Below are 115,343 nucleotides of genomic sequence, written 5' to 3' on the forward strand. Positions count from 1 at the left end.
TTTCTTCCTTTCTCTCGGGAGGGCCCTCGGCCCTCGCCTCCGGAAAGGAATTCTCGAACTCATCCGGACATGTCCGGATGAGTTCGAGAACGAAACCTAAGTGTTCGGATGAACTTACAAATCAACCACCCCTTTCGATATGCGCCTTAGGTGTGGAATGCTCGTGTGTGCCCTTGCGCCTTTAGTTTCTGACGTATACTTTACTGCCGTGCAGAAAGCAGTTGGGTCCATCTGGGCTTGCCGCATCAAAATTCCATGCTAAGTGGTGTTTTATGCTTGCATGCACCGTGATGCTTTGCTATCATCTGCTTTCGTCTGAATTCAAACATTTGAAGCGTTTCGGCTGAAGGTCGGCCGAGATCGATAAGGAGAAGTGACAACCATGGCAGTGCCTAAGCAAAAAACCGGTCGTGCTCGTACCCACTCCCGCCGCAGCGCCAATGACGTTTGCGCTATGCCCTCTCGCTCTGTGTGCCCGCAGTGCGGCGAGGTCAAGTTGCCCCACCGCGTGTGCGGCAACTGCGGCTACTACAAGGGTCGCGAGGTTGTCGAGACCGAGTAATCTCGCTCGATAGTACATGCACGGTCAATATGCCGACTCAGTTTTGGGTCGGCATTCGTGTTTCTAGGACTTTTTCAATGCGAAGCGCAGCCTTTTATTGTAAGTCGTTTTCGAAACAGGGCTGTCGTATTTTCGCGTTTGTTACCACAATGACGAAAGGGGTTCATCGATGCCCTTAACCGAAAACGTTACCATCGCAGTCGATGCCATGGGTGGCGATAATGCGCCTTCCGTTGTGCTCGATGGTGTTGTCGCCGCTCTCGCCGAAGACGAGAACCTGCAGGTCGTGCTCGTTGGTCCCGCCGATGTCGTGGAGCCGTTCGCAAGCACGCACAACCGCTGCACCGCCGCAGTCGCGACCGAGGTCATTGGCATGGCCGAACATCCTGCCGAAGCGGTGCGCAAAAAGAAAGATTCCTCCATCGTGATCGGCTGCAAGCTGGTGAAAGAAGGGAAGGCGCAAGGCTTCTTTTCCGCTGGTTCTACAGGCGCATGCTTGGCGGGTGCCACGCTCGGCATTGGTCGCATCAAAGGCGTTTCTCGCCCCTGCTTGTGCAGCGTAATCCCGTCTCCTGTGGCGCCGGTCGTTATGGCGGATATCGGAGCGAATGCTGATTGCAAGCCCGAATATCTTGCTCAATTCGCCCAGATGGCCTCCATTTATGCCGAGAAAATCGTTGGCATTAAAAGCCCGAAGTGCGCATTGCTCAACATTGGCGAAGAAGACACGAAGGGCTCCCAATTCGCGCAGGCCGCATTTGCGCAGCTTAAGGAAAAGGTGCCGAACTTCGTGGGCAACTGCGAGGGCCGCGATATTATCGCCGCGAATTACGACGTCGTCATCACTGACGGCTTCACGGGCAATGTCGTGCTCAAGACCATCGAAGGCACTTCGAAAACCCTGTTCAAGTCGGTGAAGAAGGTCTTCCTTTCGAACCTCGCCACGAAGCTTGGCGCGCTTGCCATCAAGGGCAAGCTTTCCAAGCTCGCTAATAGCATCAACCCTGACAAATTCGGCGGTGCGCCGCTGCTCGGCGTCAAGGGAGCCTGCATTGTGGGCCATGGCTCAAGCAATGCCGATGCTATTAAGAACGGCATCCATGCATCCAGCAAGGTCGTGCGCGAAGATGTGTGCGGGCTTATTTCCCAGGCGGTGTCCCGATGACATTTACCGAAAACCATACCGAAGAGCAGAAACGGAAGGTTGAGCTCGCCCAGAAGATTTTGGGCTACGAGTTCAAAAACCCCGAAATTCTGCTTGCGGCAATCACGCATCCTTCCGCAACCGAGGGCAAGCCGGTCAAGTTCTCGTATGAGCGCCTTGAATTCCTTGGCGATTCCATTTTGGGCGCCGTGGTGGCGAGCGAGGCGTTCCACACCTATCACGAAATCGATGAAGGCGGCCTTACGCGCATCAAGGTGGCGCTCGTTTCTGGCGCGAGCCTTTCTGACGTCGCTGAAAAGCTTGGCTTCGCCGATATCATCGTATTCGGCTCTTCCGAACGTGGCACGGGCCGTCGCGGCTTGCACTCGGCGCTTGAAAACGTGTACGAAGCCGTTGTCGCGGCTCTGTACCTCGATGCCGGCATCGAAGGCGCGCAGCTCTTCATCGAACGCACGCTTATTCCGCGCATGAGCATCGATATGGCGAAGGAGCCCGAAAACCCGAAGAGCGCCTTGCAGGAAAAGCTGCAGGAAGAGGGCATCACGCCGACCTACAAGCTTATCGAGACTCAGGGCCCGCCGCACGATCGCACCTTCGTGTCGCAGGTATTCGCGGGCATGAAGGCGCTTGCTTCGGGCATGGGCCGCACGAAGAAGGAAGCCGAGAGCCAGGCGGCGAAAACCGCGCTTGACGAAATGAACTCCAAACAAGCCGCGAAGGCGGAAGCCAAGGCGGCGCGCGAGCAGGAAAAGCGTGCGAAGCGCGAGAAGCGCGAGCAGGAAAAGCGTGCGAAGCGCGAGAAGCGCGAGCAGGAAAAGCGTGCGAAGGCAGCTGCGAAGCATAGCCAGGAGTAGGCATACATGCATCTGAAATCCCTGATCCTGAAAGGGTTTAAGTCGTTCGCCGACCGTTCCGTGATTTCGCTCGAACCGGGCATCACGGCAATCGTCGGTCCGAACGGTTCGGGAAAATCGAATATCTCTGACTCCGTGCTGTGGGTGCTTGGCGAGCGGAATGCAAAGAATTTGCGTGGCCAGGCCATGGAAGACGTTATTTTTGCGGGCTCTTCGGCCCGCAAAAGCGTTGGCGTCGCCGAAGTCGAACTCGTGCTCGACAACTCCGACGGCACGTTGCCCGTCGATTTCAACGAGGTATCGCTTACTCGCCGCATGTATCGTTCCGGCGAAAGCGAATATCTCATCAATGGCGCGCCCGCCCGCCGCATGGACTTCATGGACATCCTGCACGACACCGGTCTTGGCACGGGCGCGCATTCCATCATCAGCCAAGGCAAGCTCGATGCTATTCTCGCAAGCAAGCCCGAAGACCGCCGCACGCTTATTGAAGAAGCTGCGGGCGTTCTGAAACATAAGCAGCGCAAAGAGCGCTCCGAGCGCAAACTTGCGAATATGGACGCGAGCCTCGCGCGCGTGAAAGACGTTACAGCCGAGGTTGAGCGCCAGCTGAAGCCGCTTGCTCGCAAGGCGCAGCGAGCCAAACAATACCAAGGCTTGGCCGACGAGCTCGCTCGACTTGACCTGGTGCTTGCAGTCGATGACTTGCGCACGTTGCAGGGCAAGTGGAACGCAACGCTGAAAAGCGAGAACGAAGCCGCCGCAGGCATCGATGTGCAGAAAATCAAAGCTCAGAAAGCTGAGGAAGAACTCGAAGCGCTGCAACTGGCGCTTCAGGAAAAAGGCCTGTATGTGGGCGACCTCACCGCGCAGCGCGGGCGCTTCCATATGGTGGTCGAACGTTTTGAGTCAGCCGATATGCTGCTTTCCGAAAAGGCTCGTTCGATTCGGTCCCGTCGCGAGCAGGCCGAAAACACCGCGATGGGCAGTGCTCGCCGCATCTCGAATTACGAAGAGGAAGTGGCTGCGCTGCAAGAGCAGCTCGAGGAACGCACAGCTCGCCGCGATGCGCTGGCCACGCAGGTTGAAGAGCTGAAGGCGCAATTCGATGAAGCGAAGGCCGAACGCCAGTCGCGCGACGTTGAGCTGGCTGAAGTGCAGCGCTCCCTGCGTCAGCGCGAGCGCGAAATCGATGAGAAAACGGCGAAGCGCGCGCGTTTGCAAGACGCCCTTTCTGGGCGCGTGTCAACCAAGCAGCTGCTCGAATCGAAACGCGACGAGATCGATGCCGAGCTCGAGAGCGCAACGGTTGAGCTCGATGAGAAATGCAAGGGTCTCGATGAGGAGACCGCCGCGCTGGCCGAGCTGCTCGAGAAGAGCCGTGCGGCTACCGAAGATGTGACAGCCGCTGAGCGTGCTGTGGCCATGGCAACTTCCGCGCTCGACGACAAGCGCAAAGCTGCCCAGCGCCTCGAAGGCAAAATCGCCGCTCTTGAGGAAATCAACCGCGGCATGCTCTCGAAAAACGATGCGTCGGCATGGGTTGCCGAGCATGGCGAGGCATTTGACGCGGCTATCGCGCCACTCGCCGCAGAGGTTCGCGCCCCTCAAGACCTTGAGGCTCTTGTCGAGCAGCTTCTTGGCGAAGACATCGCGAGCATGTATGTGCGCGAGGCTGCTTCTGCGCAAAGCATTGTGGACGCTCTTTCCCAAACAGGTGCAACCGGCACCGCATCGGTGCTTGTCGCCGGTAGCGCGCCCGAGCCCATTTCGTGCGACAAGCCGCGTCTGCTCGATTCGCTTGAATACCCCGAGCACGTGCGGGGGCTTCTGGAGTCGCTTTTGGGTGACGTGTTCTTGGTCGACTCGCTCGAAGAGGGCCTTGGGGCCCGAGCGGAAAGCGCTCGCGCTCGTTTCGCGACCAAAGATGGGATCGTCGTGTGGCCGGGCGCGAAAATCACGGTACGCATGGGTACCGCCGGCGAAGAGGGCATGCTTGCCCGCGAGAGAGAACTCGACGATTTGCGGGCGCAGCTTGAGGCTTCCAATGAGGAGCAGGCTACGGCGCAAATAGAGCTCGAGCGCTTTCAGGGCGATTTGGAACGCAAGCGCGCCATGAGCTTGGACCTTTCTCGAACTCATGCACAGCGTGCGGGTGCTCAAGCAAGTGCTCAGGCCGAGCGCGAGCGCCTCGCGAAACGCGTGGGAACCCTTCAGGCGTCGCAGAAAAGCGTTGCGGAAGACTTGGCCCGCGTGAATGTCGAGCTCGCTAAAACCGAGCCTGAAGTCGTGGAACTTGGCCAAGCCATCGAAGCCTTGCGCGTTTCGCGCACCGATGCTGAAGAACGCATGAGCGACATTTCGGGCGCTCGCGCCATTGCATACGAACGCGAACAGGCTCTTTCGAGCAAGCTTTCCGAAAGCAAGCTCGAATTCGCCACGGCAAAGGAACGCTCGCTTTCGCTCACGCGCGAGCATCGCGAACGCGTGCGCGATTTGGAGCGTGCCCAACACGCGAAAGAGCGAGCAGAGCGCGACCTCGTGGTGCTCGATGTCGCGAGCAAGCGCATCGAGCCGTTGCACGACGTGCTGCAAAACCTGAAAGAATCGGCCACCGCATGGGTGAACGATCTTGCGGGGAAGGCGGCGCTCGAGCAGAGCAATTCCGCCTCGCTCAATGCTTCCATCAACGAGGCGCGCGCGGCTTCGCGTGCCGCCCATGACGAACTTGAGGCGACGCAGGCGAAACTCAATGAAATCCGCATTGAGAAGGGCAAGCTCGAAGTGCAGGTAGAAGCCGCGATTTCGACCATCGTCGACGAATGCGGCACGCCGCTTGAAACTGCGCTCGAGATTCCTGCGCCGCAAGATCGTGCCGCCGCTGAGGGCGAGGCGTTCAAAATGCGCCGTCGCCTGAATTCCATGGGCACCATCGATTCTTCGGCCGCCGAGGAATACGAGGCCATGAAGGAGCGCTACGACTTCATGGCCGCTCAGGTGGAAGACATGGAAGCCGCGCGTCGCTCGCTCAAGCGCATCGTCGCCGCAATCGACGAGCGCATGCAGCAGCAGTTCGATGTAACGTTTGAGCAGGTGAACGAGAATTTCAAGACTATTTTCGCCCAGTTGTTCCCGGGTGGCTCCGCTTCGCTTTCGCTTGTCGGTGGGGAAGAGGGCCAAAGCTCGCTTGGCGTCGAGGTCGAGGCTCAGCCGCGCGGCAAGAAAATCTCGAAGATGACGCTCATGTCGGGCGGCGAGAAGTCGCTCACGGCTATCGCGTTGCTGTTCGCGGTGTATCGCATTCGGCACGCCCCGTTTTACATTCTCGACGAGGTGGAAGCGGCGCTCGACGACAGCAACCTCAGGCGCCTTATCGCGTATCTGGCCACGCTGCGCAATGAGACGCAGCTCATTATGATCACGCATCAGCGCCGCACCATGGAGATGTCCGACGTGCTTTATGGCGTGTCGATGCAAGCCGATGGCGTGACGAAGGTCTTCTCGCAGCGTCTGAAGGATGCGCTTCCGAACGCTGATTAAATAAAGCCCGTCAGCTTGCGCGTTGGCGGGCTTTTTGCTGTGGTAGGCTAACAAGGTTGACTTTTCCATTCGCATGAAAGGGCATTTTCATGGGATTCTTTGATCGAATCAGCGAGGGCCTTTCGCGCTCGCGCCAAAAATTCACCGAGCAAATGAACGTCCTGCTCGATCGTGGTCCTAATTTGGACGACGATTTTTGGGACGATTTGGAAGAAACGCTCATTCTGGCCGACATGGGCGGTTCGGCCGCGTCGCAGGTCGTCGAAAACTTGCGCGACGAGGCCACGCGCAAGGCGCTGCCCGATGCCTATGCCGTGCTCGATCGCCTGAATGACGAGCTTGCAAGCACGTTTGCCACCACCGAGGCCGATCCGTTTGGCGGCGATGCCGCATGTGTTCTGTTCGTCGGCATCAACGGCGCTGGCAAAACCACCACAGTCGGCAAACTCGCCAAGGAAGGTGCCGATGCTGGTCGCAAGGTTATTCTGGGTTCCGCCGACACGTTCCGCGCTGCTGCTATCGAGCAGCTTGAAGAATGGTCTCGTCGCGCGAACGTTCCCATCGTGGAGCGCAAGCGCGGAAGCGACCCGGCAAGCGTGTGCTACGACACCATCGAACGCGCCGAGGCCGATGGCTGCGATTTGGTGCTCATCGACACGGCAGGACGCCTGCATACGTCTGACGACCTTATGCGCGAGCTGCAAAAGGTCGTGAATGTGGTGCGCAAGCGCTCGAAAGCGCCCGTGTACACCGTACTCGTGATTGACGCGACTACCGGCCAGAATGGCCTGTCTCAGGCGCGCGTGTTCGATAAAGCGCTCGATTTGGACGGCGTGATCGTGACCAAGCTCGATGGTACCGCGAAGGGCGGCATTGCATTGGCCGTGAGCCACGAGCTCGGCCTGCCCATTTATAAAATCGGCGTGGGCGAGGGCCTGGGCGATTTGAAAGATTTCGACGCGCACGATTTCGCGCGAGCGCTCGTGGGCGAATTCGACGAACGCGAAGCGCGATAGCAAGGAGCTTGTATGTTTGAGAACCTCTCCGATCGCCTGCAAGGCATTTTCAGCGGCCTGAAATCGAAGGGCCGCCTTACTGAAGACGACATCAATGCGGCCATGCGGGAAATTCGCATGGCGTTGCTCGAGGCCGACGTGAACTTCAAGGTCGTTAAGAGCTTCATCGCGAATGCGAAGGAGCGCTGCCTGACTGCCGAGGTGCTCGATTCGCTTACGCCGGCGCAAAACGTCGTGAAAATCGTGCTCGACGAGCTCACGGTGCTGCTCGGCCAAACCGATTCGGGACTCGTACTCTCGAGCCGCATTCCCAACGTGATTATGCTCGTCGGCTTGCAGGGCTCGGGTAAAACTACCGCCGCCGCCAAGCTTGCGTATCTGCTGAAGGGCAAAGGCCACAGCCCCTTGCTCGTGGCTTGCGACGTGTATCGTCCCGCTGCGGCCGATCAGCTGCAAACGCTCGGCGACGAGATGGGCGTGAAAGTCTATCGCGGCGACGGCCAAGACCCGGTGAAAATCGCGAGCGAGGGCGTTCGCTTCGCCATCGATAACTTGCGCGACGTGGTCATCGTCGACACGGCGGGTCGTTTGCATGTCGACGAAGAGATGATGGAAGAGGCCGCCAACATCAAGGCCGCCGTGAAGCCCGACCAGATTCTCATGGTCGTCGACGCCATGACCGGCCAAGATGCCGTGAACGTGGCCCAGGCCTTCGCCGAGAAGGTCGATTTTGACGGCGTGATCATGTCGAAGATGGACGGCGACGCCCGTGGCGGCGGCGCGCTGTCGCTCAAGCAGGTCACCGGCAAGCCGATTAAATTCATCAGCGCGGGCGAGAAGCCCGACTCGCTCGAGCCGTTCCATCCCGACCGCATGGCAAAGCGCATTTTGGGCATGGGCGACGTGGTTTCGCTCATCGAGCATGCGTCGAAAATTCAGGCCGAAGAGATTGAGGCCGAGACCGCCGAGCGCGTTCAAAGGGCCAACATTAACCTGAACGACTTCCTCGAAATCAAGAAGCAGGTTTCCAAGATGGGCGGCATCTCGAAGCTCATCAGTGCGCTGCCTGGTGGTGATAAGGCCATGGCGCAGGGCCAGGTCGATACCGGCGCGCTCGACCGCATGGAGACCATCATCTTCTCTATGACGAAGGCTGAGCGCGAAAAGCCCGAACTGCTCAATGGCAGCCGCCGCCAGCGCATCGCGGCCGGCTCTGGCACTTCGGTTCAGGAAGTGAACCAGGTCATGAAGCAGTTCAACGAAACGCGCAAGATGATGAAGAAGATGATGCCTGCGGCCGCGAATGCGGGTCGTCCCACGAAGAAGGGCAAGAAAGGCAAGAAGGGCAAGAAGTCCCGTTTCGGCATGCCTGGTTTGCCGGGCATGGGTGGCATGAAGATGTCCGATATGAAGCAGCTGCAGGAAATGATGCAGAATATGGATATGAAGTAGTTGCGTCGTTCTGGCGAACGACGCAACCGCTCGACGCTGCAAACGGCCCCGGCGGCGCATTTCGGGTTCAGCCTTCGGCTCGCGTACCGAAGTACGCGTCGCCTTGGCTTCACTCGAACTGCACTCGCCAGGGCCGTTTTCGCTGACTTTGGGGCGAGCTTGTCATTCCCATGTCCGCGAGCGGTGCTTTTGGGCCGCTCGCCGTGCTTTTGGGCCGCTTTTTGTTGTCCTTTCATCGCTCTCACCTATAATTCGAGGCAGTAATGCACCTAAGAAAGGGGTTTGCACATGGCAATCAAGGTTGGCATCAACGGCTTTGGCCGTATCGGTCGTCTCGTCTATCGCGCGATGGCGAACGATCCCGAGCTCGACGTCGTTGCGGTTAACGACCTGGGCGACATTCCCACGATGGCCCATTTGCTGAAATACGATTCCGTCCACGGCCGCGCATTTGACACGGGCGAGGTTACCGAAGACGGCTTTGTGGCCGACGGCCATGCCACCAAGGTGCTCTGCGAGCGCGATCCCGAGAACCTGCCCTGGGGCGAGCTCGGCGTCGACGTCGTTATTGAATCCACCGGCATCTTCAAGACGGGTGAACTTGCTTCCAAGCATATCAACGCTGGTGCCAAGAAGGTCGTCATCACGTGCCCGGCTAAGGGCGAAGACATCACCATCGTCATGGGCGTGAACGACGGCGATTACGACAAGGAAGCTCACAACATCATTTCGAACGCTTCGTGCACCACGAACTGTTTGGCTCCTGTTGCCAAGGTGCTGCTCGAGAACTTCGGCATTGAGCGCGGCTACATGAATACCATTCACAGCTACACCAACGACCAGAAGATTCTCGACCTTCCGCATAAGGACCTTCGTCGTGCCCGCGCTGCCCAGCTGTCCATGATTCCGACCACCACGGGCGCCGCTCGTGCCGTCGCTCTGGTTCTCCCTGAGCTCAAGGGCAAGCTCGACGGCTTCGCGACCCGCGTTCCCACCCCTGACGGATCCATGGTCGACCTCACCGTGCAGCTTTCCCGCAAGGTGACCAAGGAAGAAATCAACGCCGCCATGAAGGCTGCCGCCGAAGGCCCGCTCAAGGGCATTCTCGCCTACACCGAAGACCCCATCGTTTCGGTCGACATCGTGGGCGACGACCATTCTTCCATCTTCGATTCGGGCCTCACTATGGTCATGGGCGACGATTCCGACCTGGTCAAGATTGTTTCCTGGTACGACAACGAGTGGGGTTACTCCAACCGCGTGAAAGACCTGGCCAAGATTCTTCTTTAGGCTATTGGGAAAAGGCCGGACTTGTTTCCGGCCTTTTTTGTTTGTATGACCTGCCCGGTTTCGCTCGGGCGGAGGCTTCCGCGGAAGACGCGTTCGGCTACCGCTCGCCTCACTCCTTCGCTTCGTTTTAATATGAAGAACTCGTTTGAAGCTCAGAGGTCTTCCGCAGAAGCCTCCGCCCGAGCGAAACCTCCGTTTATTAACCTGTTGAATGCTCGGAGCATTTAACAGGTTCCGTTTATTGAAACTGACTGATGAGGAGTTTCCTTATGGCCGACATCAAGACTATCGAGGGCGTTGACGTCGCTGGCAAGCGCGTGCTCGTGCGCGTCGATTTCAACGTGCCCATCAAAGACGGCGTCGTGACCGACGACACGCGCATTCGCGCGGCGCTGCCGACTATCGAATACCTCGTAAAGGGCGGCGCGAAAGTCGTGCTCATGAGCCACTTGGGCCGTCCGGCGGGCGAGGGCTTTGAGGAAAAGTTCACGCTTGCGCCTGCCGCTGCTCGTTTGGGAGAGCTTGTCGATGCCCCTGTCGCTTTCGCCGCCGATACCGTGGGCGATGACGCAAAGGCGAAGATTGCAGCGCTTTCCGACGGCGAAATTGTTGTGCTTGAAAACCTCCGCTTCGACAAGCGCGAGAAGAAAAACGATCCCGAGTTCTGCAAGATGCTTGCCGAGCTGGGCGATGTGTATGTGAATGACGCGTTCGGCACCGCCCACCGCGCTCATGCTTCCACGGCCGGCGTTGCTGCATTGCTTCCTGCATACGCGGGCTTCCTGCTGGCTGGTGAAGTGAAGACGCTTGGCGGCATGCTCGACGACCCCAAGCGTCCGTTCGTTGCAATCCTTGGTGGCTCGAAGGTATCCGATAAGGTCGGCGTTATCGACGCTCTTATCGACAAAGCCGACACCATCATCATCGGTGGCGGCATGTGCTTTACCTTCCTGCTTGCTCAGGGTTATGAGGTTGGCACGTCTCTCAAAGAAGAAGATTGGGTCGAGCGCGCTGGCGAGATGCTCAAGAAGGCTGAAGAGCGCGGTGTGAAGATGCTGCTTCCGACCGATGTGGTTGTTGCCGATAAATTTGCCGAAGACGCGAATACGGCGACCTGCGCGGCAGATTCGATGCCATCCGATATGATGGGCCTCGACATTGGCCCCGAAACCGAAGCCGCCTATGCCGCCGCTATCGCTGAAGGCAAAACGGTGTTTTGGAACGGCCCTATGGGCGTGTTCGAGATGAAGGCGTTCGAGCATGGCACGAAGGCTGTGGCCGAAGCGGTTGCCGCCAACAAAGAAGCCGCGACCATCATCGGTGGTGGCGATTCCGTGGCTGCTGTGAATAAGTTCGACCTCGCCAGCGAGATGACGTTTATCTCCACGGGCGGTGGCGCATCCATGGAGCTCGTTGAAGGCAAGCCCCTTCCCGGTGTCGAAGCGTTACGATAACCCTACCGAGGGTCTCGGTGTGCACCTGGTGGCGGCGCGATACCTGAGCTCGCGCGAACAGCCCACTGGGCTGTTCAGCTCGTGAGGACGGCCGTCACCAGCCGCACGCCGAGACCCAACGCATGTCATTTTTTGTCGCAATGTGTTGCATTGCATCGCTCCTTTTGGGCATGCCTTGCTTTTCGACCGTCCGCACGAGCCGGAAGCCACATAATGTGGCTTCCGCGCGAGCTCAGGTATCGTGTCGGAAAGCAAGGCATGCCCAAAAGCGTCTGCGATTCAACGAAAGGAACCCTATGTCTCGCAAGCCTTTAATTGCCGGCAACTGGAAAATGAATAAGACGCCTGCCGAGAGCGTGGTGCTTTCCCAGGGCATTTCCAACCGCTATTCTCGCAAGTGGAACAAGGTTGACGTGGTGCTGTGCCCGCCGACAATTGATTTGCGCTCGGTGTTCACGGTGCTCGATTTCGACAAGTCGAACATTGATGTTGGTGCTCAAAACTGCCATTGGGAGCCTTCGGGCGCTTTCACGGGCGAGACGAGCATTCCCATGCTCAAGGATGTGGGAGCCGCTTGGTGCATCGTGGGCCATTCGGAGCGTCGCGACTATTTCGGTGAAACCGATTCTATGGTGAACAAGAAGGTTCGCGCGCTCGCCGAATCGAGCTTCAACGCCATTGTGTGCGTCGGTGAGAGCCTTGCCGTGCGCGATGCCGGCGACGCCGTTCGTTTTGTGTGCGACCAGGTACGCGCCGCGCTTGCTGGCCTTGACGCTCACGAAGCTGAGTATTGCACCATCGCTTACGAACCCATATGGGCTATTGGCACGGGCCGCACGGCGACTCCCGAGCAGGCTGAAGAAATTGCTGCGGCAATTCGCGCTACCGTTGTCGATTTGGTAGGCGAGCAGGCCGCAGCGAATATGCGCGTGCTCTACGGTGGCTCCATGAAGCCCGAAAACGCCGACGGTTTCATGGCGTGCCCGAATATTGATGGCGGCCTTATTGGCGGCGCGTCGCTAAAAGTTGAGGATTTCTGCGAGCTCGTCGAAATCGCCTCTGGCTACGCCGAATAATTTGATACCACTCTTTGAAAAACGAGTAGAAATCCCGGCGCCTTTGCGGTTGCCGGGATTTTTTCAAGGGGAATAAGGCAGTCGCGGCCCTTTGGCCGCAATGTGATACGCGCTTTTGCGCGGGAAAGAGGAACTATGCAAACGCTGCATACGCCAGCCCTGCTTGTGATTATGGACGGCTTCGGTTTGGCGGAGCCTGGTCCGGGCAATGCGATTTCCCTCGCGAACACTCCGTATTTGGATGCGCTTTTGAGCGAAGCCCCCATGTGCAAGCTTGAAGCATCGGGTGAGGCTGTGGGCCTTCCTGCAGGCCAAATGGGAAATTCCGAAGTAGGCCATTTAAATATTGGTGCTGGTCGCGTGGTGCACCAGGAGCTCTCTCGAATCAATATGGCATGCCGCGAGGGCTCCATTCGCGAAAATGCCGTGATTAATGCGGCGCTCGATGCGGCGAAGGCTCCTGGCGCTGCACTGCATCTCATGGGCTTGCTTTCCGATGGTGGCGTGCATTCCTCCAACGAGCACCTGTATGCGCTCATTGAGCACGCGGCCGCTTATGGCGTGAGCGATATTCGCATCCATTGCTTCATGGATGGTCGCGATGTGCCGCCTGCGAGTGGCAAGGGCTATATCGAGGAGCTTGAACAGTTCATCGCTGAAAAAGGTCTTGCGAGCGTGGCAAAAATCGCTTCGATTTCAGGGCGCTATTACGCGATGGACCGCGACAAGCGCTGGGAGCGCGTGCGAAAGGCCTTCGATGCCATCGTGTGCGCCGAACCGTGCAGCGATATTTCCGCCGATGCATTCATGCAAGCTTCCTACGATAGCGACGTGACCGACGAGTTCGTGGTGCCGGGCGCCCTCGATGCGCGTGGCGTGCTCGATGGCGATGCGGTTGTGTTCTTCAATTTCCGTCCCGATCGTGCCCGTGAAATCACGCGTGCGATTGTCGATGTCGATTTTGACGGGTTTGTGCGTGCACGCGCACCCAAGGTGAGCTTCGTGTGCATGACGGAATACGACCCTTCGATCAACGCCCCCATCGCATTCCCGAAAACATTCCCTGAAAACGTGCTCGCCGATGTGCTTTCTGCCGCTGGTTTGCGCCAGTACCATATCGCCGAAACCGAGAAGTATGCGCATGTCACGTTCTTCTTGAATGGTGGCATTGAGGCTGAAAAGGAGGGGGAACAGCGTACGATTATCGCGAGCCCGAAGGTTGCGACCTACGATTTGCAGCCCGAGATGAGCGAACCCGCTGTTGCCGACACGCTTGCCGCGGCGATTGAAAACGATGAGGCCGACGTATATATCGTGAATTTTGCTAATCCCGACATGGTTGGACATACGGGCGTTATTCCCGCTGCGGTTACCGCTATCGAGGCGGTCGATGCGGGTGTTGCGAAGGTTGTTGAAGCGGTGAAGGCCAAGGGCGGTTTCGCGCTCGTTACCGCCGATCACGGCAACGCAGACAAAATGATCGCCGACGATGGCACGCCGCATACGGCCCATACGACGGCACTCGTTCCGTTCGCTCTGGCCGATGGCACAGGTGCTGGCCTCAAGCTTAATGGAGAGCAAGGCGCACTGTGCGATATTGCGCCGACGCTTTTAGCTGCTCTGGGTATGGAATCGCCGAAGGAATTCACGGGTCGTAGTTTGCTGGCGTAACGCCCTGAGCGCTGCCGCCCTGGCATGCGACTCTGCGCAAGGACACAGCTCGCTACCGCTCACTTCGTTCGCTATACGCTCGCTTGGCTGCGCTTAGCTAAATAAAAAGAACAAGTTTCAGAGCAGACGCCCAGGCGCAGAGTCACATGCCGGGGCGTCTGCGCTGCTCGATCTTTTATGGCTCTTGTCGAATTCCAGCTGTCGAATTCCGCGCGTGGATTCGCAATTCCTCTTTCACTCTATCGTGCGATAGTGCTATAGTGGTGTAACCCGCTTGCAACACCTTTGATGCCGAGGCTGCCCGCTTCGGCATCTTTGTATTATGGAAGGATTCCGCGCATGATCGCAATTGTCAAACCTGGAACGCCAAAAGAAGGTGTGGCGCAACTCTGTGAAATCATCGAGAGCAAAGGCGTCTCGACGTCGGTTATCGAAGGCGCAAATCAGACCATCATCGGTTTGGTTGGCGATACGACTCGCATCGACCCGTATTTGCTTGAATCGAACAGCATGGTCGAAGCGGTTCGCCGCGTGTCCGAGCCTTTCAAGAAGGCGAATCGCAAGTTCCATCCCGACGATACGGTCGTCGAGGTTGGCGGTGTGAAAATCGGCGGCAAGGGCAATTTCGCCGTTATGGCTGGCCCTTGCTCGGTCGAAAGCGAAGAGCAGTGCATGATCATTGCCGAGCAGGTCAAAAAGCACGGTGCCGCTATTTTCCGCGGTGGCGCGTTCAAGCCCCGCACGAGCCCCTATTCCTTTCAGGGCCTGGGCAAAGAGGGCCTCGACATTCTCTCGAAGGTAAAGCGCGAGTTCGACATGCCTATCATTACCGAAATCATGGACGCTCGCGACCTTGATCTTTTTGATGATGTCGACATTCTTCAGGTGGGCGCGCGAAACATGCAGAATTTCTCGCTGCTCAAGGAACTCGGCCGTTACGGCAAGCCCGTATTGCTCAAGCGTGGCATGTCGGCTACGATCGACGAGCTGCTTATGAGTGCCGAATATATCATGAGCGAAGGAAACGACCAGGTCATGCTCTGCGAGCGGGGCATTCGCACGTTCGAAACGCGTACGCGCAACACCTTTGACGTGAGCGCCATTCCCGTGCTTCGCGAGCTTACCCATTTGCCCATTATTGCCGACCCGAGCCATGCGACGGGTTATACCCGCTTCGTGACGCCCGTGGCATGCGCCGCGACCGCCGCTCAGGCCGATGGCCTCGAGGTTGAGGTGCACCACGACCCCGCCCATGCTGCCTCCGATGGTGCTCAGGCGCTTTTGCCCGAGCAGTTTGAAGATATGATGCGTCGCGTTGGCATCATTCGCTCTGCTGTTACCGCGGAATGGTAGGCCGCGATGTTTGAAACTGATCGAACCCCCAAACGAGTTGGCGTTGTCGGCCTGGGCCTTATTGGCGGCTCGTTCGCTAAAGCATATGCCGATGCTGGTATTGAAGTTTTTGCTGCCGATATCGACGAACGCGCCATGAACGCCGCTATGGCGGAAGAGACGGTCGCAGGTCCGTTGGATGAAGCGACAATTCCAACGTGTGAGCTGCTGATTCTTGCGGTGTATCCTCAGGCGATTATCGAATGGGTGCGCTCGCATGAGCAATTCATCTCGCCTTCAACGCTCGTTATCGACTGCGGAAGCGTGAAGCGCAGCGTGTGCCCGGTGTGCTTCTCTATCGCGGAGCGTCGTGGCTTTACGTTCATTGGCGGCCACCCCATGGCGGGTCTGCAATACTCGGGCTATCGTCATGCACGTGCCGATTTGTATGCCGGCCAGCCTATGGTGCTCGTGCCGCCCGAGATTTATGACCCCGATATTATTCTGTGGGCTGAGGAAGCCTTGTCGCCTGCGGCGTTCGGGTCGTTCTCGATTACCACCGCGGCAAAGCATGATCAAATTATCGCGTACACCTCGCAGCTCGCCCATGTGGTGAGCTCCGCGTTCATCAAAAGCCCCACCGCACAAAAGCATCGCGGTTTTTCCGCTGGCAGCTATAAGGATCTCACTCGCGTCGCCGAGCTCAATGCCGATATGTGGACCGAGCTGTTCATGGATAACGCCGACAATCTCACCGAGGAAATCGGCGTTGTCATAACGGAGCTTGGGCGCTATCGCGACGCGCTATCGCGCGGAGATGAAGCCGAACTGCACGCCTTGCTCGAGCAGGGGTCGATTGCTAAACGCAAGGCCGATGGCCGGTATTCTGACGCGCGCGAAGGCGGCGTGCGATGAGTGCGATCAAAGTCGATGCCGCGTCGCATAGCTACGATGTTTTCGTCGATGAATTCACGCTCGATCAACTTGGCGAGGTGTGCCGAGACGTGAGTGGGGGAGACGCCTGCTGCATTGTGAGTGACAGCAATGTCGCCCCGCTCTACCTCCCTCGCGCGAAAGCGAGCCTCGAGGCGGCGGGCTATACTGTATCGAGCTTCGTGTTCGAGGCGGGCGAGCAGTCGAAAACGATTCAGACCTATGCTCAGGCCCAGCAGACTTTTGCGCATGCGGGCCTTACGCGCTCGTCGCTCGTCGTCGCTTTAGGCGGCGGCGTTGTGGGCGATTTGGCGGGATTCGCGGCTGCCACCTACATGCGCGGTATTCGGTGCGTTCAGGTGCCCACCTCGCTTCTGGCTTGCGTCGATTCGTCGGTCGGTGGCAAAACGGCGGTTGACTTGCCCGAAGGCAAAAATCTCGTGGGCGCGTTCTTCCAGCCCGATGCCGTGCTTATCGATACGTCGCTTCTTGCAACGCTTCCCGAACATTTCCTCATTGACGGCTGCGGCGAGGTTTTGAAATACGGCGTGGTTTTCGATAAGGAATTGTTTGCGCAGCTTGAAGCGTGTGCTGCGAGCGATATGCGCCTGCCCGAGGTGATTGGGCGCTGCGTTGAGTTGAAACGCGACGTGGTGGTTGCCGATGAAAAGGAAGCGGGCGCTCGCCAGCTGCTCAACTTTGGGCACACATTGGGCCATGCGGTCGAGAAGCTGTCGAACTTCACGGTGACACACGGGTTCGCCGTCGCGTGCGGCATGGTGCTCGTGGCGAAGGCGAGCGTTGCGCGCGGGTGGCTTTCCGCCGCCGATGCCATGCGAATCGAATCGACCGTGCGCGCGTGGGGGCTTCTTGCTGAAACTGAAGAGCCCGCGAGCGCAATATACGAGGCGGCTCTTGCCGATAAGAAACGCCATGGCTCCACGATGAACGTTGTCGTGGCGAGCGAAATCGGAACGTCGCGCATCGAGACCTTGACGCTCGACGATTTCCGCGCATTCGTTCATGATGCATGTGTATAGCGATTCAAACCTGTTAAATGCTCGCAGCGTTTAACAGGTTGAAGAGGGATATGCGAGAGCAAGGTCGACGGCGTTCGCTGCGTTTGGCCTAGAGCCTCTCTCGCTAAACCTGCTAAACGCTACGAGCATTTAACAGGTCGCAGGTCCTAACAAGCCTGATCGGTACAGGGCGAAATGGAACAACGTGCCAGACGGCACCAACGATGGAAAGGCGGGGCGCATGGCTTCGCGCATTGGAAAAAATATCAGCGTGTCAATTTTCGGGCAAAGCCACTCCGCCGGCATCGGCTGCGTGGTTGAGGGCATACCTGCTGGAAAGAAGATTGATCTCGATGAGCTGCAGGCGTTTCTTTCGCGTCGAGCGCCAGGTGGCATGCCGTGGTCGACCCCCCGCAAAGAAGCCGATCTTCCTGAATTTTTGGGCGGCTTGGTCAATGGCGTCACGTGCGGCGCGCCGCTTGCGGCCCTTATTCGCAATACGAATACAAAAAGCTCCGATTACGACGAGCTGCGCCGCGTGCCGCGACCGGGCCATGCCGACTACGTGGCGAATATGAAATTCCACGGCGCGCAAGACGTTTCGGGCGGCGGCCATTTTTCTGGTCGCCTTACCGCTCCTTTGTGCATCGCTGGCGGCATTGCGATTCAGTTGCTGCGCGATGAAGGGGTCGAAGTCGGTGCCCACATCGCGCGCATTGCGGGCATTGCCGATGATGCGTTCGCGCTTCATGGTCTCTCGTCCACCGACGTTCACGTGGCGCATGCGAAGACGTTCCCTGTTCTCAACGACGCACAAGGCGAGCGCATGATTGCCGCCATCGCCGAAGCGCGTGAGGCGGGCGATAGCGTTGGCGGCGTTGTCGAATGCGCTGCCACAGGGATGCCCGTCGGCGTGGGCGAGCCAATGTTCGACGGGGTCGAGAATGCCGTCGCCCGCATGCTGTTCGGCATTCCTGCTGTGAAGGGCGTTGAATTTGGCCGCGGCTTTGATGTGGCTGATATGCGTGGCAGCGAGAACAACGATGGCATGCGCATTGTAGATGGACGCGTCGTGTTCGAGTCGAACAATGCCGGCGGCGCGAATGGTGGCATTACGACGGGCGAACCTGTGGTTGTGCGCTGCGCGTTTAAGCCCACGCCGTCAATTTCGCGTGCTCAGCACAGCATTGATATGCAGGCGGGCACGAACGAGGGCCTTTCTGTACATGGCCGCCACGATCCGTGTGTCGTTGTGCGCGCGGTGCCGGTCGTTGAGGCCGCGGTCGCGCTTGCTTTGTATGATTTGCTTTTGGAATCGAGGATGGACTAATGACCTCGCAGGAAACGAACACGACGCCCGTCATTGATCTTTCGATTTCGCGTGCGCGTATCGACGAGATTGACGCGCAGATTATTGAGCTGTTCGAACGCCGCATGCATATCGCCGCCGATGTGGCGGCTTACAAGCGCGCGACGGGCAAGCCTGTGCTCGATAAAGCGCGCGAGGCGGCGAAAATCGACAAGGCAACCGAGCTTGCGAGCGATGAGTTCAAGAAATTCATTCCGCCCCTGTTCAGCATGATGATGGAAATGAGCCGCGCCTATCAGCACTCACTGCTTGATGATGGCTCGGAAGGCGTGGTGCCTGCCGCTATCGACGAGGTCGCCGAACTTCCCGCTGCCGCGCATGTGGCGGTGCAGGGCGTCGAGGGCGCCTATCAACACATTGCATGCCGCGAGCTTTTTGTTGACCCCGATATCGTTTTCGTGCCCACGTTCGACGCCGTGGCCGACGCTGTGGAAGAGGGGCGCGTCGAATATGGCATTCTGCCGCTCGAGAATTCAACGGCGGGTACGGTCGATCGCGTATATGACCTGCTTTACAAGCGCGGTTTGTACATAGCGCGCGCCATTACGCTGCGCATCAACCACGATTTGCTCGCGAAGCCTGGCGTTGAGGAGTCAGATATCGTCGAGGTATTTTCCCACGAGCAGGCATTGCGCCAGTGCACCGACTTCATCGCGCAAATGCCCAATGAGGTAACCTCGACCGCCTGCCGCAACACGGCGATGGCGGCGAGTTCTGTGGCGAACAGCGAGCGACGCGATGTCGCGGCGATTTCTTCGACTGCCTGCGCCGAGCTTTACGGGCTCAATGTTCTTCAGCATGCCATCCAAGACGAAGCCGATAATTTCACGCGCTTCATTTGCGTGGCGAAAAAGCCGCAGCTCGTGGGCGTGCCGGAGCGAAGCTCGCTTCTGCTTATCACGCCGCACGAGGCGGGCGCTCTTTTCCGCGTGCTTTCCCGCATCGCGGCGCTTGGAGTGAATATGCTGAAACTCGAAAGCCGTCCCATTCCCGGCAGCGAATTCGAGTTTATGTTCTATGTCGATATCGAATGCACGCCGAACGATGCCGCGTTCGACGAAGTAATTGCCCAAATCGAGCCGCTTTGCGATTCTCTCGCCTATCTTGGCAGCTATGCAGAGGTGTCGGCGTAAATGGTTGGCGATATTCTTTCTATGGCGCTGGGTCGATACGTGTTTTGACGCCCGCGCGGATTCTTTCGGCTCCCGCGCGGGCACGTGGCGCAACATAACGCCGCCGACCAATGGTGAAATTCGCGCCTTGTTGCGGCGCGTTCTGTAAAGGAGTACAAATGGCTGTCTCTCAAACGAAACCCGTATACGGATTGCTTGGTCGAAAGCTCGGCCACAGCTACTCGCCGCGCATTCATGCGATGCTGGGCGACTATGAATACCGTTTGCACGAAGTTGAGCCCGACGACGTTGCCGCTTTCATTCGCGAAGGCGATTTTGCAGGGCTGAACGTGACGATGCCGTACAAAGAGACCGTGATGGACTTGTGCGACAAGCTTACCGATGCTGCTAAGAAAATCGGAAACGTGAACACCATCGTCCGTCGCGAAGATGGCACGTTGCTTGGCGACAACACCGACTATTATGGGTTCTCTCATTTGCTTAATGTCGGCCACATGAGCGTGACCGACCGCAAAGTCGTTGTGCTTGGCACGGGCGGTGCAGCGAAAACGGTGCATGCCGTGCTTACCGACCGCGGCGCGTCGGAGATTGTCATGATCTCGCGCACGGGCGAGAACAACTACGAAAACATCGCACAGCACTACGATGCGCGTTTCATCGTGAACACAACGCCCGTGGGCATGTTTCCCAACTGCCCCGATTCCCCCATTGACCTCGAACCGTTCGCGCGTACGGGCGAGCTGCGTGAGGGTCGTGCCGATGGCTTGTTTGGCGTTGTCGATGTGGTGTATAACCCGGCTCGAACGGGCCTCATGCTTCAGGCCGAAAAGCTCGGCGTTCCTCATATAAGCGGCCTGCCCATGCTCGTCGCTCAGGCGAAGGCAGCAAGCGAGCTATGGCAGCACAAGCAAATCAGTAACGAAATCGTGAACGAGATTGTCGAGAAAATCACGTTCGAAGAGGGCAATATCGTGATCATCGGAATGCCTTCGGGCGGCAAGAGCACTATTGGCTCGCTGCTTGCCAAGCAGCTCGGCCGCGAATTCGTTGATATCGACGACCATATTCCCGAAGCGGCCGGTAAATCTATTGCTGACATTTTTGCGGAAGATGGCGAGGAGGCGTTTCGCGCCATCGAGACGCAGGTTACAGGTGAAGTATGCAAGCGCAGCGGTTTGGTTATCGCGTGCGGTGGCGGGGTCGTTACCGAGGCGCGCAATTACGACTTGCTGCATCAGAACGGCATCGTCTTGCTGCTGAAGCGCCCGCTAGAACTGCTCGTGTCCGACGGACGGCCCATGTCCATCACAAAGGGCATTCCTGGTCTTGCGCGAGACCGTGGCCCGAAATATGACGCCTGGGGCGATATCGTGGTTTCCAACGACGCCGACCCGATGATCGTCGTGGGGCACGCGCTCGAAAAGCTGCAGAAGTAATTCATTTCGGCGGAGAAAATCGACATTATTAGAGATGGAGCTCCTGTGGCATGGAGCCACGGAGGGAACTTCCGCGCGAGCCGAAAGCAACCTCACGTGGCTTTCGTGCGAGCCGGCACTTATTTTCCGCTATGGTTCCGTACCGTGCAGGAGCGGTGAGCAGAGGCAAACTCATGAAATTTCTTGTTATGAATGGGCCGAACATCAATATGCTTGGCGTTCGCGAGCCCGATATCTACGGAAAGCAAGATTACAAGGCGCTCTGCCAGCTCGTGCGCGATACTGCGGCCGAGCTGGGCGACGAGGTCGAGCTTTTCCAGAGCAACCACGAGGGTGCGCTGGTTGACCGCATTCAGGAGGCGTTCGGAAAGACCGATGCCATCGTCATCAACCCCGCGGCATATACGCATACTTCGGTGGCTTTGCTCGACGCATTGAAAGCCGTCGGCATTCCGTATGTTGAGGTTCATATTTCTGACGTGACTAAGCGAGAGGATTTCCGCCAGGTTTCCTTCGTGCGTCAGGCTGCGCTTAAGACCATAATGGGGCAGGGTATTGAAGGTTATCGGCAGGCGATGCTGTTTTTGCACGACCATCTTGCGAAATAACGTATTGCTGGCTAAAATATTCAGGTTGCAATTTTCTGACCCCTATAAAGGAGAACGTCAACGTGAATCCGTTGCTTATTTTGGTCCTTATCGTCTGGGCTGTTTCTGGTGTTGGCCTTATCGTGTTCGTGCTGCTGCATTCCGGCAAGGGCACCGGCGTTTCCGACATGATCGCCAGCTCCCTGTATTCCACTCAGACCGGTACGAACATCATCGAAAAGAATCTTGACCGCATCACGATTATTTTTGCGATTGTTTTCATGTTGTCGCTGCTCGCGCTCATGCTTCTGTACCCTCAGGGCACGATTTCTCGCTAGGTTTCGAAATTTCTCCAAATTGGGTCTTGCTCAATTCGGAGAGTTCCGTATAATACCAATTCGCTGCTTGCAATGTGCAAGGAACCACGTCGGAGTGGTGGAACGGCAGACACGCTAGCTTGAGGTGCTAGTGCCCACATACCGGGCGTGCGGGTTCAAATCCCGCCTCCGACACCATCGAAACTTGAAAGCCACCCAATCGGGTGGCTTTTTTGTATGTGGAAGCTCCGCAGGCATTTGGGTTGGGGCCTTAGCCGGAAGAGGCGGTTTGGCCGAGTGGCTCCAATCGTGTTTGTAGGAGGCTTATAGGAGAGTCGGAGACGAGCCCTTATGAGCCTTCGCGAAGGTTGATTTGAATCCATGGATTGTTTTACGAGCACGGGCTTGAAGGCCAAAGACGTGCGCGTTTATGGCATTGCTCGCGCGGGAAAAATTTCTAAAAATAGTTCTTGCATTCAATAGACGTTTCTGTAAAATACTTTCTTGTCGCTTGCGAGGGGAAACCCAAACAAGGAACCACGTCGGAGTGGTGGAACGGCAGACACGCTAGCTTGAGGTGCTAGTGCCCACATACCGGGCGTGCGGGTTCAAATCCCGCCTCCGACACCATCGAAACTTGATAGCCACCCAAGCGGGTGGCTTTTTTATATCTGGCTGTTTTTTGTCCCAGACAAAGCCAGGTTGATGTGTAGGGTCGGACTTGGGCTTATGCCTAAGCTTGTGGGGAAGATTAGACTTGGGCACTTGGGCTGTAGGACCGTAGGACTATGGTAGCCAATGGGACCATGGGGCTGTTGGATCGTAGGGTCATGACCCGTGATCTATGGGCCATGGACCATGGGCCTGCGAGACAAACGGCCCCCTTTTGACTTGTTGCAGCATTCCGGAAAGCCCGTTGTGGCATGGAAGGCCTGTTATGGCAGAAAACGGCGCAATGGGGCCTCTCTGCGGCTCGTCGAGCCTTCTTTGAGCCCTGAATTGAGGCTCGGATCGCACTTCGAGTCACGATTTCAGGCTCAATGCGTCATTTCAACTCGAGCGTCGAGGCCCCATTGTCGTATTTTCTGACAAAACAAGCTCGATTCTGTGCACTCGGGCCCCATTGCGGCGATTTCTGCCATCTTCTATGGGCCATAATCAAAGGCTAGGGAAGAGAGGAAATATCGTAGCTGGATATATTCGGAATACCATTAGCCTCTGACCTGCGTTAATTCGGTTATAGTAGGCATAGAGGCAAAAAATTCGAAAAAAGTTCTTGCATTCGCCTGGGGAAGTCTGTAATATATCAACTCGCGCGGTTGAGCGGAACGGAAACGATTCGAACAACCAAACGAAGTGGGCGGTTAGCTCAGGGGGAGAGCACTACCTTGACACGGTAGGGGTCACAAGTTCAAATCTTGTATCGCCCACCACTTCGCGGACATGGCTCAGTTGGTAGAGCACCACCTTGCCAAGGTGGGGGTCGCGGGTTCGAGCCCCGTTGTCCGCTCCAGCTCATTCGAAGCCCGTTTTCGGGCGGGCTTCTTTTGATAATGGCGAGATGGCCAAGTGGTAAGGCAGGGGCCTGCAAAGCCCTCACCACCGGTTCGAATCCGGTTCTCGCCTCCATATTTGCGGACATGGCTCAGTTGGTAGAGCACCACCTTGCCAAGGTGGGGGTCGCGGGTTCGAGCCCCGTTGTCCGCTCCAGAAATCTTACAGCCGAGGCAAATGCCCCGGCTGTTTGCGTTTTCGAGCACGAATCGGGGCTCGAACCGATGAGGTGGAATTCCGTCAAGAAAACCGCCCAGTGGGCGGTTTTTAGGAATTCGCCCGAAGGCTTTAGCCTGAGGGGTAGGGGCGCGCGAAGCGCGTCCATGAGCCCCGTTGTCCGCTCCAGTCTTTATTGCGCCGTTCTGACGAACGGCGCTTTTTCGTTTGGGGCGACCTGACGCTGCGCGGAAGCCTGTCGCCCCATCTTGCCCCTTGTGCATGGCTCGGCGCGTACCGAAGTACGCTTGGCCATGCGGCGGGGCAATCTGGGGCACCCGGCTTCCGCTCGCTGACTTTGGGGCGAATGGGGCTTAAGAGGCCCAATCTTTTTTCCCGTCTTTTGAGCATAGAGCGAGCGGGGTTCGAGCCAGTCTCCTCGCATCCATTCACCTTTGCCGCGAGTCTTTCTACGCGTCGTATTGCGGGTTGCTCTGCTTTCTTTTCTGTGTCGTGATAATATGCTCATTTGCCGCATAGACGGTGCGGCGAAGCTTCTCGAGCAGAAAGGTTGAGAGTGGATACGTTTTTCAAGATTTCCGAGCGCAATTCTTCGGTCGGAAATGAGGTCATCGGCGGCCTCACGACATTCCTTGCGATGTCATACATCATCGCCGTTAACCCGCAGATGCTTGTTGCGGCGGGCATGCCGTTTGAAGCGGCGCTTACCGCAACGTGCATCGGCGCAGCCATCATGACGATTGCTATGGGCCTTATCGCCAACCGTCCTGTTGCTTTGGCGTCTGGCATGGGCATTAACGCCATCGTCGCCTATACCCTGTGCCTGGGCGGCGTGAACGTCGACTGGCGCGTTGCCATGGCCATTGTTATGCTAGAAGGCGTGGTCATCTTCATCTTGGTTGCGTGCGGACTTCGTAAGGCGGTTATGGACGCTATTCCTGCTAGCCTGCGTCACGCTATTGGCATCGGCATTGGTCTTTTCATCGCATTTATCGGTCTGAAGGGTGGCGGCGTTATCGTCTCGAGCGAATCGACCCTTCTTACGCTTGGCGATTTGTCTTCGCCTGTTGCTATCGTTTCTCTTGTCGCTATTGCGATCGCGGTTATTCTGCAGGTGCTCAACGTGAAAGGCGGATTGCTCATCTCCATCATTGCGGCGACGATTGTCGGCATTCCGCTGGGCGTAACGCCGCTGCCGACGTCGTGGAACTTCGGTTTGGACTTCTCGGCCTTAGCGGCCCCGTTCCAAACCATTCCGGGCACCGACACCATGGCAATCGTCCAGGTGTTCCTGCAGCCTGCCTTGCTGCTCTTCGTGTTCTCGTTGCTTATGAGTGACTTCTTCGACACGATGGGCACGGTTGTTGCCGTTGGCCAGCGTGGCGAGTTCGCCGATAAAGATGGCAACGTTGAAGATATTCAGCCCATCCTCATGGTCGACTCCGCTGCCGCTGCGGTAGGTGGTTTCTGCGGCGCGAGCTCTATCACCACGTTCGTCGAATCGGCTTCGGGCGCTGCAGCTGGTGCTCGTACGGGTCTGTCCAACATCGTCGTGGGCCTGCTGTTCGTTGTGTTCGCGTTCTTTGCGCCCGTGATTGGCATGGTGTCATCTTCGGCTACCTGCGGTGCGCTTGTCGTTGTGGGCTACCTCATGCTTTCCGATGTGGCGCATATCGATTGGGAGAACATTGAGCATGCGTTCCCGGCGTTTGCATGCATCATGGGCATTCCCATGACGTATTCCATCACGAATGGCATTGGTTTCGGCTTTATCTCCTACGTGGTCATTATGCTCGTGACTGGCAGGGTGAAGGAAGTCAAGCCGCTCATGTGGGTTGCCTCGCTCGCGTTCTTGCTCATGTTCATTTTGGCGTAAATTCGATTTGTCCATGATGAAAACGGCTCCCTCTACGGGGGCCGTTTTTTGCTGGGATGAATACCGCGTTTAACCTGTTCATGTCCTGAGCGTTTAGCGGGTTTAACACCGCAAATGCAATTGCGGTCGTGTTTTCTGATTCGTTGAGCCTTAATACGTTATTGATTTGTGCTGCGGGGGTGCAATACTACAAAGCTGCTAAATGCCCTGAGCATTTACCAGCTTTGTAGTAGTCCAGAACGCTTTGCCTTCATTGGGTGAGATTGTTCAATGCGGCGATCATTAGCGGGTTGGATTTTGAGACGGCGTGCGAATGCTCATTCCTTAGAACGAACCTGTTAAATGCTACGAGCATTTAACAGGTTTTTCGTCAGCGAAAGCTCGTGGTGGGTTTCCGCTTGCTGCAACTTTGTGTACGGAGTGCGCGGCGCTTTGGCCTGTCATGATGCCAAAGGGGCGGCCCACCATCCTTTGAGAGGCTAACGGGCCGTAATTGTGTTGTGCTGTGCATTGTTTAGAGCAGAATGCGGTGCGTAAAGGTTTTGCCGTCGAAAATGCCGAAGCTGTGGGACCCATCTTTGGGAATGGCAACGCTGCCCGGGTTGAAGAGCCATACGCCGGAGTGATGCGCGTCGCGCTCGTTTACTTTGATATGCGTGTGTCCGAACAGGAATGCGCTTCCCTTCGGCAATTTCGGCATATTGTTGACGCTGTTGTGCAGCCCGCTTCCGAAAACATGGCCGTGCGTGCAGAACAAGCGCATGCCGTCGGCTAATACGAGCGCGTAATCGCCCATACAGGGGAATTCGAGCATCATTTGGTCGACTTCCGCATCGCAATTGCCGCGTGCGGCCACAATGGAACCTGCGCGCTCATTGAGCATGGCGGCAACGCTTTTGGGGTCGTAGCCCTCGGGCTCTTCGTTTCGTGGTCCGTGATACAAAATGTCGCCGAGCAAAATAATCTCGTCGGCTCGCTCCTCATCGGCCGCTTTCAAAAACTTTTCGCACCATTTCGCCGAGCCGTGAATGTCTGAAGCGATTGCGAACCTCATGAATGTTCCCTTTCGTTGTCGAGAGGCGAGTTACGCTTTCATTATGCGTATTGAGCCGCCTCTTCGGGCTCGTAATTCCGAAGAGGCGGCTGGCGCGCGTGTTTTTCGGTGACGTTCGGGCGTACTGCCGAAGGGTGGCGTTTCCGCTCTATTCCCTTGTGTCGCGTTTCGCGAAAAAGCCAAGCGGCCTTTCCGCGTTTGCGATTGGCTTTTATTCCTTCGCGCCTCGTTTCGCGAAGGGGTTGAGCGACTTCTTTTCCTCCGCGATATTCCATTCGCTCACGAACGGGTCGTTGTCAAGGCCATTCATAATGCCATCGAGCTCAGCGTCGATCTTGGGCAGGTGCTTCACCTTGTATTTCACCGGCTTGCCGGCCATGTAGACCTGTTCAACGTTGCGCAGCGCGCAGAGGTCCTCGAGCGGGTTTGCGTCGAGCACGATTAAATCGGCGCTCTTGCCCGTTTCGATGGAGCCGGTTTCGTTGGCCACGCCAAGCAGTTGCGCGTTCTTGAGCGTTGCGGTATGCAGCGCGAATTCGGGCGTCACGCCGGTATGGCGCTGGAAATACACCACTTCGCGCCACATGTCGTAGTGAGTGACGAACGGGCAGGCGGAATCGGTGCCCAGGCCTACGGGAATGCCGTTGGCAAGCGCCTGGCGCGTCGCGGTGGCGACGCCTTCGTAGACGACGCGGCCGTTGACTTTCTGCACATGGGTAGAGTGCGTTTTCTCGGGCGAAAGCACCGCGAAGGGGAGTGCCGGTGAGAGCGTGCAGGTAAGCGACGAGGCGTTGCCGAGTCCATTTTTCTTGAACAGTTTCAAAAGCTCGTCGGTAAGAGGTGCGCCATGCTCGATGGTATCGACGCCCGCTTTCAAGCCGACCTCGACGCCTTCGGTGCTTTCGATATGGGCCGAGGTGCGAAGCCCGAGTTTATGCGCTTCGTCGCACACCGCTTGCGCGATATTGAGAGGCATGCGCAAGACTCCCGGCTCGCCTTCAACCTCGGCATCAAAAACGCCGCCCGTGATGAAGAGCTTGATTTGATCGGCGCCATTGCTGAAGTGCTCATGAACGAGCGCGCGACCCTCTTCGGGAGTTGTCGCCTTCTTCGCAAACAAGCGCGCATGGCCCTCGGGAACAGTGATGCCGCAGCCCGATGCGATAAGGCGTGGGCCTTGGAACTTGCCCGATTTAATTTGATTGCGCACTTGGATATCGGCATACCCAGGGTCGCCAACGCTGCGCACAGTGGTTACGCCGCTTGCAAGCTGGTTTTTCAGCGAGGCTTTCAGCATGTGACGCAAAATCGCCATGCCAACGGGGTTGCCCGTGACTTTTTGAACCTCTCCTTCGGCGTTGCTTGAACTGCGGGGCGTGCCGTCGCCAACCAGATGCACGTGCATGTTGATGAGTCCAGGCATGAGGTACTTGCCTTGCAGATCGATGATCTGTTCGCCGCCGCGCATTTTTACTTTTGCGGTGGGGCCGACTTCGACGATTTTGCCTTCGTCATCGACGAGAACCGTTGTGTCGGGCGCGGGCTTCATTTTTTCCGTGCCGTCGAGCACCGTGGCGTGGATGAATGCATAAGACATAAGCTATCCTCCTTGAATCGCGTTACTCGGATTGTATCCCCTGCGGCATATTGTTGCGGTGCTGAACTATTGTTTTTGCCTTTTCGTTACGCTTCTCCAAATAAATACCTATAAACCTATTGCATAAATAGGTAAATAGAATAATAATGCAGAACCATCCTAATCAAAGGGGCTTCGGCTCCATGTTTCAAAGGGGGACGCTATGTCGTTCGAAACTGTCGCGTCGACGGTGGTGGTGCTTGCGATTCTCGTCGGCCTCATTGCCTTCCTCGCATTTTTGAAGAAGAAGGGCAAGAGCTTCACGTTCCGCGTGTTCACGGCGCTTGGTTTGGGCGTGGTGTTCGGTGCGGGCATTCAGATTGTGTTCGGGCTTGGTACCGATGCGACCAAGACTGCGCTCGATTGGATGAGCATCGTGGGCCAGGGCTACATTAACTTGCTGAAGATGCTCGTTATGCCTTTAGTGTTCGTGGCCATTGTCGGCGCTTTTACGCGTGCTGAAGTGACCGATAACCTTGGCAAGATTGGCGCGGTCGCGCTCGTCGTGCTGCTCGCGACGGTCGCCATTGCGGCAATCGTTGGCTGGGCGGTTATCGCGTTTTCCGGCCTGGCGGGCGCAAGTTTTGCCGATGGCACGGTGGACCCGACCAAGCTTGCAACGCTTCAGGACAAGCAGGAAACCGTTGCCGCGCTCACCATTCCGCAGGAGCTGCTCAGCTTCATCCCGACGAACGTATTCGCCGATTTCACCGGAAGCCGCTCTACGTCCACCATCGCGGTCGTCATTTTCTCGGCAATCGTGGGCGTTGCGTATTTGAAGTTGCGCGATAAAGATTCCGAGCAGGCGGAGTTCTTCAAGAAGTTCATCGACGCTCTTTACGGCATCGTCATGCGCATCGTGAATATGGTTCTTTCGCTCACTCCTTACGGCGTGCTCGCCCTTATCGCGAACTTCATGGCGAAGAGCGATTTCGCGGCCGTACTTGACCTGGGTAAGTTCGTGATCGTTTCCTATGTTGCCCTAATCACGGTGTTCATCGTGCACCTTATTATCGTGGGGGCAAATCGCGTGAGCCCGATTACGTACGTGAAGAAGGCATTCCCCGTTTTGAGCTTCGCATTCGTTTCTCGTACGAGCGCCGGTGCGTTGCCCATGAATATCGAAACGCAGCGCCATGCGCTCGGCGTTGATTCCGCTACGGCGAATTTCGCGGCAAGCTTCGGCATGTCTATCGGCCAGAATGGCTGCGCGGGCATTTATCCCGCCATGCTTGCCACGATCATCGCCCCGACGGTTGGCATCAACGTGTTCTCGCCGGAATTCGTGGTTATGCTCGTCGCGGTCATCGTTGTGAGCTCATTCGGCATCGCCGGCGTTGGCGGCGGCGCGACGTTCGCATCGCTCATCGTGCTGGGCACGCTTGGCCTGCCTATCGAGATTGTGGGCATTCTCGCTTCCGTCGAGCCGCTCATCGACATGGGCCGCACGGCGCTCAATGTGAGCGATTCCATGGTCGCGGGCATCACTTCGTCGCATGTCAATGGCGGATTCAATCGCGAGGTATTCAATGATCCCGAAGCTCAAGTGAGTGCAGCGGGAGATATCGAGGCGTAAATTCATTCTTTATTTCGTTAGGTGAACGTTTGTTGACGCCGCTTCGCCCCGTCCGGAGTTTTCTGGGCGGGGCTTTATAATTCCATGTGTTTATGCTTTTCGCTCCATGGGGGCGTTGAAAGGGGATTTACACTTCGTCATGTCGAACGTATTTGTGAATAACGCGCTCACCAGGATTATTGGCCAATGGTGGAACCGCTTGCTCGGTGCCGCGAAAGAGGGCTCCTTTTCCGATCAGGACGAGATGTATGCATCGCATCGCACATCGCGCGACTACATTTGCAATATGTTCGGCATTGCCACATGGGGCATGGTTTTCCCTGTGCTCACCGTCGTTATCACCCAGCTCACGAATGCCGAGCTTGCAGGCATGTTTTCGCTCGCGTTCATCACCGCCACGCTGCTCATGATGATCGGCAATTACGGCGTGCGCACCTATCAGGTTTCCGATATCGATGAGCGCCATTCGTTTGCCGATTATGAGGTGAACCGTTTCATTACCTGCGCGCTTATGATGGTCGTTGGCGTGGGGTACTGCATGGTGCGCGGTTATGGCGGAGACATGCTCACCATTTCAATCGGCGTGTATTTCTATCGCATGATCGATGCTCTCGCCGATGTATACGAAGGTCGTTTGCAACAGCAAGACAAGTTCTATCTTGCGGGCATCTCGCAGGCCGTGCGCTCCGTGCTTGTCGTGCTATTTTTCTCGCTCGCTTTGCTCATTACGCGTAATGTGGGTGTTGCGAGCATCGTCATGGCAGTGGTTGCGGCGCTGACGTTCGTTTTCCTCACTTTCCCTTTGGGGCTTATCGAAACGCCGAAATCGCCCCGCTGCACCTTTGAGAGCGTTGTGGTGATTTTCAAGCAGTGCTTCCCGCTGTTCTTGGCGGTGTTCCTGTTCAACCTCATCGAGAGCATGCCGAAGTTCGTTATGGAAGGCGTGCTCCCTTACGATAGCCAGCTGTACTTCAACGCACTGTATTTCCCAGCGCAAGGCATTATGCTTGCGATTCAGCTTGTGTATAAGCCGCTGCTCGTGCGTCTTACGAAGGAATGGGCTGACCCGAGCCGACGCAAACGCTTCGATTTGGCATTCTTGGCCATGATGGGCGTTGTGCTCGCATTTACGGGCGTGACGGCCGTTCTTATGGGCTGGATCGGCATACCTCTTATGAGCTGGATTTACGGTTTGGATTTTGAGCCCTATCGAGGATTGGCCTATGTCATGGTCGCTGCTGGCGGCGTGACTGCGGCGGTCGATTTCTTGTATCAGGTCATAACCGTGTTGCGCCGTCAGGGCGACGTTACGAAGCTTTATTTCATCACGTTCGGCTTCTCGGTTTTCGTGCCCATTTTGCTCATCAATTTCACGGGCTTGCCGGGTGCCGTAATTGGCTACCTCATCGTTATGGCGATCCTGTTCTCGCTGCTCGCCATGGAATACATAACGATTCGCGTGCAATTCAGCCATGGTGCGGTGTGGCAAGAAGACGACGAGGCTTCGGGTCGTACGCCGACGTTGCCTGTGAACCCTGCTATGTCGGGGCGCATTGATATCTCCCAGGCGGACGCACTGCGAATTCGCCAGAAAACGAAGAAGGCCATGCACAGCGCTCGCGAGCAGGTTAAAACGGGCAAAACTAACGTGGTTCGCTCGCATGGGTCGCATGCGGAATCGACCGATGGGCCAGCTCGAACGACTCGTGTGCACGGCAATAACGGGCAAGCTTCGCAGCGCGTGCGCGTTTCGGGAGCTACCGTCGCTTCGACGAGAGTTTCTTCCGATGCCGAGGCGCGCGAGCGCGAGCGAAAGGCGCGCATTCGTGCCCAGCTTATGGAACAGGCCGCGAAAGAGAAGCAACGCGCTTCCGAAGTGAGAGAATATGAAGACGACACGCAGGCGCTCGCCGGCAGGCACGCATCGCGCCATCGAGTTGTGCATACGCGGCCCTCGAAGAACGCATCGAGCCGCGGTCGCGATACGCGCGGCAAGCATCAGCGTTAAATGCGTAAGCCTCGCAGGAAGGAACATATGATGGCTTATATTCCCGTAGCGCAAAACACTCCCTGGCAGCAAACCGATGAATTCGATATGTTGAAAACGGCTGTGCTCGTCATCGATGTTTTGGGTGGCGAAGGGGGAGCGACTCCAGGTCTTGAGGACATGGCGTCGAACAGCGTGAAAATCGTGAAGGCTGCTCGCGCAAAAGGGTTGCCGGTCGTGTTCTCGTGCGATGCCCATATTCCTGGCCTTGATAAGGAATTGGAGCTTTGGGGTGAGCATGGCATTGTTGGCAGCGACGCGGCGCAGCCTTTGGCTGATTTTGACGTGCAGGAAAGCGATTTCGTAATTTCGAAGCGCCGCTACGATGGCTTCTACCAGACTGATCTTGATTTGACGCTGCGTGAGCTGGGCGTCGACACGCTTATCGCCGTTGGCTGCGACACGAATATCTGCGTGCTGCAGACGCTTGCCGGCGCGTATTTTCGCGGGTATAAGACCATCGTCCCCTCCGACGCCACCGCGACGTTCCTCGTGGGAACCCAGGAAGGCGGCCTTGAGTACTTTACGCGTTGTTACGACTCGCGTGTGACAACAACCGAGTCTGTTCTGGAAAAGCTCCAGTAAAAAGCAACTCGTCAATCGGATTTCAGATTCGGATAATAGTCCGCAGGCGTGCCCGCTAATGGGAATGCCTGCGGACTTCTTTTTTCGAGCCGAATGGCCGCTTCCATTAAAAATAGGCGTTGGCTCGCGCCAACGCCCAAGCTCAAACATGCAGGCACTTTCCAGGCTTTTATTCTTCCAATCCCGCTTCGTAGAGGGCGAGGATTTCAGCACGATTATGCGTGTCGCATTTGCGGTAGATATTGCGCACGTGCGTTTTCACGGTCGCTTCCGAAATGAAGAGATTCTCTTGAATGTATTTCAGCCCATGGCCCGTGAGCCACATTTCGCACACTTCCGATTCTCGGGGCGACAGCCCGTAGTGCTCGCAGAATTCGCGAATGGCGTCGCGCGAATCTTCAACGGGGGTTTCCTCAACGTGCACGCTGCTTTCGTCTGCCTCGATGTCGAAGTCGAGCACGAACTGTCCATCCGAGAACATAAGCCCTACAGTCAGAACGATGAACATGAGCACAGCGGCGACAAAAATGGTCGACTGGCCTGCGCAAAGCGGTGCCACGATATGTCCCGAAACGTTGCCGGCGCATTCCGCGAACCAGCCAATGATGAACACGACCATAGGTTTCGCCGGGCTTTTCTTCGCGATAAGCAGGAGCATGATCCACATAAGCACGTCTGCCGTGATGAAGCCCGAGAATACCATCGACAGTGGCACGTTTTCGGAATTGGAGAACAAAAAGACGAGCGCCGCGAAACTCGCGAGCATCACCTTGTAGAGAATCGTCATATCGACCTTGCTGCGCAGCGTGAGCGCGCTCACGGCGAAGAAGACGAAGATGATAACGGGAATAATGAGGAATTTGATTCCGAAATCGAACGGTGGCTCGCTTGCCGGCATCAGGGCTCCGATGGACCCCAGTGCGAAAAAGGTGACGAAAAGCCCTGCGAGCGTGCGCCATTTTACGGATGCTTTGATATTGTCGATGAGCGAATGGGCTGTTTGTGCCGCGGTTTCTTGTTCGCCTGTTGTGGCGTGCGGCTTTTCAACGAGGGAATGGGGCATAAGCGCGAACGACGCGATCGGAAGCGCTGCGAGCAGCAATGCAGAGATGTCGATCGGAACCGCTGCGATTACGAGGCATAAAATCGCTGCGAAAAGAAACGAACATCCCGCAAGAAGCACCACATCGCGTGTGCTTAAGCAAGCGTAATTCTCGAACCACGAAGCGACGATGCCGATAAAGCAAAAGCCCGAAAGCAACAGGCCGAGCAGGGCAACGGGCGACGATGGGAACATGGGATACGCGTAGAGAAGCGTTCCGATTGAGGCGCCCAGGGCAAAGAGGAACGAAAGCACCTTGCGGCCCGCGATTGTTTGCAGTTTGGGCGAAACGAGCAGCAGTATAAGGCCGCAAAGGGCCCCCGAAAGCATTGAGCCGCTTACGACGATCGTTGAATCATGCGCGCCAAAAAGCGGCACGAACAGCAGCATGAACGACCATGCGTTCGTGAGGCCGTATCCAATGAATCGAATGTGGCGAATTGGGTTCGCCATCATCTCGTTGTGTTCCATGTTCCCTCCAATACCCAACGAGACATTATGCCATATCGTTGGTTTTCCTCATAAAAGGAAAGCTGCCACCCCGTGTCATGCGAGAGACGGGGTGGCAGCATGGTTTGGCTTTGAGCATCGTGAGAGACTGGTTTTGCGTAAAGCGCCCTAAATAACGTAATTGTCGCCCGATTGGTACGGCGCAATCAAATCGGCCACGGTGATTCCGTCAAGGTATTCATTCACGACCTCATCGAGCCCTCTCCATAACGAAATCGTGCGGCAATCAAACATACGGGGGCATGATTCGGCGTTCGCCTCGAGGCAGGCGACGGGTGCGAGCGAACCTTCGGTCAAACGAAGCACTTCGCCTATGGTGTATTGGTCGGGTTCGCGGGTGAGACGGTACCCGCCGCCTTTGCCGCGCAGACCAACGAGCATATTGCTCTTCACGAGCGACTTGATAATGCTTTCCAGATATTTCTCGGAAATGTTTTGACGTGACGCAATTTCTTTCAGTGGAATGTATCCGTCGGTCTGGTGCTCCGCGAGGTCAATCATAACGCGCAGGGCGTAGCGGCCCTTGGTTGAAACCATCATGGCAAGCCCTCCTTACGGGCGTAGAGTGAATGTGGCGTTTCATGTATTACTCCTATTATATACAGGGTTGATAGGATTATATGAAAAATGTCGAGATGCTTTTAGCCGATAGAAAAAATTCGGGTGGGTGCTTGACACGTGTTCTCCAAATCATAAAATACCGTTATACCTACAGGAAAGGTGGGAATATGGAAATGAGGCATTGGAAGAGGGATGGCGTGGCGTCGTGCGCCGGCGAACGATGTCGATGTTTGCGTGCCAGCGAACGGTAAGTTCGCGCTCGTTTTGTTTTCACCCCATTTTATAAAAGGAGATTCCCATGGCTGTATACACTTCCATTGACCAGCTTATTGGCAACACGCCGCTTCTGGAGCTCAGCAATATCGAGAAGAACCTCGACCTGAAAGCGAAGGTGCTCGTAAAGCTCGAGTATTTCAACCCCGCGGGTTCTGTGAAAGATCGTATCGCGAAGGCGATGCTTGACGATGCCGAAGCTGCGGGCAAGCTGAACAAAGATTCTGTGATCATTGAGCCTACGAGCGGCAATACGGGCGTCGGCTTGGCTTCGGTTGCTGCGGCTCGCGGCTATCGACTCATCATCACGATGCCCGAGACCATGTCTGTCGAGCGTCGTTTGCTCATGAAAGCTTACGGTGCCGAACTGGTGCTTACCGATGGTGCCAAGGGCATGAAGGGCGCTATTGCGAAAGCGGAAGAACTTACCGCCGAGATTCCGAACAGCTTCATCGCGGGCCAGTTCACCAATCCTGCAAACCCTCAGGCCCATATCAAAACCACGGGTCCCGAGATTTGGAATGATACCGAGGGCAAGGTTGATGTCTTTGTTGCGGGCGTTGGAACGGGCGGCACGGTGACCGGCGTTGGCAAATATCTGAAATCCCAGAACCCCGATGTGAAGGTTGTCGCCGTTGAGCCTGCGAGCTCTCCCGTGCTTTCGAAGGGCACTGCTGGCGCCCACAAGATTCAGGGCATTGGCGCAGGCTTTGTGCCCGACACGCTTGACACGAGCGTCTACGATGAGGTTATTGCCGTTGAAAACGACGATGCGTTCGAGACGGGCCGTCTGGTTGGCCATTCCGAAGGCGTTCTCGTGGGCATTTCGTCTGGCGCCGCCGTCTGGGCTGCGATTGAGCTTGCCAAGCGCCCCGAAAACGAGGGCAAAACCATCGTTGCTCTTCTTGCAGACACGGGTGAGCGTTACCTTTCTACTCCGCTGTTTACTGAATAGCTGCCGTTGAAATGAAATGAAAGCCGCGATTGCCTATCGCGGCTTTTTGTTTGTCGAAATGAATTATGCTTGCTGCTGAAATTCGACACCGTGGCGCGATGCTTTGCTTTGCGCATTCGATTAAGGATCACCATGCAAGAGCCTGCTTGCAATGCTTATTTGAATAATGCTGCAACCACACCCGTTATCGATGAGGCGATTGAAGCGATGAATGACGTGTTGCGCCATGCATGGGGCAATCCATCTTCGTCTCATAGGGTGGGCTATGCCGCGAAAGAGGCGCTCGAACAATCGCGTGCCACGATTGCCGAATGCCTTGGCGTCGACGCCGACGAGATCTTCTTTACCTCCGGTGCGACCGAGGCCAATAACCTCGCCGTGCGCGGGGCTTGCATGGCGCGTAAGGGCGAATCGCGCCGCATTGTGACGTCTTCCCTCGAACATGCTTCTGTTACAAGGTCGGTTCGTGGCATGCGGCGCGAGGGCTGGGATGTTGAGCATATTGAAGACGTCGCGGGCAATTTTGACATGGAGCAGCTGCATCGCGCTTTGCTCAAGCCCACGACGCTTATTTCTGTGATGCGCGTTCAAAACGAGCTCGGCTGGCTGCTTCCCGTTCCCGAAATCGTCGCTGCTCGCGACGAACTCGCCCCGAGCGCTCTTGTTCATTGCGATGCGACGCAATCATTTGGAAAGCTGCAAACGCTTCCCCGCGATTGGGGGGTCGATCTGCTCACCATTGCCGGCCATAAAATCGGCGGGCCGCGCGGTATTGGCGCGCTCTATGTGAAGCGCGGCACGCAGATGTTCACCAATGCATTTGGCGGGGGCCAGGAGCGGGGCCTGCGGTCGGGCACCGAGCCGGTGTTTTTGGCTGCGGGATTTGCCGTTGCTGCAAAAAAGGCTTGTGAGAATCGCGAGGCGAATCTCGCTCACGCCTATGGATTGAAAGCGCGTTTTGTCGAAGGACTGCACGATGCCGCCCCTGATGCCATCGTAAACTCCCGCGACGATGGCTCGCCGTATATCGTGAACGTGTCGCTGCCGAGCCTCTTCAGCCAAGATTTGCTTGACTTCTTGGGCGAGCGGGGCATTTTCATATCTAAAGCTTCCGCATGTACCGAAAACCATACGACCGTTCCTAAAGGCACATGGCGTCCGAAGCACCCCTTGAGCCTTCAGGCGGCCGGAATTCCCTTGAAGCTCGGTAAATCGACGATTCGCGTAAGCTTTGGCTTCGATACCACGGTTGAAGAGGTTGACCTGCTTTTGCAGGGGATCAAAGATTTTTCGAATATGGGCTAGCTGATGCCTCGTGTACCATAGGTCAAGGGAAGATGAGAGGGAAATCATGAAACTTAATCCTGAATATGTCAAAGTCGCATCGAAGATGATTGATGAAAGCCCCTATCTCAAGCTGCTTGGCACCACGACTGAGCTGCTTGATGCCGGCCATTATCGTTGTCGCATGGAGCTTGACCGAAAGCATACGAACATGTTCGGTGGCATTAATGGGGGAGTGAATGCTGGGCTGCTCGATTCTGTGACGTATTGGTGCCTGTTGTGCTGCATGCCTGAAGACGTGGGCTACACCACCATTGACCTTACGGTGAACGACATGCACTCCGCCCACAGCGGAATCATTTATGCCGAGGGTGAAGTTATCAAGCACGGCCGAACTATAAGTCTTACCGAGGGGCGTATCACCGACGAAAAGGGAACCCTTATCGCATATGGCACGTCGAAATTGTTTGCTTCGCCCACAATCCAGCCCATGTCGCTCGCTGCGGAATATCTCGGAATTGGAGCCATGCCGCCGAAGTTTATCGATTAATTCGTCATTTCACTTTGTTAAGCGCACGGGCGCGCTGGCACTTCGATTCGTTTGGAAGCCTTGAATAACACTTGGCAATTTTTCCCATGTGCGTCGACGAGCGTACCTTTGCTTTTTTCGATTGAATTCTTCATGCATAGAGCATTGATTTTATGCGGTGCCGGTGTGGTGGCGCTTTGTGCGTCATGCGTCGAAACGATAACGGGCATAGAAACATTCTTGCAACAGAATTAAAGTGGCTCTATTACAGGTCTCGTTTGTTGGGGGAATGCATGGTGTTGAACGCTTTCGTCGAATCGGTTGAAACGCAGGCGGCCATAGCGCCCTGGGCGATTGCTTTCGAGGCCGATTCCTGCTGCATGACGTATGGCGAACTCTCGTCGGCGTCGAACGCCATTGCCGCAAAGCTTCGCGAAATGACGTCTGATCGCTTCCCGGTCGTGGTTTTCGGCCATAAGGATTTTCGCATGGTTGCGAGCTTCCTTGGTTGCTTGAAAAGTGGCCATGCCTTTGTACCCGTCGACGTGGAGCTTCCCGCATCGCGTATTGGCGATATCTTATCCCAGCTTGATTCTCCCTTCGTCGTGTGCGCTGCGCCTTTGTCTGGGGCGTTGGCTCCTTATGTCGCCACCGATCGCGTGCTCGATATATCCGGCTTTTCTGACCCCGCCGCGCTTATCGACGCGTTTTCTGGCTGCGGCGTGCCTGCGAGCGATACATGGGTGAGCGGTGAGGAAACGCAATATATCATCTTCACGTCGGGCTCTACAGGCAAGCCGAAAGGTATCGAGATTTCGGCGAACAATGTGTGCAATTTCATGCAATGGGTGCGCACGTTTCCTGCAGTTCGCGAGGGCGGCCAGGTGTTTCTCGATCAGCCGCCGTATTCGTTCGACCTTTCCGAATATGAGTTGGTCGGAGCGCTCTCGACGGGCGGCCGCCTGCATGCCGTTTCCCATGAGCTCACGGCTGACACGCGCTCGTTGTTCGCCGATTTGGCGAAATCTGACGTGTCGGTATGGGTTTCGACCCCCTCGTTCGCTGATTTGTGCCTGGTCGACCCTTCGTTTTCCGAAAGCATGCTTCCAAGCGTGAAGCTCTTTCTTTTCTGCGGCGAGGCGTTGCGCCATGCGACGGCCGCCGCGCTCCGTGAGCGTTTTCCGCATGCCATTGTGGCGAACACGTATGGCCCAACGGAATCGACCGTGGCCGTGACGTATTGCGAGATCGGGGAAGCAGAACTTGCGAGCGACGCGCCTCTGCCGGCGGGTGCGCCGCGACCTGGTACCGAGATTCGCATTTGCGACCCGGAGACGGGAGAGCCGTGTGCGACAGGCGATTCGGGCGAAATCGTTATCGTGGGCGACACGGTGGCAAAGGGCTATTATCGCAACCCCGAGAAAACTCAAAAGGCGTTTTCTCAATCGTCGCTCTGTGATGGAACGCAGGTGCGCGCGTATCGCACGGGCGATGCGGGGCATGTGGATGAACAGGGAGTTTTGCATTGCGAAGGTCGCTTCGACTCCCTCATCAAGCTCCACGGCTTCCGTATTGAGCTCGAAGATGTCGAAGAAAACATTCGCGCGCTCAGGGGCGTGAAGCAAGCGTGCGTCGTGCCGGTGGTTCATAAGGAAAGCATCGCGTATTTAAAGGCGTTCATCGTTCTGCAAAAGCACCCCGACGGAACGCCGGCGTATGAGGAGTTCGAGTCCGATGCGGCGGATTGCGCTGCTTGTTGCGACAACGGGGAGGGAAAGGTCGAAGTTCCCTCAAAACTCGATCTGGAGCGCTCGCTTAAGGCGTCGCTTGCTGCGCGCATTCCCGAATATATGGTTCCTCGTCGCTTCGCCCTTATTGACGAAATGCCCTTGACTCCTAACGGGAAAATCGACCGCAAAGCGCTTGCGGCATCTTCGCGCTGCAAGCGCGCGTAAGCTGGTCGTTATGTCGTTTTACGCTGATCCCAGTTTTTTCGTCTTGCTTTTCGTTGCTGTCGTGGGCGCGGCGGTGCTTGGCTTGCTCGAAAAACCCCTGAAGTGGTATGGCCTCGTTGCGTCATTGTTCTTTGTGGCCCTGCTTTTCATGAACGATGCTGCGCAATTTGCCTGCTTCGTGCTGTTTTTGGCGTCATCTGTCGCGGGATGTGCCCTAATCATGCGCACACCGAAATCGAAATGGAGCTTTCGCATAGCGCTTGCGTTTACGCTGTACCCGCTTGTCGTATGCAAGGTGAGCGGTGCGTTTGATGCGAGCCTGCTTGGCTTTGCGGGCATTTCATATTTGACGTTCAAAGCAACTCAGGTTGTTATTGAAGTGCACGATGGCATCATTGAACGCATGAGCCCAAGCGATTGGCTGTGCTTCATCGTGTTCTTCCCCGTTTTTACCTCGGGACCGATTGACCGCAGCCGTCGTTTTGTCGAGGACCTTCATGCGACGCGTTCGCGCGACGAATATGCTGGGCTTCTCGCTCGAGGCATAGTGCTCATTGCGGCTGGTATGGTCTACAAAATGGTTATTGCCGCCTATATCTTCCGCCTCTATGACCCTCATGGGTGGGGAAATGCGGGGCTTGGCGATGAGCTGTGGCAGCAGGTCATCATCGCCTATCAATATGGCCTGTATTTGTTCTTCGATTTCGCGGGCTACAGTCTTATGGCGATGGGCGCGAGCTATTGCTTCGGTATTCGCACGCCGCGTAACTTCCGCGCCCCGTTTTTGGCGGTCGATATTAAAGATTTCTGGAATCGTTGGCACATCACGCTTTCCTTTTGGCTGCGTGACTTCGTGTTCATGCGTTTCTCGCGTTTCGCGTTGAAGCATAAGCTGTTTAAAAAACGTTTGCGCGTTGCCCAATGCGGTTTCATGGTGAACATGCTTCTTATGGGCGCATGGCATGGTCTATCTGCCAATTATTTGCTATATGGCCTGTTCCACGGCGTGTTGCTCGCGGCGACGGAAGCGTTTCAGAAAACGAAATTCTATAAAGCGCATAAGAAGGAACTGTGGTTTCGGGGCGTATCGTGGTTCGTGACGATGCAAGCGGTATTTTTCGGCTTTGCATTGTTTTCGGGACAAATCACGCGTCTCGCATGTGGTGCGTGATGCGTGACGTTGAGTGCGAAGCGAATTGAAGAGTGAAAACGCCGCGAGGCGTTGTTAGAAAGGAGACGGCAATGGCAACGATGACTCACGAGGAAGTCGAAGAGAAGATGCTCGACATGCTCGAGGAGGTATGCGGTGACGAAGAGGTTCGCGATCATCGCGATGAAGACCTTTTCGAGCTCGGCTCCCTCGATTCTATGGCGGCGGTTGAGCTGCTCGTCGATATCGAGGATGAATTCGACGTTTCGATTGCTCCTACCGAAGTTGAGCGTGAAGAGATGAATACGGTGAACCTGATTATCGAACAGGTTGAGAAACGCCTGTAAGGCTCACGAATACGATGAAGGAAAGGAGGTGCGTTTTGGCCGAAAAGGCACCTGAAGAGAAGGTTTCGGGCATGCTTCTTCTTAAGGGCGTTGTGGCCGGTCTTGTCGCAATCGCCCTTGTGATGGGCGGCGTTTGCTGCGCGCTTCCACGCCAGGGCGATGTGGCCGACCAAACGCGCCTCTACGATTATGTCTATTCGGGTACGAAATCGGAAAGCGTCGACTTCACGACGACGAACATGAGCGACGACGGCATTCTGACGTTTGGCACGTCGGAGCTCTATATTTCATCGCCGCTGGTGAATCAATGCCCTCAGAAAGTGTTTGGCGAAAGCGTGAGCGGCGTCGATATGACGTACGTGGGCGAGGCGTTCGACCAAAGCCTCTGGCAGGCGATTGCCGCCGGGGCATATGCGCCGGCATCGAAGAATCGCAAAGTGGTGCTCATGCTTTCGCCGCAGTGGTTCTTCAAAGGCAACGGTCAGCAGTCGAAGCTCTCATCGAAGTTTTCATATCAGCTGTACAAGGGTTTTTTGGAAAACGACTCCATCAGCGATGAGACGAAGGCGTATGTCCGCCAGCGTCTTGAGACGCTCGGTGTTGACGGAACGCAAATTGCTGCCGCCAACGACGACACTTTTGTTGATGCGATTAATGACGCTGCGTATCAATTCTCAAATGACCTGCGCATTCGCAGTAAAATCGACGCATTGGTAAAAGGGTCGCCTAAGAATTCTCTGGTACGATCGGCTGGCGAGCCGACGGGGGAGCCCGACTGGGATGCGCTACTTTCCGATGCGCAGGCGCAAGGCGAGCAGTCGTGCACCAATAACGATTACGGCATCCATGACGCTTATTGGGATAAAAACTCTCAGTACAAAAGCGAGCAAAATCAAGATTTCGTGCATGCCGATGACGAATGGGCTGATTTCCAATGCTTCTTGAAGGTATGCAGGGAGGCGGGTCTTGAGCCGCTTGTTGTGATTCTGCCCATGCATGGCGGCTGGTATGACGAGATGGGTGTGACTTCTGACATCCGTGCCCAATTTTATGACCAGGCGCGCTCTTTGTGCGACGAGGCGGGCGTTGCCTATGCTGACTTTTCAAGCTGCGAATATGAAAAATATTTCCTGTGTGATACGGTGCATCCGGGCTGGATTGGCTGGGTGCGCATCGAGCATGCTGTGTATGATTTCGTGAATGGCCAAGATAATGCATTCCTAGGTGGTGCAGAATGACATTTCGCCAGTTTATGAAAGAGCGTCCAAGCCTGCATACGATTTCTTGTGAAGTCATTGCGTTCGCCTGCGGCCACCCGATTGCTCTGACTGTTGGCGCCGGACTGTTCTTGTTGATTGCGGGCTGCCTTGTATTTTGGTACGAAGTATTTTCGGGTTTCGCAGAGCCTGTTCAATTCATTTATGCTGCGTTTTAGCAGAGGATGTGGCGTAGTGCACCCGTTTCGTTCCATATACCTCATATGGGCAAGATTCGTCACGGTGGTTTTCATCGGCGTTCTCTGCTTTATCGCGGTATCGACTACGCACATGGCGTATGCCGGCGAGCTTGCGAAACAGGACGCTGTTTCTGCGACTCCCTCAATCGACAATCCATCGACCGATTTGGATTCCGACGAGCTTTCGGCGGCGCTCGATTCGTATCTTTCGCGTAACGTTGGTTGCACTCACGAGCCTGGAGTGGCCGTTGCCGTTGTCACGAGCCAAGGGATTGCATATATGCGCACGTTTGGAACGTGCGAAAGTGCCGGTGACGCTTTCTATATTGGCTCGTTGAGCAAGTCGATGTGCGCGGTTGCGATTATGCAGCTTGTTGAGCAGGGAAAAATCGATCTTGATGCCCCTGCGAGCGATTATGCTCCCGAATATCTCATATCTCCCGAGGTCAGCGTTCGAATGTTGCTCAATCAGACAAGCGGGTTCGGGTATTACGAATCGCTCAACGAAGCAACGGTGGGGGATAGCTTCGGCGAGTTTTCGTACGCAAATGCCAATTATGATTTGCTAGGGCGCATCGTTGAACATGTATCAGGGGTGTCATATTCTGAATATATGGCGAAGTATGTTTTCGCTCCGCTCAATATGGTCGACTCTTCCGCCCAAGGTTTGCGTACGAATGATGTACTTGGAGGATACGACAGTAACACCTTTGGTGGAATCAATGATGACGACCCCGATGTTGCTTCAACATACTCTGATTCAAGAAACGTGCTTGGCCACAGAAATTATTTCGGACGTTATGTGCAGGATGATTTTCAGCACGCCGAAAACGATGATGCATGGGGAGGGCCCTCGTCGGGGTATGTTTCCGCAAGCATTCGCGACATGGCGAATTACCTGCAAATGTATTTGGCCGGCGGCAAGAATGTGCTCGATTACGACAGCATCATGCAGATGTTCATGAGCCGTGTGCCTGATTCGGGCGGCGATTCGTATTACGGAATGGGATGGACCTCGTATGACAACGACGGAGAGCTCGTATTTTGTCACGATGGAGACGTTGAGACCAATGTAGCGAGCATGGCGATTTTGCCGGACCGTGACATTGGCGTGGTCGTGCTTGGTGATGGTTACGACTCGGTTGCGGGCAACTCGCTGTTCTTTAATTTGGCGAATGGCGTTCTTGATGTCGCCATGGGCAATAATGCCGTCGATCTTGATGAAGCAGAATACGACGAGGCGCATGCTGAGGCAAATGCGGAATGGGTGCATTTCTGGTTGATATGTGCACTTCCGTTGCTGTTTGTTCCTGTGTGGTGCTGGGCTGCGCGATTGCTTGTGCGGAAGATGGGAAAGACAGTCGTGCTTGCTGCGGCAATCGCCGATATTGCCTTGTTTGCCTGCGTGTTCATCTGGGCTATCGACTTCCCTCGAAACATGGGAACGCCGTGGCGTGATGTGTCGACATTCGACCCGTCTATCGCTCTGGGGCTGTATATCGGATTCGGCTTGTTTGTGGCTGCCGCTGTGGCTCGTGTTGTTTCAGCGACAATAATTGCATACAGAAGGCGAAAACAGCAGAACCATGCGCCTGAATGAGAATGCCCTCAACGTGCCCGCAAATGCCATGGGATTTCGCTTTTTTGCATCAGAAGCCGCTTTTACCCTGCGCGCATACAGGGGCGTATTATCGTTTTGACCTGCTGTTTTCTCATTATTCATTCATGGGATAATATGGTACATTTTCATGTTAGTTTACATAACATGTATTATCAGAATTACAGATAACAAAAATCGCAAACAAAAGCCTTCCTTCAGGCTGTGTCGAAGGAAGGCTTTGAAAGAGACTTGCATGATTGTCACTTGATAGCTCACTCTTAGCTTGCTAGGAAAAGTTGTCGCGTGACCAAAACTCGTCTGGTTTGAAGTTGCTGGAAGTGCTTTGCCTTATGCCTTTGAACGATTTCCTAGAACGTGGATGCGGACTTGGCTACCATGCTGCTCGCTTGGTCGACCAGAACGGGCGTCAGGAAAACGGCGGTCAAAATGTTCGCGATGAATGCGACTAGCGATACAACGACAGCGATCTTCGCAAGTTTCAAGACATTTTCGACGTAGGCATCGCCGGGCATCGCTGCAATCAATTTTTTAGCCGATGTGAGTGCGATGAATCCGATAACGAAGCCGACGATATCGAGCAAAGCACCGCCAATCACAATGCTGATGCCAGCGCATACAATGCCGCCAATTGCAAAGTTGCGGCAGGTTGACTTGCTCAAATTCATGCGTGCTCCTTTCGTTCGATTTTGAAAATCGAACATTTGTACATAGCAACAGGGGAGTTGCTGATTTCATGATACCATGGAGCCTATAAAGAAAGCCGCGCCTTGCGCGACGTTGATGTACTGTGAGAAAGCTCAATGGCGGAATTTGATTCGACATACGTGCAACCATGGACGGGATCTGCGATCTTGCTCGTTGATCTTGACGCGTTTTTCGCTTCCGTGGAACAGCTTGATCATCCTGCGTGGCGCGGCAAACCAGTAATCGTTGGCGGTGATGCCGATAAACACGGCGTTGTTTCAACGGCGAGTTATGAGGCTCGTGCTTATGGGGTTCATTCCGCAATGGCCGCCTCTGCTGCGCGCGAGCTCTGTCCCCAGGCGATATGGACGCATGGCCATTTTGACCGCTATAAGGAAATGTCGGCTCGAGTCATGGCTATTCTGCATGATGAAAGCCCCCATGTGCAGCAAGTAAGCATCGATGAGGCTTTTGTCGATGTCTCCCCTACCGAAGTCAATTCTGAGCATCCTGTCGCCATCGCCGCCAGAATCCAAAAGCGAGTGGCTCATCTTGGCGTTACGTGCTCAATTGGGGTCGGAACGAGCAAAACGGTTGCAAAAATTGCTTCTGACCAGGATAAACCACGTGGTCTTACCGTAATTTACCCAGGTTCCGAGCTTGATTTCCTTTTCCCTTTGCCCATTCGCGTCATGTCGGGTGTTGGCAAGCGTGCCGAAGAGGAACTTTTGCGGCATGGCATTCGTACGCTTGGCGATATGGCCGAAGCTTCGGAAGATGTGCTGCGTTCAATATACGGCAAGAACGGTGAAATGATGCGCATGCGATGCCTGGGTGTTGATGCAACTGCCGTGAAGCAAGATGAAACCGTGAAGTCTGTTTCGAACGAGATGACGTTTTCTCAAGGCCTCGTTACCTTCGACGCGATTGAAAACGCGGCGAATATGCTCGCGGCCAAAGTTGCGCGTCGGCTTCGTAAAAATGGACTCAAGGGGTCTACGCTTGCCCTTAAGCTTCGTTTTGCCGACCGCACATCGAAAAGCTGCCAAACGCAACTTCGCGCTCAAGACGATAACGAGCATGTGTTCATGCCTGAAATCCGGCGCATGATTTCTCAAATATGGAAGCCGGGGATGCGCGTGCGTTTGGTCGGCGTCGCTGTGTCTCATTTCGAAAAAGACGAGGTGGTTCAAGAATCGCTCTTCGATACGGCTCCTTTCGATGCGAGTTCTCAAGATGAGCAAGGTGCTGCTAAGAAGCCGTCGATTGACGCGGAGGTTGGTAGGAGCCTTTCGAAAGCGACCGATAAAGTTAAAGACCGCTTTGGTGAAGGCTCGGTCTTTTTCGGCCGTGACCTGCGATTTAAAGACAAGACAACAGGAACTGCAGCGAAAAGCCCCGCCGATTACTCTCGATAGCATGCATTCTGCTTTGCGCTGTGCGGCGCTGCCTCAAGGGACTTGCTTTCGGTGTCGGCCAAACCAGGGATTGAGCGTCAAACACCATTACGGTTCGTTTCTTCCTCACCGCCATGCATTCGGTCGAAAAAAACGGCCCCAATGGGGCCGTATACTGCACTGATAGACTTGCGGCTAGTTGAATTTGAAAATCTTTTGCGCGATATGATAAGCCGCCAGGCCGAACTGTCGACCAGCTTCGGTGGGGATATTCGTTCCCCAGTTCAGCGCGGTGTTTTTGACTCGCTTGTAAAGCTCGGGGTTCTTTTGCTTGAGGTATTCCCAAATGGCAGCGCGATTCTCCTCGTTTTCGTCGGTCTTTTCCATGCGCAGGAAAATCGAACAGATGCACATCATCATGGAAAGGTAGTTGAGCATGTAGCGTTCGAGTTTCTTGGATTCGATTTCGGCATCGTTCATCGCGTCGATCATGATACGCGTCACGCGAAGCTGCTGGTCGCGGCGGGCATACATGATCTTTTCGTTTACGCTCTGATCTTCGCGGCCGATGAAGTAGCGATACATGTCTACATCGAGGTAGTACATGGTGCGCACACTCGGAAGAGGCTTAAACACGAAAATGTTGTCAACGTAGAACGTGTGCTCGGGAAGCTTCAAGCCTAAATCTTGCAGGAGCTCGGTGCGATAAATCACCGAATGCATGAGAAGGTACTGCGACTGATGGAAATGCTTCGTATCATCCCAGCCGAATTCCTCGCCTACGGGGAAAACGTTCTTGTATCCCATAACGGTGCGCGTGCCTTCATGCACTTTTTCATAGACGTAATTGCCAATTACCATATCGGTCGGCTCTGCGAGCTCCATTTGGCGGCGTAGGTATGCCATAACTTCATGCATGGCGTCTTTGTCAAGCCAGTCGTCGGAGTCGACGACCTTGAAATAGCGGCCCTCAGCATTGGCGAGGCCGGTATTAACGGCCGAACCGTGACCGCCGTTGGGTTTATGGATCGCTCGAATGGTGCCAGGATATTTTTCCTGCCAAGCATCGGCGATTTCTGCCGTATTGTCTTTCGTAGAACCGTCATCAACGATAAGAATCTCAATATCGTTTTTACCCTCGTCGCATGCGAGCAGCGATTCAATGCACTTGTCCATATATGCGGCGGAGTTGTAACAAGGAACGGCGAAAGAAATGGTTTTCATTTTCGAGCCCTTTCGAGGCCATGCATAGAAACGCATGCGACCTGAGAATAATTCATATCGACCGTGCGAAATGCGAATCACATGCGCCTTTTGCACCGGCGATACCTCAAACGCGCCTTATTATAGGGATTTGCCGTGCCGTCTCTTCCCTGCCGCCGTTCAGCCTATGAAATCACCAGATTGAGTGTTGATGAATCTCGGATACTGGGCTCTGCGTTATTATTGGGGGCATGCTGATTCAAGAGAAAGGACGCTGCATGGCAACGTTTCTGAGCACTATGATCGACCGCGCTAAGGCCGACAAGAAGACCATCGTTTTGCCCGAGGGCAATGACGAGCGCATCCTAGAAGCTGCCGAGAAGGCGCTGGAGCAGGGTCTTGCAAACATCGTGATTGTCGGCAAACCTGAAGAGGTCGCTGAAAAGGGCTTCAATCTCGATGGCGCGACCATTATCGACAACACCAAAGGCGACCTTCGCAAAGAAATGGCCGAGGCGTTCTACGAGTTGCGCAAGAGCAAGGGCGTTACCCCCGAAGAAGCGGAAGCTCAAATGGATGATGTCATGTATTTTGGCACCATGCTGCTGAAGACTGGCCATGCAGATGGCTTGGTTGGTGGCGCTTGCCATGCAACCAAAGACGTGTTGCATCCCGCGCTGCGCATCATTAAAACTGCGCCTGGCAGCAAGCTCGTGAGTTCCTTCTTTGTTATGGAAGTTCCGAACTGCGAGTTTGGCGATGCCGGCACGTTTATGTTCAGCGACTGCGCGGTATGCATTCAGCCGAATGCGGAAGACCTTTCTGAAATTGCCGTTGCGACGGCAAAAAGCTACCAGAAGCTTCTTGGGGCCGAGGCTCGTGTTGCTATGCTTTCGCATTCGAGCTACGGTTCGGTGAAAGACGACGATACGCAAAAGGTCGTCGAGGCGCTTGCCCTTGCTAAGCAGAAGGCTCCTGAGTTCGCTATTGACGGCGAGCTTCAGGCCGACGCCGCGCTCGTTCCGAGCGTTGCCGCAAGCAAGGCTCCCGACTCCCCTGTTGCCGGCAAGGCGAACGTTTTGGTCTTCCCCGACCTCGATGCTGCGAACATTGGCTACAAGCTTGTGCAGCGCCTGGCAAAGGCCGAGGCGTACGGTCCCATTACTCAGGGCCTGGGTGCTCCGATGAACGACTTGTCTCGCGGTTGCTCTGCCGAGGACGTGTTGGGCGTTATTGCCATTACCGCCGTTCAGGCACAGGAGGCTTAATCGCTCTTCGAGTTTTGCCTCTCTATGGAATACATTTCGGGCCGCCTTATGCGGCCCGTTTTTTGCATTTTGAACGAGAAAGGCCCCATGCCCTGCCTCCAATTGAACGTTTATTCTTGGACGCAGGGCATGGGGCCTTTGCTTGGGTCGAGCTCTTTATTTCTTGAGATCCGACACGATGCTCAACGTATCTTGGGCAATCATGAATTCCTCGTTGGTTGGAATCACGATGATTTTAACCGGGGAATCGTCACGGGAAATGAAGCGCTCTTTGCCGTGGTAATCGCGGCGGTTCTTCTCCTGGTCAAGGATAATGCCCAGCGGCTGCAGACCCGCGAACACGATGCGTCGCATGCGGTCGCAGTTTTCGCCGACGCCCGCGGTAAGCACGATAGCATCGCAGCCGGCCATTTCAACGAGATATTGACCGAGGTATTTACGAATGGAGTGCGCGTACATCTCGTAGGCGAGCACCGCACGCTCATTGCCTTCTTCGGCGCCCTTGCGCACGTCACGCATATCGTTGCTGATGCCAGAAACGCCCAACAGGCCCGATTTCTTATTCATGAGCTCATTGATTTGAGGTGGCGTAAGGTCTTCGGCTTCTTCCAAAAACGGAATGATGGCCGGGTCGATTGCGCCGCAACGCGTGCCCATCATAAGGCCGTCTAGCGGAGTGAATCCCATAGACGTGTCAACGGCGATGCCGTGGTCGACGGCGGAAATCGAGCAACCGTTGCCCAGGTGGCATGTGATGATCTTCAAATCTTCGATTGGCTGCTCCATGAGGGCTGCGCAGCGTTGCGCGATATAGCGATGCGACGTTCCATGCGCGCCGTATTTGCGAATCTGATGCTTCTCGCACAGTTCGTATGGCAGCGGATACATGTACGCCGAAGGCGGGAGCGACTGGAAGAACGACGTGTCGAAAACGGCCACCTGCGGCATGTCGGGAGCCATGCTCTGGCACACGTTGATGCATTTGAGCGCGGGCGGGTTATGGAGCGGCGCTAATGTGCAGAGGCTTTCGATTTTCTTGATGACATCGGGCGTGATGAGCACCGAGGAGTCGAAATAATTGCCACCATGCACGATGCGATGCCCGATGGCGTCGATTTCGTTAATGGAGTGAATGGTCGAACGCTCGCTGTGGCACAGCGCATCGAACACGACGGCCAGGGCCTCTTCGTGGTCGGCCATGTACTGAGCAAAGATGCGTTCGTCTTTGTCGGCGCCATGCTTGATATAGGAATCTTTGCTTCCGACGCGCTCACACAGGCCCTTGGCGAGCATCTTGTTATTTTCAGTGTCGATGAGCTGGTATTTCAATGAAGAAGAGCCAGCATTGATGACGAGAATTTTCACGAAGTTCCCCCGTGTCGAACGATTTTAGAGAGCAGGCGATCCAGAGTTCATCGGGGCGCCGCCCAAAACGTGCACATGGATGTGATGAACCGTTTGCTGGGCGTCGTCGCCGGTGTTGACGATGACGCGATAGCCGGTTTTATTGATGCCCTTGATTTCCGCGATCTTTTTCACGGTATTGAAAAGATGGCCCATAAGGTCGTCTGGCAAACCGTCGCCAATGTTGGCGAAGTGCTGCTTAGGGATGATGAGCGTATGCACGGGCATTTGGGGTTCAAGGTCGTCGAACGCAATAACCTTGTCGTCCTCGTATACTACGCTGGCAGGAATTTCGCCAGCGGCAATTTTGCAGAATACGCAGTCGGTCATATGCCATGCTGCCTTTCTCGCGCAATGCGCGCTTTGAGAGAGTTTTATGCACTTTAGTGTAATGCAAATGCCAAGAATACTACGAAAGAGTGCTGTCAGTGGTCGCATCGTCGGCGGGAGCGTCGAGCTGGCCCATAAGCACATCGACTTTTTGTTGGGCGTTCGCGAGTCGGGCCTGCAGATCGGCAAGCAGCGCAACGCCTCGTTCGTAGGCTCTTAGGCTCTCCTCGAGTTCAAGAGAGTTGCTCTCAAGCGTGGTGACCGTGGCATCGAGCTCCGCCATGGCTTCGCGAAAAGTCAGGTCGCTCACCTTTTTCGGCTCGGTTGCGGTGGTGGTGTCGGTCATGAGTCGCTCCTTTCAGAAGCGCGAATGGAATCTACGGTCGCGCAGATGCTTCCGTCGGCAACGGTTACTTCAAAGGTATCGCCGGGTGAAAGCGCCGAGGCGTGTTTCACGATGCGGCCTTCCCCGTCGCGTGCTATTGCATAGCCGCGGGAAAGCGTTGCAAGTGGCGATAAATCGTGGAGGCGCCCTGCCTTTAATGCTACTTCGTGTTGCGCAGGGGTGAGGAGTTTCGAGGAAACTTCACGAAGCCTGTCGCATTGCGCAGAAAGGCGCAGTGTATTGCGATCGAGCGAAGCGGTGGAGCTGCGAAGCCTCGAAGAGTAGTTTTCGAGCTTTGCGGAAGCGCGATCGAAGATAGCTGGCTTTACGGAAAGCCGCGAGGCATATGCCGCAAGGCGGGTTTTGTCTCGCTCGATATTGGCCGGAAGAGCTCGAGAGAGCCTGTCGTGCGCTATGTCGAGCGTGATAAGGTCGCTTGCGAACATCGACCGAGGGTCTTTGAATATGGGTCGCGTGGCGTATCGGTCGAGCGAAAGCGTTGCATGCTGGATTCGCTGCTGCTGACGCTGCGCGATATACTCCCCCATCGATCGCAGCTGGGCTGCGAGCTGCGATGTTTGCACGGTGACCGCTTCGGCGGCTCCGGTGGGCGTAGAAGCGCGCAAGTCTCCAACTAAGTCGGCGATCGTGGTGTCGGGTTCGTGCCCGATGCCCGTTACGACGGGAATGGGGCATTTCACAATGGCGCGGGCGAGCTGCTCGTCGTTGAAGGGCATGAGATCTTCGTAGCTGCCGCCACCGCGTACGAGCAATATGACTTCGACGCGGGCTCGAAAGCACGCGCGCATGCCTTCGACGATGTATTCAGGAGCACGCGCGCCTTCGACCGGAACGCCTGCAACATAGATATGCGCAAGGGGAAACCTGCGGCGCGTTGTGCGCAAAACGTCATGGATGGCATCGCCGCGTGGCGAGGTCACTACGCCGATTTTCATGGGATACGCGGGCACGGGAACTTTTCGTTCGGGTGCCATGAGACCTTCTGCTTCAAGCTTGCGCTGGAGTATGGCGACCTGCTGGCGCAGCATGCCCTCGCCCGCCACGGAGATGGCGAACACCTGGAAGTGCATGCGTCCTTTTTTCGGGTAGAGCGAAAATCGACCGACGAGTTCTACCATCATGCCCACTTCGAGCGTGATGCCGCATTTCTCGAATCGATCGTGCCACATCTGGCAGGGCAGCGTGCCGGTCTCGTCTTTCAACGTGAAGTATGCGTTGGCATACCCCGGTTTCACATTGACTTCCGAGACTTCGCCGAGCACGCGCAGCTTCAGCTTCTCAAGCGAGCCCTTGGCAACATCAAGCGCCTCGGAGATGCTCAAGGGCTTCTTCTCGTCATCGCCCTGTTGTTGTTCGACTTGCGAAGCGAGCATGGGCGATTAGTCTTCCGAACGCGTCGAAAGCACCATGTAGATGAGCTGCAGAAGCGAGGTGAGCGCGGCAGCAACATACGTAAGCGCGCAGGCACGAAGCACGTTGGAGGCGCCCGCGAGTTCGGCACCGTTCATGCCAGAGGCTTTCAGATACGTGAGGCCACGGCGCGATGCGTCAAACTCGACAGGCAGAGTGACGAGCTGGAACAGCAGCGTTGCTGCGAACATGATGATGGCAAGCTTGATGAATGCGCCGCCGGCGGCACCTGCGAACAGGCCAATCATAAAGATGATAATCCATGCGTTTGAGCACAGGTTCACGACGGGAACAAGCGCACTGCGGAACTTCATCATGCCGTATCCTTCGGCATGCTGGGTCGCATGGCCCATTTCATGTACGGCGGTTGCAACCGCAGTGATGGAGGTGGTGTGGTAAGCATCGGGGTCAAGCGTGACCGAGTTGCTGCGCGGGTCGAAGAAGTCTTGGCTGGGACCGCCGGAAAGCACGCCAACGTTGGAGATGCCCTTATCTATGCTCATTTTGCGTGCCATCTGAGCGCCCGTGATGTTGAACGAGCAGGGAATCTTTTGGTATTTGTGCAGCATTGTGGTGACGTACCACTGGGCGCCGCCGCCAATGGCGAGCGTGAGCACCATAACGGCGATATACAGGCCCATATCGTTTCCGACCATAATCATATGCATCAATCCTTTGCGGTATGCGCCTCACGGGCGCTGCGTATGCCGAGACTCGGCATTGAGTTATTGGACAGTTTAGCGAACGGAAGTTTGCCCTAAGCTTGTTGTGAAGCGTTCGTTACTTTCAACACGCCGCCTTCAATTGTGAGGGCCATCTCCCCATTCATGAGCGCGAGCAAATCGTTGCCGACGAGCGTGCGCCTCCATCCCTTGAGCACGTCGGTTTGGTCATAGTGGCCGCGTGCGATTTTGGTGAGATCGTCATGGGATGCCAGCACGCCGAATGCGACGCCGTTTTCCTTTGCGCGAAGCTTTACGAGCGACGAAAGCAGGTCAACTTGCGCGTCGACGTTTGCTTCGCTCTTCGGTGGTTTCAGCAGTTCGGGCCATGATTCCTTGGGCGCGTCGAGGCCGGCGATGCATGCGCGCAATACAGAGCGGGCGTCGTCCATCTTTAGGGCACCTCGGATACCTCGAACCATGAAAAGGTCGTCGAGCGTGCGCGGTTCTCGTTTGCATGCTTCGACAATTTGTTCATCGGAGCAGATCCATTTACGCGGGATATCGCGTTTCATCGCGGTGGTTTCGCGCCAAGCTGCGATTTCGCGCGCGGCGGAAAGCTGTCTGCGGGAGAGCTGGTTCACACGTCTAAGGCGGCGCCAGCGTTCGTTGGGGTCTTCAATGTATTTCTCGGGATTGGAAAGTTCGGCGAAATCGTTGTCGAGCCAATGGAGGCGGCCGAGCCTTTCGAGTTCGGCGGTCATGGAGCGATACATCTTGGGCAGGTACACGACGTCGTCGAGCGCATATTCGATTTGTGAATCGGCGAGTGGACGGCGGCTCCAATCGGTGAACGAATCGGCTTTCTTCAGTTTTACGCCACACTCGCTCATAACGAGCGCTCCGTAGCCAACCTGCAGCGTGCCGCCGAGCAGCGACGCAGCGATTTGCGTGTCGAAAATTGGCTCGGGAAGCACGCCGAGCTCGTGGTGGATGATTTCGAGGTCTTGTGATGCGGCATGGAACAGCTTCACGATTTTTTTGTTCGTGAAAAGCTCTTTGAGGGGCTCAAGGTTGTCAAAGGCGAAAGGGTCAATGGCGACGCTTTCCTTCTCGGTACCCATTTGAATGAGGCAGAGCTTGGGCCAGTATGTTTTCTCGCGGAGGAATTCGGTGTCGACCGCGAGCACTTCGCTGACGCGGGCGCGGTCGATGAATTGTTCCAACTGCTTGCGAGTAGTGATGTACAACGGTTTTCCTTTAGTTGCGTATGTTCCGATTTGTATGTAGTACCATCTTAACGGTAGAGAGGGGGAATGCGCGATGAAAGCACTTATCATCAATAATCTCGCATCTGGATACCAAGATGGGTCCATTTACGATTTTGTGCGTTCATTTACGGAGGATGGCGACGAGGTGTGTATGCGGTCAACCGATGGCACCACGTCAATCGACGGCTTGCTTGACGATGCGAGCGATTTCGATGTGGTCGTTGCTTCGGGCGGCGATGGAACGGTGACTTCGGTCGCGTATGCGCTTGCGAATACTGGTGTGCCGCTTTTGCCCTACCCTGCTGGTACGGCGAATTTGCTTTCCCTCAACTTGGCTCAGCCGAACGAGCCGCACGCGTTGGCGAAGCTCGCTCGACGTTGCGAGACGCTTGACTTCGATGTCGCCGAAATCGAAGCCGAAGGCGAAAAGCACGGCTTCATGATCATGGCGGGTGCGGGCTACGATGCGACGATTATGGAAAGCGCGGCTCCAAACAAGAAATTCTTCGGTACCGTCGCGTATTTCTTGGCCGCGGGTAGCAATATTGTTCCTCAGCGATCGAAAATCGCGGTAACCATCGATGGCGAACGCCACGAAACCGAAGGCTTGGGCGTGCTCGTCATTAATTTCTCGAAGATTCAGTTCGATATCTCGTTCACGCATACGAATCAGCCGCGTGACGGCATGCTTGACGTGATTGTTATGAAGGCCAAAAACGCTTTCGAGCTTTTGCCCGCCGTCTTCGCTGCGATGCTCGATCGAGACGGGGATTTCCCGGAGCGTGGCGACTCTCTTGAGATTTACCAGGGCAAAGAGGTTCGCGTTGAGGCGGACCCTGCGTTCGAGATTCAATACGACGGCGAAGTTCCGAAAAGCAAGACGCCTTTTGTCGCGCGCATTTTGCCGAAGGCGGTTCGCGTTGTAATCTCCGACGAGGGCAAAGCCTTGTTTGAATAACCTGCGTGCTTGAACCTGTTACATGCTCGTAGCATTTAACAGATTGAGTGACAGGTTAATTCATGCGGATGCCGACATACTGAGCGGTGCTCGGAAGGCCGGAAATGCTGTACACGCCGTCAAGGTCGCATACGGAAATGCGCCAGCTATGCGTGCCGCTCTCGGTTTCAATGGTGCCTTCGCGGTAGGTGTTGCCGATTTCGTCAACACCTTCGGCAGTAATGGTTACATTGCCGTTGTCGGCCCAGCCTTCACTTTGCCATGCGTGCTGTACCGCATCTTGCGCATTTTCGGCGGCAAGGTCGCAATAGCGCACTTTCATCTCGGTGCCATTAGTGTGCGAAACCGTAAACCGCCATGAACCTACCAAGTATTTCGACGCAGTTACCGCATCCATGCTTGAAACACCCTTAGCGTAAACGAGCGCGGCATCGGCGAGCGTCACATCGCTCGGGATCTTCATGACATCAACGCCCTCTTCGCCTTCGCCAAGCATGTTGTACGTCTGGTATCCGGCGTCGGCGAAAGTTTGCACAATAGTGGCATCGTCGAGGGAAATGTAGTTTTCCATGATGGGCAAATCGTACGACACTCCGCGGTTGATATTCGTTTCGACAGTGGCGGCGTCGCGCTGTGCGCCATGAAGTATGCCGTCGATTGCGCCGAAAGCATAACGACCGCCGATGATGGCCGCGATAAGGGCGAAAACGAGCGAGACGATAAGCACGGGCTTTGGTGGGTCGAACGGCCGTGCGAGAGACGAGCTATCGATGGTGCGAACGGGCCCCTCGTCGATTTGATTTTGTTTAGAGAACGGTAGTTTCGTGAAATTCATAGCAATCCTGTTCTTGGTTGCAAAAAACTCCGTCATTATATCACTCACGCGAAGGCGGCGAACCAGCCGTCTCGTTTGTCTAAGGGGGAGTAGTTGGCACCCGCGATCCTTCGCGAGGTGCGGCACGTCAACAGACCCGGTATTTCACCTGGCGTGTCTTAAATAACAAGACTCTTGGCGCTACTGCAAGCACGTTATGGCTTGGGCGCTTAGGGGTCGTGTTCCTTTTTGCGTTCCAGCCGAAAGGAGCACCATGGATTTATCGATTTTCACCACACCGGAAGCATGGATTTCGCTGGTCACGCTCATTTTCTTGGAGATCGTTCTCGGCGTTGACAACATTGTTTTCATCTCAATTACCTCAAGCAGGCTTCCTGCTGAAAAACAGCACATCGGTCGCAAGCTCGGTCTTCTGGGCGCCCTGATTTCGCGCTGCATCTTCTTGTGTTTCGCAAGCTATCTCGTGCATATGACCAAGCCGCTGTTCTCACTCGACCTCGGTTTCTGGGCTCATGGCTTCTGCGTGCGCGATTTCGTGTTGCTGCTCGGCGGCGCCTATCTTATCTACAAGGGCATCGACGAGCTTCGTGATGTGCTGGCGCTTACCGAAGAGAAGGCCGAGCATTCTGAAGAGCATAAATCGCTTCGCCAGATTGGTCTTGTACAAGCGATTGCAACCATCATGGTGATGGACGTCGTTTTCTCCATCGACTCTGTTATTACCGCGGTAGGCCTTGCCGACCATCTCATTATCATGATCATGGCCGTTATGATCGCCATTGTGGTGATGATGGTGTTCATCGATCCTATTTCCGACTTCATTAACAAGCATACGGAAATGAAGATTCTGGCGCTTGTCTTCATCTCGGTCATCGGTGTTTTGCTCTTGCTCGATAGCCTTGGTATTAACTCCGGCATCGAAGTGCTCGATATGCACATGGAGAAGCTCATGGTGTATTTCGCCATGGTGTTTGCCGTTGTGCTCGAGCTTATTCAGATGCGTCATTCCACCAATCTTGAGACGTGGAATCACGAGCGCTGGCAGAACATGACCGGCGATGCCGTTAAGGCGGAATTGCTTTCCAGCGAGGGTCGCAAATCAGGCGACAGCGAGGGCGAAAAGGTCGAAAAATAGGCCAATACTCAACGTGCATGACAAATGATGACGTTGTGAACTGGGGTTTCCTAAGGCTGCATGATAGCCGCCTTACAGGGTGCGGGAGTATTCTGCAAAGCGTCAACAGGCAATGCAGACATGCAACCGCACCTATAAGGAGATATGCGTTATGAAAATTCTTGGTCTTGGCGTTCCCGAACTGCTCATCATTCTTGCTGTGGCCCTTTTGATCTTCGGTCCGAAGCACCTTCCGAAACTCGGTCGTTCTCTCGGCCGCACGATTCACAACTTCCGTGAGGGTCTTGGCAACGACAAGGATGTTGTGAAGGAAGCTGAGGAAGAAGAGCCTCCGAAGCGCAAGAAGAAGGCGGCCGCGAAGAAGCTCGAGGCTCCTGCGGATGAGGCTCCTGCGAAAGAAGCTAAGGCTGAAGAGCCTGCCACTGATGTCGCGGAGACGGTCGCTTCCGAACCCGCAAACGCCCAGTAGTTAATAACCCCTCCCTTTCCAATACGAAGCAGCTGTCACAACCTTCCCTCCCTTCGCTTGACGGCTTGCATGAAGAAAGCGGCTCCCCTGATGCGGGAGCCGCTTTCGTTTTCATTTGAAATATTGCGGGAATGGACTCAACGTCGTATCTATATGTCGAAACGATATAAGTCGTATTGGTCCATGATCGCGATGAGCTTGTTGGCGTAGCTGCTGTCGGTTGCCCAGCCCGCGTCTTGGAGCCCCTGAGCCATGAGCGTCGACGAGCGTTCTGCTATGGCTTGCTGTATAAGAGCGTTATCGGCGTACGTCGAAGCTTGCAGGAACACGGCGGAACGAAACTTGATACAAGCCTTGTCGCTTTCGAATTCGATGAACGCATCGTTGATTTGAACGTATTGCCCGTCGTATTCCTCGTTGGTGTCCCAATTCGTGGGCCCCACTACCCCATTGCATTTTGCAAAGGAGTTTGCCCATTTCATGCCGAAGAGATTGTGGTCTTCTTTGGCGAGCCGTGACAAATCTCCCTGATAGGAGCTTTCGGCGATGATTTGGGCGATCGTGCAGCCGGCGGGGTGGCCGTAATGCGCCTGCATTGACCGTGCCTCTGAAACCATGTCTTCCGTGATATAGCTTGGCAGGCCGTCGAGATCGGCTTGAATTCGAGTTTCGGTGGTTACGGCGGTTCCGATGGCGCCAACGGCCAACACGAGGGCGGCCACGAAGGCGAGCATGACGCGCTTGGAGAAATGGCCGACGAGCGTTCCTACGGCGCTTATTGCGTCATGTACCGAAGTGAGCACGGTGCGCTTTTGCTTGGTTGTTCGTTTTTTGACCGCTTGCTTTCTTGCCGAGGCTTTGCCTTGTGCGCTTCGATTTGCCGAAATCGTTTTCGATTTTGTACGGGCCGTGCTGCTGGCTGCCGCCTTTTTCCTGTTTGCGGCAGACGCTGGCTTTGATTTCGCTTGGTTTTGCGTACTCGATGGCTTTTTCTTCGATGGAGGTGCGGCTTGGGCTGCCGATGTTCGAGCGTTGCGTGCTTTTGGCGTTGCGCTTCGCGCGTTTCGCTGAGCCCGCGATGAAGAGGACGCCTTCGTCGCGGGCTTCTTTTTCGCCCTGTTTGTTGCTGTTCGCTGCGTCATCGGCGGTTTGTGCCTCTCGTTTTGCTTCCCCGAGCGCGCGTCCCGTTTGACGCAGGTCTTCCGTCAGGGGCAATTGCGGGCCGGTCGGGCGTGAAAGGCACGGGGCGGCCGTCGCCCGCAACGGGTGCCGAGGGGTTTTTCGGCGGCGTGGGAATATTGAGCTTTACCTTTGGCTTGCGAGTGACGCGCGCGCCTCCGACATAGGTGTTCGTTGCTTTCGGCTTTCCCTTTGTAGGAGCGCTCGGCGCCTCCTTGCCTGATGTTCCTCGTTTTGGACGTGTGCCTACGGTGTTTGTTCCGCGTTCGTTCGATGCGCTCGCTTTGCCGGAACGCGTCGCCGCAGGGGTTGCCGGCTTTTTCCTGGTGGCGTTGTCGGAGGCGTCAAGCGGCAGTCCCGCCGAATCGATTGGTTTGAGGCTGAAAAGGAATTCCCATATGGCTTCCATGAGATTTTCCGGTTGCTCGATTTCGAAATGCTTCATGGGAACCTGGAGCTTTTTTGTTTGGGCGATATAGCGGGCGCCTTCGCGTCGAAGCGGCGTCATCGTGCTGTCAGGCACAGAGATGGGCTCGACAGCGAGTTTGCCGCCGACAACCGTGATGACTTTCACGCCGACTTCGTTGGCCCATGCACGAATTTTTGAGCGTAGGAACATGTTTTCGCACGCTTCAGGCATATCGGGGTGCGCTTCGCGCGTGGCTTCGCGCAAGTCGTCGACAGCGCCAAGTGTATCGGCGCAGGCCAAGCGCCTGTAGAGCAAAACGCGCTCGTCGGTATTGGGGATATATTCTTCCGCGACGTAGGCATGCACGGGAATGTTCACCGTGATGTCGGAAAGGGCTGGAGGCAAGGAATCTGCCGCGCCTTCGCCCGCGCGCGCCGCATCGACGGCGCTTGAAATCATTTGTGCGAACAAATCGAAGCCAACGGCCGACATATTTCCACTTTGCTCTGCGCCAAGAAGGTCGCCCGCCCCTCGAATCTCAAGGTCCCTCATGGCAACGCGCATGCCGCTGCCGAGGTCGGTATGCTCGTTAATCGCTTCGAGGCGTTGCTGCGCTTCTTCGGTGAGGCTTACATGCTCGGGGAACATGAAGTAGGCGTACGCCTGCTTGCTCGAACGTCCCACACGGCCTTTAAGCTGGTACATCTGCGCGAGGCCGAGGCGCTGCGAGTCTTCGATGATGAGTGTGTTGGTGTGGGGATTGTCGATGCCGCTTTCGATAATCGTGGTGGCGACGAGCACATCGATCTCGCCCGCGCTGAAATCTTCCATCACGCGTTCAAGCTCTTCTTTGCCCATTTGGCCGTGCGCCACGCCGATGCGCGCTTCGCCAGCGGCTTCTTGCACGCGACGGACGGCTTCTTCGATGGTGCGCACGCGATTGCTTACGTAATACACCTGTCCCCCACGATGCAGCTCACGGCGAATGGCGTCGCTTACGACATCGACGTCCCATTCGCCCACGTGCACTTCGACGGGGCGTCTGTTGCCCGGCGGCGTAAGGATGAGGCTCATGTCGCGCACGCCCGAAAGACTCATTTGCATGGTGCGCGGAATGGGCGTTGCCGAAAGCGTGAGCACGTCGATTTGTTCGCGCAGGTTCTTGAGCTGTTCTTTGTGCTGTACGCCGAATCGCTGCTCTTCGTCGATGATGACAAGGCCCAGGTCGTGTGGGTTCACGTCGCGTGAAAGCAGTCGGTGCGTGCCGACGAGCACCTGCACGGTCCCCTTCTCGAACCCTTCAAGCGCTGCCTTCATTTCTGCTGGCGAACGGAAGCGCGAAAGCACCTCAACGGTCACGCCGAATTCGTCGAAACGGTCTTTGAACGTTTGGTAGTGTTGCTGCGCCAGAATGGTCGTTGGGCACAGTACCATGACTTGCTTGTTGTCTTGCGTTGCCTTGAAGGCCGCTCGCAGTGCGACTTCGGTTTTGCCAAACCCAACGTCGCCGCACACAAGGCGATCCATGGGCTTGGGTGACTGCATATCGGCCTTCACTTCGGCGATGGCGGAAAGCTGATCTGCGGTTTCCGTATAGGGGAACGACTCTTCCATCTCGCGTTGCCACGGCGTGTCGGGCGAATAGCGGAAGCCCTGCGCGCTTGCTCGGCGCGTGTATACGTCGACGAGGTCGAATGCGAGTTTCTTTGCAGCTTTTTTTGCTTTGTTTAGTTGGCGCGACCAGTCGCTCGTATTCAGGCGCGTGAGACGCGGGCTTGCGCCTTCGGGCCCTACGTAGCGCGTCACGCGGTCGAGCTGTTCGACCGGCACATAGAGGGCATCGCCTTCCGCGTACTGCAAAAGCAGATAGTCGCGCACGACACCCGATACCTCTTGGCGCACGATTTCTTTGAACAGCGCCACGCCGTGCACCGCATGAACGACGTAGTCGCCCGGTTTGAACGGGAACGTGACTTCGGTGATGTCGACATGGCGGCGATTGCGCACGCTCGAGCCACGACCTTGCGTGTCGTGGATTGAAATCATGCCGATTTTTGCCGCAGGAATGACCATGCCCAAGGGGATATCCACGTCGACGATGTTCACGACGCCTTTTTTCAGGGCACGAACATTGCGATGCCACCAGGGGTGGTCGCTAAGCGATTTCGCGCGTTTTGCCTGCACAGGCGTGAGCGCGTGCTCAGGCTCGGCGTCGTCGCTTTCGTCGGGAGCCGAGTCGAGGATTTCATGCATGGGCAGTGAATTGTCGACGCAGAAGAGCTTCATGTCCTCGCGTGCGCGGAAATTCGGCACCGAAAAAACCACCGTGTAATGCTGCTCTACGAGCGTTCGCAGGCGCGCGAGGAGTTTTTCCGAATCGCCTGCCACCTCGGTGCGCTTTACGGGGAGCTCGGCATCGAGCACGCCACCCACGCGCATGATGGACGCGAGCGTGAAGCGCTGGTTGCTTCCGAAATCGAGCTTGGGAGCTGGCAGATAGAGCCTGTCAACGGGAATATGGCTGCCTGCGGCGCGCGATGAGGCGTCGTCGAAAGCGCGCAGGGCGTCGTCGATAATGCTGCGCGGCTCATCGAGCACGGTAAGCACGGTGCTCGATGCGTAGTCGGCAAGAATTTCGAGGTTGCCATACATGAGCGGCAAGGCTGCGTCGACGCCGTCGTGGTCGTTGCCAGAGTCAATCCATTCGAAAATCTCGCGCCATACAGGGTCGGTTTCTGCTTTTTTAGCCGCAGCTTTCGAGGCCTTGTAGAGCGCAGCTCCGCTCAAGCAGTATTCGCGCACGGGGAAAACGCGCGCTTCGTCAAGCGATGTGATCGTTTGGCCGGTGGAGGGCACGATTCGGCGAATCTCGTCGATTTCGTCGCCGAAAAAGTCAAGACGTACGGGAAAACCCGTATCGCCTGGAAAAACGTCGATGACGCCGCCGCGCACGCAAAACGTGCCGGGGCCTTCGATGGCGTCGCCGGTATTTTCGAAGCCACGAGAGACGAGCGCTCGCTCAACTTCCTCGAACGTGAGCACTTCGCCCGTGGCGGCATCGACGGGTTCTGTATCGCGATTGAAAATGACGGGGGCGAAAACACGTTCTTCATGGGGCGGCAATGCGCGAATGAGCGCAGCTCCGCTTGCGACGACGATTTTTTCCTCGCCGCGTTGAAGGGCCCAGCCAGCTGCCGTTCGGCGCGCGACCTCACGCGCGTCGGGACGCTTCGGCGCAAAGGGGTAATCGCTCCGCGCGGGAAAATGCAGCACGGTTTCGTCGCCTACGTACGACGCGAGCGAGCGCGCGAAGTTTGAAGCGGCGTCTTCGCCGGGCACGACGACCAACATGGGTTGCGGCGTGTCGGCGAAACGAGCCGCAACGGCGAATGCGCGCGCTGATGAAGCGATGCCGAGCGCCGCGTCGCAGCCTGCGTCGAGTTTGCTGTAAACCGCCGAAAGCGCTTCGCTTTCGCGGAGGGCTCTCGTAAGCGCGTCAATGAGCATGCTGCCGCCTTATCGTTAATGAGTATAGTTTGTGTTCTATACGTCTTGCCAAACACCAAAAGCCGCATTGCGCGGCCGAATGGGTTGAGTATAACAAAGCAGAATGGAAGCTCGATGTGGCGCGCATTTGTTTGGTGTGGTGCCGAATTTGCTCGATGTGGCACAAATGTGCGGTTGTGAACCCCCTTGTGAAGGGGCGTAGTTTACGTCAACTGTAAAATACCAGGTCAACGCTTAATCTCTTTCAGTACTGTCTTAAGCACCACTTGATTCTGGAAAAAATATCGTTCACAACCGCAAATCTGTGCCAAAAAAGGACGAATCTGTGCCAAAAATAGAAGCTCCTGCAACATATACACCCTGTTATTCGTGTTAGAGGCGTCGACGAATAACCACGGCGATCGCATGACAGGTAAGGAATCGAATGAGTATCGACAATGAAGAGAGAAAGAAACGGTGCGCTGAAGCGATGCGCGTGCATGGCGATGCAGTGTATCGCTTGGCTTTCGCGCGCTGTCGAAATACGGCCGACGCCGAGGATATCTTTCAGACAACGTTCCTTAGGTTCTATGCTTCACCCATTCCGTTTGGCAATCCCGAACACGAAAAAGCGTGGCTGCTGCGCGTATGCATCAATGCGTGCAAAGATCTTCAAAAGAGCGCATGGCGCACGAAAGTATCTGCAATGCCCGATGAATTCGATGTTCCTGACACGAGCGCGCGAAAAGAGACAACGCCGCAAGAAGAAGCGCTCGATGAAGCTATGCAAGGGTTGTCGCCTGAGCAGCGCACAGTTGTTCATTTGCATTATTTCGAGGGCTTTTCGACTGGGGAGATAGCGCAAATGCTCGGCATGCGTTCGGCGACGGTGCGCAGCCATCTGCATAGAGCACGTATCGCCATGAGGAATGCCCTCGAGGATGCGGGTTTTCCGCAGACAAACGGACGAATAGGAGCTCCGGTTAAAGCGCAGAAAGTTTCATCACCCGAAAGACGTTTTTCGAATACGGCTTCTGACTCTTTTCGCGAATCCGCTCATTTCAACACCGACTCCATTCTAGAAGGAGGAAGCAATGAACGATGATAACGACCTGCGTGCTCTTTATCTCGCATCGCAGAAAGATGTGCATGCCCCCGAACAATTGAAGGAACGCACACTTGAGCTGCTTGACGGCAACGATGCAACCTTGGCCTCTGCCGCGCTTGAGCCTGCTGCGTCCGTTCGGAAACAACGTTTCATGGGGCTTGGGCGTAAGCCGTTCTACGGCATTGCCGCGTGCCTGGCGCTTGCGGCTTTGGGTTTTGGAGCAGCGCAGGCAATGATGCATACGAATGAGGGCGCCGCCGATGTGGGTGCGCTCGAGACGGCCAACCTTGATTTCGCGGTTAAAGCCTATGCTGCCGGTACGCAATCGCCGCTTGCTGCGGGCGATAACGGGATGATCGTGTTTGGACATACGAGCGATCTGTCGCAAAACTCGCCAGAATGGGACGACAACGGCACCTATACGGGATGCCTGTTTAAGGTGGAAGCCGAGGGCGTAAAAACCGTACAGGCGCATATTTCGAAAGGCATGTTGTATCGCTACGATACACAGAATGTGAGCTATGCGAGCAATTCTGAGTTATTGTACGAAGCGTCCACATGGAAGCCGCTGAAGCGAGGGCTTGGCGAGCATTTGGGCGCGTATGACGAAGTGGCGGTTGGTATTGCGAATGATGGGCTGAGCAAAGACGACCCGAACAAAACCTATCAGGTTCAAACGTCCAAGCGCTTGGGGCAAACCGCCGAGCTCAACTACGACGAAGGCGATGAAAATACCTATTTTGGCTTATGGACCGATGAGGTGGGCGACTCTGATGCGTCCGATGATTCGATGCGCGACCAATTCGGAACAATTGCGAATGCGTTTGAAGGCGCCGAACTTACGGTGACGGTCACTTTCGAAGACGGGCGCACATCGACTCAAACCATCGATTTGCATGCTGGCAATTTCCTTGCCGATTGGGGCGATGGCAACAAGGAAGACTTGGGGGCTCTGGCGATACAGCCCACGCTTCTCGAAGATGGCGCAGAAGTGCCCGATAGCGCTCTTGTGTTGCGAACCGTGTACGGTGAGGTGGCGTCATCGACCGGTGAGGCCTTCCCCTATGCGAATGAGCCCATCAATGAATATGCAAACACCACCGACGAACCTATGAAGTTGCCCAATGATGGCACGGGAGACTTCCTGGAAAATGGCGTGCAAGTCGAAATCGGCAAAGACGGCGAAGTTCTGAGTACCTACGCGAGTGCTGCAACAGACGAATCTTCCGAAACGATGTTGGACTCAAAGAGCGAACAGACTCCGAGTTTGACGGTGAACGGAATTTCAACGGAGCTTGTTGATTGCCTACCGGAAGGCACGCCGTTCGAAAAAACCGAGATTGCACGCATGGCTCCCCTGGATTATTGGAACAGGATTATTGAGCAGCGCTGCGGATTCACTATCGACTCGGATTGGAAAGCAAGCGATGGGGCAAGCATCATCCATGTGAATTATTCCTTGACCAACGGCTCCGACGAGCGCAAGCTCTTTAGGGTGCCCTCTATGCAGTCGCTTGGCCGAATTGATGGCAGTGCGACCTTCTATAGCGCAGGAAACTCCGCAGCGCCCTTGATGTTCGTTGGCGCAAAGAACGACGGTTCTACGTGCGGCTGGTACGATAACGACGTGGCGACGCTTGAGCCTGGCGAATCGATGAAGGTCGATTGCTATTACGAAGTGAACAATTCGCTTTTAAGCCGAAACGACCTTGCAATCGCGTTTGGCGCAAATGACATTCCGAATATCGCCGTAAGAATTTCTCTTGCCTAAACGAACGTGGGGCAGGTGATCGTCTCCTGCCCCACTCTAAGATATAAGTGCCAGCGATATAGACTTAAAGCGCACGGAGCATATGGCTACTTGTTCTTAACCATATCCAAGAACAGCTGGTGAATGGAATTGTCGGCATCGAGCTCTGGATGGAATGAAAGCGCAAGCTGGTTGTCCTGGCGAACTGCGACGATATCGCCGTCCACGCGAGCAAGCACCTCGACGCCCTCGCCCACTTCTTCAACCAGGGGGCCGCGAATAAACGTCATGGGAACCGCGCCGAGCCCCTTGAATTCCTCGATAGCGCGGAAACTGCCCAACTGGCGACCGTATGCGTTGCGACGAACCTTGATGTTCATGGTGGCGAAATAGGGCGGCGCAGCTGGATCGGGCGTGTTGCTGGTCACGTGTAGGGTGGAGCCAGCGACCGATTCTGCGAACGTAGAAAGGGATTTGGCGCCCGTGCCCTTGCCCTGGGATACTTCGTTCGCAAGCAGAATCATGCCAGCGCAGGTCGCAAGCACCGGAATGCCGCTGGCGATTCGCGCCTTCAGGTCGTCGAACATGCCAAGTTCGCGAAGCAGCTTGCCTTGCACGGTCGATTCTCCGCCGGGAAGCACGATGCCATCGAATTGCTGGTTCAAGTCGCTCGCTTGGCGGAGCTCGACGCATTGTGCGCCAAGCTGCTCAAGCTTATGTTCGTGTTCAATGAAGGCGCCCTGAACGGCCAGAACGCCAATAAGAGGTTTAGCCATATTTGATTCCAATCTTCGTCTGCCGGTTGGCGTTTATTCGTCAGGCGATACCTGAGCTCGCACGAACAGCACGTATGTGCTGTTCGGCTCGTGCGGACGCTGCCGACTAAACGCCAACCGGCAGACGGCGCGCGTTACCTTCATTATGCGAAGCGGGGGTCTCATCCTTTAGTCGGGCCTTTCCGCACGAGCCGAAAGCCACTTAATGTGGCTTTCGTGCGAGCTCAGGCATGTGGCCCGAATGAAGGATGAGACCCCCGTGGGTAGCTTGATTATTTGCCGCGCTCGGCCATGAGCAGGGCGATTTCGCTTTCGTTGATGCCCACCATGGCTTCACCCAAATCTTCGGAAAGCTCGGCGATGAGTTTTGCATCGGTGTAGTTCGCGACGGCCTTCACGATGGCGGCAGCGCGCTTTGCGGGGTTGCCGCTCTTGAAAATGCCGGAGCCCACGAACACGCCCTCGGCGCCGAGCTGCATCATGAGTGCCGCGTCGGCCGGGGTCGCCACACCGCCTGCAGCGAAGTTGACAACGGGGAGTTTGCCGTTGTCGTGCACTTCCTTGAGCAGGGCATGCGGAACACCGAGCTGCTTGGCCGCCTCGAAGAGCTCATCTTCGGCCATGCCTGCCACGCGGCGAATCTCGCTCTGCATAGCGCGCATGTGAGTCACGGCCTGAACGACGTCGCCCGTGCCCGGTTCGCCCTTAGTGCGAATCATGGATGCGCCCTCGGCGATACGGCGAAGGGCTTCACCCAAATCGCGCGCGCCGCAGACGAACGGCACGGCGAACTTCGTCTTGTCGATGTGGTACACATCGTCGGCGGGCGAAAGCACCTCAGACTCGTCGATGTAGTCGATGTCAATCGCTTCAAGAATTTGAGCTTCGACGAAATGTCCAATGCGGCATTTCGCCATAACCGGGATGCTTACGGCTTCCTGGATGCCCTTGATCATTTTCGGGTCGCTCATGCGCGACACGCCGCCAGCTGCGCGAATGTCTGCAGGAATGCGCTCCAGGGCCATAACGGCACACGCGCCGGCTTCCTCGGCGATGTGCGCTTGCTCGGGTGTGGTGACGTCCATGATGACGCCGCCCTTGAGCATTTGGGCGAGGTTACGGTTGAGCTGTGAGCGATTTTCGGTAGCTTCAGTCATGATGGCCTTCCTTTCGGGCTTTGTTTGGAATGCCTGAAATCCTATCGAGTTACTGGTATTATTCGTAGCACCACTTTGCATTGTTTTACTAGGGTCAGATTAATACCAGATTGCTTTAGTTAGCTAAAGTGATAAGGCCAGTTTGAAAGCAGGCGCCATGCTTACCTATGACATGGATCAACGCGGGGAAGAATCTTTGTACGCGTATCTGTACGATTGCATGCGCGCCGACATTGAAAATGGCTCCATCGCGGCAGGCGAAAAACTCCCCTCAAAGCGTAAGCTTGCCGATCATTTGGGAGTGAGCATCGTCACGGTCGAAGGCGCCTATCGCCAGCTCATTGCGGAAGGCTATGTCGAATCGCGTGCACGCCGCGGTTATTTCGCTGCATATATCTCAAGCTCGAATACTCGCGCCCTAACGAAGGAGGGCGGCGTCGCACCCGCGGGCACCTTCATGCCTGATGCATTTGAACATAAAGGCGAAAATGAGCCGGTCTTTTCGCCCTCATACGCATTCGATTTGTCGAAAGGCCAGCTTCCCGAAAGCCTTTTCCCGTTAGCTTCGTGGTCGAAGGCGCTACGCGACACGCTTACGCAGGAGCCCGCATCTGCGCTCGTTGGCGAGAGCGACCCTTTGGGGTGCATGGCGCTTCGCGAGGAGATATCGCGATACCTCCGACAGACGCGTGGGCTCGTAGCTCCGCCCGAGAATATCGTGGTGGGTTCGGGCGCGCAAACTCTGTACAACCTTATCGTGCAGCTCATTGGCCGAAACAGAACCGTCGGCGTTGAAGACCCCGGCTATCCAAGACTTCGCAGGGTGTATGGCGCAAATAATGTGCGCCTTTCCCCTATTCCGCTTGATGCATCGGGTGTGTCGATGGCTTCGGTTCGCGCGGCGGGCGTCGATAGGCTGCATATCACGCCTTCTCACCAGTTCCCCACGGGTATCGTGACAAGCGTGAGTCGACGTCACGAATTGCTCGGTTGGGCGACCGAGGTGCCTGGCCGCTACATTATTGAAGATGATTACGACTGCGAGTTTCGCCTGGCTGGGCGCCCGATTCCTACGCTTCAGGGAATCGATGCTTCTGAGCGCGTCATATATACCAACACGTTTTCAAAAAGCCTCGGCTCGGCTTTTCGCATCGCTTACATGGTGCTACCCGACCATTTGGCTCGCCGTTATCGAGACGAGCTGGCGTTTTATTCATGTACAGTTCCGGCGATTGATCAGCTTGCTCTCGCCCGCTTCATGCAGCGCGGCGAATTCGAGCGGCATGTGAATCGTTTGCGTACCCATGCCCGCGATGTGCGCGATGCCTTCCTCGCCACGCTTAAGGACGCATTGCCGCAGGGAAGCTTTACTGTCGCGGGGCACGATGCTGGCCTGCATTTCGTTCTTGGCTTTCCCGAAATCGATGATGCTCGATTCGCCGAAAGCCTCGCTGAAAATTTGGTGCGCATGCCCTCGCTTCGAGAATTCAGCATGAAGAAAAACGACGCAACGAACGATTGTCGTTACGTCGTTCAATACCTTCAATTGTCGGAGGACCAAGCGCGCAATGCGGCGCTCGCAATTGCTCGGGCGTATGCGTCGATTCACTGACGCGGGCTCGAAACGAGCGGCACTCGCGCGCATTTGCAGATGGGGATTTCTCCCCATCCGCCTTTCATGCATGGCTACGAGCGCTTTGGCATAACGATAGCGCGGGCGCTGAAATACGTTACGAGGAAATACACACCGTACACCGCAAGGAAGATTGCGGCCGTCATAAGCGCGGTTGCGCTCAAATTGAAGTTGCCGAATACAAGAACGAGGTCTTTTACCGTCTGCATGGCGCAGATAGTATGTGCAATCGCTACGACCAGGGGAAACGCGAAACAAACGAGCACCTGTTTGAAGAGCGCCCCTGATATCATGCGTTGCGGTGCGCCCAGTTTTGCGAGCAGTTCGTAGCGACGTGCGTTATCGCTTGCGTCGGAGAGCTGCTGTATGGCGAGAATTGCTGCACATGCTACGACCATGATGAAACCTATATACATCGCGAGGTAGCTCACAAGTGCGGTGAGGTTGTGGCTGTTGGCCTGCACGCCCGCGACATTTTGATACATGTACATGGGCCAGGAATCCTCCTCCGCATTGTTTCTGTCGCACAATGCTTGGCAGAAGTCGGCAAATTCCTCTTGCATGTCATCGGCAATGCGAGCGTCGAAAACCGCCATGGTGGGCTCGCCTGTTACGGCATCATCGGGAACGACAATTTGAAACGCCCTCGTGCTCACGCTCGTGCATTCAATGGTGTCTGTCGCGATTTCGCGCTGCGCCTTAAGCTGCATGTCGCCAATGGTGATTGCCGGTTGCTGTGCCGCAACGCTCGTCAGATACGGCTGCGATGTCGCGTAGTCGGACCACAGCAGGCATTCGCCATCGTTGACTGTAACCGGCTCAAGACCGCAAAGCTCACGGGCGGCATTGAAGTCTGAAACCTTGATGAGGGAAGCCTTCTGCTTCGTCGTGTCGGGGGTTATAAGACCCGCGCCAACCGAGTCGAGCAGATTGAGGCCCGTGAGGTCGTGCAGCGTATCGAACGACACGTCGCTCGGATAGAAATTGATTTGCGCGGAATTTTCCACCATGCTGTCCCAAGACGGGGCCCCATATTGCTCGGTAAGCTTCGAAAGGCCGACGGCTGCATCGAAATTCGATTCTTCTACAAGGCCATTGACGAGCGATCGCGTGCTTACGTTTCCGTTCTCGTCATCGGTATTCATGGCGTAATAGCTCGTGAACGACGCGTCGCATCGCATTCCGTTCTCGGCGTTTTTCTGCATGGCGTCGACGATGCCAATGCCGCCGCACACGCTTGTAAGCGCGAGGAAGAGCGTCATAGCGATGACCGACATGCTGACGAACGTGGAATTGATGCGCGATGCGAGCTGACGAAGGAAGAACATGTTCAGTCCGCGCAGGTAGAGTGGCTTTGCCATTTGTGCAGCTTTAAGCAGAAAACCCGAAAGCGAGAAGAAGAGCAGCACCGTTCCCGCGCTCACGAGAACCGTTTCTATGAGCAGGTTCGACATATCGTCGCCAAGAAGCCCTGTTCGCAGCAGCATGGAGTATGAATAGCCAATGATGCACAGCGAGACAATGAACAGGGCAAACGAAAGCGGCAGGTTGTGCAGGCGAGGTTTATCGTTTTTACGCGAACCCGCGAGCAGATCGATGAGCTTCGATTTCGCGAGGTGTGCAGAATTCCAAAACATCGATACGGCAAAGATGGCCGCGAAGGTTGCGACGGTCATTGTGAATGCTTTTGTCGAAAACGACAGCGTTACGCCCTCGACTGGCTGAGCCATCATGGAAAGGCACAAGCATGTGAGCGCTTGCGAAAGCGCAACGCCTGCAAGCAGGCCAACCGCAAGTGACGCGGCGCCAACGATAAGCGTTTCGCACGCTGAGATTTTCAGCAAATCCCCCTTCCCCATGCCGAGCGTCAAATACATGCCGAATTCGACTCTACGGCGTCGAATGAGGAACGCGTTGGCATAGAGCACCAAAAAGCCAAGCACAATCGCGATAAAAACCGATACGCCCGCAATGATGTTAGAAAGGAGCTGAACGACTTCCGAGACGTCGGTTGGCAAGCTTTGCACCGCCGAGGAATCGGCAATGGAATTGAATGCGTAGAAAACCGCTACGCCCAGCACGAGCGTGAAGAAGTAGACGGCGAAATCGCGCGCCGATTTGCGCACATTCGCGAAAGCGAGCTTAACGAGCATTGGCGGCCTCGCTCTCCATTTGTGTGGTTGCTGCGACGATGGTCTCAAAGAATTGCGTGCGGTTGAGTGCGCCTCGTTGGATTTGTCCGTAGAGCGCTCCGTCGCGAATAAAGATGATGCGCGAGCACCAGCTTGCCGCGAAGGCGTCGTGGGTCACCATGACGAGCGTCGAGCCCATGTGGTTGAGCGTTGAAAACGTTTCGAGCAGTTGCTTGGACGACTTCGAGTCGAGCGCGCCCGTGGGTTCATCGGCCAAAACGAGGCTTGGCTTCGTGATGACCGCGCGCGCTGCGGCGGCGCGCTGTTTTTGGCCGCCCGAGATTTGGTAGGGATATTGCTCCAGAATCTCTGCAATGCCCAGCCTCGTCGCGATTTCGTCGACCATGGGAGGTATCTCGCTCGTCGGTTTCTTTTGAATCGTGAGCGCGAGCGAGATATTCTCGCGTACGGTGAGGGTATCGAGCAGATTCGAGTCTTGAAACACAAAGCCGAGTTGGTCGCGGCGGAATTTCGCGAGCTCGCCTCCGCGTATTTTCGTGACGTCGCGCCCAGCGACGCGAATCGACCCCGAGGTCGGGGCGTCGATCGTCGAGATGCAATTGAGCAACGTCGATTTGCCCGACCCCGAAGGGCCCATGATGGCAACGAACTCTCCCGCATCGACGAAGAAGCTGACTCCTGCGAGTGCGAGGGTTGCCGCCCCCGAATTCTTCTTCGATTTCCCGTATTGCTTTACGATGTTGTCGACCTCAAGCACATGGCCCATGGCGTTTCCTTCCTTCGGTTTATCTGATAATCCAAAGGTACGAAACGCTTCTTTCGGCGCCCTTGCGCCTATCTTACATTTGCCTGACTTTCGCGTTATTTGGCTTGCGGCGGGTCGTTCTGACGCATTGCGATGGGTATGCGCATTGTCGCTGTGAATCCTCGCTTAGGTTCGCTTGCAAACGACACGTAGCCTCCGTGCATGATTGAAATGCGGCTCACGAGCGTGAGTCCCAAGCCATGGGCGTCGTAACTCGCATCAGGCGTTGACGCCTGCGCCATAAGGGCTCCTATGCGCGACGTGTCGCAGCCTCGTCCGTTGTCGGCAACGGTAAGCGCGAGCATGCTTGAGTGCTCGACATCGAGCGAGAGGGCGATTTTGCACCCTTCGCCATTGTGTCGCATCGAGTTGTCGATAAGGTTTCGTACGGCTCGACGCAGTAGGCGCTCATCGCCCTGTATGGCGCATTCTTGCACGGTGGGGGTATCGAAGAACTCAAGGTCGTATTGCACATCGATGCCCGTGTTGAGGTAATCGGCCACAATGCCGCGGGCGAAAGGAACCACCTGGATGGTCTCGATGTTCATGGGCTGCGAATCGTATTCGAGCTTCGAGACGATATTGAGGTCTTCAACCAAGTCGCGAATGCGTTCGTTCTGGCGAACTATGACCTCGCCCGATTTCCTCACCTCAGCCGGCGCGTTCGTCGCGTTCGCGATGCGTTCCGCATGCCCCATCGAAATGGCGAGCGGCGTGCGCACGTCGTGGCTTACGCCTGAAACCCATCGCTTGCGAGCTTCGTCTTTATGCTGGATGATCGCGCTCGCGGCGTTGACGCTTTCCGCAATATCGGCCAGGGGCCCTTTCATTTCCATATGCGTTGGCACTCCGTGGGCCAAATCGTCGAGAGCCTCTACAGCGGGTGTGATTGCCTTGAGCATACGACGCCTGGATAAGCTATACACCATAAAGAAGATGAGAGCGTCAAGGTAGATAAGGACTACCCCCAGAACAATCATCGCGACGAGCTCGCGGTTTCCCATGTAATTGATGGGAAACGCCACATACTCGTCTATGGGGTATCCTACGATAACGGTGCCATCGTCACGGTTCGTCCCGAAGAATGTTGGGTAGTTTTCGAGGTAGAACGTGCGCGCGGCATTTGCGATGTCGTTTTGAGTGTAGATGTGATTCGCGATTTCTGGGGGCGCATTGTGGCTCCAGAGGACTTCCCCGTCATTTCCCACGAGCATCGCCCAGGCATTTTGCTGGTCGAGCCACGAGGCGGTATTGTCGGGAAGCTTGTAGACCGTCGCGCCGCTTTCGTCCTCTGTTGCCGAAAGGTTGTCGGTGACCTCAAAAGTCGTGCTGGTGGGCGATCCGTCGTAATCGTGGTTGTTGTAAATCGCGAATTGGAAAACGATATATAGAGCGATGTCGACGAAGAACACCAGTATCGTAAGACCGATGAATAAGAAGGCCTGTTTCGCAAAATACGCAGGCGCGAAGCTTTGGCGGCGCGTGCGATTGATGCGCCATTGGGCGGCTGTATCTCGGGTGGGCGCCGGGGCTTTTTTCTTGAAGAATCCCATTCGCTACCCCTGAACAACGAGCTTATATCCAAGGCCCTTCGCCGTTACGAGTGATGCGGGATGCGAGGGGTCGGCCTCGATTTTCTCTCGAATGCGGCGTACGTGCGTCATGAGCGATTGCCCGTACCCGAAGCTGTCGCCCCAGGCGGCGTCGCATAGCGCCTCGCTCGTGACAATGCGGTTCGCATTGCGTGCGAGCGCCGTGAGAATATCGCGCTCTTTCACGGTGAGCGATACGCGCTCACCGTTTGGGCGAATCGCTTCTGCATTCGACAGGTCAAGCGTGCACGCTGCGAGCTGAAGCGTGTCGGGTTGGGCGGGATAGCAGCGACGAAGCACGGCGCATACACGCAGCACGAGTTCCTGGGGTGAAAAAGGCTTCGGAATGTAGTCGTCGGCGCCCGTGCGCAATCCCGCGAGTCGATCTTCGGTCTCGTTTTTCGCCGTAAGGAACATCACGGGCAAAGGCGCGCCTGCGGAAAGCGACCGCAGGTATTCGCACAGCGTAAAGCCGTCGCCATCGGGCAGCATGACATCGAGCAGCGCAAGCTGGGGGTTTGTTTCGCGGAATACGGCAAGCGCCTCCATGACTGATCCTGCTTGCGAAATTGCGCAAAACCCCTCGGCGCGAAGCACGTCCACAATCATGCGGCGAAGTTGAGGTTCGTCGTCAACCACCAGAATGCGCTTGTCTCGCAGGCTGTTCTCTACCATATTGCCCTCCTTTTCGCCATACATTATGGCACTCGGGGCGAATGCGAGAGACGCGTGAGCGCGGAAAGTAAGGCAAATGTCAGGTGCGCCTATGCCGGAGTGAAGTCGGGCTGTCTGGGAATGAATGCGAGTGAAGTTGCCGGCATTCCGTACAGAAAAATGCCATCGAAGCGCTTTAGCATGCAAAAGTGGCGTATACTTTTCCAGTTTCCAAATCTTCTGGAAGGATTCCCATGTTCATTGAACCTAAAACGGTCGTATGGATCGCCGGCGCAAGCGGGCGATTAGGTCGCGCCATTGAGCATAAGCTCGACCATTCGCGCTACACCATCATTCCAACCGACATCGAAGTCGACATTACCGATCTCACCACGGTCGTGCAGCATGCCGACACCTATCGCCCTGAAATCATTATTAACTGCGCTGCCATGGCGCGTAAAGAAGACGCCGAGGCGAACCCCGATTTGGCCTACAAGGTCAATGCGCTCGGCGCGCGCAATTTGGCCATCGCCGCGACGAGTTCTGCCGCAACGCTTGTGCATCTTTCGACCGATGACCTGTTCCCTGGCGTTATCGCCCACCCCATCAACGAGTTCGACAAAACCCTGCCTCCTCATATTTACGGCAAGTCGAAAGAAGCGGGCGAGCGTTTGGTTCGCGAGCTGTGCTCTCGTCACATTATCGTACGCTCAAGCTGGGTATATACGGCCAATGAAGACGATCTTATCGCGCGTCTTCTGAAGGCGTGCCGTGAGGGTCAAGCTGTCGAAGTGCCTACGAATCAATACGCAAGCCCCACGTCGGTCGACACATTGGCCGAGTTCATCGTCGCTGCGCTTGAATGCGACGAATTCGGCACGTTCCATGCGGCCGACAAGGGCTTGTGCAGCCGTTTTGAATTCGCGAAGCACGTGTGCGATTTGGCAGGCGTTCCTACCACGACGCTTGTTGGTCGCCAAGATCCCGCCGAGGCCTATCGCATTGAGCTCGATAACCTCATGATGCGCCTTACGGGTGTGTATTCCATGCCTTCGTGGCAAGACGATGTGAAAAACTACCTGGGCGCCCACGGCCTGCTCGCCGAATAGCCCATAGAAAGGTCGACCATGACCAACGAAAACCAAACCGCCGGCAAGAAGCAGCGCAAGCTGGGCCTTACGTCAGTCATTCTTATCGCGCTTGCGCTTGGCATCGTGTGCGGCGTTATTTTCCATTACCTCATTCCTGCGGGAACCATGCGTGACGACATTTTCGTGAACGGCATCTTCTATGTCGTGGGCCAGGGCTTCATTCGTCTTATGCAAATGCTTGTTGTGCCGCTTGTGTTCTGCTCCATCGTGTGCGGCGCGGCATCTATCGGCGACACGAAGACGCTCGGCACGATTGGCGTGAAAACGCTCATCTTCTATCTGTGCACGACTGCGCTCGCTATTACTGTCGCTTTATGCATGGGCAACCTGCTCAATCCCGGGCTCGGCGTCGATATGTCCTCCATTCTGGTGAGCGACACCTCGAGCCTCGATAAGGCGCAAAGCAACAATCAGACGGTCGCCGACACGTTGCTCTCGATTATTCCGAAGAACCCCGTTAACGCGTTGGCCTCGGGCGATATGCTCGCCGTCATCTTCTTCGCGCTGTTCGTGGGCATTATCATCTCCATCATGGGCCGCAAGGTTGAAACGGTGCACCGCTTCTTTGAGCAGTTCAACGACATCATGATGAAGATGACCTCTATCGTCATGTACGTCGCCCCTATCGGCGTGTTCTGCCTGCTTTCCCGCACGTTTGCGAACGTTGGCTTTGAGGCGTTCATGCCTATGGTGAAATACATGCTCGGCGTGCTGCTCGCGCTTGCGGTGCAGTGCCTTGTCGTGTATATGATCATGCTGTGGCTGCTCGCGCGCGTGAGCCCCATTATGTTCCTGAAGAAGTTCTTCCCCGTTATGGCGTTCGCGTTCTCGACGGCAACCTCGAACGCGACCATCCCTCTCAATATGGAAACGCTTGAGCGCAAAATGGGCGTCGATCGCCGCATTTCTTCGTTCACCATTCCTTTGGGCGCGACCATCAATATGGACGGCACGTCTATCATGCAGGGCGTCGCCATCGTGTTCACCGCGCAGTTGTTCGGCGTGCCACTGGGCCCCGTTGAATACGCCACGGTTATTGCTACCGCAACGCTTGCCTCTATCGGAACCGCGGGCGTTCCTTCGGTTGGTCTCATCACGCTTTCGATGGTGTTTAACTCGGTCGGTCTGCCGCTCGAAGGTATCGCGCTCATCATGGGCATCGACCGTATTCTCGATATGACGCGCACGGCTGTGAACATTACGGGCGATGCCGTTTGTACTACCGTTGTCGCCAAACAAGCTGGTCGCATCAATATGGATGTATATAACGACCCCGACGCCGGCAAAGACGTCGATGTACCTGACGCGGCGTAAGCTTTTTCACGGGCGGCGAGAACGAGCGATTGCGCCGCCCGCTATGTCAGACTGTCGCATACATCGCGAACCGATTTTATTTAATGCGCCGAGCTCTTTCAAAATCACCTTTGGCGAAGGAAGCTGGACGTACCGCGTCATCTCTGCATGCGTGAAATTTTCGGCATGCATACGCCGCATCTTATTGGCTTCCGCTCGCAGCGCGCATTCCGCCGCATTTCTGGCAATGTGAGAAAGTTGGCGCTTTAGCGCGATGAAGCGATTACCATTTCGTAATCAATAAAAGGCGCTCGTCGAAGCCCCTCCATCAAAAGAAGGTCGACACGCGAAGCAGGAGCGGCCCCGACGCGCACCGCACGAGAAGAAAGGAGTTCCCCTTGAAAACCCTGTGGAACAAGTGGAACGATATCAGCCTGATCAAGCGAATCCTCGTATTCCTGATTATTGGCGCTATTCTTGGCGTCATTTTCCCGAACATGGATGGTACTTCGCCTATCGCGGGCATCGCCATTCTTGGCAGCCTGTTCGTTGGCGCGTTGAAGGCTGTGGCTCCTATTCTGGTTTTCTTCCTGGTTATTGCCGCCTTGGCGAATGCCCATGCCGATGGATCGATGAAGACCATCATCATTATGTATGTGTTCGGCACGTTCATCTCGGCGCTGGTTGCGGTTATCGCGTCTCAGCTGTTCCCCATCGAGCTCACGCTTTCGGGCGTTGAGGCTGCCGAGAAGGCGGCGCCTTCGGGCATTACCGAGGTTCTTGAGACGCTGCTCATGAATGTGGTCGCGAACCCTGTCGATTCGCTCGCCAACGCGAATTACCTGGGCATTCTTGCATGGGGCATTTTGATTGGCGTTGCGTTGCGCGCAGCGACCGAGGCCACAAAGGCTGTTTTCACGAACATCTCCGATGCAATTGCAACGGTCGTGCGTTGGATCATCAGCTTCGCTCCGTTCGGTATTTTCGGCTTGGTCTACGATGCGGTTTCCACCAACGGCATCGAGATTTTCACCGAATATGGTTTGCTTTTGGCCGTGCTCGTGGGCTGCATGTTCTTCGTCGCGCTTGTCGCCTACCCCATCATGATTGGCGTTATTGCTAAGACGAACCCCTACCCGCTCGTTCTTCGTTGCCTGCGTGAGTCTGGCCTTACCGCGTTCTTTACTCGCAGCTCCGCCGCGAATATTCCGGTGAACATGACGCTGTGCCAGAAGCTGCACCTCAACAAAGACACCTACGGCGTTTCCATTCCGCTGGGCGCGACCATCAACATGGGCGGTGCTGCGGTGACTATTCCCGTTATGGCGCTCGCCGCGGCTAACACGCTGGGCATTTCGGTCGACATTCCGACTGCGGTTATTCTCTCGGTGCTCGCTGCTGTGTCTGCGTGCGGCGCATCAGGCGTCGCTGGCGGCTCTCTGCTGCTGATTCCCCTGGCTTGCTCGCTGTTCGGCATTCCGAACGACATCGCGATGCAGGTTGTCGGCGTTGGCTTCATCATCGGTGTTATTCAGGACTCCTGCGAGACTGCCTTGAATTCTGCTTCCGACGTTATGTTTACCGCTGCTTCGGAATTCCGCAACATGGCTAAGGCTGGCCAGACGGTCGACCCCAAAACGTGGGATAAATAAGATTCGCATACGCGCAATCGATTACAGAGCCACCCTACGGGGTGGCTCTTTTCTTGTTGCCCGGTCTTCGCTCTGCCGCCTGCTTTTTGACGCGTTGCTGGAATACATAAAGCTTCGAGACCATGAGCGATGGCGTGATTTCGTTTGGCAGTTTAGTGTTTGCGTGAGCTTTGCGATGCAACGTTTTCCATCCAGACCGCGCGATATTGCATGGCGTCAGTGTTCGTTTTGCTTTTTTCTTTTTAAAGTGAACACTGCCAAGCGAGCGCATAGCGAAGCTCGTAGGGCGAAGCGGTAGCGAGCTGTGTCGGGCGATATCGCGCGTCTGGGTGGGAAGAGGCGGTGATATGAGAAAGCCGCCCCGAAGGGCGGCTTTCAGGCAAGCTTGTCTACGATTCGAGCTAGTCGACGTTGATCTTGCAAACCCAGCCGTGCTTGTCTTCCAGGGCGCCATCTTGGATGCCCGTGAGGGTTTCGCGAAGCTTCTTCATCACGGGACCGATTTCGTCTTTGCCATTCGGGAAGGTGACCTCCTCATTGGCGCCATAGACCTTGTTGTCGATCTGGCCAACAGGGGAAATAACGGCGGCGGTTCCGCACAGGCCGCATTCAACAAAGGCGCCAGAAGCGACTTCAGCCCACTCGACGAAGCGCTCTTCGACGTTCATGCCGAGGTCTTTGGCGACCTGCACGAGCGAGCGGCGCGTGATGGATGGCAGAATCGAGTCGGTGTGCGACTTCGGCACAACGAGCGTGCCATCGGCCTTGACGAACAGCACGTTTGCTCCGCCGGTTTCCTCAACATAGGTGCGCGTCTCGGAATCAAGGTACAGGTTCTCGGCATAGCCCTGGCGATGTGCTTCCATGATGGGGCGCAACGACATGGCGTAGTTCAGGCCAGCCTTGATGTTACCGGTGCCGTGTGGGGCAGCGCGGTCGTATTCAGAAATGCGAATCGTGATTGGCTTCAAGCCGCCCTTGAAGTAAGGCCCGACGGGAGTTACCAAGATGCGGAACTGGTATTCCGGTGCGGGAGCAACGCCGATAACCTCACCAGAGCCAATCATGAACGGGCGAACATACAGCGTGGCGCCAGAGCCAAACGGCGGGACCCACGCGGCGTTCGCCTTCACAACCTGCTTCACGGCTTCAATGAAACGCTCTTGCGGGAAGCCGGGCATCTCGAGACGCTGGGCGGAGTTGTACATGCGCTCAGCGTTCATATCGGGGCGGAAACATACGATGGAGCCATCTTCGGTGGTGTATGCCTTGAGGCCCTCGAAGACCTCCTGGCAATAATGGAAAATGCCAGCGCACTCGGAAAGGTGGATTTCATGATCGGCGGTAAGGCCGCCTTCGTCCCATTCGCCGTCTTTCCAATTGGCGACATAGCTATAGTCGGTTTTGCGGTAGCCGAAATCGAGGCTGCCCCAGTCAAGGTCTTTCTTCTCGACTGTCATGGTTGCTCCTTCAACACGTACGTTCAATATGCCTCTACTTTACACCCGCGCACTGTCGCATGCTAAAGTCTTTTGGCTATTGGCGGCTCAATCCATGTAATCGTTAGACGAATTAACATGGTCGAAACAATCGTGTATGAAATATGGGCTGCGGGGTATTTCGACGAAATTATTCACCATGGGAAACTTTCTTTCGAAAAAGTGTTGACACGGGTTAACTTAGCCTGTATAAACTTATCCGTGGTTAACATCCACCTTGAAAGCGACCGAGACGCTGGGCGGGCACCCCCTTTCCGCTCAGCATATCGGACTCGAAGAAGCCTTCTCTTCCTTCGCTTCTTCAACGATTCGCTAACTCGAGAGGCGGGCGGCGCCACGCGCCCCACCCCCTTGGCGCACTGCCGCCCCGCCCATTCCCCGGATGTTGCCCTTAACTTGTTTATCCGGAAGGCGAATGGCCTCTGCTCCACCCCCTTGGCATGCCATTTCGCCACTCTCCTTAGGGCAATAAGGAGCACTGACAAGGAACGCCGCTCAATTGAGCGGCGTTCCTGCGTTTTAGAACCTTGCAACGCGATGGGGTTGTATTGGAGCGCTTCATCCGACGGCGGTGTTAAGGCTTTCTGCTTCAGCTGCGATGAACAATCTCCGTTCCGACCGTGATTGGGTTCTGTGCCCCACCGTGATTCGGGCTCCACTCACAACCGGGGTTGGGGTTCGCTTCCTAACCGCGTGTGGAATCGAGCTTGCGATTCATCATGCGGCTCGACATGTGCAATTCTTGCTCAATCGCGCATGGGGCTGACGCCTCCAATCGCGCATGGGCCGAGGCTTCCAACCGCAATACATGCTTCATGTTCAGATGCCGTTCGGCGTTTCATGCTTAAACAGTGCTTGGGCTTTATGCTCTAACCATGCTTCGTGATCGAGCCTTTCTAGCAGGAAGTTCTATGTCTCTACCACGCTCGGAAATCTAGGCCTCAATCATGAATTTCTTAATTCCCGCGCGCCATTGCGCTTTGCTGCCGCCTTTGACGGCCGCTCGAGCCGCTTTCGCGTCTACAACAACGCTCCCAGCCAAACCGTTCACGCCGCGCTCGAAGAAGGCTTGTGCGGGCACGACGCTCGGACCCAGAACGTACAGCTTCGACTCGCGCGAGAGTTCCAGCAGGCGTGGCATCGTCTTGTTGGTGAGCGTTGTTCCCGTTACGAACACGTAGTCTTGCTCGGGCAAGATGTATTCGCATGCGGGGTCGGGCGTATCGGTGGGCGACGTGCAATTGCGCTCAAGCACTGTTACTTGGGCAACTTTGCGCATTTCATCGACGTTCGGAAAATGACCCACGACGGCAACCTTGCGGCCTGTATAGCGCCCCTTCAACCGATGGAAGGGGTTGTTCACATCGCCGCTTTCCACAACGTCCTCGTCGATTGTGCCACCAAGGGACTCAATGACATCGGGGGTCGCATAATAGGCATTAATCGCCGCGACCCCAAGGCTCGCTTCGAGCCAGCTCCATGATTTAGCCAATGCTGCAAGCGTTTTAAGGTCGACGTCAACGGGACTTTGCTTGAATCGGCTTTTGCCGCCTCCACGCACCGTTTTGGCGATGCCCATGCCGCAATCGGCCACGATGTATGTCCAATGCGCGCCAAGGCAGTAATCGTGCACAGTGATGCCCGAAGGCATGGCGTCAATCAGTTCATCGTAAAGGGACCAAGCGGACATGAGGGCTCCTATCTTCGTATGTTGCGTTCTTTTAAGGCAAGCGACAGCTGCGTGTGGGGGAGTTCTTGTCGAAAAACGGGGTCGAATGTGGCATTTTACAACCGTTCTGTTTCCTTCCGAAAAGCACCCACGCGTCTGACCTGGGCATTTCGTTAGGCTTCTTCCGATCGTCATTCGAATGATGAAACTATAGCGAACTGAATGCCGCATTCGAGGGCGTTTTTGAACAAAACTCAGAATCGAAGTCGGCGCATAAACGAATCATGGCCGCCCCGAAGGACGGCCATGATGGAAGGCTAGGTTACGCTTGTCTGGAGTCTGTTCGTTGCAGATTAACAAACTCAAGCGGACTCTTCGCGAGGCCGAAGCAGGTTCACCGCGATGCCACGACGCTAGAGCAGGTTCTTCACGATGTGCTTTGCCGCGGTACGGCCGCAGAACAGCGCGTTTGCCTGGCAAGTACCGTTGCCATAGACCTCGCCGTCCCAGCCGCTCGTGCAAACGCCAGCAGCGTAGAGGCCAGCGATGGGCTTATATCGATCGTCAACGACCTGGGCGTTGGTATTGATGCGAATGCCGCCCGAGGTGTTCAACATGCCCGAGGAAATGCGGAAGGCATAGAGCGGCGCGGTCGCGATGGGCCACATGTTTTCTGCTTCTTTCCCCCATTCGGCATCGGTGCCTGTGTTGTACTTCTCGATTTCGTCGGCCAAGTTATCGGCATCGACACCAATTTCCTTGGCGAGATCGGCGATGGTATCGGCCTTGAAGCACTCGTCGTTGCCAGAGACCGCCTTGTCGACTTCGTCCTGCAGGCCATCGATTGCGTTGCCTACGAGCTTGTCGGCGAAGCCCGAGTAATGACGCTGGCAGCCGCCTTCGGCGTATTTCTGAATGCCGTCGGCGTCGACGATCGACCATACGCTACCCTGAGTTTCAACGACCTTGCCAGAAACGGCGGTCGAAGAAATGTTCTCGTTCATGAAACGCAGGCCATCCTGGTTCACCCAGAAATTGCTTGGCTGCATGGCGACGCATACGCCAAGGGCGCTGTCATAGCTGAAATCTTTCACGTTATTAAACAGGGAGTCGACCGTGAGGTGATTCGCGCGGCCGTGGGCGGTCTGCTCTGCCATCAGGTGGCCGTCGCCGTCTTGGCCCTGGCCCCAGCCAATCGTCTTATCGAGGTCCTGGCTCGTGTAGCCTGCAAGCAGGGTCTTGTTCGTGGACATGCCGCCCGTTGCGAGCACGACAGCCTTGGCTTTGTAATCGACGTATTTGCCGTCCTTCGTCTTGGCGCGCACGCCTTCTACCGTGTATTCATCGGAAAGCAACAGCTGCGTCGCCGGAGTTTCGGTGAGCACTTCGAGGCCGTCTTCCTTTTCAGCGGCAGCAGCAAGCTTCTCGATGGCGATTTTGCCATTGCCACCCTCGTAGAATGCGGGAGCCTGGCCCTGCTTCGTCCAGCCAACACCGTGGGTGTCGAACAGCCAGCTGAAGTTTTCCTTCGCATCGCGGAACATGCTGTAAAGAAGCATGGGGTCGCTTACGCCATAGCTGTCGGCCTGCGCACCAGCTGCTGCGGCACGGGCTTCTTCTTCAGTGTATTCAAACGGACGTGCGCCTGCCGGGCATTCAGCCATATTGGTGGAGCCGCCGAGCGAATTATTCTTTTCGAGAAGCACGACGCTCTTCGCGCCCTCCTCGATTGCGGTGAGCGCGGCAGAAAAACCGCCCATGCCGGAGCCGACAACGACGATGTCGACTTCTTTGGTCTCGTCGGCCTGCTTGGTGTCGGCGGTAAGCTCAAAAGAAGCGGATCCGAGGTCGCGGGTTTCACCGGCCGCAGCAGCGCTCGTGGCTTCAGCGCCCTTCGTTTCGCCCGAAGGCGAGCAGCCCGCAAGGCCCGCGAAAGCAGCGCCAGCGGCAACGACTGCGCCTGCGCCGAGGAACGAACGACGCGACATTCCCTTGGTTTCGATACCCATGATGCATCCTCCCTGATGACGTGATTGACAGGCCCCTCGCCTGTCGTCTGGCATGCATCTTGTCATCTTCGAAAGGGGGTTCCATCGATGGGAATTGTCCATTTCTCATGGGAATTGGAGCGTTTCGTATCATCAATTACTGTTGATTTTATCATCAGAATACATAAAAGGCCTGGTAGAAGTCATGGATGGTTACATAGCGCAGCAACGTGGGAAAAACGCGCGCTTTGTCGTGATAAAGTACCGTTTACGAAAAGCCGACGCTTGGGAGGGCGGTCTTGGCGCATTCATCGAATCATACGCGCGTGAGCAAAGCGTGGTTTCTGGGGTTTGGCCTGTATTGGACATGGGTTTATTTGTCGTTTAATTCTGCGACCGTGGTCTCTTTTTCCAATGGAGACGAAACCGCCATTACGTGGTTGCATATCATTTCGGGCCTCGCGGGGTGCGCGACCTTCGCGGTAGCCATATTCAATCATGACAGGCTTGAGCGTGCCGGACGTTCGATCAATGTCCTTTGGGCTGCGGCCATGGTGTCGGCATTCGGGTCGATGTTCTATGCGACCGAGGTTATCGAGAGCGCTACTGCGTCGCTCATGCTTGGTGCTCTTTTGCCGGGGTTTTCGACTCCCCTGCTCGCACTTGGGTGGGGCGTTTTGCTCTGCACGCTCGACGCGCGCGAGGCTGCGGGGCTCACCGCCGGATCGTTCATGCTTGCGGGCGTGCTTTATGGCCTGATTTCGCTAATTCCGGCTCCCCTTTCGGGCGTGATTGTTGCTTTCTTGCCCCTGCTTTCGGTTTGCATGATGGCGATGTGTCCCAATCGCGGGCCCCATCCATTCACGCTTCGCTCGCATGCGGCAAAAAGCCTCGAGGGAGCCAATGCGTTTCGTGATATTAAAGACTTGCTGTGCGGCCCGTTTTCATCTCGCGCGCTTGCGGGCATTCTTCTGACCATGGTAGTGAGCGGTGGCCTGCGCACGTATACGGGCGCCGAAGCGCCGGCTGTATACCATGACCCCTTTATCGTCGCGGCATCCACTTTCGCGATTGCGGCTATTTTCCTCGTGTATAGCCTCTTTTTGCCGCACACGAGCTTCAAGCTCGGGCCGCTTTATAGAACGGCGGCGCCACTTTTTGCGCTGGGCGTAGCAGCGCTTACGGTATTCAACGAGCCCGATTCGGCAACGGCGTACTTCGCCGCTTCGGCCGGCTCGATGCTCATCGATATGCTTACATGGGTCTTGCTTATTGAAATTGCGCGCTCTTCGAGGCTTTCGGCGCTTTTGGTTTTCGCCGTTGGAAGGTGCGCCATACATACGGGCATGGCGCTCGGCGAAATCGCCGCTCTTGCATTCCCTTCTATGATGGTAGCGTTCTGCGTAAGCTCCATAGTGATACTTATCGTTATCGCAGGCTTCATGTTTTCCGACCGCGACAATGCGCTCGTGTTTGAGCCAGTTGAAGAGGGTGAGCTCGATGTGGAAACCTGCGAGCCCAATGCAGAAAAACCTGCTCAAACTAAGGATGAACGTATTGCCGCGGTCGCCGAGAAGTTCGGTCTCACCGCGCGCGAGACCGAGGTCTTCACGCTGTGGGCCACGGGCCACGGAGCAAAATCGATTGAAGAGAAGCTCGTGCTCTCGTCGGCTACGGTTCGAACCCATATTCGGCATATCTACGAGAAGCTCGACGTGCATAGCCGTGCAGAGTTGATTGAACTTCTCGAGAGCCGCCAACGCGCCCCTCGCGTGGAGATTCAAGAATGAGCGCCTTTTTGCACGTTAAAATTCGCTACAATCACTCGCGCAGTGAGCAGTTCACCATGCATTCTGGCGTACATCGCGCCCCGCATTTCACAACGTAAGTCCAGCTGTTGGGCCTTTAGGCTCGCGCGTATCCGCAGCAACGCGGCGCCTTTCGTGCGCCTAAAAAGGAGTTTTCTGGTATGCAGGGAAAACAATTGACCATGCTCTTAGGAGTTTTGTACGGCGGGGCTTTTTTGGTTGGGTTTAATGAGAACCTCATGAATATGGGTCTTATCGCCATCATGGACGAGTTCGCGATTGGCTCAGTTACGGCACAGTGGCTTGTAACGGGATTCATGATCGCCTCGACGATTATCGTTATGTGTATGGCGTTCCTCTATCGTCGCATTAAGCTTCGAACGCTATTCTTTGCCGCGAGTGCCCTTACTTTGGTCGGCTCGGTTTTAGGACTTTTCTCAACGAATTTCGGCATGCTCTTAATTGCGCGAATCATTCAGGCGGTGGGTTCGGGCGTGTTCATTCCCCTTATGATGAATACAATTTTGGCCGTGACGCCAAAGAACAAGCTCGGCACGTATCTCTCGCTTGGTGGATGCACCATTACCTTCGGCCCTGCATTCGCACCTGTCGTATGTGGCGCATTGGTCACGAATTTGGGGTGGCGTTCGATATTCCTCGCGCCGATACTGGGAATGACGCTTCTTGGCGTTTTGGGCTTCATCTATGTAAAAGACCTCGAAAACAGCGAAGCGCATCTTGATGCGCCTTCGGTGGCCCTTTCGGGTGTCACGTTGTTCGCGCTTTCATTTGGATTGGCGGAAATCGCGATAGACACCGTGCTCGGCGCCGTCTCGCTCATTATCGCAGTTGCTGCGGTCGGGGTTTTTGTCGCCCGTCAGCTCGCCTGCCAATACCCGCTTATCGAGCTTTCCCCGATGCATCGCGTTTCGTTTTGGCCCGCTGCGATTTTTGCCCTGGTCTCCCTTATGTCAACGTTCTCGATGAGCGTCTTGCTTCCCCTCTATCTTGAAGGTGCATGTGGCATAACGGCATTCGTGGCTGGCGTTGTCATGCTCATTCCTGTGCTTTGCAACGCGGCATCGACCCTGATGAGCGGCCGAATTATGGACAAGCGCGGAGGTTGGCCCCTCATTCCCCTTGGCTTTGCGAGCATCGCCGTGGGTTTTACGCTCATGGCAATCTTCGCTTCGACGTATTCCATTGTCGTGATGTTTTTCGCGTCGGCTCTGGTGTTCATCGGCGTTGGTATGTCGCTTGCTCCTTCTCAGACGGCTGGATTGCGTACGCTTCCGCCGCGCGAAAACCCCTTCGGCGTTGCCCTCATGACGACATTCACCCAAATCGCTGCGTGCGCAGGCCCTTCGCTCTACATTGGACTTATGTCCTCGTCGGAAAACGCCGCGCTCAACTCCGGCGCACTGGAAACCGCCGCCGTTGCCCAGGGTTTTGCCGTTGCCGTATGCTTCGCTGCCGCTTTGGCTCTCGTGTCAGCAATTGGCGCCATTGTCTTCTGCCGAGCCGCGCTAAAGCGAAGCAAAGCCGCCTCCAAGCACGTACAAGCCCAGCAACCCACGGGAATCGCTTTGCTTATGGAAAAGACCCCCTTTGTCGTAAAGGGCACCATGCCTGTTGGGGAGGTCATGCATGAGCTGGTCAATCGCAAAGTGAGCGGTATGCCGGTTGTGAATGACGGCGGAGTCCCGATTGGCTTCATTTCCGACGGCGACATCATGCGCTACCTCTCCGAATGCCACCCAGCGATTACGAGCTCGTATTCGCTCATGGAAGCGGCAAATAGCCAAACGTTCGATGAGAAGCTCAAAGAGCTTGTTGCGCTCCCCGTTTCGCATATTGCTACGGAGCGCGTCGTGAGCATTCCTCAAGACGCAACACTCCAAGAGGCATGCACGCTTTTGGCGCGGCATAAATTGAAGAAAGTGCCCGTTGTGCAGAACGGTGCGATTATCGGAATCCTGAGTCGATCTGACGTCATTCGCTATGCGATGAACAATGCGCTGGCTGGAATTGAGGAATAGCGCATACTGGCCGCGATGTCCTGTCATGAGCGTCGGCCCTATTTCGCGTATTCAGGAATGCGACGTTCAACAAGCCCTCGTGAGGATAGGGTTCTTCCTTTCAGGTTCAAAAGAAAGTTGTTCTTCTCTGCTCGAGGAAGCCGTACGCTCCCGTACGCTCTTCTTGTCAGTGCCTTCTCGTCAAGCGAGGTAAAATATTTGAAATCGTGGCGCTGCCTTTGTTGACAGCGCCATCCTTTTATTTATACTTATGAACAGTTGTTCATATGTTTGTTTGGTCTCATAAAGGAGCAAGCATGGCACAGACCGTCGTTGAAGAACCAACCATTCATGAATCGATCTCTTCTTGCAGCTGCGGCTGCGAGCAGGTTCATGAAACGGCCCCCGAAATGCCCGACGAAGAGCTGCTTTACGATTTGGCGGACCTCTTCAAGGTATTCGCCGATACGACCCGAATCAAAATTCTCTATGCCCTTATGGGGCGCGAGCTTTCCGTGGGCGATTTGGCCGAGGTTATCGGTGCTACGCAAAGCGCGGTTTCGCATCAGCTTCGCACTTTGAAGCAGGCCCACCTGGTGAAATTCCAGCGCGATGGCAAAAATGTGATCTACTCGCTTTCCGACGACCACGTATACACGATGATCGCTCAGGGCATGACCCATATTTGCGAATAAGCCAACCAACCAGCATGAGTGAAAGGATCAAACCATGCGTAAGACGTTTAAACTCGACGAACTTGAATGCGCGAACTGCGGAGCGAAAATGGAGGCCGCCATTAAGAAAATCGATGGCGTTGTTGATGCCAAAGTGACGTTCATGACTCAAAAACTCGTCGTTGAGGCCGATGATGCGCGCTTCGACGAAATTATAGACGAAGCGCAGGCTATTTGTAGAAAAATCGAACCCGATTGTGAAATCGTGCGTTAAATCCCAAGCAGGGTGATTGCCATGAATAAGAAATTGAGACGCTGGCGCAAGCGCATCGTTATCGCGCTCGTTTTGTTTGCGCTGATATTCGCTCTTACGGAGCTGTTGCCCCTTTCTAATTGGCTTGGCGGCGAACGCAATGCCGTATATGTGGAATTTGCGCTATATCTTATTCCGTATGCGATTGCCGGCTACGACGTTCTGCTCAAGGCCGCGCGCAATATCAAAAACGGCCAGCTGTTCGATGAGAATTTCCTTATGGCCGTTGCGACAATTGGTGCATTTTCGCTCGTATTTTTCCCCGACTCCGGCCCTCATATGGCCGAAGGCGCGGCAGTTATGCTGTTTTACCAGGTAGGCGAGCTGTTTCAACAATATGCGGTCGGCAAAAGCCGCAAATCGATTGCAGCGATGATGGACATTGCCCCCGATTTTGCGAACGTTCGAAACACGAACGGCGATTTGGAGCAGATCGACCCCGACAGCGTTGCCGTTGGCAGCGAGATTGTCGTAAAGCCCGGCGAGCGTGTGCCCATCGACGGCGTCGTTGTGGAAGGCTCTTCTCAGCTTGATACGGCAGCATTGACGGGCGAAAGCGTGCCACGCGCCATCGAAGCAGGCAGCGAAGTGGTTTCTGGTTGCGTGAACCTCACGGGATTGCTTGTCATCAAAACAACGAAGCCTTTTGGTGAGTCGACGGTGAGTCGCATACTTGAGTTGGTCGAGAATGCCGCCGAAAAGAAGGCCCATACCGAGAATTTCATCACGCGCTTCGCTCGTTATTACACGCCTGCAGTATGCGGGGTCGCGCTCGTGTTAGCGCTGCTTCCTCCCCTGCTCGGCTTTGGTGCGTTGAGCGATTGGGTTTTCCGCGGACTGACGTTCCTCGTGGTAAGTTGTCCTTGTGCGCTCGTCATTAGCGTTCCGCTTTCGTTTTTCGGTGGCATCGGCGGCGCGAGCAAGCTTGGCATTTTAATCAAGGGCAGCAATTACCTGGAGTCGCTTGCCTCGGTCGATACGGTTGTGTTTGATAAAACCGGCACGCTTACGAGCGGTACCTTCGGCGTTGTCGCGGTTCATCCCGCAGAAGGCGTCAAAAGCGATCGCCTGCTTGAACTGGCGGCTCATGCGGAAGCGTATTCCGACCATCCCATCGCAATGTCGGTAAAGCAAGCGTATGGCGCCCGCATCGACGAGACGCGCGTGTCGAACGCAAGCGAGGTAAGCGGGCGTGGCGTGCAGGCTAAAATCGACGGCGCGAGTGTGAGCGTCGGCAACGACAAGCTCATGGCGAGCCTTGATATTGATGCTCACAATTGCGAACTTGTCGGAACGATGCTGCATGTTGCCGAAAACGGAAAATATCTGGGTCATATTGTTATCGCCGACATGGTGAAAGATGATGCAGCTAAAACCATCGCCGATTTGCACGCGACAGGCGTAACCAAAACGGTGATGTTGACCGGCGATGCCGAAGAAGTCGCCCGCTCCGTTGCCTCGAAGCTTGGTCTCGATGAATTCCATGCCAAACTTCTGCCCCAAGACAAGGTCGCTGAAGTCGAACGCTTGCTTGATGAGGAAAGCAAAAAAGGCAGGCTTGCCTTCGTGGGCGACGGCATCAACGATGCGCCCGTGCTTACCCGCGCCGATATCGGTATCGCGATGGGCGCGATGGGTTCCGATGCCGCCATCGAGGCGGCCGATATTGTGCTCATGGACGACAAGCCGTCGAATATCGCGAAGGCGATTCGTCTGTCGCGCAAAACCATGGGTATCGTATGGCAGAACATCGTATTTGCCTTGGGCGTGAAGCTTGCCATGCTCGTGCTTGCCGCCGTCGGCATCGCGAACATGTGGATGGCGGTGTTTGCTGATGTCGGCGTGGCGATTCTGGCCATTCTTAACGCCATGCGCTGTATGAACGTTAAGAAGTTCCAGTAGCCGTCGCGTTGGCCAATAAGCCCCTTACAAAGAATAAGCCCCGGTTGCCAGCGGCATCTGGGGCTTTCCTGTCGTTTGGACCTCGATGGCTTTATGCGCTACATCGTTACATTCAAGGCGCGTAGCGCGGGAACGATCGCATCGTCTCGCAAGATGCGAACACCCGCTGCTGCAAAAATGCAGCCGAGGGAAACCGCCGATGAATCAATCGTTTCTTTCGCGGCGGCAAGGAGGAATTCGGCGTTTTCGAACAATGCATTCAAGGGAACGCCGTGCGCTTCAAGAATCGCTTCATCCTCCTCGACACTGTGACGTTTAAGCCCCTTCACCGAAGAGAGCAGCTCATCGAGTTCGGTTTTCGCCTCAGAGGCCATGTAGGAGTTGAGCATGCTGCAGCGTTTATAGCATGCAACCGCAGCATCGTATTTCTCGAGTTTCCAGAACGAATACGCAAGCCAATAGAACGCAAGACCCGCGTCGTCGGCTCTCCAAGTAACCTCGAGCGCCTTGCAGCACATCTTCACTTCGTTTTCGTAATCGTCTTTCATAAAGTACGCTCGAGCTGCCCGCAAGTATGAGTAAGCGCGTGCCGGTGACAGCTCTATACAGCGTTGTGCATGCCTGAGCGCCTCGTCGGCCCCCGTGATTGTCGTTGTAAGCTCTTGCGCAAGAGAATCGTGCGCAAGAAACACTTCGTCGGCAAGTGGGTTCACGATACGACCTTTTGCATCGTCAAGGCAGCGTTTCGCATAAATCGCGCGCGTTTCGTAGCTATCAAAATAGCGATAACATACACGCGAGGTGTCGTTGAAACCGTCAATGGCATCGCCTTGCGCGGCCAATTCCTCAAGGAGCCCAATGGCAGCTGGATCGTCGTCGCGCATGAGAGACGAAGCGCGCATCATGGCAGGCTTGAGGCCGTAAGCATCCATAAATGCTTCTTTCACCTCGAGAAACGAGGTTTCCTCCAAGGCCCCTTCGGAAAACGCGGCCAAAAGCCTGGTACAAATATCACGCACGAGCAAATCTTCCGTGCGATCGTGAATCTGCTTCAAGGTGAGCTCAGCGTTTTCAACGCCGGCATCAAGCGCAGCCGAGACCTCATCGGCATACGCACGCCGTTGGCCGTCTTCAAAGATGGACATACGCATGGGGCAATCGACGTGAAGCATGTCGCGTGCCTTTTCATTGAACGGCGTGGTGTCGATCGCCACCAAACGTTCGAAGCTCGATTTGAAATCACCCTTGCCAAGCGAGAAGAGCTTTTCAATGCGGCAGAGGCCGTCATCGCCTTCAAACTTGAAATGAGCATTGAATCGAGAAAGCGTTTCAAAAGGTTCGCTGAACGCATTCGCCTTGCTCGCCGAATACGCATCGCAAAGCGTTTTTCGGTCGAATTCAACCGAAATGACGATGTCTTCCTTGTTGCCGTCACGCAAGCAATTCACGTACACCTTTTCGATTGAAGCCGAGGCATGAAATGCACTTGATGCGGCTAAAAGCGCAGCATGGGCGGCATAACGCGACTCAATCGCGCTCGATTCAATTGGGGTATACGGTAGATAGTCGTCGACGTCGTCGTCCCAATGAGTTTGCGCCATGGTAGATTTGCAGGGTACGGCAAGATTGAAGCCGACTTCCGTGCAGGCTTCATTCAGGCAAAACTCATAAGGAATGCGATAGGGCGCGCGCCACAGCTCCCCCGCCTGGGCAATTGTGACATGGGTATCCCAACGGCCTTTTGCTTCAAGCGGCGAATTTGGGTCGGGCGCTTGCACGCAGAGGTATTCGACGAAGGAATCGGCGAGTTTTGAAATATCTTCTTCAGTTTGCTCGAACGTGTCGTCCTCTTCGCTTTCAAGGAAGTTGGATACCATGAGGAATCTGTTGAGGGCTCCTTCGGCGCGGAGCAGCTTGTGACGCATATCGCGTGTGGCATCGCACGAGGTAAATGCGCCATCCTCCAAACATTCGGTTTGCGTGTTGTACACGAAGTCGAGAAAGAACAAGTTCGAGTATCGCGACGTGCGAATGAGGCGAGCATTTGGCCCCTCGGCCGCCCCCTCGACCGTTAAAGTATCGGCGGAGATGCCGACGAGTCCGCTGTCGCGCAGGCCGTTCACCAAAAATCGCTCAATTCCGCGCGCGCGTTCGGGGTTTTCGGTCCATGACGTTTCCGCTTCCAAAACCTCTCGATTAATTGCGTCAAAGAAATCGGATTGTTGGAATCGAGAAAATATGGCAGCCAAGTCAAATGCGCCGTTGGGAACGGTTCCATTGGTGACTGAATCGTCCGATGTGGATATGGGCTCCCATTCGGTGCAGCGTGCGAACTCGACGAATGCAAGATAGGCCGTCGACATAAACTCAAGATAACGCGTTGGATTTGCGACTTCAAATTTTCCAGGGAACGAATCGTCTATTGCCGTATAGCTAAACTCGGCTTTCCTGGTGTTATCGACGTTCACGACCCTGGCTTCTGCGACGGTTCGACGCGAGCCGTCGCACAGAAACACATCCAAATGCGCCGAAGACGTGGCATCGTCGTTTTCCTTGCCCACGTCCATCGATTCGGTGTTGTTGCCACAGGTATACACCACTAAGTCGGGATCGCGTAGCGGTTCTTGGGCGAGGGGTTCGTCGCACGAATACGCTCGCCCGAACCAATCGATGTATGCAACGATGTGCGCCTTGCTCGTATTTGCTGGATTATCAAAAGCGGCAACATAGCACGCGCCGCCCTTCGGCATGACGAGGCCGCTCGAGATATAACCATACGTTGCGCCCAGAGGCATCAGGGGGACGGCGCGAAGCGCATCGCGTTTTGCAAAAAAGCCAAGTTTTACGGGAGATCCCATCGATGAGCACCTCTTTGATGCGGGCCGAGATTTCGACCGTTGTTTCGTCTCAATCATTATACCGTTCGAGCAAAGTGCAAGCTGTTCACTGCGATATGCCGTTTTGCGCGCATCCAAGCATCTACGGGTGCGCCAAAGCCGCACATGACCGCTGCCCGTTAAATAGAACCGTCTCCCGCGAAACCAGCGTCGCAGAGTCAAGATTGGAAATGATACAACTATAGTAGGTATTGAAGAAAAGACGATTTCGCAGATGAAACGCGTAGTGACGCGATGGGAGCGCATTAAGGGGAATGTTTGAGCGCACCCTGGGGAGAAGGAGCAAACATGGGCACAACCGCAGAGGAGCCGCGAAGCATGCATTCGCATGAGACCGGGCATAGGCTCACGGCAGATGAAGCGGCCTTTTTGAAAGAATTCCTCCTTGATTCGCCGCAATTCGTCGTTGTTGGCGATGAGGGAACGAAATCCAAGAAGCATTCTCAGTCGAAAAAGAATAAAGCATAAGAAAGAGGAGGCGAAACGCCTCCTCTTTCTTATGCCGAAATCAGCAAGCTTAATAGGCCTATAGTGCATGAGTCGCATTTGCCCAATTAAGCCTGGAAGCCTTCGTCCTTGATTCTTCCTTCGCCATCGGCCGCCGCTGTCGCGAGCTTATCGCAGCGTTCGTTTTCCGGATGTCCCGCATGGCCTTTTACCCAATGAAACGTGACGCTATGGGGTTCTTTCGCCTTCAGGAGGCGCTTCCAAAGATCGGCGTTTTTCACAGGCTCCTTCTTTGCGTTTTTCCAATCTCGCTTGAGCCATCCTTCAACCCAATGCTGGTTGAAGGCGTTCACCACGTATTGGGAGTCCGAGATGACGTCAATCTCGCAAGGGCGTTTAAGCACTTCAAGAGCGGCGATAACGCCCAAAAGCTCCATTCGATTGTTGGTTGTGCAATCGAAACCCTGCGAAAGCTCCTTCACATGCAGTTTCCCAGAGGGATCGGTGTAATGCAGAACCGAACCGTATCCTCCCGGCCCCGGGTTTCCGCGCGATGATCCGTCGGAGTAGATGGTTACATGCATGAGCAGCCTTTCTTCTTAAACCCAAATTCGCATTTTGGCCAGCTGATGGTAACACGTATACGCGTTTGACGAACGATGCCATCGAAAAGGCAACAAGAGTGCATGCCGCGCCTTCGTAAAGGTACAATCATCGAGGTATCGAAAGGGATGTTATGCAGATTATCGTTGTAGCTGTTGTGCTCGTCGCGCTTATCGCGTGGATCGTCGTGAAAAACGACGAAATGTCCGGTTTGGGACGAAATGTGAAAGCGGGAACCCTACGACACCCACACGGTAAACTCGTTCGCGCAAAGGCGACAACGGTCATCCCCGAAGAGGCTCCCCTCGCCAATCGCATTAAGCGTTCGATGCCGATCATCTCTTCTGGTGCCATTATTGCCGTATGCGTGGTGCTGTATGCGTGCGATTTCACGGTATTGGGCCATTCGAGCTCGCAGCTCCTCGCCACGCTTTCCTCGACAGGCATCGTTGCGTTGATCATCGCAGCCGAAGCGACATTGCGCGCGCCAGAGGCCGCTCGTACGTTTTGGACGTATGTCTACGCCCTTGTTGCAGGAGTTATATGCGCCCTTGTTGTGTGGGAAGTTGTTGCCGCAGCTGCTTCTATGTCGTTTAGCGAGGAATCGACTTTGCTTGTCTACGGCATTGTGACATGCGTTTGCTACTTGCTTGGCTCTGGTGCATGTGTTGCGCTGCTGCCGAGCAAGGTAACGTTTGAGCGCACCTTCGAAGATGGCGCAAAACGCTCTATTACGGTTTCGACACGAAGTGCGGCCTATTCTGCTTACGTTGCTATGATGGGGCCATCACCTACGAAGGAGGACTAGCATGGGCTTTATGGATGATTTGAACGATATGTTCAACAAGAGTGCGGCTGCAGCTGGCGATATGCTCAATAAGGGCGCCTCCGCCGCGGGACGCATGGCCGATAGCGCGAATCTGCGTTTTAAGCAGGGCGAAATCGATCGTCGTTGGAAAGATGCCTGCGCCGCCTTGGGCGAAAGCGTGATAGAAGCGGTCAAAGCCGACCCCGCCCTTTTGTCGGGCCGCGAGCAAATGATGGCCGACCTTGATGCGATCGCCAAAGAACGAGCCGATGTCGCCGACGAACTGCAGCGCATCGCAGCGGAAGCAGAAGCCGCCCGTCGTGCAGGACGAGTGAAAACATGCCCTGAATGCGGAGGCGAAGTCGGCATCGATGCGAAGTTCTGCATGCATTGCGGTTATCCGATGCCTATCGACGTCCAGCCCGAGCCTGCTGCGGCCGTATCGACTGAGGCAGAAAGCGGCAATGCGCCAGCTGCCGAAAAGGCAGCTCAAAGTGAGGTCGAGGTAACCGAGGGTGCGTCCTCAAGCGAGGCTTCCGATGCGCCAAAAGCCGAGGCCAATGCCGCGAGCAAGTGCAAAGCCGAATAGGAGCCGCTCAAGGTTTTGCCATTCTGCAGAATCCGCCATTCCGAATGCCGAAACACTGACGTTTGGTCTCTTGGCTTAGGAAGCAAAAACGCAGGTCATATGACCTGCGTTTTTTGATTAATTCAAAGAGACCGCTTTTTAGCAAACGCCCTGGGCAATCATGGCGTCGGCGACTTTTTCAAAGCCAGCGATGTTGGCACCCATGACGAAGTTGCCTTCGTGACCATACTTCTTGGCGGTGTCGTCAACATTATGGAACATACCGCGCATGAGCTGCTCGAGCTTGCCATCGACTTCCTCGAAGCTCCAAGAGAGATGTTCGGCATTCTGGCTCATCTCGAGACCAGAAACGAGCACGCCGCCCGCATTCGCTGCCTTACCAGGCATGAATGCAACGCCGTTCTCGAGGAAATAGTTGGTCGCCTCGATGGTGGACGGCATATTGGCGCCCTCGCCAACGACCTTGCAGCCATTGGCCACAAGCGCCTGAGCATCTTCGAGGAGCAGGGTATTCTCGCGTGCGCACGGAAGCGCGATGTCGCAAGGAAGTTGCCATACGCCACGGCCGTCCTCGGCATGCCAAATAGCATTCGGACGGTCGTCGAGATACATGGCGAGCGTAACGCCCTTGTCGTGACCAGAACGCTTCTTGTTGTAAACGTTCTCGAGCACCTTGTAGTTGATGCCCTCGGGGTCTTCAACCCAGCCATGAGTATCGGAGCACGCAAGCACCTTGCCGCCGAGCTGGGAAACCTTCTGAACAGCGTAAATCGCAACGTTGCCGGAACCATGAACGACGACATTCTTGCCCTCGAACGAATCGCCGTTCGACTTCAGATATTCGTCAACGAAGTACACCAGGCCATAGCCCGTGGCCTCGGTGCGAGCGAGCGAGCCGCCAAACGAGAGGCCTTTGCCAGTAAGAACGCCGGTCCATTCGTTGCGAATGCGCTTATACTGGCCAAACATATAGGCAACTTCGCGGCCGCCAACGCCCAAGTCACCCGCAGGAACGTCGGTGTTAGGTCCGATGTGGCGGCACAGCTCAGTCATGAACGACTGGCAGAAATGCATGATTTCGTTATTCGACTTGCCCTTGGGGTCGAAATCGGAACCACCTTTGCCACCACCCATGGGAAGCGTGGTAAGGCTGTTTTTAAGAATCTGCTCCAGGCCCAGGAACTTCAGCATGCCGAGCGTAACCGTGGGGTTGAAGCGAAGGCCGCCCTTGTAGGGGCCAATGGCGGAGTTGAACTCAACGCGATAGCCGCGATTGACTTGGACCTTTCCAGAATCATCGACCCAAGGCACTCGGAACATGACGACGCGCTCAGGCTCGACAAAACGCTCGAGCAGAGCGTTCTCTTCATATTCGGGATGAGCATCGAGCGCAGGACCAAGCGTGCTCAGGATTTCTGTGGCTGCCTGGATGAATTCGGGCTGGTCGGCATTCTTGGCCTTAAGCTCTTCAAGGATTCGTTCGGCGTAGGACATGCAATTCTCCTTTACGCAATACTAATGCGGGTCGGCCAAGGCCGCGGGACGCCCAATGCGTCTCCCCTTCTGATGAGGTTAGCATACGTGGCGCGTGTTTCGTGAATGTTACGCATTGCGAGAAAGTTTCAAGCGCAGTAAAAATATCGAACATTTCTACCGTTTGCCCCGTGAGCAATACCGCTTAAGAAAAACGGCCAGAGCCTTGCGTGACGCGAAGAACTCTGGCCGTTTCGAAGGCATAAAAAGAGCAAGCGTTTAGTGGACGCCAGAGCTGCCGAAGCCGCCGCAACCGCGTTCGGTTTCGTCGAGCGCGTCAACAACGCTCCATTCGATGTTTTCAACCTTCTGGATGACAAGTTGGGCGATTCGATCGCCCGGTGCGACTTCAAAAACTGAATGGGCGTCAAGATTGATAAGCGCAACTTTGAGTTCGCCGCGATAGTGGCTATCGATAAGACCCGGGGTGTTGAGCACGGTAACGCCCTGCTTAATGGCAAGGCCGCTACGTGGCTGAACGAAGCCCGCATACCCTTCGGGAATCGCAATCGCAAGACCCGTGGGAACAAGCGCGCGCTCAAATGGGGCAAGTGACACAGATTCTACGGCACGCAAGTCAACACCGGCGTCACTAGGATACGCATACGATGGAACTACCGCATCATCACGAAGTTTGGTTATGGGAATAACAAGAGAAGCCATTTTGCCAACTTTCCTATTGTTCATGCAGCGCATATGAAGCGAACTGGAGTCGCCTACTGAAGGCCTTCGAGTGCTTCGCGAAACTCTTCAACGGTTTGAAAATCTTTGTAGACGCTCGCGAATCGGATATAGGCAACGTCATCAAGACCGCGCAGATGTTCAAGGACGATATCGCCAAGATCTTTCGATTTGATCTCAAGGCGGCCTGCGGCACGAAGCTCGGCTTCAATGTCGTCGATAATTTCCGCTTTCTTTTCGTTCGGGATATTTGGACGTTTAGCGCACGCGATGCTAATGCCGCGATAAAGCTTCTCGCGATCAAAAACTTGCGTCGTACCATCAGATTTCACAACGATAATCGGGTTATCACCGAGGCGTTCATAGGTCGTAAAGCGGTTTCCGCATTTCAGGCATTCGCGACGACGGCGAATAGAGTTGAACTCATCGGAAGGACGAGAATCAACGACTTTGGATTCGGGGTGGCCACAAACGGGGCAGCGCATATGCCCTCCAATCATACCCACCTCGCACAGAGCGAAGCAAGCGTACGAGTCGACAATATGCGGTTCATGATACACGCTTGAAGCGAATGCCGCCGAAACGAAAAAGAATATACACGATAAGAAAGAGAGCTCGGCAAACCGAAAAATCCTAATTGGCTCACAGCAAAGTCGCATACGACGCCTAGCAATTGAGCATACGAGAAAACGCATTGTCGCAATGCTTATCGCGTATGCAGCGCCGCGCCGTCGCTTAATGCAGCAAAAGCGACGGCGGGCAAAGATTAAGCTAAATCACGATAATGAAAAGCGTGGCAAGAAAAGCAAGAAAACCAGCGGCGGTAAGCTTCGAAAACGAAGGCGCGGCCTTAATCAACGTATGGTCAGCGACGGTTTCGCTGCTTGGGTCAAGGAGCTCGAACGCACCAAGAGCGCGTACCGAAAATGCAAAATCGTCGCGAAACGTTGCCGTTGAAGCGCTTTGGACATGAGAGGCGCACGCGCGGGCGTCCCTTTCACTTAGACGCGACGTCTCCTGCGCAATCGCGCCAGACGTGCGGACGGAACGACGGTCAATTGAAATGATGCGAGCCCCATGTTCGATTTTGCGCGCAGCGGTGCCATCAAAGAAATCGGCCTGATTATATGAGGGGTAAGCGGATTTTGTGCTGTTGGCAACCGTTTTCATGGCAACTCCTTCGAATAGCACTTGCAACGAACCTTTGTTCGTGGTTATAATAAATCGCACAAAAGTTCGTGTCAATGATTTTTCAAACATTTGTTCGATAGGAGTTCGCATGGGCGCCGAAGAGGTCAAGAACACCAAGAAAATAACGAAGAAGCAAAAGGCCGTGCTTGATTTCATCGAACAGCAAATCGATGAAACGGGCATTGCTCCTACGGTTCGCGATATTTGCGACGGGTTAGGCCTTTCCTCGCCTTCTACCGTTCATGTGCATTTGAAAACGCTTGAAGAAAAGGGCTATATCCACCGTGACCCTTTGAAATCTCGATGCATTACCATCGTTGGCCGTGATCAGAAGCCGAAAGAACCCGAGCTTGAGCCGGTTGGCGCTGGGGCCTTTTCCGATGTGGTTTCGCTTCCCGTTGTTGGCAATGTCGCTGCGGGTTTGCCCATTCTTGCCGAGCAGAACGTAACGGAAACCATTCCTCTGCCCGTCGAAATTGTGGGAGATTCGAGCTCGTTCCTCTTGAAGGTTCGCGGCGATTCCATGATCGAAATCGGCATCAATGATGGCGATTATGTTGCCGTGAAAGAACAGCCCACCTGCAACAACGGCGATATCGTGGTCGCCATCGTCGACGATGGCGCAACAGTGAAGCGTTTCTATAAAGAAAAAGGCCACGTGCGTTTGCAACCCGAAAACTCATCAATGGAGCCCATCATCGTGCGCGAGAACGTCTCCATCGCCGGTAAAGTCGTCGCGGTTTTCCGCCGCCTCTAAATCGCAGCAGCCTTAATTCGTAGCAAGAACTACGCAGGCCCCCGGTGCTCCCTTGTCCAACGAAGTACCGGGGGCCTTACATTTCTCACAAGGTTTTATAGGGCTCAAATTGCCTCAATAAATCGCGAGGAACACGAACCGTGAGATTCGCTCCATTTTCGTCAAACGCCTCAGCAATGATGGTACATTTCGAGTGAGCGAGCGATACCAAATCGCCGCGTGAGAACGGCACAACGACATTCATAGTTTCTTCCGAAGCCGTGGCGGCGCGTGCGATAGCCTCAATAAGCTCGTCGCACCCCTGCCCTGTCGCCGCTGACACGAACACCGCACCAGGATGCAATCGCGCAAGCGCCGCCGCCTGCGCGTCATCGACCAAATCGATTTTATTGAACACCGTGATGCGCGGAATTGCTTGCGCATCGATTTGCTGTAGGGTTTCCTCGACGGCTTTCATTTGCATTTCGCGTTCGGGCGACGACGCGTCGATCACATGCAGCACCAAATCGGCGCCGCGAATCTCATCGAGCGTGCTCTTGAACGCCTCGACGAGCGTCGTCGGAAGCTTTTGGATGAAGCCGACGGTATCGGTAAGCGTGACCTCGCGACCTTCGGGCAACACGAGCTTGCGCGTGGTTGAATCGAGCGTGGCAAACAGCTTGTCGTATGAAAGCACGTCTGCGCCGGCAAGGCGGTTTATAAGGCTCGATTTGCCTGCATTCGTGTAACCCGCTTCGGCAATTTTGAACACACCTGATGCATAGCGCGCGCTTCGCTGCGTTTCGCGCATGCGCGAAACCTGCTCGAGCTCGCGGCGAATTGACGTAATGCGCTTACGTACCATGCGACGGTCGACCTCAAGCTGGCTTTCACCCTCGCCAAAACGCGAACCCACGCCGCCGCCCATGCGGTTGCTCGCCAAGTGCGCCCACATGCCGCGCAAACGTGGCAGCAGGTATTGATTCTGGGCAAGCCGCACCTGCAGACGGCCTTCTTTCGTGGTGGCATGCAACGCGAAAATGTCGAGGATGAGCGCCGTTCGGTCAATGACCTTCACATCTTTCGGCACCGCTTTTTCAAGATTGCTTTGCTGCGACGGCGTGAGCTCATCGTCGAAAATCACGATATCAGCCGCATACGCATGGCACATTTCGGCGATTTCTTCCGCCTTGCCCGACCCGACAAACGTGCGCGGGTTCGGCGCCTCAAGCTTTTGGTAGGTGGTCGCTACCACTTCAGCACCCGCCGTGTCGGTTAAACGCGCGAGTTCCTCAAGAGATGACATAAGCGTAGAAGCATCGTCGCCTTTAAGTTGAATACCAACGAGAATGGCGCGCTCGCAGCCCTCATCCATCGTAGAAAGTGAATCGGTGAAAGACACACTGACCTCCTAGAGCATCTGTTGAATTTCGTCGGCTATGCGCGCGACGTCGCTATCATCCGCAGCAACCCAATGAACGCGCTCGTCATGGCGCCACCATGAACGCTGACGTTTTGCATAGCGCCTCGTAGCAAGCTTAATGGCCTCGGAAGCTTCCTCCATAGAACAACGACCTTCGAGCGCCTCGACCACTTCTTTATATCCAATAGCCTCACGCGCCGTGAGCGCCTCGGTGAAGCCTTGGTCGCAAAGCGCGCGAACCTCATCGACGAGCCCCGCTTCGAACATGCCGTCGACTCGTGCGTTGATGCGCTTTTTCAAAAGCTCGGGGTTAACCGAAAGCCCGAAAAAGAGCGCAGGCACCGCCTGGCCAAGCGTGGCAAGCCCTTCATGTTGCGAGGCGTATGAAACGCCGTCGAGCTCGAGCATCTCGAGAGCGCGCAACACGCGTTTGGAGTTATTAGGATGAATGATGGCGGCGCTTTCCGCATCACGTTCGTCGAGCACATCCCAAAGAGCCTGGGAGCCATGCTCCGTCAGAAACGCAGCCCACTTCTCGCGCACGGGATTGCCTACCTGCTCGCCCGACGCGAAATCATAGTCATCGATCGCCGCCCGCACATAGAACCCCGTGCCGCCCGCAAGCACGCTGCGCTTTCCGCGTACTTCGATATCGGCGAAACAGCTTCGCGCATATTCCTGAAACAGCGACGCGGAATACGCCTCACCTGGCTCGCGAATATCGAACCCCCAGTGCGGCACGAGTCGTTCCGAATCAGGCAACTTGCCTGTTCCGATGTCCATGCCTTTATAAATTTGCATGGAATCGGCCGAGATTACTTCCCCATTCACGCGACGAGCGATTTCCTGGGCGACATCGGTTTTACCCGACGCAGTGGGCCCAACAATCACGATTACGGGGTTCGAGAGCTCCAAACGGTGCTCGACCGTGCTATTCGGCATCGACGACCTCGCCCGACAGATACCAGGTGAGAGACTCATCGATGCGAACCTTCACGATGGTGCCCTCGAGCTCGTCGATGGTTTTGCCGGCGGGAATGGGCGCGTGCACAGTCACATTGTGCGGGCTGCGGCCTGCAAGCACGTCTTCATCGCGCTTTGATGTACCCTCCACGAGTACGTCAAGAACGCGCCCTGTGAAACGCTGGTTTTGCTCATGCGCGCCTTCTTGCACGATATCAACAAGCTCGTCAAAACGACGTTGAATGGCTTCACGCGGCGTGGGGTCTTCCATTTTGGCAGCAGGCGTGCCTTCGCGCTTCGAATAAATGAAAGTGAACACCTGTCCATAGCCGACTTCTCGCACGAGGTTGGCGGTCGCCTGGAAATCTTCTTCTGTTTCGCCCGGGAAGCCGACAATAATATCGGTGGAGAGGGCGACATCGGGGTTCGCCTCGCGCACTTTTCGCACCAAATCAAGATAGTGCTCAGCGGTATAGCGACGATTCATGGCCTTCAGCACGCGATCGCTGCCCGATTGAACGGGAAGGTGCAGGGCGGGCATGAGGTTGGGCAATTCGCCGAATAACGCAATAACCTCATCGGTAAGGTCTTTGGGGTGCGACGTGGCGAAGCGAATGCGCCCCACGCCCGTCGCCGACACGGCTCGCAACACATCGGCGAAGCGAGGCTCGCCGTACAGATCGCGGCCATAGGAATTCACGTTCTGGCCTAGCAGCGTAATTTCCTTCACGCCGTCGTTGACAAGGGCCTGCGCTTCCGCCGCGACATCTTCGATGGTGCGCGACTTTTCGCGACCGCGCACGTAAGGAACGATGCAATAGGTGCAGAAATTATTGCAACCCGAGGTAATAGGCAACCATGCGGCCCACGTATGCACGCGTTTGCTCGGCAGGTCGGTAGCGAATTTTTCGCTCGCCTCATATACTTCGGCCTGATGGCCTTTGCCGACAAGCACCGATTCAATGAGGCGCGGCAAGCGATCGATGTTCTGCGTGCCGAACACCACGTCGACATGCGGAAGCTTTTCCATGAGCTTCGCGCCATCGCGCTGGCCGATGCATCCGCCAATGCACACGATGCGCTTATCGAGCTTGCTTCCCTGTGGAAGCGGAACGTTCTTCATCGAAGCGACCTGGCCCATAAGGCGCGTATCGGCGGCTTCGCGTACGCAGCACGTCACGAATACGACGATTTCAGACTCTTCGAGCTCAGGTACCTGAATCGCGCCGAGCGATTCGAGCATGCCTGCGATTCGCTCGGAATCGTGTTCGTTCATTTGACAGCCAAAAACTTGCAGGAAAAAGGTTTTATCGGAAATTGGAGACAGCATACAGCGAGCTACCACTTTCTACTGAGGTCAGATGTTCGGAAAATTACGAGCGACGTTCGACATTGAAACGAATAGCGGTGCGATACTCGCCATCAATCACGATGTCGGCAAACGATGGCGCGCAAACGATTTCGATGCCAATAGGCGACAGAAAACCACGAGAAATCGCAATGGCTTTTACCGCCTGGTTCACAGCACCCGCGCCGACCGATTGAATTTCTACGCACGAACCGTCTTTAATCATGCCGGCAATAGCGCCAGCGACCGATGCGGGTGACGATTTCGACGATACTTTCAAGCAGCCTGCATGCTGCCCGTTTTCAAAATGCTCTGGCATGTGCGTCCTTCTACGATGTTTAGAGTGCGTTATGTTGTGTCTATGCCTTAGGGGCTCAAGCATCTTTTTATCTGGGTGATTGTACCTCATAGAGCTGCTGAACTGCGCGTGAGCACGTTCGAGCCACATTACTCACACGCAGGAAGAAGCAGTTCGCACGGCAGCACTCCCCAAAGCCGCCCTAGAGCTTGGAAAGGGGAAATACCACATGCACACCGTCGGCCGTTATTCGTATGGAAGGCTCAACATTGGGTTCAAGATAGTATGACTCGGCGAGCTCGCAATACGCCTTCTTCAAGGAGGAGATGAAAGCATCCATGTCATCTGGCGCGATTTTAAGTCCCCTGAAGTCGCGATTCGTGGAATTATTCGACTTGACGCCCTTTTTCGGTGATTCCTCGTCACCTTCGCGCACGCGATCTAACGTTTCGAGAAACGGGGCAAGCGGAGCTATCTCCCCCGCAAGAATACGATGTGCGCTGCGCGTAGACATGGCAATACCAATATCGCGAGCGGCATTGACCAATGAAGCTGCGTCGCGCATCAGACCAAGTCTTTTTATGGGCGCAGCAGTGCTCGCGAGGTTGTTCGGGCAAAGGAATTGCCGCCCGAATGCGTACATTGTCGCCGCAGAGTCAATGATGCTTCCAAGATACAGCGTGCATACGTCTCGATTCGCAAGCGCGAATTCCGATGCTGTTTTTAGAATGTTATGCGGACCTGAGCTGACGGTCCATGTTCCGTCGCTCTGCTTCACAAGCGACGGCGGCGTGCTTTGGTCGCTTTTCTCAGGCGTTTTCGAACAATCGAACTCAACAAGGAAGATACTGCCTTTGCCTTCAACGGAGGCAATGCATTCAGCTCGCTCGGCGTTTTCACGAACGGAATAAAGGGCCATGCCGCGTCCGTGCACGCCCCACTCGTCCATGGTCATTGAATTGAGCTTCGAGGTAACACGCGGCTCGAATATTCGATCGCGCAACCGTTCGGGAACGCCGTCGCCGTCGTCGGCCACGATAATGCGACGAGCATTCCCCGAACGGGACGTTCCCATAATAATGGTGCGCGCATGGGCGTCGCGCGCGTTGCGAAGCATTTCAATCACCGCGTCTTCAACGCAGCGAATGTCTTGCTTAGCCTGTCGTCGCTCTGCTTCAGACACACGGAGTCGAACGAAACCATCTCCGAGGTCGTCCTCAACGCGAAGTCTCGTGCCAGCAGGCGTGGAATCAAGAAATGCAGCAAGCGTTTCGGAATCGGACATTCTTCCACCCTTCGTACAAGAGTCGCACGGCTCCATCGCTCGTACGGAATACAAAAAAGAGGCGCCATGCGGCGCCTCTTTTACATTCAAGATTATTTTGCATAGTCGACGGCGCGGCTTTCGCGGATGACAACCACTTTAACCTGGCCGGGATACTGCATTTCATCCTCGATTTGCTTGGCAATGTCATGCGCCAAAACAACGGCAGCAGCTTCATCGACCATCTCGGGAACAACCATAACGCGTATTTCGCGACCCGCCTGCATGGCGTACGTACGCTCAACGCCCTTATGGGCATTCGCGATTTCCTCGAACTTCTCAAGACGTTTTACGTAACTTTCGAGGCTTTCTTTGCGAGCGCCAGGACGAGCGGCGGAAACGGCATCGGCGGCTTGGACCAAAACATCGAGCACGCTATTCGGCTCGACATCGGCATGGTGCGCCTCAATCGCGTGAACGATTTCGGGCCTTTCACCGAAGCGACGAGCAAGGTCGGCACCGATAACGGCATGGGGTCCCTCGACTTCATGGTCGACAGCTTTGCCGAGGTCATGAAGCAGACCCGCGCGCTTAGCAGGAACAGGATCAAGGCCGAGCTCAGAAGCCATAACGCCGCACAGGTACGCGACCTCGAGCGAATGGTTCAGGACGCTTTGGCCAAACGAGGTGCGGAATCGAAGGCGACCAAGCGTGCGAACAAGTTCAGGGTGCAAGTCATGGATGCCAACGTCGAACGTCGCCTGCTCACCAGCCTCTTGAATTTGCTGGTTCACGAGCTTTTCAGCCTTCGCGTACATCTCTTCGATGCGGGCAGGGTGGATGCGGCCGTCGGCGATGAGGTTTTCCATGGTAACGCGGCCAATCTCGCGACGAACGGGATCGAAGCACGAAATGGTAACGCACTCAGGAGTATCGTCGATGAGCAAATTCACGCCCGTAAGCTGCTCGAAGCTGCGAATATTGCGGCCCTCGCGACCAATGATGCGGCCCTTCAGATCATCGGAGGGAATGTGAATGGTTTTCACCGTAGTTTCAGCCGTGTGATTGGCAGCGACGCGCTGAATGGCGAGGCTCAAGATCTCACGCGACTTCTTATCGGCTTCGGCCTTGGTGCGCTGCTCTGCCTCGCGAATAATGGCGGCGCTTTCATGCGTAACCTCGTCGCGAAGGTTGTCGAGCAGCTCCTTCTTCGCTTCTTCAGGAGTCATGCCGGCGACATGCTCGAGGCGCACATTCACTTCCTGAATGGCGCTGTTCAAATCGCGCTCGCGACGCTCAACCTGGCCTTGCATGGAAGAGAGCTGATGCTCGCGGGCATCGAGGCTCTCGACGCGGCGGTCGACAGACTCCTCACGCTGAGAAACGCGATTTTCAGCTGCACGAACTTCCTTCATGCGCTCTTTGTGCTCAGCTTGAGCTTCCTGTTTCATTTTGAATACTTCGTCTTTAGCTTCAACCACAGCCTCACGACGCATGGTTTCCGCTTGGCGCTTCGCCTCAGATACCACCTGTTCAGCCTCTTCATGGGCGCGCTTGGTGGACGAATTTGCGACGTAGCGGGTAATAAAATAGCCACCGGCGATGCCAACGGCCAAGCCGACGATCAAAAGTGCGATTTCCATCGGCCTCCCCTTTCTTCTAATTTCATATACGAAGACAGGCTGCCGGCAAAGAAAATGCCGGGCATATGCCTGGCATGAGTGAATACACAACAGTAGCGCTAACGCCGAGAAAAGAATCGGCTATGCAATTGTTATATATCGAGAAAGTGCCTTATGGGCACTAATGCACTCAAGCCCTTTCATGATACACCGTGCTCGAGCGTTTTCCCTCCACCGTTTTGAAATAAATCGCTCACGGTCCTAATTCTCCTCCATAAAACGACGAGTCGCCGCACTCGCAACCGACGTAGAGTAGCCCTTCGTTACAAGTTTGCGATATGCGGAGGCCTGAATATTTTTAGACCGCGGCGGCTTTCGGCGCAAAAGCGCGAGAGCGCGCTCGATTTCTTGTTCGTCGCTCGACTCGCTGCCAAACGAACAACCAACGACACCATCTTCAGCATTGGCGTTAACGCGGAACGGATCAAAATCGTCGACGGAAAAGAATTCTTCTGGCCACCCCGGAATGTCGCTTGCGGCAATTCCTGCCCTTTCGAGCTCGTCTTCTATACCCTTGCGCCCACGCCCTTGGGAGACGCGCGTACGAATAAGCACGGCTCCATAGCGCGTATCGTCAATAAGGCCGCAATCGAGAGCGCGCCGCACAGCCGATTCCGCCACTTCGCGCGAGAACCCGTCGCGCACAAGCCGATCGGCGAGCTCGCGAGAACCGCGCTCTCGTGCACAGGCAAGACGAGTGACTTTTTCAAAAGCCCTCGTTTCGTCTTCGGTGCGCTCAGCCATGATTGGCTCAAGGCTCAACGATGCATTCTGCAAACGCGAGCGAGCGCGAGACTTCAGCTGGAGCCCACTTTGTTCGAACGAACCGAAGCAGGCGCTGCGTGACTTGCGAGCAGTGCATGCCTCTTGCTCTGTGCCGCCAGCAGCGCGGAAAGGCCCGCCATTGGTGCTGGCTTGAGATTTCTTCAAAAGCTCTTCTGCATATTGTTTATCGATATATGGCATATCGGCCCCAATCGCCACGATAAAGAAAACGCCCGCTTTGCCATGGGCAAAAAACGGGCGCGAAAAGGCTTATTCCTCGGTTTCGCTGAAAGGCTTGACCGTGGGAATCTCGAAATGGTCTCGAACCTTTTGCTCGATTTCGTCGCGAACATCGGGATGGGTGCGCAGCATTTCCTTCGCAGCCTCACGGCCCTGGCCCAGACGATCTTCGCCATAGGTATACCAAGCACCACTCTTTTTCACCACGCCAGCCTCGACGCCCATATCTACAATGCAGCCCTCACGAGAGATGCCCTGGCCATACATGATGTCGAACTCGGCCTGCCTAAACGGAGGCGCAACCTTGTTCTTCACGACCTTGGCGCGCACGCGGTTGCCCACAGGATCGTTAGTCTTATTCTTGAGCGTTTCGATTCGACGAATGTCGATGCGAACGCTCGAGAAGAACTTAAGGGCGCGGCCGCCCGTCGTGGTTTCGGGATTGCCAAACATCACGCCGATTTTTTCACGCAGCTGATTGATGAAGATGCACGTGGTATTTGACTTCGAAAGAGAACCGGCGAGTTTGCGAAGTGCCTGAGACATAAGACGAGCCTGAAGGCCAACGCTCGAGTCGCCGATTTCACCTTCGATTTCGGCTTTAGGAACCAAAGCGGCTACGGAGTCGATGACTATGCAGTCGATAGCATTGGAGCGAACGAGCATATCGCAGATTTCCAAGCCCTGCTCACCCGTGTCGGGCTGAGAGATGAGCACCTCGTCGATATCGACGCCCAGGCGCGCGGCATACGTTGGATCAAGGGCATGCTCGGCGTCGATAAAGGCGACAACACCACCAAGCGCTTGCGCCTCGGCGAGGATTTGCAACGCAAGCGTCGTTTTACCGCTGGATTCAGGACCGTAAATCTCAACAATGCGACCACGCGGAACGCCGCCAATGCCGAGCGCCGCATCGAGCGGCAAAGCGCCCGTGGGAATAGCAGCAACCTCAAGGTGTTCGGCATTGCTTCCAAGCTTCATAATGGCGCCCTTGCCAAACTTCTTCTCGATTTGTTCAGTCGTGAGCTCGAGCATTTTATCTTTGTTTTGAGTCTGAGCCATTGCATCTCCTTGCCGCCGGCATAGCCGGTTTATGTACCGCGCTCATTATTACGAACAGATGTTCTTACGTCAAGTACGATGTCAAAATAATTCGCATCAACGTGAAAGAAACCGTTGAATGCATTCAAGCACGATAACCTTGCCAGAATCTTGCCCGAATGCCGCATTTTTAAAAACGAAATATCGCCTATTTCCACCGGTTTCCCTTGAAAGTTCCTTTGCGTTTCCCTCGGTTTCCTCGCAAAATGCCTTCCGAAATACCGCGTTTTGCCCGTGACGGCAAGGCGCTACAGCGCTTCGAGAATCATTTCAAGTGCGGCCTGGGTCGCTTGCGCGCGTACGTTTTCGCGATTTCCTTTGAAGTGGAATTCCTTCGCAAATGCGCTACCACTGGAAGAGATGCCAATCCACACTGTGCCCACCGGCTTTCCGGGTTCTTCGCCACCAGGTCCCGCAATGCCCGTAACGGAGCATGCCACATCGGCGCCAAGTTCAGATGCGGCACCGAGCGCCATGGCTACGGCAACGTCTTCACACACGGCGCTACCATCAACGAACGCCGTCTCAGGAACATCAAGGCTCTTCATTTTCACGTCGTTGACATAGCTCACCACGCCGCCGCGTACCACAGCCGAAGACCCTGGCACCTCGGTGAGCGATGCGGCAATAAGACCACCTGTACAGCTTTCGGCCGTTGCGACTGTCGCTTTCGTCGCTAGCGCCTTCTGAACAACGGCGCACGCCGCGTCAACGCGAAGCTCGTTCTCGAAGCCATCTTCGGCCTGCGCGGCAAGGTCGTCATTGTCAATGACGCGAGCGCGACCGCCCTTGGGCTTGAAACCAATGAGGTGGCGAGCTTTCCAAATGTAATCGGCCATAGAGATGATCGTGAGCACGAGGGCGACCGCCATGACAAGCCAGCTCAAAATATAAAGCGCGACGTTGAGCTCATGCGAAAGCATGCCCGTGATCGCGGGGCTCTCCTTCACAACGAACAGAACGATGGCGATCATTTGGAATACCGTTTTGAACTTGCCGTACCACGAGGCGGCGATAACCTCCCCCTTGCTTGCGGCGACCATGCGCACGCCGCTCACGATGAATTCGCGAGCAACGATAATAAGCACGGGCCAACTTGGCAGCGACCCCAGTTCAATAAGCACAAGAAGCGCTGCAACGACGAGAACCTTATCGGCCAAAGGATCCATGAATTTGCCGAAGTCAGTAACTTCGCCTCGAGAACGAGCGAGGTATCCATCAATCCAGTCGGTGCACGAGATCACGACAAAGATAATCGCGGCAATCCACGCCTTCCAGGGATTGAGGAACGCAAGTCCCATTGCGTCGGGCCATGGGCTAATAAGCGCTACGACAAAGACGGGTACCAAGCAGATGCGAATCATGGTTACAACATTCGCGGGGGTAAGAATCTTATCAACCGTGCCCTGGCCCGCGGGCGTCGGCTTGCCAGAAGCGTAGGATTCTTTCGAATCAGGAGCCATGAACGACATCGCCTTCCATCTCGTACACAAGCGTATCGGTTATGCGAACGCGCACAATGTCGCCAACTTCGCCTTCTTCCAAATACACCACACCATCAACCTCGGGCGCTTGGCACATTGCACGGCCGTAGAGCTGGCCGTCTTCCTCGCGCCCAAGCACGAGCACGTCCATCTCCTGCCCGATGCGCGCCGAAACGTGGGCCTCGCCAATAGCGTCTGAAATATCGCGCAGGCTTTGAGCACGCTCAATTTTGACGGCCTCATCGATTTGGCCATCCATCTCAGCGGCGCGGGTGCCTTCTTCCTGCGAATACGGGAAAACGCCGACGTAATCGAACTCGACCTCTTCGAGGAAGTTCTGCAGCACGTCGAAATCGATATCGGTCTCACCCGGGAAACCGGCGATGAGCGTGGTGCGCAGCGTAATGCCGGGAACGCGTTCACGAATGCGCGCAACGAGCTCGCGATGGGAGTTTTCGTCGCCACGACGGTTCATCGCGCGAAGCACAGGCTTACTCGCATGCTGAAGCGGCATATCGAGATACTTGCAGACGTTCGGCTTGGAAGCGATAACATCGAGCAGCTCATCGCTTACGCCCTGCGGCTCAATATACATAAGACGGAACCATGTTTGAGGGAACTCGTCGGCAAGCGTTGCAAGAAGCGTGGCGGTATTGGAAGGCTCATCGAAATCTTCACCCCAGCGGCCCGTATCTTGAGCGATAAGCGTAACTTCGCGCACACCAGCCGCAACGCGTTCAGCGACTGAAGCGCGTACCGTTTCAAGCGGGAAGCTGTGATAGCGACCGCGAATGTACGGAATAGCGCAGAACGAGCAGAAGCGATCGCAGCCATCTGAGATTTTCACATACGATGCGGGAGAACCCGCCCAGGGCGATTGGGCAGCGGGGGACATCGACGCTTGAGGCGCCGCATCGCCCAACACGCCCGCAAGAACCTCCACGATGTCGTCTTCCTTGCTGCACGGCACAAATGCTTGTGCCTCGCCAAGCTCGCTTGCCAAGTCGTCGCCGTATCGTGCAGGCATGCAGCCCGCCACGACGAGCTTTGCGGACCCCTCGATGAAGTTCGGCAGGTCGCATACCTCAAAAATAGCCTCGAGGCTCTCTTCGGTTGCCGCCTGGATGAACGAGCATGTATTCACGACCACGACGTCGGCCGTTGGTGCATCATCGCACACCTCGTAGCCAGCCGCGGTCAGTCGTTTCGTCATCTCGGCGGTGTCAACTTCATTTTTGGCGCAACCAAGCGTCACGAAACAAACGCGCGGCGCGCTCTGAGCCAAAACATTCACGTCAATGTTAGACATGCGAATACCCTTTAGCGTTATCGATAGTTCACGTATTGCAGAGGCTGGCCATAATCTTGGCCCTTCAAAAAGGCAATAACCTCTTGCAACGTGTCGCGCGAAGCCGAAGAAACGCGCAACTTGTCGCCCTCAATAGTGACTTTGCACTTGAGCTTCGTGCCACGAATGTCCTTCGAGATTTTGCTCGCGGTTTCCTTGTCGATGCCTTCGATAATCTCGGCAGTGCGACGAACGCTCTGACCAGCGGCAGGCACGATGTCGCCCCATTTCACAGCGGAAAGGTCGACGCCGCGCTTGATGAGCTTGCTGCCGATGACGTCGATAACCTGTTTGGCGACGAATTCTGCCGGGGCGGCGACGGTCAATTTGCGGCCACCTTTATCAAGGGTGATTTCCGCACCGGAATCTTTGAGGTCATAACGCTGGGCGATTTCTCGTTTCGCCTGGCCATACGCATTATCGACTTCTTGCATGTCGACGGTGGAAACAACGTCGAAACTGGATTCTTTTGCCATGGTATCCCTTTCTAAAACAAGAGGTAAGTACTAGCCTTCAGTGGAGCTGGAAGTAGAGCTTGTAGATGCGCTGCTCGACGAGGAAGAAGCGCTGCTCGTAAACGAGGCCGCATCGGGATGGGCCTCATTCCATGCCGCGAGAATGTCGCTGAAGTTCACCTCGTAGCGCAGAATGCCGTTCGTGACATACTGCGACAAATCAACTGCTTGCCCATCGACCGTCACGGTAAGCCCATCGTAGGGGCTCGCGACAATCGTGAGCGAATCGGTTACGTCGTAGCTGTCAGACGCGCCCCCCGACAGATTTTCGGCAACCAAGCATGTGTTGCCTTCATAGATTTCGACATACGGCGTTTCGCCCTTCGCGACCGAGTACGCAACAACGGCCTTAGTGGGAGCGGTTTCAGTCTTTTTAGTCGTCGTCTCCTTGGTCGATTGCGAATCGGAGCTTTCGGAATCGGAAGATGTATTCGACGAAGAGCCCGAAGGTGAAGATTCGGGAAGCCCCGTGATGTTCATCGGCGTGCTTTGTTGGGCGCTCGACGTTGCTTTCGAGCCCACGCCATTCGCCAAGAAAGCGATAACGACGACGAGCAGCAAGATAATAATGCCAGCGATGAGGAACGGGAGCTTTTCGCCGATGCCCGATTTATTTCTTCCGAGGTTGCTTGGAGCGGCATACACGCTAATCGAGTGCTCTTCAGGAAGTGCCGAACGCCTCGATTGGCGCGGCATGTAGGTTTCCTTTTCTTCATCCTCGGAACGACGCAGTCTACGTGTAGAGCCTGCAGCCGCCGGATTCGAACGACGAGAAGAAGGACGTGCAGGAGCATCGTCCAAACGACGCGTGCGTTCAGGGCTATCGCCAGACGCCTGTTGACGCGTGTGGTTATACAGGCCCTGGCCATACGCATTATATGAACCAACATGCACCGCTCCCGCGCGGCGGCTATGCGAAGTCGAGGGCGGGCGTTGCGCAATGGCACGTTCGGCCGAGGACAATTCACGGGATTCGGCTGCGCCGCGATCGATATCGTCGAACAGGCCCGTATCAAACGACGAGCCGCCGAACGAACGCGACTGAGAAGGTCGCGACGATGAGTCAGTCGAACGAGAAGTCCTGCTCGATCGCTGGGAATCGAGTCCCAGGCGTCGCGCACGGTTCCGGGAGCTTTCCGCTTCAATCGCCGCATATTCGTTAGAGAGCGCGTCATCGCGAGACACGCGGTCTGCCGCAGCGGCACGCGCCCGCGAACGCTCGTCGGCATGAATTTCCTCACGCAAACCATGGTGGCGCCTGCCCGAAGGCATATCAAAACCAGTCGGGCGAATATTCTTGCGGGCTCGCTCAACTTGGTCTTGATATTGCTGCGACAAATAGGCGTCGACGAGATTCGTGGGATTAAGGCCAAGGTAGCGCGCGTACGCGTTGATCATATTGCGCGAATAGCCACGCGGGGGCATATTTGAAAGATCCCCAGCCTCAATAGACTCCAAAATATCAGGACGGATGCGGAGCTTGCGGGCGACGGACATTAAATCCTCGCCCGAGCGCTCGCGCGCCTCACGCAGAATATTGCCGAAATTCGATTCGTTCACTCTTACTCCTAGAATCCATCTTCCGCGGCGTCACGCGCCTCAAAAGCCTTCAAAGATTCAAGTTCCATTTCATCAACAAGCACGTCTCGGGGTTTGCTGCCGTTCGGCGGGCCCACAACGCCCTTCTCTTCTAGCATATCCATGATGCGCCCTGCGCGGGAATACCCAACGCTCAATTTGCGCTGAATGTTCGAAGTAGAGCCGAGGCCACTCGCCACGACGATGTCTGCGGCATCCCACAAAAGCGGATCGTCGGCGCTCGAAGAGCCGCCGGAACCGTCGGGCATAGACGAGCCAAGGCTGATCACATTCGTTTGGAGGATCTCGCTATGGTATTCGGGCTCCCCCTGCGCCTTCAAATGGCTCACGACGGCTTCGATTTCCTCTTCGGAAACAAAACAACCCTGCAAACGCCGAGGTTTCGGCCATTCAGGCTTGCTGAACAGCATATCGCCCAACCCAATGAGGTTTTCAGCGCCGGGGGTATCGAGAATAACGCGAGAGTCAATGCCCGAAGCAACGTTGAAGGCGATGCGGTTCGTGATGTTCGCCTTGATAAGGCCTGTTACGACATTGGTCGACGGGCGCTGCGTAGCGACGATCATGTGGATGCCCGCCGCACGAGCAAGTTGCGCAATGCGGCTAATGGAGAGTTCGACCTCTTTTCCAACGTTCATCATGAGGTCGGCGAGCTCGTCGATGATGATGACGATATACGGCATCTTTTTCGGCCACTCGTCTTCGGGTTTTTCCTCATCATCGAGCTGTCCGCTTTCAACTTTTTTATTGTATTGCGAAATATTGCGCACGCCGGCCTTCGACATGACTTTCAGACGGCGCTCCATTTCAGCCACGCCCCATGACAGAGCGCTCGCCGCTTCCTTGTTTTCGGTAACGACGGGCACGTACAAATGGGGGATGCCGTTATACGGGGTGAATTCAACGCGCTTCGGGTCAATCATGATGAAGCGAACCTCGTCGGGCGTGGCACGCATGAGAATGGACATGATCATCGCGTTGATTGCGACCGACTTGCCCGAACCCGTGGTGCCGCCGATAAGCAAGTGCGGCATTTTCGCGAGGTCGACGACAATCGAATGGCCTTCGACATCTTTGCCGATAGCCATTTCAAGCGGTGCGCCATGGGCGTCTTTGAGCACGTCGCCCAATAGCACGTTCTGTCGCGTGCGATTCGGCACCTCGATGCCGACATGATTCGTTCCAGGAATGGGCGCGAAAATGCGCACACCGGGCGCCGCGAGCGCCAAGGCGATATCGTCGGTCAAGCTCATAATGCGGCTTACGCGCACGC

Annotated in this window: 92 protein-coding genes and 6 tRNA genes (1 of these 98 running past the window's edge); 55 read left to right on the plus strand and 43 right to left on the minus strand. The window is 55.6% G+C overall.

Going from position 1 to position 115,343, the window contains the following annotated elements:
* Positions 1–382: 382 nt before the first annotated feature.
* The 25 genes from rpmF to DMP05_RS02800 all read left to right on the plus strand — a co-directional run bounded on the left by rpmF (position 383) and on the right by DMP05_RS02800 (position 25,813).
* Positions 383–562 (plus strand): 50S ribosomal protein L32, encoded by a 180-nt coding sequence (gene rpmF / locus DMP05_RS02680; protein ID WP_114615080.1) that lies wholly within the window; start codon positions 383–385, stop codon positions 560–562.
* A gap of 169 nt (positions 563–731) precedes the next feature.
* Positions 732–1,727: a phosphate acyltransferase PlsX gene (gene plsX, locus DMP05_RS02685; RefSeq protein WP_123219045.1), complete on the plus strand. Its 996-nt coding sequence runs from the start codon at positions 732–734 to the stop codon at positions 1,725–1,727.
* Positions 1,724–2,581 carry a ribonuclease III gene (gene rnc / locus DMP05_RS02690; RefSeq protein ID WP_123219046.1) on the plus strand — a complete coding sequence of 286 codons (858 nt, stop codon included), beginning with the start codon at positions 1,724–1,726 and terminating at the stop codon, positions 2,579–2,581. Before plsX ends, rnc begins: the two co-directional genes overlap by 4 nt.
* A 6-nt stretch (positions 2,582–2,587) precedes the next feature.
* Positions 2,588–6,121, plus strand: a complete 3,534-nt coding sequence (gene smc, locus DMP05_RS02695) for a chromosome segregation protein SMC (protein ID WP_123219047.1) — start codon at positions 2,588–2,590, stop codon at positions 6,119–6,121.
* Positions 6,122–6,210: 89 nt separating this feature from the next.
* Complete coding sequence (gene ftsY / locus DMP05_RS02700) at positions 6,211–7,137, plus strand: signal recognition particle-docking protein FtsY (RefSeq protein WP_123219048.1); 927 nt, start codon at positions 6,211–6,213, stop codon at positions 7,135–7,137.
* A 12-nt stretch (positions 7,138–7,149) separates the two neighbouring features.
* A complete protein-coding gene (ffh, locus tag DMP05_RS02705; protein ID WP_123219049.1) occupies positions 7,150–8,589 on the plus strand; it encodes a signal recognition particle protein in 1,440 nt (479 codons plus the stop codon).
* Between the two features lie 288 nt (positions 8,590–8,877).
* Positions 8,878–9,879, plus strand: a complete 1,002-nt coding sequence (gap, locus tag DMP05_RS02710; RefSeq protein WP_123219050.1) for a type I glyceraldehyde-3-phosphate dehydrogenase — start codon at positions 8,878–8,880, stop codon at positions 9,877–9,879.
* Positions 9,880–10,148: 269 nt separating this feature from the next.
* Positions 10,149–11,333 carry a phosphoglycerate kinase gene (locus tag DMP05_RS02715; RefSeq protein ID WP_123219051.1) on the plus strand — a complete coding sequence of 395 codons (1,185 nt, stop codon included), beginning with the start codon at positions 10,149–10,151 and terminating at the stop codon, positions 11,331–11,333.
* 296 nt (positions 11,334–11,629) lie between these two features.
* On the plus strand, positions 11,630–12,409 hold the full coding sequence (gene tpiA / locus DMP05_RS02720; protein WP_123219052.1) for a triose-phosphate isomerase: 780 nt from the start codon (positions 11,630–11,632) through the stop codon (positions 12,407–12,409).
* Positions 12,410–12,544: 135 nt separating this feature from the next.
* Positions 12,545–14,080, plus strand: a complete 1,536-nt coding sequence (gene gpmI, locus DMP05_RS02725) for a 2,3-bisphosphoglycerate-independent phosphoglycerate mutase (protein WP_123219053.1) — start codon at positions 12,545–12,547, stop codon at positions 14,078–14,080.
* A 339-nt stretch (positions 14,081–14,419) separates the two neighbouring features.
* The gene (gene aroF, locus DMP05_RS02730; RefSeq protein ID WP_123219054.1) at positions 14,420–15,433 is read left to right on the plus strand and encodes a 3-deoxy-7-phosphoheptulonate synthase; all 1,014 of its coding nucleotides are present in this window, start codon (positions 14,420–14,422) and stop codon (positions 15,431–15,433) included.
* Between the two features lie 6 nt (positions 15,434–15,439).
* Positions 15,440–16,327: a prephenate dehydrogenase gene (locus DMP05_RS02735; protein ID WP_123219055.1), complete on the plus strand. Its 888-nt coding sequence runs from the start codon at positions 15,440–15,442 to the stop codon at positions 16,325–16,327.
* A complete protein-coding gene (aroB, locus tag DMP05_RS02740) occupies positions 16,324–17,385 on the plus strand; it encodes a 3-dehydroquinate synthase (RefSeq protein WP_123219056.1) in 1,062 nt (353 codons plus the stop codon). Before DMP05_RS02735 ends, aroB begins: the two co-directional genes overlap by 4 nt.
* Before the next feature lie 220 nt (positions 17,386–17,605).
* The gene (gene aroC / locus DMP05_RS02745) at positions 17,606–18,694 is read left to right on the plus strand and encodes a chorismate synthase (protein ID WP_123219057.1); all 1,089 of its coding nucleotides are present in this window, start codon (positions 17,606–17,608) and stop codon (positions 18,692–18,694) included.
* Positions 18,694–19,866 carry a bifunctional chorismate mutase/prephenate dehydratase gene (locus DMP05_RS02750; RefSeq protein WP_183907118.1) on the plus strand — a complete coding sequence of 391 codons (1,173 nt, stop codon included), beginning with the start codon at positions 18,694–18,696 and terminating at the stop codon, positions 19,864–19,866. The genes aroC and DMP05_RS02750 overlap by 1 nt, the downstream gene beginning before the upstream one ends.
* A 158-nt stretch (positions 19,867–20,024) precedes the next feature.
* On the plus strand, positions 20,025–21,302 hold the full coding sequence (locus tag DMP05_RS02755; RefSeq protein WP_123219058.1) for a shikimate kinase: 1,278 nt from the start codon (positions 20,025–20,027) through the stop codon (positions 21,300–21,302).
* A gap of 173 nt (positions 21,303–21,475) precedes the next feature.
* Positions 21,476–21,910 carry a type II 3-dehydroquinate dehydratase gene (gene aroQ / locus DMP05_RS02760; RefSeq protein ID WP_123219059.1) on the plus strand — a complete coding sequence of 145 codons (435 nt, stop codon included), beginning with the start codon at positions 21,476–21,478 and terminating at the stop codon, positions 21,908–21,910.
* A 62-nt stretch (positions 21,911–21,972) separates the two neighbouring features.
* Entirely contained in the window at positions 21,973–22,227 is a 255-nt protein-coding gene (secG, locus tag DMP05_RS02765; RefSeq protein ID WP_123219060.1) for a preprotein translocase subunit SecG, read from the plus strand.
* 88 nt (positions 22,228–22,315) lie between these two features.
* A tRNA-Leu gene (locus DMP05_RS02770) sits at positions 22,316–22,404 on the plus strand.
* 343 nt (positions 22,405–22,747) lie between these two features.
* A tRNA-Leu gene (locus DMP05_RS02775) sits at positions 22,748–22,836 on the plus strand.
* Positions 22,837–23,564: 728 nt separating this feature from the next.
* Positions 23,565–23,639, plus strand: a tRNA-Val gene (locus DMP05_RS02780).
* Between the two features lie 4 nt (positions 23,640–23,643).
* Positions 23,644–23,719, plus strand: a tRNA-Gly gene (locus DMP05_RS02785).
* Positions 23,720–23,761: 42 nt separating this feature from the next.
* Positions 23,762–23,835, plus strand: a tRNA-Cys gene (locus DMP05_RS02790).
* 5 nt (positions 23,836–23,840) lie between these two features.
* Positions 23,841–23,916, plus strand: a tRNA-Gly gene (locus DMP05_RS02795).
* Between the two features lie 577 nt (positions 23,917–24,493).
* Complete coding sequence (locus DMP05_RS02800; RefSeq protein ID WP_123219061.1) at positions 24,494–25,813, plus strand: NCS2 family permease; 1,320 nt, start codon at positions 24,494–24,496, stop codon at positions 25,811–25,813.
* 514 nt (positions 25,814–26,327) lie between these two features.
* On the opposite strand, the gene yfcE is transcribed toward DMP05_RS02800, so the two are convergent.
* On the minus strand, positions 26,328–26,867 hold the full coding sequence (gene yfcE / locus DMP05_RS02805) for a phosphodiesterase (RefSeq protein ID WP_123219062.1): 540 nt from the start codon (positions 26,865–26,867) through the stop codon (positions 26,328–26,330).
* A gap of 211 nt (positions 26,868–27,078) precedes the next feature.
* Positions 27,079–28,464 carry an amidohydrolase family protein gene (locus DMP05_RS02810; protein ID WP_123219063.1) on the minus strand — a complete coding sequence of 462 codons (1,386 nt, stop codon included), beginning with the start codon at positions 28,462–28,464 and terminating at the stop codon, positions 27,079–27,081.
* 202 nt (positions 28,465–28,666) lie between these two features.
* On the opposite strand from DMP05_RS02810, the gene DMP05_RS02815 reads away from it, so the two are divergent.
* From DMP05_RS02815 to DMP05_RS02825, 3 genes are all read left to right on the plus strand, one after another.
* Entirely contained in the window at positions 28,667–30,079 is a 1,413-nt protein-coding gene (locus DMP05_RS02815; protein ID WP_123219064.1) for an L-cystine transporter, read from the plus strand.
* A 139-nt stretch (positions 30,080–30,218) separates the two neighbouring features.
* A complete protein-coding gene (locus DMP05_RS02820) occupies positions 30,219–32,087 on the plus strand; it encodes a lipopolysaccharide biosynthesis protein (RefSeq protein ID WP_123219065.1) in 1,869 nt (622 codons plus the stop codon).
* A 27-nt stretch (positions 32,088–32,114) separates the two neighbouring features.
* Positions 32,115–32,711 (plus strand): cysteine hydrolase family protein, encoded by a 597-nt coding sequence (locus tag DMP05_RS02825; RefSeq protein ID WP_244595015.1) that lies wholly within the window; start codon positions 32,115–32,117, stop codon positions 32,709–32,711.
* Positions 32,712–32,880: 169 nt separating this feature from the next.
* On the opposite strand, the gene DMP05_RS02830 is transcribed toward DMP05_RS02825, so the two are convergent.
* Positions 32,881–34,284 (minus strand): response regulator transcription factor, encoded by a 1,404-nt coding sequence (locus tag DMP05_RS02830; protein ID WP_123219067.1) that lies wholly within the window; start codon positions 34,282–34,284, stop codon positions 32,881–32,883.
* A gap of 147 nt (positions 34,285–34,431) precedes the next feature.
* Positions 34,432–34,863, minus strand: a complete 432-nt coding sequence (locus tag DMP05_RS02835) for an RrF2 family transcriptional regulator (protein WP_114615481.1) — start codon at positions 34,861–34,863, stop codon at positions 34,432–34,434.
* 319 nt (positions 34,864–35,182) lie between these two features.
* Here DMP05_RS02835 and cysK point away from each other — a divergent pair, with 319 nt between their 5' ends.
* The 8 genes from cysK (at position 35,183) to DMP05_RS02885 (ending at position 44,433) form a co-directional block, all read left to right on the plus strand.
* On the plus strand, positions 35,183–36,112 hold the full coding sequence (cysK, locus tag DMP05_RS02840) for a cysteine synthase A (protein ID WP_123219068.1): 930 nt from the start codon (positions 35,183–35,185) through the stop codon (positions 36,110–36,112).
* A 132-nt stretch (positions 36,113–36,244) separates the two neighbouring features.
* On the plus strand, positions 36,245–37,417 hold the full coding sequence (locus tag DMP05_RS02845; RefSeq protein ID WP_123219174.1) for a cysteine desulfurase family protein: 1,173 nt from the start codon (positions 36,245–36,247) through the stop codon (positions 37,415–37,417).
* 46 nt (positions 37,418–37,463) lie between these two features.
* Complete coding sequence (locus DMP05_RS02850) at positions 37,464–37,946, plus strand: PaaI family thioesterase (RefSeq protein WP_123219069.1); 483 nt, start codon at positions 37,464–37,466, stop codon at positions 37,944–37,946.
* A gap of 272 nt (positions 37,947–38,218) precedes the next feature.
* Positions 38,219–39,880 (plus strand): D-alanine--poly(phosphoribitol) ligase subunit DltA, encoded by a 1,662-nt coding sequence (gene dltA, locus DMP05_RS02860; protein ID WP_123219071.1) that lies wholly within the window; start codon positions 38,219–38,221, stop codon positions 39,878–39,880.
* 10 nt (positions 39,881–39,890) lie between these two features.
* Positions 39,891–41,051, plus strand: coding sequence for a D-alanyl-lipoteichoic acid biosynthesis protein DltB (dltB, locus tag DMP05_RS02865; RefSeq protein ID WP_123219072.1), 1,161 nt, complete (start codon positions 39,891–39,893; stop codon positions 41,049–41,051).
* A gap of 71 nt (positions 41,052–41,122) precedes the next feature.
* A complete protein-coding gene (gene dltC / locus DMP05_RS02870) occupies positions 41,123–41,377 on the plus strand; it encodes a D-alanine--poly(phosphoribitol) ligase subunit DltC (protein ID WP_123219073.1) in 255 nt (84 codons plus the stop codon).
* A 35-nt stretch (positions 41,378–41,412) separates the two neighbouring features.
* Entirely contained in the window at positions 41,413–42,615 is a 1,203-nt protein-coding gene (dltD, locus tag DMP05_RS02875; RefSeq protein ID WP_244595016.1) for a D-alanyl-lipoteichoic acid biosynthesis protein DltD, read from the plus strand.
* A 261-nt stretch (positions 42,616–42,876) separates the two neighbouring features.
* Positions 42,877–44,433, plus strand: coding sequence for a serine hydrolase domain-containing protein (locus DMP05_RS02885; RefSeq protein ID WP_161957452.1), 1,557 nt, complete (start codon positions 42,877–42,879; stop codon positions 44,431–44,433).
* Positions 44,434–44,801: 368 nt separating this feature from the next.
* Here DMP05_RS02885 and DMP05_RS02890 read toward each other — a convergent pair whose 3' ends face one another.
* Positions 44,802–45,119, minus strand: a complete 318-nt coding sequence (locus tag DMP05_RS02890) for a hypothetical protein (protein ID WP_123219077.1) — start codon at positions 45,117–45,119, stop codon at positions 44,802–44,804.
* 186 nt (positions 45,120–45,305) lie between these two features.
* Here DMP05_RS02890 and dinB point away from each other — a divergent pair, with 186 nt between their 5' ends.
* Positions 45,306–46,556, plus strand: a complete 1,251-nt coding sequence (gene dinB, locus DMP05_RS02895) for a DNA polymerase IV (protein ID WP_244595017.1) — start codon at positions 45,306–45,308, stop codon at positions 46,554–46,556.
* 174 nt (positions 46,557–46,730) lie between these two features.
* On the opposite strand, the gene DMP05_RS02900 is transcribed toward dinB, so the two are convergent.
* Positions 46,731–47,759 carry a glycosyltransferase family 2 protein gene (locus DMP05_RS02900; protein ID WP_114615491.1) on the minus strand — a complete coding sequence of 343 codons (1,029 nt, stop codon included), beginning with the start codon at positions 47,757–47,759 and terminating at the stop codon, positions 46,731–46,733.
* A 257-nt stretch (positions 47,760–48,016) separates the two neighbouring features.
* Here DMP05_RS02900 and pta point away from each other — a divergent pair, with 257 nt between their 5' ends.
* On the plus strand, positions 48,017–49,006 hold the full coding sequence (pta, locus tag DMP05_RS02905) for a phosphate acetyltransferase (protein WP_123219079.1): 990 nt from the start codon (positions 48,017–48,019) through the stop codon (positions 49,004–49,006).
* 156 nt (positions 49,007–49,162) lie between these two features.
* Here the strand turns inward: pta and DMP05_RS02910 are convergent, their stop codons facing one another.
* The 6 genes from DMP05_RS02910 to rnd all read right to left on the minus strand — a co-directional run bounded on the left by DMP05_RS02910 (position 49,163) and on the right by rnd (position 54,468).
* Complete coding sequence (locus tag DMP05_RS02910; RefSeq protein ID WP_123219080.1) at positions 49,163–50,371, minus strand: acetate/propionate family kinase; 1,209 nt, start codon at positions 50,369–50,371, stop codon at positions 49,163–49,165.
* A gap of 24 nt (positions 50,372–50,395) precedes the next feature.
* Entirely contained in the window at positions 50,396–50,740 is a 345-nt protein-coding gene (locus DMP05_RS02915; RefSeq protein WP_123219081.1) for a histidine triad nucleotide-binding protein, read from the minus strand.
* Positions 50,741–50,819: 79 nt separating this feature from the next.
* Positions 50,820–51,086: an exodeoxyribonuclease VII small subunit gene (xseB, locus tag DMP05_RS02920; RefSeq protein ID WP_123219082.1), complete on the minus strand. Its 267-nt coding sequence runs from the start codon at positions 51,084–51,086 to the stop codon at positions 50,820–50,822.
* A complete protein-coding gene (gene xseA / locus DMP05_RS02925; RefSeq protein WP_123219083.1) occupies positions 51,083–52,519 on the minus strand; it encodes an exodeoxyribonuclease VII large subunit in 1,437 nt (478 codons plus the stop codon). Before xseA ends, xseB begins: the two co-directional genes overlap by 4 nt.
* Before the next feature lie 6 nt (positions 52,520–52,525).
* Positions 52,526–53,218: a zinc metallopeptidase gene (locus tag DMP05_RS02930; RefSeq protein WP_311718734.1), complete on the minus strand. Its 693-nt coding sequence runs from the start codon at positions 53,216–53,218 to the stop codon at positions 52,526–52,528.
* Positions 53,219–53,313: 95 nt separating this feature from the next.
* The gene (gene rnd, locus DMP05_RS02935; protein ID WP_123219084.1) at positions 53,314–54,468 is read right to left on the minus strand and encodes a ribonuclease D; all 1,155 of its coding nucleotides are present in this window, start codon (positions 54,466–54,468) and stop codon (positions 53,314–53,316) included.
* 73 nt (positions 54,469–54,541) lie between these two features.
* Between rnd and DMP05_RS02940 the strand changes: the two genes are divergently transcribed.
* Positions 54,542–55,447, plus strand: coding sequence for a diacylglycerol/lipid kinase family protein (locus tag DMP05_RS02940; protein WP_123219085.1), 906 nt, complete (start codon positions 54,542–54,544; stop codon positions 55,445–55,447).
* Between the two features lie 55 nt (positions 55,448–55,502).
* Here the strand turns inward: DMP05_RS02940 and DMP05_RS02945 are convergent, their stop codons facing one another.
* Positions 55,503–56,282, minus strand: coding sequence for a hypothetical protein (locus DMP05_RS02945; RefSeq protein WP_148039682.1), 780 nt, complete (start codon positions 56,280–56,282; stop codon positions 55,503–55,505).
* Positions 56,283–56,535: 253 nt separating this feature from the next.
* On the opposite strand from DMP05_RS02945, the gene DMP05_RS02950 reads away from it, so the two are divergent.
* A complete protein-coding gene (locus DMP05_RS02950; RefSeq protein WP_123219087.1) occupies positions 56,536–57,417 on the plus strand; it encodes a TerC family protein in 882 nt (293 codons plus the stop codon).
* 151 nt (positions 57,418–57,568) lie between these two features.
* Positions 57,569–57,886, plus strand: a complete 318-nt coding sequence (tatA, locus tag DMP05_RS02955) for a twin-arginine translocase TatA/TatE family subunit (RefSeq protein WP_123219176.1) — start codon at positions 57,569–57,571, stop codon at positions 57,884–57,886.
* A gap of 149 nt (positions 57,887–58,035) precedes the next feature.
* Here tatA and DMP05_RS02960 read toward each other — a convergent pair whose 3' ends face one another.
* Together DMP05_RS02960 and mfd are read right to left on the minus strand one after the other, a co-directional pair.
* The gene (locus DMP05_RS02960) at positions 58,036–58,689 is read right to left on the minus strand and encodes a glucosaminidase domain-containing protein (protein WP_244595018.1); all 654 of its coding nucleotides are present in this window, start codon (positions 58,687–58,689) and stop codon (positions 58,036–58,038) included.
* A gap of 335 nt (positions 58,690–59,024) precedes the next feature.
* Entirely contained in the window at positions 59,025–62,981 is a 3,957-nt protein-coding gene (gene mfd / locus DMP05_RS02965; RefSeq protein WP_123219089.1) for a transcription-repair coupling factor, read from the minus strand.
* A gap of 424 nt (positions 62,982–63,405) precedes the next feature.
* Between mfd and DMP05_RS02970 the strand changes: the two genes are divergently transcribed.
* Positions 63,406–64,065: an RNA polymerase sigma factor gene (locus DMP05_RS02970; protein ID WP_211326838.1), complete on the plus strand. Its 660-nt coding sequence runs from the start codon at positions 63,406–63,408 to the stop codon at positions 64,063–64,065.
* Positions 64,055–65,839, plus strand: a complete 1,785-nt coding sequence (locus tag DMP05_RS02975) for a hypothetical protein (protein WP_123219091.1) — start codon at positions 64,055–64,057, stop codon at positions 65,837–65,839. Before DMP05_RS02970 ends, DMP05_RS02975 begins: the two co-directional genes overlap by 11 nt.
* 86 nt (positions 65,840–65,925) lie before the next feature.
* Here the strand turns inward: DMP05_RS02975 and DMP05_RS02980 are convergent, their stop codons facing one another.
* Complete coding sequence (locus DMP05_RS02980; protein WP_123219092.1) at positions 65,926–66,594, minus strand: pyridoxal 5'-phosphate synthase glutaminase subunit PdxT; 669 nt, start codon at positions 66,592–66,594, stop codon at positions 65,926–65,928.
* Between the two features lie 272 nt (positions 66,595–66,866).
* Positions 66,867–67,751 carry a pyridoxal 5'-phosphate synthase lyase subunit PdxS gene (pdxS, locus tag DMP05_RS02985; RefSeq protein WP_123219093.1) on the minus strand — a complete coding sequence of 295 codons (885 nt, stop codon included), beginning with the start codon at positions 67,749–67,751 and terminating at the stop codon, positions 66,867–66,869.
* A 157-nt stretch (positions 67,752–67,908) separates the two neighbouring features.
* On the opposite strand from pdxS, the gene pdxR reads away from it, so the two are divergent.
* The gene (pdxR, locus tag DMP05_RS02990; RefSeq protein WP_123219094.1) at positions 67,909–69,363 is read left to right on the plus strand and encodes a MocR-like pyridoxine biosynthesis transcription factor PdxR; all 1,455 of its coding nucleotides are present in this window, start codon (positions 67,909–67,911) and stop codon (positions 69,361–69,363) included.
* A 74-nt stretch (positions 69,364–69,437) separates the two neighbouring features.
* Here pdxR and DMP05_RS02995 read toward each other — a convergent pair whose 3' ends face one another.
* From DMP05_RS02995 to DMP05_RS03010, 4 genes are all read right to left on the minus strand, one after another.
* Positions 69,438–71,537, minus strand: coding sequence for an FtsX-like permease family protein (locus tag DMP05_RS02995; protein WP_123219095.1), 2,100 nt, complete (start codon positions 71,535–71,537; stop codon positions 69,438–69,440).
* Positions 71,527–72,303, minus strand: a complete 777-nt coding sequence (locus tag DMP05_RS03000) for an ABC transporter ATP-binding protein (protein WP_123219096.1) — start codon at positions 72,301–72,303, stop codon at positions 71,527–71,529. The genes DMP05_RS02995 and DMP05_RS03000 overlap by 11 nt, the downstream gene beginning before the upstream one ends.
* A 95-nt stretch (positions 72,304–72,398) precedes the next feature.
* Entirely contained in the window at positions 72,399–73,895 is a 1,497-nt protein-coding gene (locus tag DMP05_RS03005; RefSeq protein WP_123219097.1) for a sensor histidine kinase, read from the minus strand.
* Positions 73,896–73,898: 3 nt separating this feature from the next.
* The gene (locus DMP05_RS03010; RefSeq protein ID WP_123219098.1) at positions 73,899–74,609 is read right to left on the minus strand and encodes a response regulator transcription factor; all 711 of its coding nucleotides are present in this window, start codon (positions 74,607–74,609) and stop codon (positions 73,899–73,901) included.
* 233 nt (positions 74,610–74,842) lie between these two features.
* Between DMP05_RS03010 and DMP05_RS03015 the strand changes: the two genes are divergently transcribed.
* The 3 genes from DMP05_RS03015 to sstT all read left to right on the plus strand — a co-directional run bounded on the left by DMP05_RS03015 (position 74,843) and on the right by sstT (position 78,684).
* Positions 74,843–75,697 carry an SDR family oxidoreductase gene (locus DMP05_RS03015; RefSeq protein ID WP_221182915.1) on the plus strand — a complete coding sequence of 285 codons (855 nt, stop codon included), beginning with the start codon at positions 74,843–74,845 and terminating at the stop codon, positions 75,695–75,697.
* Positions 75,698–75,715: 18 nt separating this feature from the next.
* Positions 75,716–77,053, plus strand: a complete 1,338-nt coding sequence (locus DMP05_RS03020) for a dicarboxylate/amino acid:cation symporter (RefSeq protein WP_123219099.1) — start codon at positions 75,716–75,718, stop codon at positions 77,051–77,053.
* A gap of 377 nt (positions 77,054–77,430) precedes the next feature.
* Positions 77,431–78,684 (plus strand): serine/threonine transporter SstT, encoded by a 1,254-nt coding sequence (sstT, locus tag DMP05_RS03025; protein ID WP_123219100.1) that lies wholly within the window; start codon positions 77,431–77,433, stop codon positions 78,682–78,684.
* A 401-nt stretch (positions 78,685–79,085) separates the two neighbouring features.
* Here the strand turns inward: sstT and DMP05_RS03030 are convergent, their stop codons facing one another.
* The 3 genes from DMP05_RS03030 to DMP05_RS03040 all read right to left on the minus strand — a co-directional run bounded on the left by DMP05_RS03030 (position 79,086) and on the right by DMP05_RS03040 (position 83,861).
* Positions 79,086–80,144 carry a branched-chain amino acid aminotransferase gene (locus tag DMP05_RS03030; RefSeq protein WP_123219101.1) on the minus strand — a complete coding sequence of 353 codons (1,059 nt, stop codon included), beginning with the start codon at positions 80,142–80,144 and terminating at the stop codon, positions 79,086–79,088.
* Between the two features lie 973 nt (positions 80,145–81,117).
* Positions 81,118–81,873, minus strand: a complete 756-nt coding sequence (locus tag DMP05_RS03035) for a DUF364 domain-containing protein (RefSeq protein WP_123219102.1) — start codon at positions 81,871–81,873, stop codon at positions 81,118–81,120.
* A gap of 392 nt (positions 81,874–82,265) precedes the next feature.
* Positions 82,266–83,861, minus strand: coding sequence for an FAD-dependent oxidoreductase (locus tag DMP05_RS03040; RefSeq protein WP_161957453.1), 1,596 nt, complete (start codon positions 83,859–83,861; stop codon positions 82,266–82,268).
* A gap of 278 nt (positions 83,862–84,139) precedes the next feature.
* Here DMP05_RS03040 and DMP05_RS03045 point away from each other — a divergent pair, with 278 nt between their 5' ends.
* The 5 genes from DMP05_RS03045 to DMP05_RS03065 all read left to right on the plus strand — a co-directional run bounded on the left by DMP05_RS03045 (position 84,140) and on the right by DMP05_RS03065 (position 90,555).
* Positions 84,140–85,630 (plus strand): helix-turn-helix transcriptional regulator, encoded by a 1,491-nt coding sequence (locus tag DMP05_RS03045; protein ID WP_123219104.1) that lies wholly within the window; start codon positions 84,140–84,142, stop codon positions 85,628–85,630.
* Between the two features lie 179 nt (positions 85,631–85,809).
* Positions 85,810–87,687, plus strand: a complete 1,878-nt coding sequence (locus tag DMP05_RS03050) for an MFS transporter (RefSeq protein WP_123219105.1) — start codon at positions 85,810–85,812, stop codon at positions 87,685–87,687.
* A gap of 389 nt (positions 87,688–88,076) precedes the next feature.
* A complete protein-coding gene (locus DMP05_RS03055; RefSeq protein ID WP_244595023.1) occupies positions 88,077–88,361 on the plus strand; it encodes an ArsR/SmtB family transcription factor in 285 nt (94 codons plus the stop codon).
* A gap of 34 nt (positions 88,362–88,395) precedes the next feature.
* A complete protein-coding gene (locus DMP05_RS03060; protein WP_123219107.1) occupies positions 88,396–88,614 on the plus strand; it encodes a cation transporter in 219 nt (72 codons plus the stop codon).
* 21 nt (positions 88,615–88,635) lie between these two features.
* Positions 88,636–90,555 carry a heavy metal translocating P-type ATPase gene (locus DMP05_RS03065; protein WP_123219108.1) on the plus strand — a complete coding sequence of 640 codons (1,920 nt, stop codon included), beginning with the start codon at positions 88,636–88,638 and terminating at the stop codon, positions 90,553–90,555.
* 98 nt (positions 90,556–90,653) lie between these two features.
* Here the strand turns inward: DMP05_RS03065 and DMP05_RS03070 are convergent, their stop codons facing one another.
* Both DMP05_RS03070 and rnhA read right to left on the minus strand, forming a co-directional pair.
* Positions 90,654–93,413, minus strand: coding sequence for a tetratricopeptide repeat protein (locus tag DMP05_RS03070; protein ID WP_123219109.1), 2,760 nt, complete (start codon positions 93,411–93,413; stop codon positions 90,654–90,656).
* A 593-nt stretch (positions 93,414–94,006) separates the two neighbouring features.
* Entirely contained in the window at positions 94,007–94,483 is a 477-nt protein-coding gene (rnhA, locus tag DMP05_RS03080; protein ID WP_123219110.1) for a ribonuclease HI, read from the minus strand.
* A gap of 152 nt (positions 94,484–94,635) precedes the next feature.
* Between rnhA and DMP05_RS03085 the strand changes: the two genes are divergently transcribed.
* Positions 94,636–95,310, plus strand: a complete 675-nt coding sequence (locus tag DMP05_RS03085; RefSeq protein WP_123219111.1) for a hypothetical protein — start codon at positions 94,636–94,638, stop codon at positions 95,308–95,310.
* Between the two features lies 1 nt (position 95,311).
* Positions 95,312–95,899: a zinc-ribbon domain-containing protein gene (locus tag DMP05_RS03090; protein WP_123219112.1), complete on the plus strand. Its 588-nt coding sequence runs from the start codon at positions 95,312–95,314 to the stop codon at positions 95,897–95,899.
* A gap of 138 nt (positions 95,900–96,037) precedes the next feature.
* On the opposite strand, the gene gdhA is transcribed toward DMP05_RS03090, so the two are convergent.
* From gdhA to DMP05_RS03110, 4 genes are all read right to left on the minus strand, one after another.
* Positions 96,038–97,393 (minus strand): NADP-specific glutamate dehydrogenase, encoded by a 1,356-nt coding sequence (gene gdhA / locus DMP05_RS03095; protein WP_123219113.1) that lies wholly within the window; start codon positions 97,391–97,393, stop codon positions 96,038–96,040.
* A gap of 258 nt (positions 97,394–97,651) precedes the next feature.
* The gene (dut, locus tag DMP05_RS03100; protein ID WP_123219114.1) at positions 97,652–98,095 is read right to left on the minus strand and encodes a dUTP diphosphatase; all 444 of its coding nucleotides are present in this window, start codon (positions 98,093–98,095) and stop codon (positions 97,652–97,654) included.
* A 53-nt stretch (positions 98,096–98,148) separates the two neighbouring features.
* Positions 98,149–98,598: a transcriptional regulator NrdR gene (gene nrdR / locus DMP05_RS03105; protein ID WP_114615568.1), complete on the minus strand. Its 450-nt coding sequence runs from the start codon at positions 98,596–98,598 to the stop codon at positions 98,149–98,151.
* A 286-nt stretch (positions 98,599–98,884) separates the two neighbouring features.
* Positions 98,885–99,394 carry a hypothetical protein gene (locus tag DMP05_RS03110; protein WP_211326839.1) on the minus strand — a complete coding sequence of 170 codons (510 nt, stop codon included), beginning with the start codon at positions 99,392–99,394 and terminating at the stop codon, positions 98,885–98,887.
* On the opposite strand from DMP05_RS03110, the gene lexA reads away from it, so the two are divergent.
* Positions 99,393–100,061, plus strand: a complete 669-nt coding sequence (lexA, locus tag DMP05_RS03115; RefSeq protein WP_114615530.1) for a transcriptional repressor LexA — start codon at positions 99,393–99,395, stop codon at positions 100,059–100,061. The genes DMP05_RS03110 and lexA overlap by 2 nt on opposite strands.
* 85 nt (positions 100,062–100,146) lie before the next feature.
* Here lexA and hflX read toward each other — a convergent pair whose 3' ends face one another.
* The 13 genes from hflX to DMP05_RS10080 all read right to left on the minus strand — a co-directional run.
* Positions 100,147–101,442 (minus strand): GTPase HflX, encoded by a 1,296-nt coding sequence (hflX, locus tag DMP05_RS03120; RefSeq protein WP_375781744.1) that lies wholly within the window; start codon positions 101,440–101,442, stop codon positions 100,147–100,149.
* A gap of 9 nt (positions 101,443–101,451) precedes the next feature.
* Positions 101,452–102,405 carry a tRNA (adenosine(37)-N6)-dimethylallyltransferase MiaA gene (gene miaA, locus DMP05_RS03125; protein WP_123219117.1) on the minus strand — a complete coding sequence of 318 codons (954 nt, stop codon included), beginning with the start codon at positions 102,403–102,405 and terminating at the stop codon, positions 101,452–101,454.
* Positions 102,395–103,756: a tRNA (N6-isopentenyl adenosine(37)-C2)-methylthiotransferase MiaB gene (miaB, locus tag DMP05_RS03130; protein ID WP_123219118.1), complete on the minus strand. Its 1,362-nt coding sequence runs from the start codon at positions 103,754–103,756 to the stop codon at positions 102,395–102,397. The genes miaA and miaB overlap by 11 nt, the downstream gene beginning before the upstream one ends.
* Positions 103,757–103,799: 43 nt before the next feature.
* Positions 103,800–104,093, minus strand: coding sequence for a stage V sporulation protein S (locus tag DMP05_RS03135; RefSeq protein WP_123219119.1), 294 nt, complete (start codon positions 104,091–104,093; stop codon positions 103,800–103,802).
* Positions 104,094–104,274: 181 nt separating this feature from the next.
* Positions 104,275–105,357, minus strand: a complete 1,083-nt coding sequence (locus DMP05_RS03140) for an ATP-binding protein (protein ID WP_123219120.1) — start codon at positions 105,355–105,357, stop codon at positions 104,275–104,277.
* A 92-nt stretch (positions 105,358–105,449) separates the two neighbouring features.
* A complete protein-coding gene (gene rny / locus DMP05_RS03145; protein WP_123219121.1) occupies positions 105,450–106,979 on the minus strand; it encodes a ribonuclease Y in 1,530 nt (509 codons plus the stop codon).
* 240 nt (positions 106,980–107,219) lie between these two features.
* A complete protein-coding gene (locus DMP05_RS03150) occupies positions 107,220–107,780 on the minus strand; it encodes a regulatory protein RecX (RefSeq protein ID WP_161957454.1) in 561 nt (186 codons plus the stop codon).
* Positions 107,781–108,053: 273 nt separating this feature from the next.
* Complete coding sequence (recA, locus tag DMP05_RS03155) at positions 108,054–109,085, minus strand: recombinase RecA (protein ID WP_114615538.1); 1,032 nt, start codon at positions 109,083–109,085, stop codon at positions 108,054–108,056.
* 287 nt (positions 109,086–109,372) lie between these two features.
* A complete protein-coding gene (pgsA, locus tag DMP05_RS03160; RefSeq protein WP_123219123.1) occupies positions 109,373–110,587 on the minus strand; it encodes a CDP-diacylglycerol--glycerol-3-phosphate 3-phosphatidyltransferase in 1,215 nt (404 codons plus the stop codon).
* Positions 110,577–111,917 (minus strand): 30S ribosomal protein S12 methylthiotransferase RimO, encoded by a 1,341-nt coding sequence (gene rimO / locus DMP05_RS03165; protein WP_123219124.1) that lies wholly within the window; start codon positions 111,915–111,917, stop codon positions 110,577–110,579. Before rimO ends, pgsA begins: the two co-directional genes overlap by 11 nt.
* A gap of 17 nt (positions 111,918–111,934) precedes the next feature.
* Positions 111,935–112,432: a YajQ family cyclic di-GMP-binding protein gene (locus tag DMP05_RS03170; protein ID WP_123219125.1), complete on the minus strand. Its 498-nt coding sequence runs from the start codon at positions 112,430–112,432 to the stop codon at positions 111,935–111,937.
* 30 nt (positions 112,433–112,462) lie between these two features.
* On the minus strand, positions 112,463–114,031 hold the full coding sequence (locus DMP05_RS03175) for a helix-turn-helix domain-containing protein (RefSeq protein ID WP_244595019.1): 1,569 nt from the start codon (positions 114,029–114,031) through the stop codon (positions 112,463–112,465).
* Between the two features lie 8 nt (positions 114,032–114,039).
* A protein-coding gene (locus tag DMP05_RS10080; protein ID WP_244595020.1) for an FtsK/SpoIIIE family DNA translocase crosses the window boundary here: on the minus strand, positions 114,040–115,343 show its end. Its footprint extends 1,747 nt past the window's final position; only the last 1,304 of its 3,051 coding nucleotides appear in the window; the start codon falls outside the window, past its right edge; the stop codon is at positions 114,040–114,042.

Source organism: Slackia isoflavoniconvertens, assembly GCF_003725955.1.
GTDB lineage: Bacteria > Actinomycetota > Coriobacteriia > Coriobacteriales > Eggerthellaceae > Slackia > Slackia isoflavoniconvertens.

Bases quoted from the DNA above. Each gene is read 5' to 3' on its own strand.
- rpmF (WP_114615080.1), top strand. From the start codon at position 383: ATGGCAGTGCCTAAGCAAAAAACCGGTCGTGCTCGTACCCACTCCCGC.
- plsX (WP_123219045.1), top strand. From the start codon at position 732: ATGCCCTTAACCGAAAACGTTACCATCGCAGTCGATGCCATGGGTGGC.
- rnc (WP_123219046.1), top strand. From the start codon at position 1,724: ATGACATTTACCGAAAACCATACCGAAGAGCAGAAACGGAAGGTTGAG.
- smc (WP_123219047.1), top strand. From the start codon at position 2,588: ATGCATCTGAAATCCCTGATCCTGAAAGGGTTTAAGTCGTTCGCCGAC.
- ftsY (WP_123219048.1), top strand. From the start codon at position 6,211: ATGGGATTCTTTGATCGAATCAGCGAGGGCCTTTCGCGCTCGCGCCAA.
- ffh (WP_123219049.1), top strand. From the start codon at position 7,150: ATGTTTGAGAACCTCTCCGATCGCCTGCAAGGCATTTTCAGCGGCCTG.
- gap (WP_123219050.1), top strand. From the start codon at position 8,878: ATGGCAATCAAGGTTGGCATCAACGGCTTTGGCCGTATCGGTCGTCTC.
- DMP05_RS02715 (WP_123219051.1), top strand. From the start codon at position 10,149: ATGGCCGACATCAAGACTATCGAGGGCGTTGACGTCGCTGGCAAGCGC.
- tpiA (WP_123219052.1), top strand. From the start codon at position 11,630: ATGTCTCGCAAGCCTTTAATTGCCGGCAACTGGAAAATGAATAAGACG.
- gpmI (WP_123219053.1), top strand. From the start codon at position 12,545: ATGCAAACGCTGCATACGCCAGCCCTGCTTGTGATTATGGACGGCTTC.
- aroF (WP_123219054.1), top strand. From the start codon at position 14,420: ATGATCGCAATTGTCAAACCTGGAACGCCAAAAGAAGGTGTGGCGCAA.
- DMP05_RS02735 (WP_123219055.1), top strand. From the start codon at position 15,440: ATGTTTGAAACTGATCGAACCCCCAAACGAGTTGGCGTTGTCGGCCTG.
- aroB (WP_123219056.1), top strand. From the start codon at position 16,324: ATGAGTGCGATCAAAGTCGATGCCGCGTCGCATAGCTACGATGTTTTC.
- aroC (WP_123219057.1), top strand. From the start codon at position 17,606: ATGGCTTCGCGCATTGGAAAAAATATCAGCGTGTCAATTTTCGGGCAA.
- DMP05_RS02750 (WP_183907118.1), top strand. From the start codon at position 18,694: ATGACCTCGCAGGAAACGAACACGACGCCCGTCATTGATCTTTCGATT.
- DMP05_RS02755 (WP_123219058.1), top strand. From the start codon at position 20,025: ATGGCTGTCTCTCAAACGAAACCCGTATACGGATTGCTTGGTCGAAAG.
- aroQ (WP_123219059.1), top strand. From the start codon at position 21,476: ATGAAATTTCTTGTTATGAATGGGCCGAACATCAATATGCTTGGCGTT.
- yfcE (WP_123219062.1), bottom strand. From the start codon at position 26,867: ATGAGGTTCGCAATCGCTTCAGACATTCACGGCTCGGCGAAATGGTGC.
- DMP05_RS02810 (WP_123219063.1), bottom strand. From the start codon at position 28,464: ATGTCTTATGCATTCATCCACGCCACGGTGCTCGACGGCACGGAAAAA.
- DMP05_RS02815 (WP_123219064.1), top strand. From the start codon at position 28,667: ATGTCGTTCGAAACTGTCGCGTCGACGGTGGTGGTGCTTGCGATTCTC.
- DMP05_RS02820 (WP_123219065.1), top strand. From the start codon at position 30,219: ATGTCGAACGTATTTGTGAATAACGCGCTCACCAGGATTATTGGCCAA.
- DMP05_RS02825 (WP_244595015.1), top strand. From the start codon at position 32,115: ATGATGGCTTATATTCCCGTAGCGCAAAACACTCCCTGGCAGCAAACC.
- DMP05_RS02830 (WP_123219067.1), bottom strand. From the start codon at position 34,284: ATGGAACACAACGAGATGATGGCGAACCCAATTCGCCACATTCGATTC.
- DMP05_RS02835 (WP_114615481.1), bottom strand. From the start codon at position 34,863: ATGATGGTTTCAACCAAGGGCCGCTACGCCCTGCGCGTTATGATTGAC.
- cysK (WP_123219068.1), top strand. From the start codon at position 35,183: ATGGCTGTATACACTTCCATTGACCAGCTTATTGGCAACACGCCGCTT.
- DMP05_RS02845 (WP_123219174.1), top strand. From the start codon at position 36,245: ATGCAAGAGCCTGCTTGCAATGCTTATTTGAATAATGCTGCAACCACA.
- DMP05_RS02850 (WP_123219069.1), top strand. From the start codon at position 37,464: ATGAAACTTAATCCTGAATATGTCAAAGTCGCATCGAAGATGATTGAT.
- dltA (WP_123219071.1), top strand. From the start codon at position 38,219: ATGGTGTTGAACGCTTTCGTCGAATCGGTTGAAACGCAGGCGGCCATA.
- dltB (WP_123219072.1), top strand. From the start codon at position 39,891: ATGTCGTTTTACGCTGATCCCAGTTTTTTCGTCTTGCTTTTCGTTGCT.
- dltC (WP_123219073.1), top strand. From the start codon at position 41,123: ATGGCAACGATGACTCACGAGGAAGTCGAAGAGAAGATGCTCGACATG.
- DMP05_RS02890 (WP_123219077.1), bottom strand. From the start codon at position 45,119: ATGAATTTGAGCAAGTCAACCTGCCGCAACTTTGCAATTGGCGGCATT.
- DMP05_RS02900 (WP_114615491.1), bottom strand. From the start codon at position 47,759: ATGAAAACCATTTCTTTCGCCGTTCCTTGTTACAACTCCGCCGCATAT.
- pta (WP_123219079.1), top strand. From the start codon at position 48,017: ATGGCAACGTTTCTGAGCACTATGATCGACCGCGCTAAGGCCGACAAG.
- DMP05_RS02915 (WP_123219081.1), bottom strand. From the start codon at position 50,740: ATGACCGACTGCGTATTCTGCAAAATTGCCGCTGGCGAAATTCCTGCC.
- xseB (WP_123219082.1), bottom strand. From the start codon at position 51,086: ATGACCGACACCACCACCGCAACCGAGCCGAAAAAGGTGAGCGACCTG.
- xseA (WP_123219083.1), bottom strand. From the start codon at position 52,519: ATGCTCGCTTCGCAAGTCGAACAACAACAGGGCGATGACGAGAAGAAG.
- DMP05_RS02930 (WP_311718734.1), bottom strand. From the start codon at position 53,218: ATGATTATGGTCGGAAACGATATGGGCCTGTATATCGCCGTTATGGTG.
- DMP05_RS02940 (WP_123219085.1), top strand. From the start codon at position 54,542: ATGAAAGCACTTATCATCAATAATCTCGCATCTGGATACCAAGATGGG.
- DMP05_RS02945 (WP_148039682.1), bottom strand. From the start codon at position 56,282: ATGAATTTCACGAAACTACCGTTCTCTAAACAAAATCAAATCGACGAG.
- DMP05_RS02950 (WP_123219087.1), top strand. From the start codon at position 56,536: ATGGATTTATCGATTTTCACCACACCGGAAGCATGGATTTCGCTGGTC.
- tatA (WP_123219176.1), top strand. From the start codon at position 57,569: ATGAAAATTCTTGGTCTTGGCGTTCCCGAACTGCTCATCATTCTTGCT.
- mfd (WP_123219089.1), bottom strand. From the start codon at position 62,981: ATGCTCATTGACGCGCTTACGAGAGCCCTCCGCGAAAGCGAAGCGCTT.
- DMP05_RS02970 (WP_211326838.1), top strand. From the start codon at position 63,406: ATGAGTATCGACAATGAAGAGAGAAAGAAACGGTGCGCTGAAGCGATG.
- DMP05_RS02975 (WP_123219091.1), top strand. From the start codon at position 64,055: ATGAACGATGATAACGACCTGCGTGCTCTTTATCTCGCATCGCAGAAA.
- DMP05_RS02980 (WP_123219092.1), bottom strand. From the start codon at position 66,594: ATGGCTAAACCTCTTATTGGCGTTCTGGCCGTTCAGGGCGCCTTCATT.
- pdxS (WP_123219093.1), bottom strand. From the start codon at position 67,751: ATGACTGAAGCTACCGAAAATCGCTCACAGCTCAACCGTAACCTCGCC.
- pdxR (WP_123219094.1), top strand. From the start codon at position 67,909: ATGCTTACCTATGACATGGATCAACGCGGGGAAGAATCTTTGTACGCG.
- DMP05_RS02995 (WP_123219095.1), bottom strand. From the start codon at position 71,537: ATGCTCGTTAAGCTCGCTTTCGCGAATGTGCGCAAATCGGCGCGCGAT.
- DMP05_RS03000 (WP_123219096.1), bottom strand. From the start codon at position 72,303: ATGGGCCATGTGCTTGAGGTCGACAACATCGTAAAGCAATACGGGAAA.
- DMP05_RS03005 (WP_123219097.1), bottom strand. From the start codon at position 73,895: ATGGGATTCTTCAAGAAAAAAGCCCCGGCGCCCACCCGAGATACAGCC.
- DMP05_RS03010 (WP_123219098.1), bottom strand. From the start codon at position 74,609: ATGGTAGAGAACAGCCTGCGAGACAAGCGCATTCTGGTGGTTGACGAC.
- DMP05_RS03015 (WP_221182915.1), top strand. From the start codon at position 74,843: ATGTTCATTGAACCTAAAACGGTCGTATGGATCGCCGGCGCAAGCGGG.
- DMP05_RS03020 (WP_123219099.1), top strand. From the start codon at position 75,716: ATGACCAACGAAAACCAAACCGCCGGCAAGAAGCAGCGCAAGCTGGGC.
- DMP05_RS03030 (WP_123219101.1), bottom strand. From the start codon at position 80,144: ATGACAGTCGAGAAGAAAGACCTTGACTGGGGCAGCCTCGATTTCGGC.
- DMP05_RS03035 (WP_123219102.1), bottom strand. From the start codon at position 81,873: ATGTCCGCTTGGTCCCTTTACGATGAACTGATTGACGCCATGCCTTCG.
- DMP05_RS03040 (WP_161957453.1), bottom strand. From the start codon at position 83,861: ATGGGTATCGAAACCAAGGGAATGTCGCGTCGTTCGTTCCTCGGCGCA.
- DMP05_RS03050 (WP_123219105.1), top strand. From the start codon at position 85,810: ATGCAGGGAAAACAATTGACCATGCTCTTAGGAGTTTTGTACGGCGGG.
- DMP05_RS03055 (WP_244595023.1), top strand. From the start codon at position 88,077: ATGCCCGACGAAGAGCTGCTTTACGATTTGGCGGACCTCTTCAAGGTA.
- DMP05_RS03060 (WP_123219107.1), top strand. From the start codon at position 88,396: ATGCGTAAGACGTTTAAACTCGACGAACTTGAATGCGCGAACTGCGGA.
- DMP05_RS03065 (WP_123219108.1), top strand. From the start codon at position 88,636: ATGAATAAGAAATTGAGACGCTGGCGCAAGCGCATCGTTATCGCGCTC.
- DMP05_RS03070 (WP_123219109.1), bottom strand. From the start codon at position 93,413: ATGGGATCTCCCGTAAAACTTGGCTTTTTTGCAAAACGCGATGCGCTT.
- rnhA (WP_123219110.1), bottom strand. From the start codon at position 94,483: ATGCATGTAACCATCTACTCCGACGGATCATCGCGCGGAAACCCGGGG.
- DMP05_RS03085 (WP_123219111.1), top strand. From the start codon at position 94,636: ATGCAGATTATCGTTGTAGCTGTTGTGCTCGTCGCGCTTATCGCGTGG.
- DMP05_RS03090 (WP_123219112.1), top strand. From the start codon at position 95,312: ATGGGCTTTATGGATGATTTGAACGATATGTTCAACAAGAGTGCGGCT.
- gdhA (WP_123219113.1), bottom strand. From the start codon at position 97,393: ATGTCCTACGCCGAACGAATCCTTGAAGAGCTTAAGGCCAAGAATGCC.
- dut (WP_123219114.1), bottom strand. From the start codon at position 98,095: ATGGCTTCTCTTGTTATTCCCATAACCAAACTTCGTGATGATGCGGTA.
- nrdR (WP_114615568.1), bottom strand. From the start codon at position 98,598: ATGCGCTGCCCCGTTTGTGGCCACCCCGAATCCAAAGTCGTTGATTCT.
- lexA (WP_114615530.1), top strand. From the start codon at position 99,393: ATGGGCGCCGAAGAGGTCAAGAACACCAAGAAAATAACGAAGAAGCAA.
- DMP05_RS03110 (WP_211326839.1), bottom strand. From the start codon at position 99,394: ATGCGAACTCCTATCGAACAAATGTTTGAAAAATCATTGACACGAACT.
- miaA (WP_123219117.1), bottom strand. From the start codon at position 102,405: ATGCCGAATAGCACGGTCGAGCACCGTTTGGAGCTCTCGAACCCCGTA.
- miaB (WP_123219118.1), bottom strand. From the start codon at position 103,756: ATGCTGTCTCCAATTTCCGATAAAACCTTTTTCCTGCAAGTTTTTGGC.
- DMP05_RS03135 (WP_123219119.1), bottom strand. From the start codon at position 104,093: ATGCCAGAGCATTTTGAAAACGGGCAGCATGCAGGCTGCTTGAAAGTA.
- DMP05_RS03140 (WP_123219120.1), bottom strand. From the start codon at position 105,357: ATGTCCGATTCCGAAACGCTTGCTGCATTTCTTGATTCCACGCCTGCT.
- rny (WP_123219121.1), bottom strand. From the start codon at position 106,979: ATGGAAATCGCACTTTTGATCGTCGGCTTGGCCGTTGGCATCGCCGGT.
- recA (WP_114615538.1), bottom strand. From the start codon at position 109,085: ATGGCTCAGACTCAAAACAAAGATAAAATGCTCGAGCTCACGACTGAA.
- pgsA (WP_123219123.1), bottom strand. From the start codon at position 110,587: ATGGCTCCTGATTCGAAAGAATCCTACGCTTCTGGCAAGCCGACGCCC.
- rimO (WP_123219124.1), bottom strand. From the start codon at position 111,917: ATGTCTAACATTGACGTGAATGTTTTGGCTCAGAGCGCGCCGCGCGTT.
- DMP05_RS03170 (WP_123219125.1), bottom strand. From the start codon at position 112,432: ATGGCAAAAGAATCCAGTTTCGACGTTGTTTCCACCGTCGACATGCAA.